At 71.9% G+C, this 115343-nt stretch carries 86 protein-coding genes and 1 riboswitch (2 of these 87 only partly in view); of the genes, 35 read left to right on the plus strand and 51 right to left on the minus strand.

Annotation, left to right across the window (positions count from 1 at the left end; genetic code table 11):
* Positions 1 to 455, plus strand: partial view of an ABC transporter ATP-binding protein gene (locus tag OG912_RS11500; protein WP_327709277.1) — the 3' portion only. 433 nt of this gene lie to the left of the window's left edge; only the last 455 of its 888 coding nucleotides appear in the window; its start codon lies off the left edge, out of view; its stop codon occupies positions 453 to 455.
* A gap of 8 nt (positions 456 to 463) precedes the next feature.
* Here OG912_RS11500 and OG912_RS11505 read toward each other — a convergent pair whose 3' ends face one another.
* From OG912_RS11505 to OG912_RS11550, 10 genes are all read right to left on the minus strand, one after another.
* Complete coding sequence (locus OG912_RS11505; protein WP_327709278.1) at positions 464 to 688, minus strand: acyl-CoA carboxylase epsilon subunit; 225 nt, start codon at positions 686 to 688, stop codon at positions 464 to 466.
* Complete coding sequence (locus OG912_RS11510) at positions 685 to 2274, minus strand: acyl-CoA carboxylase subunit beta (protein ID WP_327713394.1); 1590 nt, start codon at positions 2272 to 2274, stop codon at positions 685 to 687. Before OG912_RS11510 ends, OG912_RS11505 begins: the two co-directional genes overlap by 4 nt.
* A gap of 155 nt (positions 2275 to 2429) precedes the next feature.
* On the minus strand, positions 2430 to 4181 hold the full coding sequence (locus OG912_RS11515; RefSeq protein ID WP_327709279.1) for a fatty acyl-AMP ligase: 1752 nt from the start codon (positions 4179 to 4181) through the stop codon (positions 2430 to 2432).
* Positions 4178 to 4720, minus strand: coding sequence for a flavin reductase family protein (locus OG912_RS11520; protein WP_327709280.1), 543 nt, complete (start codon positions 4718 to 4720; stop codon positions 4178 to 4180). Before OG912_RS11520 ends, OG912_RS11515 begins: the two co-directional genes overlap by 4 nt.
* On the minus strand, positions 4710 to 6374 hold the full coding sequence (locus tag OG912_RS11525; RefSeq protein ID WP_327709281.1) for an NAD(P)/FAD-dependent oxidoreductase: 1665 nt from the start codon (positions 6372 to 6374) through the stop codon (positions 4710 to 4712). Before OG912_RS11525 ends, OG912_RS11520 begins: the two co-directional genes overlap by 11 nt.
* A 78-nt stretch (positions 6375 to 6452) precedes the next feature.
* A complete protein-coding gene (locus OG912_RS11530; protein ID WP_327709282.1) occupies positions 6453 to 8087 on the minus strand; it encodes an NAD(P)/FAD-dependent oxidoreductase in 1635 nt (544 codons plus the stop codon).
* A 107-nt stretch (positions 8088 to 8194) separates the two neighbouring features.
* Positions 8195 to 12895 (minus strand): type I polyketide synthase, encoded by a 4701-nt coding sequence (locus tag OG912_RS11535; RefSeq protein WP_327709283.1) that lies wholly within the window; start codon positions 12893 to 12895, stop codon positions 8195 to 8197.
* The gene (locus OG912_RS11540) at positions 12892 to 21519 is read right to left on the minus strand and encodes a type I polyketide synthase (RefSeq protein ID WP_327709284.1); all 8628 of its coding nucleotides are present in this window, start codon (positions 21517 to 21519) and stop codon (positions 12892 to 12894) included. The genes OG912_RS11535 and OG912_RS11540 overlap by 4 nt, the downstream gene beginning before the upstream one ends.
* A complete protein-coding gene (locus OG912_RS11545; protein WP_327709285.1) occupies positions 21516 to 22859 on the minus strand; it encodes an NAD(P)/FAD-dependent oxidoreductase in 1344 nt (447 codons plus the stop codon). Before OG912_RS11545 ends, OG912_RS11540 begins: the two co-directional genes overlap by 4 nt.
* Positions 22860 to 22890: 31 nt before the next feature.
* Positions 22891 to 23175 (minus strand): acyl carrier protein, encoded by a 285-nt coding sequence (locus tag OG912_RS11550; protein WP_326738238.1) that lies wholly within the window; start codon positions 23173 to 23175, stop codon positions 22891 to 22893.
* Between the two features lie 594 nt (positions 23176 to 23769).
* Between OG912_RS11550 and OG912_RS11555 the strand changes: the two genes are divergently transcribed.
* The 4 genes from OG912_RS11555 (at position 23770) to OG912_RS11570 (ending at position 28603) form a co-directional block, all read left to right on the plus strand.
* Positions 23770 to 24549, plus strand: a complete 780-nt coding sequence (locus OG912_RS11555; protein ID WP_327709286.1) for a thioesterase II family protein — start codon at positions 23770 to 23772, stop codon at positions 24547 to 24549.
* A complete protein-coding gene (locus OG912_RS11560) occupies positions 24534 to 25664 on the plus strand; it encodes an acyl-CoA dehydrogenase family protein (protein WP_327709287.1) in 1131 nt (376 codons plus the stop codon). The genes OG912_RS11555 and OG912_RS11560 overlap by 16 nt, the downstream gene beginning before the upstream one ends.
* Positions 25661 to 27145 (plus strand): AMP-binding protein, encoded by a 1485-nt coding sequence (locus tag OG912_RS11565; protein ID WP_327709288.1) that lies wholly within the window; start codon positions 25661 to 25663, stop codon positions 27143 to 27145. Before OG912_RS11560 ends, OG912_RS11565 begins: the two co-directional genes overlap by 4 nt.
* Positions 27146 to 27283: 138 nt before the next feature.
* The gene (locus OG912_RS11570; RefSeq protein WP_327709289.1) at positions 27284 to 28603 is read left to right on the plus strand and encodes a cation:proton antiporter domain-containing protein; all 1320 of its coding nucleotides are present in this window, start codon (positions 27284 to 27286) and stop codon (positions 28601 to 28603) included.
* Between the two features lie 746 nt (positions 28604 to 29349).
* On the opposite strand, the gene OG912_RS11575 is transcribed toward OG912_RS11570, so the two are convergent.
* The 7 genes from OG912_RS11575 to OG912_RS11605 all read right to left on the minus strand — a co-directional run bounded on the left by OG912_RS11575 (position 29350) and on the right by OG912_RS11605 (position 39449).
* Positions 29350 to 30105, minus strand: a complete 756-nt coding sequence (locus OG912_RS11575; RefSeq protein ID WP_327709290.1) for a hypothetical protein — start codon at positions 30103 to 30105, stop codon at positions 29350 to 29352.
* A 12-nt stretch (positions 30106 to 30117) separates the two neighbouring features.
* A complete protein-coding gene (locus tag OG912_RS11580) occupies positions 30118 to 34914 on the minus strand; it encodes a putative T7SS-secreted protein (protein WP_327709291.1) in 4797 nt (1598 codons plus the stop codon).
* Between the two features lie 2 nt (positions 34915 to 34916).
* On the minus strand, positions 34917 to 35573 hold the full coding sequence (locus OG912_RS11585; RefSeq protein WP_327709292.1) for a hypothetical protein: 657 nt from the start codon (positions 35571 to 35573) through the stop codon (positions 34917 to 34919).
* Positions 35570 to 35899: an SseB family protein gene (locus OG912_RS11590; RefSeq protein WP_443061085.1), complete on the minus strand. Its 330-nt coding sequence runs from the start codon at positions 35897 to 35899 to the stop codon at positions 35570 to 35572. The genes OG912_RS11585 and OG912_RS11590 overlap by 4 nt, the downstream gene beginning before the upstream one ends.
* 251 nt (positions 35900 to 36150) lie before the next feature.
* Positions 36151 to 36720, minus strand: coding sequence for a hypothetical protein (locus OG912_RS11595; RefSeq protein ID WP_327709294.1), 570 nt, complete (start codon positions 36718 to 36720; stop codon positions 36151 to 36153).
* Between the two features lie 174 nt (positions 36721 to 36894).
* Positions 36895 to 37626, minus strand: a complete 732-nt coding sequence (locus OG912_RS11600; protein ID WP_327709295.1) for a DUF4328 domain-containing protein — start codon at positions 37624 to 37626, stop codon at positions 36895 to 36897.
* Positions 37627 to 37847: 221 nt separating this feature from the next.
* Complete coding sequence (locus tag OG912_RS11605; protein ID WP_327709296.1) at positions 37848 to 39449, minus strand: beta-N-acetylhexosaminidase; 1602 nt, start codon at positions 39447 to 39449, stop codon at positions 37848 to 37850.
* 369 nt (positions 39450 to 39818) lie between these two features.
* Between OG912_RS11605 and OG912_RS11610 the strand changes: the two genes are divergently transcribed.
* The 6 genes from OG912_RS11610 (at position 39819) to OG912_RS11635 (ending at position 44736) form a co-directional block, all read left to right on the plus strand.
* On the plus strand, positions 39819 to 40304 hold the full coding sequence (locus tag OG912_RS11610; protein ID WP_327709297.1) for a 2-oxo-4-hydroxy-4-carboxy-5-ureidoimidazoline decarboxylase: 486 nt from the start codon (positions 39819 to 39821) through the stop codon (positions 40302 to 40304).
* 242 nt (positions 40305 to 40546) lie between these two features.
* The gene (sdhC, locus tag OG912_RS11615) at positions 40547 to 40927 is read left to right on the plus strand and encodes a succinate dehydrogenase, cytochrome b556 subunit (protein ID WP_026249405.1); all 381 of its coding nucleotides are present in this window, start codon (positions 40547 to 40549) and stop codon (positions 40925 to 40927) included.
* A gap of 5 nt (positions 40928 to 40932) precedes the next feature.
* Positions 40933 to 41406: a succinate dehydrogenase hydrophobic membrane anchor subunit gene (locus OG912_RS11620; protein WP_326658473.1), complete on the plus strand. Its 474-nt coding sequence runs from the start codon at positions 40933 to 40935 to the stop codon at positions 41404 to 41406.
* Positions 41407 to 41436: 30 nt separating this feature from the next.
* A complete protein-coding gene (gene sdhA, locus OG912_RS11625; RefSeq protein WP_326738225.1) occupies positions 41437 to 43191 on the plus strand; it encodes a succinate dehydrogenase flavoprotein subunit in 1755 nt (584 codons plus the stop codon).
* Positions 43191 to 43967 (plus strand): succinate dehydrogenase iron-sulfur subunit, encoded by a 777-nt coding sequence (locus OG912_RS11630; RefSeq protein ID WP_326738224.1) that lies wholly within the window; start codon positions 43191 to 43193, stop codon positions 43965 to 43967. Before sdhA ends, OG912_RS11630 begins: the two co-directional genes overlap by 1 nt.
* A 190-nt stretch (positions 43968 to 44157) precedes the next feature.
* Positions 44158 to 44736: a hypothetical protein gene (locus OG912_RS11635; RefSeq protein ID WP_327709298.1), complete on the plus strand. Its 579-nt coding sequence runs from the start codon at positions 44158 to 44160 to the stop codon at positions 44734 to 44736.
* 63 nt (positions 44737 to 44799) lie between these two features.
* On the opposite strand, the gene OG912_RS11640 is transcribed toward OG912_RS11635, so the two are convergent.
* Complete coding sequence (locus OG912_RS11640) at positions 44800 to 45309, minus strand: MarR family winged helix-turn-helix transcriptional regulator (RefSeq protein ID WP_327709299.1); 510 nt, start codon at positions 45307 to 45309, stop codon at positions 44800 to 44802.
* An 87-nt stretch (positions 45310 to 45396) separates the two neighbouring features.
* On the opposite strand from OG912_RS11640, the gene OG912_RS11645 reads away from it, so the two are divergent.
* The 4 genes from OG912_RS11645 to OG912_RS11660 all read left to right on the plus strand — a co-directional run bounded on the left by OG912_RS11645 (position 45397) and on the right by OG912_RS11660 (position 48339).
* Positions 45397 to 46635, plus strand: coding sequence for an MFS transporter (locus OG912_RS11645; protein WP_327709300.1), 1239 nt, complete (start codon positions 45397 to 45399; stop codon positions 46633 to 46635).
* 67 nt (positions 46636 to 46702) lie between these two features.
* Complete coding sequence (locus tag OG912_RS11650; RefSeq protein WP_326738220.1) at positions 46703 to 47140, plus strand: hypothetical protein; 438 nt, start codon at positions 46703 to 46705, stop codon at positions 47138 to 47140.
* 9 nt (positions 47141 to 47149) lie between these two features.
* On the plus strand, positions 47150 to 47599 hold the full coding sequence (locus OG912_RS11655; RefSeq protein ID WP_327709301.1) for a thiol-disulfide oxidoreductase DCC family protein: 450 nt from the start codon (positions 47150 to 47152) through the stop codon (positions 47597 to 47599).
* Between the two features lie 23 nt (positions 47600 to 47622).
* Positions 47623 to 48339, plus strand: a complete 717-nt coding sequence (locus tag OG912_RS11660; RefSeq protein WP_327709302.1) for a TetR/AcrR family transcriptional regulator — start codon at positions 47623 to 47625, stop codon at positions 48337 to 48339.
* Between the two features lie 105 nt (positions 48340 to 48444).
* Here the strand turns inward: OG912_RS11660 and OG912_RS11665 are convergent, their stop codons facing one another.
* The 3 genes from OG912_RS11665 to OG912_RS11675 form a co-directional block, all read right to left on the minus strand.
* A complete protein-coding gene (locus OG912_RS11665; protein WP_327713395.1) occupies positions 48445 to 49998 on the minus strand; it encodes an ABC transporter substrate-binding protein in 1554 nt (517 codons plus the stop codon).
* Positions 49999 to 50236: 238 nt separating this feature from the next.
* The gene (locus OG912_RS11670) at positions 50237 to 51520 is read right to left on the minus strand and encodes a metallophosphoesterase (RefSeq protein WP_327713396.1); all 1284 of its coding nucleotides are present in this window, start codon (positions 51518 to 51520) and stop codon (positions 50237 to 50239) included.
* A gap of 74 nt (positions 51521 to 51594) precedes the next feature.
* Positions 51595 to 51840, minus strand: a complete 246-nt coding sequence (locus OG912_RS11675; protein ID WP_326738216.1) for an SCO4848 family membrane protein — start codon at positions 51838 to 51840, stop codon at positions 51595 to 51597.
* A gap of 121 nt (positions 51841 to 51961) precedes the next feature.
* On the opposite strand from OG912_RS11675, the gene OG912_RS11680 reads away from it, so the two are divergent.
* A complete protein-coding gene (locus OG912_RS11680) occupies positions 51962 to 53242 on the plus strand; it encodes a D-alanyl-D-alanine carboxypeptidase family protein (protein WP_327709303.1) in 1281 nt (426 codons plus the stop codon).
* Here OG912_RS11680 and OG912_RS11685 read toward each other — a convergent pair.
* Positions 53190 to 54209 (minus strand): YihY/virulence factor BrkB family protein, encoded by a 1020-nt coding sequence (locus OG912_RS11685; protein ID WP_327709304.1) that lies wholly within the window; start codon positions 54207 to 54209, stop codon positions 53190 to 53192. The two genes, OG912_RS11680 and OG912_RS11685, sit on opposite strands and share 53 nt — an antisense overlap.
* Before the next feature lie 140 nt (positions 54210 to 54349).
* On the opposite strand from OG912_RS11685, the gene OG912_RS11690 reads away from it, so the two are divergent.
* Both OG912_RS11690 and OG912_RS11695 read left to right on the plus strand, forming a co-directional pair.
* The gene (locus tag OG912_RS11690) at positions 54350 to 55729 is read left to right on the plus strand and encodes an FAD-binding oxidoreductase (protein ID WP_327709305.1); all 1380 of its coding nucleotides are present in this window, start codon (positions 54350 to 54352) and stop codon (positions 55727 to 55729) included.
* A 95-nt stretch (positions 55730 to 55824) separates the two neighbouring features.
* Positions 55825 to 56625, plus strand: a complete 801-nt coding sequence (locus OG912_RS11695; protein ID WP_326738212.1) for a decaprenylphospho-beta-D-erythro-pentofuranosid-2-ulose 2-reductase — start codon at positions 55825 to 55827, stop codon at positions 56623 to 56625.
* A gap of 20 nt (positions 56626 to 56645) precedes the next feature.
* Here the strand turns inward: OG912_RS11695 and OG912_RS11700 are convergent, their stop codons facing one another.
* Both OG912_RS11700 and trpS read right to left on the minus strand, forming a co-directional pair.
* Positions 56646 to 57236: a 2'-5' RNA ligase family protein gene (locus OG912_RS11700; protein ID WP_327709306.1), complete on the minus strand. Its 591-nt coding sequence runs from the start codon at positions 57234 to 57236 to the stop codon at positions 56646 to 56648.
* Between the two features lie 105 nt (positions 57237 to 57341).
* Entirely contained in the window at positions 57342 to 58355 is a 1014-nt protein-coding gene (gene trpS / locus OG912_RS11705) for a tryptophan--tRNA ligase (RefSeq protein WP_327709307.1), read from the minus strand.
* A gap of 212 nt (positions 58356 to 58567) precedes the next feature.
* Between trpS and rocD the strand changes: the two genes are divergently transcribed.
* On the plus strand, positions 58568 to 59773 hold the full coding sequence (gene rocD, locus OG912_RS11710; RefSeq protein WP_327709308.1) for an ornithine--oxo-acid transaminase: 1206 nt from the start codon (positions 58568 to 58570) through the stop codon (positions 59771 to 59773).
* Between the two features lie 52 nt (positions 59774 to 59825).
* A complete protein-coding gene (locus tag OG912_RS11715; RefSeq protein ID WP_327713397.1) occupies positions 59826 to 60686 on the plus strand; it encodes a hypothetical protein in 861 nt (286 codons plus the stop codon).
* A gap of 6 nt (positions 60687 to 60692) precedes the next feature.
* Here the strand turns inward: OG912_RS11715 and pdxR are convergent, their stop codons facing one another.
* Entirely contained in the window at positions 60693 to 62096 is a 1404-nt protein-coding gene (gene pdxR, locus OG912_RS11720; protein ID WP_327709309.1) for a MocR-like pyridoxine biosynthesis transcription factor PdxR, read from the minus strand.
* Between the two features lie 47 nt (positions 62097 to 62143).
* Here pdxR and OG912_RS11725 point away from each other — a divergent pair, with 47 nt between their 5' ends.
* Positions 62144 to 62650, plus strand: coding sequence for a carboxymuconolactone decarboxylase family protein (locus tag OG912_RS11725; protein ID WP_148020315.1), 507 nt, complete (start codon positions 62144 to 62146; stop codon positions 62648 to 62650).
* Positions 62651 to 62696: 46 nt separating this feature from the next.
* Positions 62697 to 63425 carry an isocitrate lyase/PEP mutase family protein gene (locus OG912_RS11730; RefSeq protein ID WP_327709310.1) on the plus strand — a complete coding sequence of 243 codons (729 nt, stop codon included), beginning with the start codon at positions 62697 to 62699 and terminating at the stop codon, positions 63423 to 63425.
* Positions 63426 to 63512: 87 nt separating this feature from the next.
* On the opposite strand, the gene OG912_RS11735 is transcribed toward OG912_RS11730, so the two are convergent.
* The 4 genes from OG912_RS11735 to OG912_RS11750 all read right to left on the minus strand — a co-directional run bounded on the left by OG912_RS11735 (position 63513) and on the right by OG912_RS11750 (position 67817).
* A complete protein-coding gene (locus OG912_RS11735) occupies positions 63513 to 64502 on the minus strand; it encodes a malate dehydrogenase (protein WP_326738206.1) in 990 nt (329 codons plus the stop codon).
* A gap of 248 nt (positions 64503 to 64750) precedes the next feature.
* Positions 64751 to 65842: a helix-turn-helix domain-containing protein gene (locus OG912_RS11740; protein WP_327709311.1), complete on the minus strand. Its 1092-nt coding sequence runs from the start codon at positions 65840 to 65842 to the stop codon at positions 64751 to 64753.
* Between the two features lie 467 nt (positions 65843 to 66309).
* A complete protein-coding gene (locus tag OG912_RS11745) occupies positions 66310 to 66918 on the minus strand; it encodes a DUF3017 domain-containing protein (protein WP_327709312.1) in 609 nt (202 codons plus the stop codon).
* 29 nt (positions 66919 to 66947) lie between these two features.
* Positions 66948 to 67817, minus strand: coding sequence for a bifunctional methylenetetrahydrofolate dehydrogenase/methenyltetrahydrofolate cyclohydrolase (locus OG912_RS11750; RefSeq protein ID WP_327709313.1), 870 nt, complete (start codon positions 67815 to 67817; stop codon positions 66948 to 66950).
* Between the two features lie 235 nt (positions 67818 to 68052).
* Here OG912_RS11750 and OG912_RS11755 point away from each other — a divergent pair, with 235 nt between their 5' ends.
* Positions 68053 to 68655 (plus strand): hypothetical protein, encoded by a 603-nt coding sequence (locus OG912_RS11755; RefSeq protein WP_327709314.1) that lies wholly within the window; start codon positions 68053 to 68055, stop codon positions 68653 to 68655.
* A gap of 161 nt (positions 68656 to 68816) precedes the next feature.
* Here the strand turns inward: OG912_RS11755 and purH are convergent, their stop codons facing one another.
* Positions 68817 to 70370: a bifunctional phosphoribosylaminoimidazolecarboxamide formyltransferase/IMP cyclohydrolase gene (purH, locus tag OG912_RS11760; RefSeq protein WP_327709315.1), complete on the minus strand. Its 1554-nt coding sequence runs from the start codon at positions 70368 to 70370 to the stop codon at positions 68817 to 68819.
* Complete coding sequence (gene purN, locus OG912_RS11765) at positions 70357 to 71013, minus strand: phosphoribosylglycinamide formyltransferase (protein ID WP_326738200.1); 657 nt, start codon at positions 71011 to 71013, stop codon at positions 70357 to 70359. Before purN ends, purH begins: the two co-directional genes overlap by 14 nt.
* 366 nt (positions 71014 to 71379) lie before the next feature.
* Here purN and OG912_RS11770 point away from each other — a divergent pair, with 366 nt between their 5' ends.
* A complete protein-coding gene (locus tag OG912_RS11770; RefSeq protein ID WP_327709316.1) occupies positions 71380 to 72327 on the plus strand; it encodes a hypothetical protein in 948 nt (315 codons plus the stop codon).
* On the opposite strand, the gene OG912_RS11775 is transcribed toward OG912_RS11770, so the two are convergent.
* Entirely contained in the window at positions 72317 to 73990 is a 1674-nt protein-coding gene (locus OG912_RS11775; protein ID WP_327713398.1) for a cell division protein PerM, read from the minus strand. The genes OG912_RS11770 and OG912_RS11775 overlap by 11 nt on opposite strands.
* 125 nt (positions 73991 to 74115) lie before the next feature.
* Between OG912_RS11775 and OG912_RS11780 the strand changes: the two genes are divergently transcribed.
* Complete coding sequence (locus OG912_RS11780) at positions 74116 to 75453, plus strand: helix-turn-helix domain-containing protein (RefSeq protein ID WP_327709317.1); 1338 nt, start codon at positions 74116 to 74118, stop codon at positions 75451 to 75453.
* Positions 75454 to 75609: 156 nt separating this feature from the next.
* Here the strand turns inward: OG912_RS11780 and sucD are convergent, their stop codons facing one another.
* The 5 genes from sucD to OG912_RS11805 form a co-directional block, all read right to left on the minus strand.
* Positions 75610 to 76494: a succinate--CoA ligase subunit alpha gene (gene sucD / locus OG912_RS11785; protein ID WP_327709318.1), complete on the minus strand. Its 885-nt coding sequence runs from the start codon at positions 76492 to 76494 to the stop codon at positions 75610 to 75612.
* A 21-nt stretch (positions 76495 to 76515) separates the two neighbouring features.
* Entirely contained in the window at positions 76516 to 77697 is a 1182-nt protein-coding gene (gene sucC, locus OG912_RS11790) for an ADP-forming succinate--CoA ligase subunit beta (protein ID WP_326738196.1), read from the minus strand.
* 317 nt (positions 77698 to 78014) lie between these two features.
* Entirely contained in the window at positions 78015 to 79280 is a 1266-nt protein-coding gene (locus OG912_RS11795) for a vWA domain-containing protein (RefSeq protein ID WP_327709319.1), read from the minus strand.
* Positions 79277 to 81787 (minus strand): DUF5682 family protein, encoded by a 2511-nt coding sequence (locus OG912_RS11800; RefSeq protein ID WP_327709320.1) that lies wholly within the window; start codon positions 81785 to 81787, stop codon positions 79277 to 79279. The genes OG912_RS11795 and OG912_RS11800 overlap by 4 nt, the downstream gene beginning before the upstream one ends.
* Positions 81784 to 82923 carry an ATP-binding protein gene (locus OG912_RS11805; RefSeq protein WP_327709321.1) on the minus strand — a complete coding sequence of 380 codons (1140 nt, stop codon included), beginning with the start codon at positions 82921 to 82923 and terminating at the stop codon, positions 81784 to 81786. The genes OG912_RS11800 and OG912_RS11805 overlap by 4 nt, the downstream gene beginning before the upstream one ends.
* A 117-nt stretch (positions 82924 to 83040) precedes the next feature.
* Here OG912_RS11805 and OG912_RS11810 point away from each other — a divergent pair, with 117 nt between their 5' ends.
* Complete coding sequence (locus OG912_RS11810; RefSeq protein WP_327709322.1) at positions 83041 to 84450, plus strand: SWIM zinc finger family protein; 1410 nt, start codon at positions 83041 to 83043, stop codon at positions 84448 to 84450.
* A gap of 19 nt (positions 84451 to 84469) precedes the next feature.
* The gene (locus tag OG912_RS11815; protein ID WP_327709323.1) at positions 84470 to 86176 is read left to right on the plus strand and encodes a DUF5691 domain-containing protein; all 1707 of its coding nucleotides are present in this window, start codon (positions 84470 to 84472) and stop codon (positions 86174 to 86176) included.
* 173 nt (positions 86177 to 86349) lie between these two features.
* Here OG912_RS11815 and OG912_RS11820 read toward each other — a convergent pair whose 3' ends face one another.
* On the minus strand, positions 86350 to 86763 hold the full coding sequence (locus OG912_RS11820; protein ID WP_326738190.1) for a cobalamin B12-binding domain-containing protein: 414 nt from the start codon (positions 86761 to 86763) through the stop codon (positions 86350 to 86352).
* A gap of 407 nt (positions 86764 to 87170) precedes the next feature.
* Here OG912_RS11820 and OG912_RS11825 point away from each other — a divergent pair, with 407 nt between their 5' ends.
* Positions 87171 to 88142: an esterase/lipase family protein gene (locus OG912_RS11825; RefSeq protein ID WP_327709324.1), complete on the plus strand. Its 972-nt coding sequence runs from the start codon at positions 87171 to 87173 to the stop codon at positions 88140 to 88142.
* 282 nt (positions 88143 to 88424) lie between these two features.
* Complete coding sequence (locus OG912_RS11830; protein ID WP_327709325.1) at positions 88425 to 90044, plus strand: M23 family metallopeptidase; 1620 nt, start codon at positions 88425 to 88427, stop codon at positions 90042 to 90044.
* A 79-nt stretch (positions 90045 to 90123) separates the two neighbouring features.
* Here the strand turns inward: OG912_RS11830 and pcrA are convergent, their stop codons facing one another.
* Positions 90124 to 92562 (minus strand): DNA helicase PcrA, encoded by a 2439-nt coding sequence (pcrA, locus tag OG912_RS11835; RefSeq protein WP_327709326.1) that lies wholly within the window; start codon positions 92560 to 92562, stop codon positions 90124 to 90126.
* Between the two features lie 258 nt (positions 92563 to 92820).
* Positions 92821 to 92986: riboswitch (cyclic di-AMP (ydaO/yuaA leader) on the plus strand.
* Here pcrA and OG912_RS11840 point away from each other — a divergent pair.
* Positions 92985 to 94187, plus strand: a complete 1203-nt coding sequence (locus OG912_RS11840; protein WP_327709327.1) for a C40 family peptidase — start codon at positions 92985 to 92987, stop codon at positions 94185 to 94187. (Overlaps the previous riboswitch by 2 nt.)
* 74 nt (positions 94188 to 94261) lie before the next feature.
* Here OG912_RS11840 and OG912_RS11845 read toward each other — a convergent pair whose 3' ends face one another.
* Positions 94262 to 94615, minus strand: coding sequence for a hypothetical protein (locus OG912_RS11845; protein WP_326738185.1), 354 nt, complete (start codon positions 94613 to 94615; stop codon positions 94262 to 94264).
* A gap of 356 nt (positions 94616 to 94971) precedes the next feature.
* Between OG912_RS11845 and OG912_RS11850 the strand changes: the two genes are divergently transcribed.
* Together OG912_RS11850 and OG912_RS11855 are read left to right on the plus strand one after the other, a co-directional pair.
* Positions 94972 to 96018: a C40 family peptidase gene (locus tag OG912_RS11850; protein WP_327709328.1), complete on the plus strand. Its 1047-nt coding sequence runs from the start codon at positions 94972 to 94974 to the stop codon at positions 96016 to 96018.
* 43 nt (positions 96019 to 96061) lie between these two features.
* Positions 96062 to 96835, plus strand: coding sequence for a GNAT family N-acetyltransferase (locus OG912_RS11855; RefSeq protein WP_327709329.1), 774 nt, complete (start codon positions 96062 to 96064; stop codon positions 96833 to 96835).
* A gap of 1 nt (position 96836) precedes the next feature.
* Here the strand turns inward: OG912_RS11855 and OG912_RS11860 are convergent, their stop codons facing one another.
* Together OG912_RS11860 and OG912_RS11865 are read right to left on the minus strand one after the other, a co-directional pair.
* Positions 96837 to 97541: a LuxR C-terminal-related transcriptional regulator gene (locus tag OG912_RS11860; protein WP_136327611.1), complete on the minus strand. Its 705-nt coding sequence runs from the start codon at positions 97539 to 97541 to the stop codon at positions 96837 to 96839.
* Entirely contained in the window at positions 97525 to 98823 is a 1299-nt protein-coding gene (locus tag OG912_RS11865; protein WP_327709330.1) for a PspC domain-containing protein, read from the minus strand. Before OG912_RS11865 ends, OG912_RS11860 begins: the two co-directional genes overlap by 17 nt.
* Before the next feature lie 190 nt (positions 98824 to 99013).
* Between OG912_RS11865 and OG912_RS11870 the strand changes: the two genes are divergently transcribed.
* Together OG912_RS11870 and OG912_RS11875 are read left to right on the plus strand one after the other, a co-directional pair.
* On the plus strand, positions 99014 to 100330 hold the full coding sequence (locus OG912_RS11870; protein ID WP_327709331.1) for a PspC domain-containing protein: 1317 nt from the start codon (positions 99014 to 99016) through the stop codon (positions 100328 to 100330).
* Positions 100317 to 100580 carry a hypothetical protein gene (locus OG912_RS11875; protein WP_326738180.1) on the plus strand — a complete coding sequence of 88 codons (264 nt, stop codon included), beginning with the start codon at positions 100317 to 100319 and terminating at the stop codon, positions 100578 to 100580. The genes OG912_RS11870 and OG912_RS11875 overlap by 14 nt, the downstream gene beginning before the upstream one ends.
* Here the strand turns inward: OG912_RS11875 and OG912_RS11880 are convergent.
* The 4 genes from OG912_RS11880 to guaA form a co-directional block, all read right to left on the minus strand.
* The gene (locus OG912_RS11880; protein ID WP_326738179.1) at positions 100487 to 100996 is read right to left on the minus strand and encodes a DoxX family protein; all 510 of its coding nucleotides are present in this window, start codon (positions 100994 to 100996) and stop codon (positions 100487 to 100489) included. The genes OG912_RS11875 and OG912_RS11880 overlap by 94 nt on opposite strands.
* Positions 100997 to 101212: 216 nt before the next feature.
* The gene (locus OG912_RS11885; protein WP_327709332.1) at positions 101213 to 102478 is read right to left on the minus strand and encodes a hypothetical protein; all 1266 of its coding nucleotides are present in this window, start codon (positions 102476 to 102478) and stop codon (positions 101213 to 101215) included.
* A gap of 127 nt (positions 102479 to 102605) precedes the next feature.
* Positions 102606 to 103376, minus strand: a complete 771-nt coding sequence (locus tag OG912_RS11890; RefSeq protein WP_326738177.1) for a class II aldolase/adducin family protein — start codon at positions 103374 to 103376, stop codon at positions 102606 to 102608.
* 170 nt (positions 103377 to 103546) lie between these two features.
* Positions 103547 to 105133, minus strand: coding sequence for a glutamine-hydrolyzing GMP synthase (gene guaA, locus OG912_RS11895; RefSeq protein WP_327709333.1), 1587 nt, complete (start codon positions 105131 to 105133; stop codon positions 103547 to 103549).
* A 331-nt stretch (positions 105134 to 105464) separates the two neighbouring features.
* Between guaA and OG912_RS11900 the strand changes: the two genes are divergently transcribed.
* Complete coding sequence (locus OG912_RS11900; protein ID WP_327709334.1) at positions 105465 to 105770, plus strand: chorismate mutase; 306 nt, start codon at positions 105465 to 105467, stop codon at positions 105768 to 105770.
* A gap of 353 nt (positions 105771 to 106123) precedes the next feature.
* Here the strand turns inward: OG912_RS11900 and OG912_RS11905 are convergent, their stop codons facing one another.
* From OG912_RS11905 to OG912_RS11925, 5 genes are all read right to left on the minus strand, one after another.
* Complete coding sequence (locus OG912_RS11905; protein WP_327709335.1) at positions 106124 to 107869, minus strand: peptidase; 1746 nt, start codon at positions 107867 to 107869, stop codon at positions 106124 to 106126.
* A gap of 288 nt (positions 107870 to 108157) precedes the next feature.
* Positions 108158 to 109993, minus strand: coding sequence for a GMC family oxidoreductase (locus tag OG912_RS11910; protein WP_327709336.1), 1836 nt, complete (start codon positions 109991 to 109993; stop codon positions 108158 to 108160).
* A gap of 41 nt (positions 109994 to 110034) precedes the next feature.
* Positions 110035 to 111663 carry a succinic semialdehyde dehydrogenase gene (locus OG912_RS11915; protein WP_327709337.1) on the minus strand — a complete coding sequence of 543 codons (1629 nt, stop codon included), beginning with the start codon at positions 111661 to 111663 and terminating at the stop codon, positions 110035 to 110037.
* Between the two features lie 196 nt (positions 111664 to 111859).
* Complete coding sequence (locus OG912_RS11920; RefSeq protein WP_327709338.1) at positions 111860 to 113539, minus strand: serine/threonine-protein kinase; 1680 nt, start codon at positions 113537 to 113539, stop codon at positions 111860 to 111862.
* A 132-nt stretch (positions 113540 to 113671) separates the two neighbouring features.
* Positions 113672 to 115343 carry the 3' portion of a protein kinase gene (locus OG912_RS11925; RefSeq protein WP_327709339.1) on the minus strand. The gene runs 1043 nt beyond the window's last position, so only the last 1672 of its 2715 coding nucleotides appear in the window; its start codon lies beyond the right edge, outside the window — the gene reads right to left on this strand; its stop codon occupies positions 113672 to 113674.

The raw sequence follows: 115343 nt of genomic DNA on the forward strand, positions 1-115343 counted from the left end.
CGCACGAGCCCGAGCTACTGGTGCTGGACGAGCCGACCTCGGGTGTGGACCCGCTCTCGCGGGCCCGGCTGTGGGACGCCGTGCACGCCGAGGCCGACCGGGGCGCCGGTGTGCTGGTCACCACCCACTACATGCAGGAGGCCCAGCAGTGCGACCGGCTGGTGCTGATGTCGCACGGCAGGGCGGTGGCGGAGGGAACGGAGAGGGACATCATCGGCGCCACCACCGCCTGCGAGGTCGACACCGAGCAGTGGTCCACCGCCTTCGAGGCACTGGACCGGGCCTCGCTGCCGGTCACACTCGCCGGCCGGCGGGTCCGGCTGGCCGACACCTCGCCCGACACCGTCCGTGTCACGCTGAGCGCGGCGGGCGTGGCCGCCGACAGCCGCGAGGTCCCCGCCACGCTGGAGGAGACCATGACCGTCATCGACCGGGCCGCCGCCACCCGCGTCTGACATCGGATTCAGGACGGCCGGCCACTGCGTCGCCAAGCGCCCACGCCCGGGACGGGGACCTCGGTCATCGGGAAGGCCCGTGCGGGTGGGCGGGCACCCCCTGCCCGCCCGCTGCCCGCGGCCGCCGCCGCGTCTGCCCTCTCCTTGGTGAGCCGAGCCCAGAGCACCATCAGGGCAGCCAGTTCCTCGGGCGCCGGGGCGCCGCGCACCACCCGCACGTGCGAGCCGCTCACAGCGGGATGTTCCCGTGCTTGCGAGGGAGGTGGGAGACCCGCTTGTCGGCCAGGGCCCGCAGCGCCGACGCCACCTCGCGGCGGGTCTCCCGCGGCATGATCACCGCGTCCACATAGCCCCGTTCGGCGGCCCGGTAGGGGTTGCACAGGGCATCCTCGTACTCGGTGCGCAGCCGGTTCGCGGTTTCCACGGGGTCGTCGGCCAGCTCGACCTCCTTGCGGTGGAGCACGGTGACCGCGCTCTGGCCGCCCATGACGGCGATCTCGGCCGTGGGCCAGGCGAGGTTGACGTCGACGCCCAGGTGCTTGGAGCCCATCACCCCGTAACCACCGCCGTACGCCTTGCGGGTGACCACGGTGACAGTGGGGACGGTGGCCTCGGCGTAGGCGTAGATCAGTTTCGCGCCGCGGCGGATGATGCCGGCGCGCTCCTGGTCCAGGCCGGGCAGGAACCCCGGGACGTCCACGAAGGACAGGACCGGGACGTGGAAGGCGTCGCAGGTGCGGATGAAGCGGGCGGCCTTCTCGCTGGCGTCGATGTCGAGGGCGCCGGCCATCATCTGCGGCTGGTTGGCGACCACGCCGACGCTGCGGCCCTCGACCCGGCCGAAGCCGCAGATCATGTTGCGGGCGAACAGCGGCTGCACCTCCAGGAGTTCACCGTCGTCGAGGACGGTACTCAGCACCTGGTGCATGTCGTAGGGGCGGTTCTGCTCGTCGGGGACGAGGGTGTCCAGGGCGAGGTCGGCCGGGGAGAAGGTGTCGGGGTCCACCACCGGGGCGTACGCGTCGACCGGCGCCTCGGACATGTTGTTGCTCGGCAGGTACCCGAGCAACAACCGCACGTACTCGAAGGCGTCCTTCTCGTCACGGGCCAGGTAGTGGGCGTTGCCCGAGACGGTGCTGTGCAGGGCGGCACCTCCCAGTTCCTCGCGGTCGACGCGCTGGCCGGTGACGGCGTGCAGCACCTCCGGGCCGGTGACGAACATGTGCGAGATGCCGTCGACCATCACCACGAAATCAGTGATGGCCGGGGCGTAGACAGCGCCGCCCGCGCAGGGCCCGGTCATCAGGGAGATCTGCGGGATCACCCCGGAGCCCTGGACCTGGAGCCTCACCATCTCGGCGTAGTGGGCGAGGGCGACCACGCCCTCCTGGATGCGGGCGCCGCCGGAGTCGTTGATACCGATGACGGGGCAGCCGATGCGCAGGGCCAGCTCCATCACCTTGTTGATCTTCTCGCCGTACACCTCGCCGAGTGCGCCGCCGAAGACAGTGAAGTCCTGGGCGAACAGGCACACCCGGCGTCCGTCGACGGTGGCATGGCCGGTGACGACGCCGTCGCCGAGGGGGCGGTGGCGCTGCATGCCGAAGTCGTGGCTGCGGTGGCGGGCCAAAGCGTCCAGCTCGACGAAACTGCCGGGGTCGACCAGGGCCTCGATGCGCTCGCGGGCGGTCAGCTTGCCCTTCTCGTGCTGTCTGCGCACGCTGGGCGCCTCCTCGGCGGCCGCGCGCAGTTCCTCGCGGCGGGCCTCCAGTTCGGCAAGCCGGGCCGCGGTGCTGCGGCGAGTGCGCTGGGCCGGGATGCGGGGTGGGTCCGGGGTGGGCCCCTGAGGTGGTGCGGGTGTTTCCGACACGGGCTGGTACCTCCCTGGGTACGCGAACGACGGTGCGGGGGCGGGGCGATGCTGGAACGGTGGGACGGCGGAGCGGTGGGGGTCGTCGCGGGAGGAGGGTGCGGTCAGGAGGTGCCGAGGGAGGCTGCCGCGAGGGTGCCGTCCTCGTACAGGCCACGGGCGGCCCGGCGCTGGACCTTGCCGCTGGTGGTCTTGGGAAGGCTGCCGCGCCGTACCAGCAGGACGTCGTCGGCCCGCAGGCGGTGGTTGTCCCACACGGCTTCACGCACCAGGCCGAGCAGCCGGGCGGGGGTGGTGGCGCGGGCCGCGCGCCCGTCCACCTCGACGACCACGATCAGGCGTTCCGACGCGCCGTCCTCGACGCAGAAGGCGGCGGCGCAGTTGGGGTGCAGGCCCGGGGCGCACGTCTCGGCGGAGAGTTCGATGTCCTGGGGGTAGTAGTTGCGGCCGGTACGCACGATGACGTCCTTGAGGCGGCCGTTGACGAAGAGTTCGCCGTGGTGGAGGAAGCCGAGATCGCCCGTACGCAGGTAGCTGCGGCCGTCCTCGTGGCCCGGGGCGAGGCGGGCACGGAAGACCTGTTCGCTCAGGGCGGGCCGACCGTGGTAGCCGCCGGCGACGCAGGGGCCGTTCACCCAGATCTCACCGATCGTGTCCTCCCCGGCCGGTACGAGGGTGGCCGGGTCCACGATCAGTACGCGGGTCTCGCCCACCGCGCGGCCGCAGCCGACAAGGGGGCTGGTGCCTGGTGCGGCGGGGTCGGTCACGACACGGCCGTCGCGGCGGGCGTCGTCGCGGATCCAGAGGACAGTGGGAGGTTTGTCGCCCCGGTCGCCGGTGGCCTTCAGGGTGTTCTCGGCCAGGCCGAAGCCGGGGCACATGGCTCGGGCGTCGAAGCCGTGGGGGGCGAAGGCTGAGGTGAACGCCTCGATGGCCTGCCAGCGCACCGGTTCGGCGCCGTTGGCCGCCACCTGCCAGCAGGACAGATCCAGTCCGGGCGGCACCTCGCCGGCCGCGGCGGCCTTGGCGCACAGTTCGTAGGCGAAGCTGGGGGCCGCGGCGTGGGTGCCCCGGAAGCGGGAGACCGCCTCGAGCCATCGGGCAGGGCGGCGGATGAACGCCTCGGGTGCCATCAGGTGGGCGGGGGTCCCGGAGAGCAGGGGCAGGATCACTCCGAAGAGCATGCCCATGTCGTGGAAGAGGGGCAGCCAGGAGACGATGGAGCTGCTGGGGCCGCACGGCCAGGACTCAAGGGTCTCCGTCGCGTTGTGCAGGAAGTTGGCATGCGAGACGACGACGCCCTTGGGGTCGCCGGTGGACCCGGAGGTGTACTGCAGCAGGGCCGGGGCGTCCGGTCCGGGCGGGGGTGGGAGCGCGGCGGTGGGCTGGGCGGGGAGGGTGTCGGTGGCGATCAGGTCCAGGCCGTCGAGCTCGGGGCCGTCGCCGAACCGTTCCAGCAGATCGGCCCTGACGGCGGCGGTGGTGAGCACCGTACGGGTGCCGGCGTCGCGTGCCACGCGCCGTACCCGGGCCAGGGAGCGGGCCCGGGTGGGCACTTGCAGGGGTGCGGCCACCACGCCCGCCCGCATGCAGCCGAGCAGGGTGCGGATGAACTCCGGGCCCGTGGGATACAGGAGCAGCGCGGGGTGTCCGGCCATTCCCGAGGCGGTGAACGCCGTCGCGCGGGCGGTGGTGGCGTCGGCCAGGGCCCCGTAGGTCAGGGGCGGTTCGGGGTGTTCTCCGTCGCGCAGGAAGACGTAGGCGGTGTCGTGGGGCTGGGTGATGCCACGCAGGGCGAGGGCGCCGGTAAGGGTCCGGGTTCCGTCAGCCACGTGCTCGGTGAGCTCGGCGGTCATCGTTGGCACTCCTTGTCGAGCCGGGCGAGCCGCCCGCGGTAGAAGGTGAGGGGGTCGTCGTGGACGGCCCCGGTGCCGGAGCCGAGGAGGCCCAGGGCGGTCACGGCGCCGACGACGATCCGGTGGTCGCCGCCGGGGTGTTCGTCGGCGAGGGTGCATTCCAGATAGGCGACGCTGTCGCGCAGGACGGGGGCACCGGTGGTTCCGACCAGGCAGTCCAGGCCGTCGAAGGAGGGTTGTCCCCTGGCCGCGAAGCGCAGGGCCGTGGTGCTCTGAGCGGCGGCGAGGACATTGATCGCGAACCGGCCGCGCGCGCGGACCGTGTGCAGCAGACGGGAGTCGCGGCGCAGGCAGAACAGGACGAGGGGCGGTTCGAGGGAGACGGAGGTGAAGGAGTTCACCGTGGCTCCCGTCCAACCGTCGTCGGTGGCGGCGGTGACGACGGCGACACCGGTCGCGAAATGGCCGCACACCCGGCGTACGGCGTCCGGGTCCGGGGCGAGGCCGTCCGGGGCGAGGAGGTGCGGGTCAGTCGTCATCGCCGAGGCCCCTGCCTCTGCCGCGCAGCCCGTAGGAGCGGACCAGGCGCTGTACCGAGGGCTGCGTCTCGCCGCGTATCCAGCGCAGAGTGCGCAGCCTGCCGCGCAGGCTCAGTACGTACTCCAGGTCGTCCGGGTCGCCGAAGCCGTAGATGGGCGGGACGATCCGGTCGTGCCGCAGGCGTCGCATGATGCGGTCCGCGGCCTCACGGGGGGCGGTGTCGCCCGCGGCGACCTGCCCGCACAGGGCGAGCGTGGAGTCGAGCAGGTCGTCGTACTCGGGGACCGTGCGGTGACAGACGCCGCGGGACGGGTCGGCGCGCAGTCCGGCGAGGGCCGACTCCGAGGCGCCCCGGGCCAGTTCCTTGGAGCTGCGCTTGAGGGAGAGCGCGTCGAACATCGTGCCCAGCAGCCATACGCGGGCCAGCGCGCTCCAGAGTTCGAAGGAGCCGCCGGCCGCGAGAGCCGCGCCGACCAGGGCGTCGTGCCGGTCGGCCATGCTGTGCTGGAGACGTTCCAGGTAGCGGAAGCGGCCCGGGGAGAAGTCGTCGTCGCGGGCGGCGGCCAGGATGTCGCCGGCCGCGACCAGAACCAGCTGGGCGGAGGCGTAGAGGTCGCGGCCGAGCAGGGGGTCGCCGCCGAGGGCAGCCCGGTCGAGGAGGAGCATGCGGTCGCCGGCGGTGCGCGTGGCCCGCCAGTGCGGTGCCGGGTCGCTCCAGGAGGCCATCGGGCGGGCGCCGGCGAGCTGGGCGGCGAGGGACGGGTGGTGTTCGGCGTGCCGCAGGACCTCCTGCCAGAGGTCCTCGGTGCTGTGGCCCGGCGGTTCGGGATGGCGGCTCGCGTCGAGGGAGAGGGTGACGGCGGCGAGGGCGGTGGGCGGCGGAGTGCCGTCACCGTTGCGGAAGTGACCGATCTGGAGCCAGCCGCCGTCGAAGAGGTGGGTGAGGACGCCCTGGGACCAGGGGTGGGAGCCGGGGTGGGGCGGGGCGAGCTGTTCGTAGGGCCGTACGCCGACGGCGTGGAAGCCGTGGGTGCGGGTGGTGCGGAGGGTCGTGCGTTCGGCGCCGAGGGCGCGGGCGACGGCGGAGTCGGGGCCCTGGGTGTCGACGACCATGCGGGTGCGCAGTTCCCGGCCGGATTCGAGGGTGAGCCTGACGCCGTCGCTGTCGACGACGGCCTTGTCGACCCGGCTGCGCTGCTGGGTCCGCACGCCGCGCCGTGCGGCTCCGGCGAGGAGCCAGGCGTCCAGGTCGGGGCGGTGGAAGTGACTTTCGCCGTGTTCGGAGGGCACGTTGAACTGGAGGCTGTGGGCGGCCCGGTGCTCCCTGCCGGGCTCGTGATGGACGAAGCCCCAGGTGCGGTGGACGCCGGAGTGGTGGGAGACCTCGGCGCGAACCCGGCCGGCGTCGGCGAGGAGGGCGGCCTCGGGCAGCCGATAGCGGGTGGCGATCAGTTCGTAGAGGAACGACGTACACGGCAGGGTCGCCTCGCCGCCGGTGACGCGGGGCATCTGGTCCTCGCCCAGGAGCTCCACTGTCAGGCCGCCCCGCGCGAGTGCGAGGGCCAGCAGGGTGCCGGAGGTCGAGGTGCCGAGGATGGTCACATCCACGTCGTCGGCGGGGTGGGCGCCTGGGTTGTCTGGCTGGCTGGTCATGTTCCCCATCACCTGTTCGGATCGGGCGCGGTCGGATGCCTGTGGGCGCGGCCGGGAGGACGCGCGGGTGGCCGCGGGTCAGCGGCCGGGCACATGTTCGCGGGCGAAGGAGCTCATCGCGCCGGTGATCGTGCCGGCGATGTGCGCGGGTGCCTTGGTCCTGGCCCAGGCCGCGGTGCGGGCCATGCGCGGCGGTGTGGCATGGAAGAAGTGGTTGCCGGGTCGGTCCAGTTGCAGGGGCGGCGGCAGGAAGTCGGCCCGGCCCAGGAGATCGAAGATGCGGGTGGATGCCTCGCGGGGATCCAGGGTGCCGTTCTCGACCTGGTCGCTGATGGCGGTGGAGGCGCGCAGCAGTTCGTTGGTGGGCTCGTGGGTGGGGAAGGGCGAGCCGAGATACTTGGCGTTCTCCAGGTCGCGCAACGGCTGCAGGTCACCGAAGCGGCGCAGGCGGTCGTAGGCGGTCTGGAGGCCGAAGGTCCCGAGGACCGTGGAGATCGCCCAGACCCGGAAGACCGCGTTCCAGAGGTCGTAGTCACGGAAGGCGGTGAACGAGCTGTTCACCAGGTCGTCGTTGGAGTCCAGCAGGCGCTGTTCGAGCTGTTCGACCGGGGCGAAGCGCTCGCGGGAGAAGTCGTCGTCGCGGACGGCGTCGAGCAGGCGGTGGGCCAGGACGTTGACGACTTCCAGGGTGTTGGTCATGCCGCGTGAGTAGAGGGCGTCGATGAAGCCGGCGGCGTGTGCGGTGACGCAGTAGCGGTCGCCGACCGTGCCGCTCGCGGAGTACTGCAAGCGGCCGGTGGAGACCCACTCGCGCACGGGGCGGGCGTCGCGGAACTGGGGGGCGATGTCGGGGAAGCGGCGCAGGAAGTCGTCGAACTCCTGCTGGGGCGGGCAGTCGGGGCGGGGGTGACGCCGGGGGTCGAGGGTGAGGCCGACGCTGACGAGGGGGTTGGTGCCGTTCTTGGTGTTGTCGAAGGGGATGACCCACAGCCAGCCGCCGTCGAAGACGTGGTGGAGGGTGCCCTCGTGCCACGGGCTCGGGTTGCCGTAGGCCCCCGGGTTGCGCATCACCCGGTCGTAGGGGGTGACGTTCACCATGTGGGTGAACAGGGACCGGGAATGGTGGCGGAAGCGGGTGGGGGTCTCGCGCAGGCCGAAGCGTTCGGCGACCGGAGACCGGTGGCCGCTGGCATCCACGACGTAGCGGGCGAGGAACTTGGTGCCGCCGGCGGCGCTCAGGGTGACCCCGGAGCCGTCGATGTCGATCTCCTCGATACGGGTGTTCTGACGGACCTCCGCGCCGTAGCGGGCGGCGGTGTACGTCATGTAGGCGTCGATGTCCTGCCGGAAGAAGTGGTTCTCGGTGTGCAGCATCCGGGGGATGACGAACTGGTTGACCTCGTGGGGCTGCTGGGCCCGGCCCTCGCGCTGGTAGACGAAGCCGAAGTTGCGCTTGATGCCGCATGCGCCGGTGACGTTCTTGCGCACCGAGGCGAAGCTGGCCAGGTGGCCGATCTCGGGTACGCCGTAGCGGGCGGCCACTACTTTCAGCAGGACCGAGGTGTAGGGGATGGTCGACTCGCCGATGGCGAAGCGGGGGTGGCTGCCGGCGTCCAGCAACAGCACCTTGGCACCGTTGCGCGCGAGCACCGATGCCAGGATCGAGCCGGCGATGCCGGCTCCCAGGATGGCGACGTCATGGCGTTCCGTCATCTGATGCCTCTTCTCGTTCTGTGCTGCGCGGCCCGGTGGGCGGTCGGCCGGTGCGGCGTCGGTGGTGCCGCCGGAGCGGCCGGGGTGGGTCGGGGCGAGTCGTGGGGTCAGGGAGCCTGGGGCGCGGGGTGCTGGCGGGCGACTTCCCCGGCGAGCAGCCGTCCCCAGCCGACGGCCGGGATCTCGAAGAAGGGCCGCGGTTCCAGGCGCAGGGCCAGGTCCTTGCGGTAGCGGGTGATGAGCTGGGTGACGCCGAGGGAGTCCAGGCCCATGTCGAGCAGGTCGATGGCGTCGGTGATCTCGGTACGTGACACGCCGAGCTGGTCGGCGAGCGTGTCGCGGACGTAGCTGTCGAGGAGGTCCTCGTGCCGGTCCGCCGGGGCGGTGAGAACGCGGCTCAGCAGTGGGGAGGGCCCGGCGGCGGTCCCGCCGGGTTCGGCGGCCCGGATGCCGGCCAGCAGGGGCCGGGCGCGGCGGGACTCCAGGAGGGGTTTGAGGGTGTCCCAGTCGGCGCCGGAGACCACCGCGTGGGCGTGGCCGGAGCCCATCAGGCCGCCGAGCTGTTCCAGTCCGGTGGCGGCGTCCAGCGCACGCAGGCCGAGGGCTTCCAGGCGGGCCAGCAGATCGTCGCCGCCGAGGCCGCTGGCGATGTTCCACGGCCCCCAGCTGATGCTGAGTGCGGGGCGGCCGGTGGCACGGCGGTGGGCGGCCAGGCCGTCCAGGAAGCGGTTGGCGGCGGCGTAGGCGGCCAGGTGTGCCGATCCCCAGACGGAGGCGATGGAGGACATCAGGACGAAGAAGTCCGGTTCGCTCCCGGCCAGCAACCGGTGGAGGGTCCACGCGCCCTCGACCTTGGGCCGCAGAACGGCGTGCAGTTCGGCGGGGTCGGCCTCGTCGATGTTCTGTGCCCCGGCGAGGCCGGCGGCGTGCACGACGCCACGTACCGGGCGTCCCTCGGCGGCAGCGGCGGTGAGTATCTCGCGCATGGCGGCTTCGTCGGTGACGTCGGCGCGGGCGACGGTGACGCGGACACCGCGGTGTTCCAGGTCGCGTACGGCGCGGATGCGGCCGGCGACCGGGTCCTCGGGGCCGGGTGCGTCGGACGGCCCGGTGACGGTGAGCGCGTCCCACTGGTCGCGCGGTGGCAGTCCCGAGCGTCCGGTGAGAACGATGTGGCGGGCGCCGCGGTCGGCGAGCCACCCGGCGAGGGTCAGGCCGAGGCCGCCGAGGCCGCCGGTGATGAGATAGGAGGCGTCGGGGCGCAGGGGGGCCGGTCCGGTGTCCGGTGCCGTGCCCGTGGGCGGTTGGGGGACGAGCCGGGGCACGAGGCGTTCGCCGGCCCGCAGGGCGATCTCGTCCTCTTCGCCGGAGTGCACCAGTTCGTCGGCGAGGTCCGCGGTGCCGTCGCCGTCGGGGTCCAGGTCGATGCTGCCGCCCCAGAGGGCCGACTGTTCGAGGGCGGCCACCTTGCCCAGGCCGACGAGCATGCCGCCGGCGAGTCCGGTGGTGTCGTCCTTCTCGCGTGCGGCCTGGGCGCCGCGGGTGACGAGCCAGAGCCGCGGCGGGCCGTCGGGGCCCGTGGCCGCGCCGTCGGCGAGTGCCCGGAGCAGGTGGACGGCGGCCTCCGGGCCGGTGACACGGGCATGGGCGAGGTCGCCGGCGGTGACCGTGTCACCCGGGGGGACGTCGAGGGAGGCCAGGTGGACCACGCGGTCCAGCGGGGCGTGTTCGGCCAGCAGGGCGCGCAGCCGGGCGGGGTCGTCGGCGGGCACGGTCAGGGGGCCGTGCCCGGGATCGTCGGCGGTGGTGAGCCGGGCGGTGACGACCTCACCGCCGCGGGCGGTGAGGTGGGCGGCCAGGTCCTCGGCGACGCCGCCGGAGTCGGCCAGGAGCAGCGTGCGGCCGGCCGGTGTCCCGCCGGGGGCCGGGGCGGGGGCCTGCTGCCAGGTGACGGTGTACCGCAGGGTGTCACCGTGGAGGTCCGGGGTGAGGTCCGGGGTGTTCGGGGTGCTGCCCGGAGCGGCGACGGCGGTCTGCGGAGCGAGCGGGAAGGACAGGCGGCGGCGCTGGAAGGCGTAGGTGGGCAGGGGGACGTGGCGGGGGGTGTCGGGAGTGTGCAGGGCGGTGAGGTCGACCGGCGCGCCCCAGGTGAACAGGTGGCCGAGGCTGTCCAGGATCTGGGCGTTCTCCGGGGAGTTGCGGCGTAGCGAGGGGAGCCGGAGCACGGGGTCGGTGTCCTGGTCGGACAGGGTGCGGGCGGTGAGGCCGAGGAGGGTGCGTCCGGGGCCGGTCTCGATGAGCGCGCCCACGCCGGAGCCGACGAGCGCGAGCAGTCCCTCGTGGAAGCGGACCGGCAGGCGTGCGTGCCGGGCCCAGTAGGAGGGGTCGGCGAGGGTCGCGCGGTCCAGTGGCTGGCCGGTGAGGTTGGAGTGGACGGGGATGCGTGGCTCGCGGAACTCGACGGTGGCGGCGGCCTCCTGGATGGCGCCGAGCACGGGGTCGAGCAGAGGTGAGTGGAATGCGTGCGAGACGGCGAGGCGGCGGCCCGAGACTCCCTCGGCGGCGAGTTCGGCGGCTATCTCCTCGATGGCGTCGGCGGCGCCGGACAGCACGGTGTCGCGGGGGCCGTTGACGGCGGCGAGCGAGACGAGGCCGGTGCGCCCGCCGATGGCGCGCAGGGCGTCCTCCTCGCCGAGAGGCAGGGCGAGCATCGCGCCGGGGGTACGTACGCTCTCCATCAGCCGGCCGCGCAGGGCGATCAGGCGCAGGGCGTCCGGCAGGTCGACGGCGCCGGCGACGCACGCGGCGGCGTACTCCCCCACGCTGTGTCCGATGAGAGCGGACGGCCGCACGCCCCAGGACTGCCAGAGTTCGGCCAGGGCGTACTCGACAGCGAACAGGGCCGGCTGGGTCCAGGAAGTGCGGGCCAGGTCGTCACCGTCGGGTGCGAACACCACGTCCTTCAACGTGCGTTCACCATGGGTGGCGAGCAGGTCGGCGCATCGGTCGAACGCCCGGCGGAAGACGGGCTCGGTGTCGTGGAGCTGCCGGCCCATTCCGGCGTACTGGCTTCCCTGGCCGGGGAAGAGGAAGGCGACCTTGGCACGCTGCGGCCGGCGCGCGCGACGCGGTTCGGGGCCCTCGCCGTCGGCGAAGGCACGCAGGCGGGTGCTGAGGTCCGGCAGGGTGTCGGCGGTGAAGGCCGCGCGCATCCGCTGCGCCGCGCGTCCGGTGGCGGCGGTGCGGGCGACGGCGGGCAGGGGGGTGTCGGGGTGGGCGTCGAGGTGGCGGGCCCAGTGGCGGGCGAGTTCCCGCAGCGCGTCCTCGCCGCGGGCGGAGAGGACGACGAGTTCGGCCGGGCGCGCGGGGAGGGTGTCCCCCGGTTCTGCGGCGGTATCCGGGCGGGGGGTGGGGGGCGGTTCCTCGACCAGCAGGTGGACGTTGGTGCCGCTGGCTCCGAACGAGCTCACGCCGGCCACGCGGGGCTGCCCGTCCGAGGGCCAGGGGGTCGGCGCGGCGGCGACGGACACGTGCAGCCGGTCCCAGTCCACGTTGGGGTTGGGGGTGCGGAAGTGGAGACTGGCGGGGATCCGTCCGTACCGGACCGTGAGCACCGCCTTGATCAGTCCGGCGATTCCGGCGGCCGCCTCCAGGTGGCCGATGTTGGACTTCACCGAGCCGACGACCAAGGGGAACCCGTCCGGTCGCCGGCTGCCCAGGACCTGGTGCAGGCCGCGCAGTTCGATGGGGTCACCGAGGGGGGTTCCGGTGCCGTGGGCCTCGACGTATCCGACCTGCCCGGCGAGCAGGCCGGCATCCTCCAGCGCGGCGGTGACCACGTCCTGCTGCGCCTCGGCGCTGGGTACGGAGATGCCGCTGGCGTGTCCGTCGTGGTTGACGGCGCCGCCACGGATCACCGCCAGGACGCGGTCGCCGTCGGCGAGGGCGTCGGACAGGCGTTTGAGGACCACGACGCCGCAGCCCTCGCCGCGTCCGTAGCCGTCGGCGGCGGCGTCGAAGCTCTTGCAGCGTCCGTCGCGGGCGACTGCCCCGGCCTTGCTGACCAGGACGAAACCGTACGGCGAAAGGATGACGTTGACGCCGCCGGCGAGGGCGAGGTCGGTCTCACCGAGGCGCAGTGACTGGCAGGCCTGGCGGACCGCGAGCAGCGAGGAGGAGCAGGCGGTGTCGACGACCTGGGCGGGGCCGCGCAGTCCGAAGGTGTGGGCGATGCGGCCGGCGATGAAGCTGTTCTCGCCGAGGATCTGGTAGGCGTCGATCCCCTCGGGGGCGCCGAACTGCTGGCGCATACGGACGTAGTCGCTGGTGCTCGCCCCCATGAAGACACCGGTACGTGAGCCGTCGAGGCCGTCCGGGGGTATCGCGGCGTCCTCCAGGGCCTGCCAGGCCACTTCGAGGGCGATGCGCTGCTGCGGGTCCATGCCCGCGGCCTCGGCCGGCGCGATGCCGAACAGGGCGGAGTCGAAGGTGTCGACGCTGTTGAGGAATCCGCCGTCCAGAACGTAGGCGGTCGCGGGTGTCTCGGGGTCGGGGTCGTAGTAGGAGGCGGTCTCCCAACGGTCCCGGGGAAACGGGCCGATGGCGTCGGTTCCACGGTCGAGCATCCGCCACATGTCCTCGGGCGAGTTCGCACCGCCGGGGAAGCGGCAGCCGATGCCGACGACGGCGACCGGGGCACGCAGGGCGGTGCGCTGTTCGTCCACCTTGGCGCGCAGGGTGGAGATGGTGCGTGCGGCCTGGGCGAGCAGGGCCCGCACGTCGCCGGTGTCGGCGGTGGGTTGGTTCATCGCTCCTCCTGCTCGAACAGATCGGTGGCGGCCGCCAGTTCGGCTTCGAGCCGGGCGGCCAGGTCGGCCAGGTCATGGGTGCCAGGCCCCTCCGGGGCCGCCGCAGCCCGGGGCGGGTCGGCGGGGGGCTGTGGTGCAGTGGGAGGAGGGGAGTCCGTTCCCGTCACCTCGGCTGCCAGGAAGGTGGCGAGCGCCTGCCCGTTGGGGTGCTCGAACGCCAACGTCGCCGGCAGCGGGCAGCCGAACCTGCGCTCCAGCCTGACCTTCATCTCCAGGGCGGTGATGGAGTTCAGACCCAGCTCGAAGAAGCCCTGCCGCGGCTCCAGTTCGTCCTGCCCGTCCAGGCCGAGGACCACCGCGACCTCCTCCAGGACGCAGTCGAGCACCAGGTCGGCGCAGGCGTCGGCGGGCAGGGTTCGCAGCTTGTCCAGCAGCGCGTCGGCGTCTGCGGGGGCGGACTGCTCCCGCTCGGCCAGGACGTCGAACAGGGGAAACGGCAGCGCCTGGCGGTAGAGCGGCAGCAACAGTCCCCAGTCGACGTCGGCGACCTCGACCGCGGGGTCGCCGGACGCGGTGATCCGGTCGAGGATCTCCCGGGCGGTGGCGGTCGTGAACGGGGTCATGCCGCTGCGGGTCAACCGCTGGGCGCTTTCCCTGTCGAGGACGCCGGCGTCGTTCCAGGGTGCCCAGGCCACCGATGTGGCGGGCAGCCCCCGTGACCGGCGGTGGGCGACGAGCGAGGTCAGTACGGCGTCCACCGGGGCCTGGGCTCCGGCTCCGATGGCACCCCAGCTTCCGGCCACGGTGCTCCACACCTGGAACAGGCCGGGTTCGGTGCCGGTCCGCCGGCACGCCTGGTGCAGCAGCCACGCGCCGCTCGCGCGGGCGGTGAGCGCCTCCTCCAGGTCGCGGGCGTCGGGCGCTGCGCCGGACGGCAGGGTCCAGTCGGCCCCCAGCCATACGATGCCGTCGACCGGACTGCCCGCCGCCGCCTGATCCTCCAGGAGTTGTTCGGCGTGTGCGGCTCCCTTGATCCGGGGGACGCTCAGCACCTGCCCCGCACCGCGTTCGGTGAGCCATCCGGCCACCTGTTCGGCGAGCGGTCCGGCGGCGCCCGCCACGAGGTAGGTGCGGCCGGCGTCCAGCCTCACCGGTGCGGACGGCGCGGACGGGGTGGGGGCGGGCAGCACCCGTGCGGCCAGCCTCCGCCCACGGCGCAGCGCGAGCCGGTCCTCCGCAGGTCCGCCCGGGGCAGGGTGCCGGCCGAGCTCGGCGAGAACGGCGTCCGTGTCGGCGCGGGGGCCCGCGGAGAGCGGGTCCAGGTCGAGCACGGCGCCCCAGGCAGCGGGGTGCTCGACACCGGCGACCACCGCGGCATGGCGCAGCGCGGCCTGGGCGGGGGACGGTTCTTCCAGGTCGTCGACGGCCACGGCGCCTCGGGTCACCCACCACAGCCGGGCACCGGATCCGACCGCCGCCACGGCGGCGGTGGCATCCGCCACCGCCGCGCACTCCCCCGCGACGACGGCCGCTTCGGGCATTTCTCTCGGAGGCAGGTCGAGCCCGGACAGGTGCACCACGGCGGCGCAGCCGGTTCCGCCGGCCAGGTCCCTGAGCGCGGTGCCGAGCCGCTCGCGCAGCCCGTCGGCCGGTCCGGCGGGCAGCAGTCGCACCGGCGTACCGCGTTCCGCCAGCGCGGTGGCGAGCGCGTCGGCGACGCCGGTGGCGTCCGCGACGAGCAGGACCGTACCGGCGGTGGCCGGCTCCGGGGACCGGTCGCCGCCGGGCGGACCGGCCACGGGCTCGGCCCCGGGCATGGTTGCGGGCAGTTCCTGCCAGCCGGGGATGTGCACGTACGCGGCATGGCGGCGGTCGGTGTCCGGGTCCGGGCGGTGCGCGGCGGGGGCTGCCGGGCGGATGCCGGTCAGCTCGACCAGGGGCCGGCCGTCCGGGGCGGCGATCAGCACGTCTGCCGCCGGGCCGTGCTCGGCCCCGGAACGCTCTCCCGGGGCGACGGAAGCCACGGCGGGGACGATGTGGAGCACGACGTGCTCGCCGGGCGCTTCGTGCACGGTGACCGATTCCACCGAGCCGGCCGGGGCGGGCCCGGGTGCGGGGGCGCCGGAGGTGAGCAGGGCGGGGGTCCGCAGGGCGATCTCGACGAGGTCGGGGGCCAGCTGCCACCGCATGGCAGCCGGACTGCGGCGCAGCTCGCACCGGATCCGGTCACCGTCGGTGCGGATCGAGACGACTTCGGCCGTGGTCCCGGCGAGCGCGGCGACGCTTGCACGCAGCCCGGCGCCGGCCTCGGTCCCGGTGTCCGCGGGGGCGGGCCCGCGCGGACCGGCCGGGAAGGCGGTCCCGGCGGCCAGCAGGAGCGAGCGGGCGCCATCCGGGGCAGTGATCTCGAAACGGTGGGCCCCCGGGGCGTCCGGGGAGCGGGTCAGGGTCAGCGCGGCGGTGCGGGTGCCGTCGGCCGGCGCGGGCAGACTCGCGCCGAAGGCGACCTCGGAGAGGCGGACGGTGCGGTCGCCCCCGAGGGCCGTGCGAGTGGCGGCGACCGCCAGCTCCAGCCAGGCGGCGGCGGGTACCTGCGGCGTGTCGGCGGCGGAGCCACCGCCGAGTGCGGTGACCAGTTCCGCGTCCAGGTCGGCCTCGACCACGGTGGTCTCGCCGGTACGGACGGTGCGGGCGGTCAGCGGGTGACCGGTGCCGACCGCGGCCGGACCTCCCTCCACCCAGTAGCGACGGTGTTCCCAGGGGTATCCGGGAGTGGTGACGGGCACCCGGGGTCGAGGGTGGAGGCCGCGCCAGTCGACGGCGGCGCCGCCCGCGTGCAGGGCTCCGAAGGCGCTCAGCAGGGCGCTCTCGCCGTCCTCGCCGCGCACCAGCGAGGGGACGAGCAGTCCCTCCGTCCCGTCGGCCCGCAGTTCCTGCTCGATCGGTGTGAGCTGGACCGGGTGCGCGGACAGTTCCACGAAGGTGTCGTGGCCGTCGCGGGCAGCGGCGCGCACGGCGTCGGCGAACCGGACGGGCATGCGCAGGTTGTCGCCCCAGTAGTGGGCGTCCAGCGGGCGGCCGGTGAGGACGGCGCCGTCCACCGAGGAGTACAGGGGCACTCTCCCGGGCCGCGGGTCGAGCCGTCCGGTCAGCGCCTCGACGAGTTCGGCGCGCAGGGGGTCGACCCAGGGGCTGTGCGCGGGGCCCCCGGCATCCACCATGCGGCAGAAGACGTTGCGTTCCTTGAGTACGGCGACCAGTTCGGCGAGGGCGGCGCTCTCCCCCGAAACGACGGTCGAGGCGCGGCTGTTGATGATGGAGACGCACAGCCGTTCGCCGTAGGGGGCGATCTCCCGGGCGGTGGCGTCGGCGTCGAGACCGACGACGGCCATGCCGCCCAGGCCGACCAGGGACCGCAGCAGACGGGTGCGGCGGACCATCACCTCGGCGGCGCCGGGCAGGTCCAGGGAGCCCGCGCACAGTGCTGCGGAGACCTCGCCCATGCTGTGGCCGATGACGGCTGCCGGCTGCACACCGAGGTCGCGCCAGGCGGCGACGAGGGCGTGCTGGACGGCGAACAGCAGGATCTGGCGGTCGAGTTCACCGGCGGGTTCGGCGCCGGCGGCGATCATCTCGGCGGGTGACCAGTCGAGGAAGGCGGAAAGGGCTTGATCGGCCTCGTCGAGCGCGGCGCGGAAGGCCGGGTTGCGCAGGGCGAGCGGGCGTGCCATGCCGGGCCAGTACGAGCCGTGGCCGGAGAAGACGAAGACCGGTCCGCGGTCCCGCTCGGCAGCGCGGGCGAGGACGGTGCCGGGAGCGTCGCGGCCCTCGGCGAAGGCATCGAGCCGGTCGGCGAGTTCGGCGCGGTCGCGGCCGACGACGGCCAGGCGGTAGTCCAGGTGGGAGCGGCGCAGGGCGAGGGTGGCGGAGAGGTCCCCGGTGTCGGGCGCGTCCGGTGCGCGGAGCAGATCGCGGTGAGCGGCGGCGCGGCCGCGCAGGGCGCGGGCGGACGCGGCGGACAGGGTGAGGAGCTGGGGGGACGCGGTGCCGGACGCCTGCGGGCCCACCGTCCCGGATGCCGCGCCGGGGGCCCCGGCAGGTTCCGGGGCGGGCGGCTCGGCGGGGGCTTCGGCGAGGACGACGTGGGCGTTCGTGCCGCTGAACCCGAAGGCGCTGACACCCGCGACGCGGCGGCGGGCGCCACGCGGCCAGGGGCGGGTGGTGGTGGGCACCCGCAGGGGCAGTTCGTCCCAGGGAACGGCGGGGCTCGGCCGGTGGAAGTGCAGGTGGGCCGGGAGGGCCCCGTGGTGCAGCGCGAGGACCGTCTTGATGAGCCCGGCGATGCCGGAGGCGGCCTCCAGGTGGCCGATGTTCGTCTTCACCGAACCGACCAGGCACGGGCCGAGGGCGGGGGGCCGTCCGTCGAGGGCGGCACCGAGGGCGTTCAGCTCGATGGGGTCGCCGAGCGGGGTGCCGGTGCCGTGGGCCTCGACATAGTCCAGGTCGGTGGGTGCCACCCGGGCGTCGGCGAGCGCCGTGCGCAGCAACTCCTCCTGGGCCGGGCCGTTGGGGGCGGTGAAGCCGCTACTGGCACCGTCCTGGTTGACGGCCGAGCCGAGCACGAGTGCCAGGACCCGGTCGCCGTCGCGCCGGGCGGCGGACAGCCGTTTGAGGACGACGGCGCCGCAGCCCTCGCCGCGGGTGTAGCCGTCGGCCGCGGCGTCGAAGGTCTTGCAGCGGCCGTCGGCCGCCAGGGCCCCGGCCGCGCCGCTGGCGCGGTGGATGGTGGTGTCGAGAATGAGGTTGACGCCGGCGGCGACGGCCAGGTCGCTCTCTCCCGCACGCAGGCTGGCCGCGGCCAGGTGGATGGCGACGAGGGAGGAGGAGCAGGCGGTGTCGACAGCGAGGCTCGGACCGCGCAGACCGAGCAGGTAGGACAGTCGGCCCGGGGCGGCGCTGAAGGAGGTGCCGGTGCCGTAGAAGGCGTCGACGTCACGGGCAGCCACGCGCTGGGCGTAGTCGGTGGAGTTCATCCCGACGAACACACCGGTGCGGCTGCCGTCGAGGGAGGCGGGCGCGATGCCGGCGTGTTCCAGGGCCTCCCAGGCGACTTCCAGGAAGATCCGCTGCTGCGGGTCCATGACCCGGGCCTCCCGCGGAGGGATGCGGAAGAAGGGGGCGTCGAAGCCCGCGGGGTCGTCCAGGAATCCGCCCCACCACGTCCGGGCGTCGTCGAAGCGGCCCTCGGGTGCTTGCCGGACGGCGTCCACACCCTCGGTGAGCAGCCGCCAGTAGGCGTCGGGTCCGTCGGCGCCGCCGGGGAAGCGGCAGCCGACGCCGACCACGGCGATCGGCTCGGGCACCGGCGGCGCGGCGGCCGGCGCGGGGACCGCCGGGGAAGCGCCGGGGGCAGCCGGGGCGGGGGGTGCCTGGCGGTCGAGCAGGTCGGCGAGGTGGTCGGCCAGGCGCCGCACCGTGGGGTGGTCGAAGGCCGCGGTCTTCGCCATCCGCACGCCCAGTGAGGTTTCCAGGGACTTGCACAGTTCGACGGCGCCGAGGCTGTCCATGCCCAGGTCGGCGAAGCCGCGGGCGCGGCCGACCGCGGCCGGGGAGCGCAGGCCCAGGACCCGCGCGGCGCTCAAGGCGACGAGGTCGGCGAGGGCCACCCGGTCCGGGCGGGCGTGGGCCGGCTCCGGGACCGGGTGCGGGGCCGTCCCGTCCGCCCCGTTCCCGCCCGAGGCGCTCCCGGCCGCCGGCTGCCCGGCCGCTCCGTGTCCGGCCGCCGACCCGCTTCCGGTGGACAGGCGCAGGCTGTCGGTGCGGGCGACGAGTCGTCCCTCGGTGTCGAACAGGCTCAGTTCGCCCCGGAGTTCGGCGGGCAGGCCCGGGGGTGCGGAGTCGGTCCGCATCTCCTGCGGGGTGCCGCCGGGAACGTCGAACCACATGGGTTCGCCCTGCCAGGGGTAGCGGGGCAGATCGCGTACCGGGTCCGGGTCCGGTTCGACGTTCCGCCAGCAGATGTCGGCGCCCGCCGTGTACAGCTCGGCGAGCGCGGCCCGGGAGCTGTGCACGGCGTCGGTGTCGCGGCGCAGCGTCGCCACCACCCGGCCGTCGGTGCCCGCGGCGGCCAGGGTCCGCAGGAGGGGCTGGGTGAGCACCGGGTGCGGCCCGATCTCCAGGAAGACGCGGTGCCCGGCGGCCACGGCGCGGGCGGCGGCCTCGGCGAACCGAACCGGCTCGCGCACGTTACGGCCCCACCAGCCGGCGTCGAGGGCGGGTTCGGTTCCGTCGGGGGTGATGCCGCTGGTCCGCAGCAGGGGCACGGTGGGCTCGGTGGGGGTCAAGCCTGCGAGCAGCTCGGTCAGTTCGGCCCGGTGCGGGTCCATCTGGGGGCTGTGGAAGGCGTACGTGCCGGGCATGTCGCGGCAGGTGACGTCGCGGGCGGACAGCCGGCCGGTCAGCGCGGACACGGCGGCATCGGTGCCGGACACCACGCAGGAGGAGGGGCTGTTGACGGCAGCCAGGCAGAGGTCGTCGCCGAACGGCTCCAGCAGCGGCAGCAGTTCGTCCTCGGGCAGGGCGACGGCGGCCATCCGGCCCTGCCCCGCGGAGCGCTGCAGGAGCCGTCCCCGGTGGACGACGATGCGGACCGCGTCGGGCAGGCTGAGCGCACCGGCGACGTGTGCGGCGGTGATCTCGCCCATGCTGTGGCCGATGACGGCGGCGGGTTCGATGCCCCAGGAGCGCCACAGCGCGGTCGCGGCGACCTGCAGGGCGAGGACGACGGGTTGGGCGATCTCCGTTTCGGCAAGCCGGGAGCGGTCGGCGCCCGCACGCAGTTCCTCGACGGGTGACCATCCGGCGGCCCGCCGCACGAGGGCGTCGACCTCGTTCAGGGCGGCGGCGAACACGGGCTCGGTGTCGAGGAGTTCGCGGCCCATCCCGGCCCACTGCCCGCCCTGCCCGGAGAAGACGAAGCACACGGGGAGGCGTTCGGCGTCCTCGTCGGGCAGGGGTGTGCCGGTGTCGTCGTCGCAGGGGTCGGAGGCGTCGAGGAAGGTGCCGAGATCCGCGGCGAGCCCGGCGGCGGTGGTGCCGGTGACGGCGAGCCGGTGCTCGCCGTGATGGGTACGCAGCCGGGCGGCGCCCGCGGTCCAGGGGGCGAGGTCGGCGTCGGGGCGGGCGAGGAGGTGGTCGCGGTGGGCACCGGCCAGTTCACGCAGCGCCTCGCGGGAACGGGCGGACACGGCGAGCACCCGGGTCCCGGCGGCGCCGGGCGTGCCGGGGCCGGGCGCGCCGGGGCCGGCGGACGGCGTGCGGGGGGCGGGGGCCTCGACGATGACATGGGCGTTGGTGCCGCTGAGCCCGAAGGCGCTCACACCGGCGAGGCGGGGGGTGTCCTGCGGCCATCGGGTCGGCTCGACGGGCACGCTCACCGGCCAGCGGTCCCAGCGGATCGCCGGGTTCGGACGGTTCAGGTGGAGGTTCGGGGGGATCAGTCCATGGTGGACGGTGAGCGCGGCCTTCAGCAGGCCGGCAACGCCGGCGGCGCCGTCGGTGTGGCCGAAGTTGCTCTTGAGTGAACCGACCAGCAGCGGGGCGCGCGGGTCTCGTCCCTCGCCCAGAACCCCGGCCAGGGCGCTCATCTCCAGCGGATCACCGAGCGGGGTGCCGGTGCCGTGCGCCTCGACGAAGCCGATGTCGGCGCCGGCGGCGCCGGCGGCGGCCAGTGCGTCGCGCAGCAGGTTCTGCTGGGCGGCGGCGCTGGGCACCGTCAGGCCGGCACTGTGTCCGTCGTGGTTGACGGCGGAGCCGCGGATCACGGCGAGGACCCGGTCCCCGTCGGCGCGAGCGTCGCTCAGTCGTTTGAGCACAAGGACCGCGCATCCGTCGCCGCGGACGATGCCGTCGGCTGCGGCGTCGAAGACCTTGCACCGGCCGTCGCGGGCCATCGCACCGACCTTGGACATGAAGATGGTCAGCTCAGGAGCGAGGAGCACATTGACCCCGGCGACCAGCGCGGTGTCCGACTCGCCCATGAGCAGGCTCTGCCGGGCCAGGTGGGCGGCGACGAGGGAGGAGGAGCAGGCGGTACTGAGCGCGACGCTCGGCCCGTTGAGGCCCAGGAGGTAGGACAGCCGTCCGGGCCCGAAGCTCGCCTCCTTCCCCGACGCGTACCAGGGATCGATGCCCGTGCGGCCGGCCTCCTGCGCGTGGCGCAGGAAGTAGTCGGCGCCGAGCCCGCCGGACCACACCGAGGTGCGCGTCCCGGCCAGGGTGCCCGGCACGATGCCGGCGTTCTCGAGCGCCTCCCAGGCGACCTCGATCAGCAGCCTCTGCTGGGGGTCGATCTGCCGGGCCTCCCGCGGCGCGATGCCGAAGAAGCCCGCGTCGAAGCGGTTGGGGTCCGGCAGGAACCCGCCCCAGCGCGCGTAGGTACGGCCGGGCGCGTCCGGGTCGGGGTCGTAGATGCCGGCCAGGTCCCAGCGGGAGGAGGGGACCTCGGTGATGACGTCCGCCCCGTCCTTCAGCAGGGCCCAGAAGGTGTCCGGGCCCGTCACTCCGCCGGGGAAGCGGCAACCCGCCCCGACGATCGCCACCGCGTCAGCTGCTGTCGAGGTCATTTCAGCAGTGCCGCCCCGGAGGGGGTGGTCAGGCTGCCGAGGTGCTGGTGCCACAGGTGGTCGGGATCGTTCTCGACCGCGGCGACGATCTTGCGCATGGCTTCCAGCGCCCGCGGCTCGTCGTCGTCGTACACGTCGCCCTGCAGCATCTTCAGGACGTCGAGCCGGTACCTCGGGTCCTGCACGAAGGCCGTGAACAGGATGTTGAGGCGGTAGTAGATGCTGATGAACTCGTACCAGTTGCCGACACCGCGGCGCAGGGTGCGCTCGTACTCGGCGAACCGGGGCTTGCTGAAGTCGCCGGCCTCGGCGGCGGCGATGATGTCCTTGGTGGCGATGCGGGCGCTGTTGAGCGCGACGCTCACACCGCTGGAGAAGATCGGGTCGACGAAGCGGGCGGCGTCTCCGATGAGCACCCAGTTGTCGCCGGTGATCTCCTTCATGCCGTAGCTGTAGTCGCCCTCGGCCTTGAAGGGGCGGACCCGCTCGGAGTCCTTCAGCGCACTGCGCAGCTCCGGTCGGCTGCCGACGCAGTCCCAGAAGAAGCCCTCCAGGTCGTCCTTGGAGGCGGTGAAGTACTTCTTCTGTGTGACGACCCCGATGCTGGTGATGGTGTCGGTGATCGGGATCTGCCACACCCAGGTGTCGGTGATCGGCAGGAAGTGGATGAATATGTAGTCGGCCTTCTTCTTGTCGTGCGACAGCGCACCGCGGTCCAAGCCCTCGAACCAGGTGTGCACCGCGTACTGGTTGAAGACCGGGTCGGGCACCTTCAGCTTCATCTGGCGGCCCAGCATGGTGCCGCGTCCGCTGGCGTCGACCACCATGCGCACCGTGTGGCTGGAGTCGCCTCGCACGGTGCGCAGCACCGGGTGGTCGCCGGAGAAGTCGACGCTGCCGATGCGGGTGTTCTCCATGACCTCGGCGCCGCAGGTGGCGGAGTGCTGGAGGAGAAGCTGGTCGAACTTGCCGCGGTCCACATGGTAGGTGTGGGCCTGTTCGACGCCGGGCTGGTCGCGTTCGTCGAACTCGATCTCGGCGGCGCCCAGTCCGTGGGAGAGGCCGGAGAATCCGAGGGTGGGGATGCTTTCGGGGGCGGCGGAGGTCCAGGCGGCCCCGAACTTGCGGGGGAAACCGGCCTGTTCCACGAGGTCCAGTGCGCCGATGTCGCGCAGCACGGGTGTGGTGGCGGGCACCAGGGACTCTCCGACGTGCGGCCGGGGGAAGGTCTCACCTTCGAAAACCGCCACGGACAGGCCGGCTCGGGCCAGGTAGCTGGCTGCCGTGGAGCCCGCGGGGCCCCCGCCGATGATGCCGATGTCGTAATCAACTGCGGACAAGACTGCTCCTCTGCGATCGGTGTGGTGTGGGTCAGGCCATCGCGGCGGGGTCGCCCTGAAGCCCGAAGACCAGGGCGCTGATGTTCTCCAGCGTCCTGAAGTTGCGGCCGACGATGTGCTCGGGCGGGATGTACAGCCGGTAACGCGCCTGTACGTGGGCGATCAGCTCGGTGGTGTTCAGCGACGTGAGGATGCCGAGTTGGAGCAGCGGTGCGTCGGCTTCCAGGCCCGCTGTCCCCTCGGGCAGGAAACGCTCCTCGATGAACGCCTTCAGTTCGGCGAGGATCTGGTCCTGGGCAATGGTCTCTTCGGGCATGCCTGCTGCCTCCGGCGTCGGGGCGGGAATACGGCGTGGTGGCTCGGATCGTGCGCCGAACCAGCCCTCTCTCGGGCCGGCCACTGAGGGCGCGAAGACTTTCGGGCCCCGTCGGCTCCGAGTGCCGACGGCTTCCTACGGGCCGCCGCGGGACGGGCCGGCCCGCAGATTCCCTCCGGTCGGCCGAGGTCCGGGTGCGGTCGGCTGGGGCCAACCGTACGCAGCAGCCAAGGGCCTGGGCTTCACTCAACGTGATGAATTGCCGGTGGTCCGCAGGGCCCGGACCCCTACCAAAGGACGAGATCCGGGCGGAGTGGACGACGGAACGGGGGCCGAAGGGATGAGTACCCGCGGCCGTCGCCGTGGAGCGCCTGGAACGGTCAGGATCGGCGCAGGCTTCTGCCTGCCCGCAGACACCATTCGGGCTCGCGGCCCCGCCCCTGCCGGTGTTGCGGGGACAGAAGACGGCCGGCCGGAGAAGGAGCGGGCCGCCGCAGGACGGCGCCGGACCCGGTGCCCCGTGTCCACCCCCGCCCCGGTATCCCCGCGATGCCCCGGCGGTTCAGTTGCGGTGATCCCTGGAGGTCCAGAACAGTGCTGCGCACCCCGCCCCTTCCCCAGCTGCTGTGCCTGCCGCACGCCGGCGGCAGCGCGGTGATGTTCCATCCGTGGCGTGCCCGGTTCGCCGCCGCCGCCCGAGTGATCCCGGTGGAACTCCCCGGGCACGGGCAGCGGCGTGCCGAACCCACCGTCCGGGATTTCGACACCCTGGTGGAGTTGCTGGCCGGCGAGCTGGCCACCGCGGTCGACGGCCCGTACGTGTTGTTCGGACACAGCTTCGGCAGCCTGGTCGCCGCCGCGTTGGCCCGCAGGCTGCCCGAGCGATCGGGCCACGCTCCGCTGGCGCTGGCGGTCTCCGGCCGCAACGGCCCGTCGGTCCCGCACGCCCGGGCGCCCCTGCACAACGCCCCCACCGAGGAGTTGCTGCGCGGTCTCCGGGCCCTCCAGGGCACCCTGCCCGCCGTGGAACAGAGCCCGGAACTGCTGGAGGTCTTCCTGCCGCCCCTGCGCGCCGACCTGGAAATGACCGAGACCTACCGGTGGCCCGGTCCGGCACCGCTGCCGTGTCCGGTGCAGGTGGTGGCCGGCGACCTGGACCCGCTCGTGGACGAGCCGGGACTGGCCGCCTGGCAACGGGAGACGACCGGACCGTGCCGGGTGGCGCGGGTCCGCGGCGGCCACATGGCCCTCGACTCCCCCGAACTGCACCGCTGTCTGGACGGCCTGCTGGCCCGTGCCGCGCCGGTCGGCCGGCGCGGCACTCCTCCCCCGTCATCCCCGAACCCCCTGGAGACATCGTGGACTTCCAACTGAGCGAGGAGCAGTCCGCACGCCGCGATCGCATCCTGCGGCAGGTCGCCGAAGCGTTTCCCCCCGGGCACTCGCCGGGCTCCACCCGCGAGGACTGGCGCACGATGGGCGGGCTGGGCCTGCTCGGCACCTGCCTGCCCGCCGAGTACGGCGGCGGCGGGCTGGGTGCGCTGGACACAGCTCTGGTGATCGAGGCGTTCGGGCGGGCGTGCACCGACACCGGCCTGGTCTTCGCCGCGAGCGCGCACCAGTTCGCCTGCTGCGTGCCCGTCGCCGCTCACGGCTCGGACGTGGTCCGCAAGAGCCGACTGCCGGAGCTGGCCTCGGGGGCGGCCGTCGCGGGCAACGCCATGACCGAGCCGGAGTCCGGATCCGACGTCTCACGCCTGCGGGTGACGGCACGCCAGGTACCCGGCGGGTGGGTCCTGAACGGCACCAAGAGCTTCGTCAGCAACGGTCCCGTCTGCGATCTCCTGGTCACCTACGCCACCAGCGACCCGGACCTGGGCCATCTGGGGCAGACCGCCTTCCTGGTCGACGCGACCGCGCCCGGCGTCCGCCGCGGCGAGCCCCTCGACAAGATGGGCCTCTGGTCCTGCCGGGCCGGCTCGGTCGCCTTCGAGGACTGCTTCGTGCCCGACGAGCAGGTACTGGGAGAGCCGGGAACAGGCGCGGCCGTCTTCCAGGCGTCGATGGGATGGGAGCGGGCCTGCCTGTTCGCCGGGTACATCGGCCTGCTGGACCGGCTGGTCGAACGATGTACCCGCTTCGCCCGCGAGCGCCGCCAGTCCGGCCGCGCGATCGGCTCGTTCCAGGCGGTCTCGCACCGCATCGTGGACATGAAACTGCGGCTGGAGAGCGCCCGGCTGCTGCTCTACCGGGCCTGTGCGGAGATGGACCTGGGGGGACGCGCGGTGCTGCCCGTGGCACTGGCCAAACTCGCCGTCTCCGAGGCCGCGGTGACCAGCGCGCTGGACGCGGTCCGGGTCTTCGGCGGGCGCGGATACCTCGCCGACGACGGTATCGAGGCCATGCTGCGCGACTCGGTGCCGACCGTGCTGTTCTCCGGCACCTCGGACATGCAGAAGGAGATCGCGGCCAGGGAGTTGGGACTGTGAGGCTCCATGAACCGGTCGCCGACGCGGCCCGCACGACACCGCACGCCCTGGCCGTGGACGCGCCCGACGGACGGCTGGACTACGCCGCCCTGGACCAGCTGGCCGACCGCTACGCCGCCGCGCTCACCGCTCGCGGAGTACGTCCCGGTGACCGCGTCGTGCTGTGGGCGGCCAAGAGCCTGCACGGGGTGGCGCTGATGCAGGGCTGCCTGCGGGCGGGCGTGCTGTACGTGCCGGTGTCCTCGGCCAACCCGCCCCCACGCACGGCACGGATCGCCGCAGCCTGCACAGCGGTGTTGGTGGTCACCGACGAGGACGGTGCCGAGACCGCCGCCGACGCGGGGAACCAGGCCCCGGCGTGCGTCACCTTCCGCGAACTGCTCGCCGCCGCCGAGGGCGTTCCGGTGCCCGAACCGGTGGCCGGGTCACCGGACGACGCGGCGTACATCCTGTTCACATCCGGCTCCACCGGGGATCCGAAAGGGGTGTGCCTGAGCCACCGCAACGCGCTGTCGTTCGTGCGGTGGGCCGTCAAGGAGCTGGACATCGGACCGCACGACCGGCTCTCCAACCATGCGCCGTTCAACTTCGACCTGTCCGTGTTCGACCTGTACGCGGCGTTCCTGGCCGGGGCGAGCGTCCACCTGGTCCCGGAACATCTGGCCTACGCCCCGGCGCAGTTGATGCAGTTCGTCACCGACCACGAGCTGACCGTCTGGTACTCGGTGCCGTCCGCGCTGACCCTGCTGATGACGCGAGGCGGGCTGCTGGATCGGCCGGCGCCCCCGTCCCTGCGGGTGTGCGTCTTCGCCGGTGAGCCGTTCCCGCCGGTGCCGCTGCGCCAACTGCGGGGCGCCTGGCCGCACGTGCGGCTGTTCAACTGGTACGGGCCCACCGAGACCAATGTGTGCACCTCCCACGAGGTGCGTGACGCGGACCTGACGACCGGGCGGGCGCTGCCCATCGGCACCGCCTGTTCCGGCGACACCCTGCACCTGGGCGATCCGGAGCCGGGACAGCGCGGGCGTGAGCTGCTGGTCGCCGGACCGACCGTCATGCGGGGCTACTGGGGCGGCCCGCCGCAGCAAGGCCCGTACGCCACCGGTGACCTGGTCGAGGCGGATGGCGAGGGGCTGTTGGAGTACCTGGGCCGGCGCGACCAGATGGTGAAGATCCGCGGAAACCGGGTGGAACTCGGCGAGATCGAGACCGCTCTGGGGCTCCATCCGCTGGTACGCGAGGTCGCGATGCTGGTCGTCGGCGAGGGCATGGAGGCGCGACTGCACGCCGTGGTCGTCGGCCCGGAGCCGGACGCCGGACCGGACCTCCTGGAGCTGAAGCGGTGGAGCGCGCAGCGGCTCCCCACCTACATGATGCTGGACTCCCTGAGCCTGGTGGACGAACTGCCGCGCACCGACAACGGCAAGACGGACCGGCGCCTGCTCAGGAAGGCGCTGCTGCCCCGGCATTCACCGAGCTGACCGGACGGCGCCACCGCCCCGGACGGCGGCGCGCCCACATCCGCATCCCCGCTGCTGTCACCAGCAGGCACCCGGACGAACAGCCCCCTCTCCCTCCCTCCCTCCCTCTCCCCCTCCTCCCGCGAGTCAGGAGTCCCGATGTCCATGTGGTTCCGAGACCTACCCTCCGACTGCGTGGTGCTGGCCGACGTGGCGATCGCCGTCCTCGCGGGCGCGGCCCTCATCCGGGCCACCCGCCGGCTGCGCCAGCCCGCCGTGGTCTGGGAGATCGCCGTCGGCATCATGCTGGGCCCCAGCCTGCTGGGGCTTCTCCCCGGCGATCTGGACACCCTCCTCTTCCCGATGGCCCAGCGCCCCACGCTCACCGCGATGTCCGAACTGGGTCTGCTCTTCTTCATGTTCCTGGCCGGCTGGGAGATGAACCCCCGAATGCTGCGCAGCGGCCGGTCGGCGGTGGTGACCACTGCGCTGTCGGCGATGGCCGTGCCGTTCGTGATGGGCGCCGGCCTGGCCTTCGTCCTCGCCAGTGACCACCGGGGGCAGACCTCGGCCTCCGCCTTCGCCCTCTACTTCGGCACCACCATGGCGATCACCGCCTTCCCCGTACTGGCCCGCATCCTGCACGACACCGGCCTGGACCGCACCCAAGCCGGTGTCCTGTCCCTGACCTGCGCGGCGATCGGTGACGGCATCGCCTGGTGCCTGCTGATCGTGGTCGTCGCCGTGGCCTCGGCGGACGGGACGGGCCAGGTGTGGCAGACGCTGCTGATGGCCGCGGTCCTGGGCATGGTGCTCTTCGGCCTGGTGCGTCCGCTCCTGGCGCGCTGGGCAGCCCGGACCGAGCGGGACGAGGCAGCCGGGCAGGACGGCACGGACGGCAACCGCGCGTTCCTGCTCGCCGGTTCCTTCGCCGTGCTGTGCGGCTGCGCCACCGCGTGGATCGGCATCCATCCGATCCTGGGCGCGTTCGCGGCCGGCCTGGTGATGCCGCGTACGATCGGCCCGCGCACACGCCGAGCCGTAGAGGTGCCGCTCGCCCGGGTCAGCGCCCTGCTCCTGCCGGTCTACTTCGTCGTCACGGGCCTGTCGGTCGACATCAAGGCGATCGGCTGGGCGGGAGCCGGGGAACTGTGCCTGATCATGTTGGTAGCGGTGGCCGGCAAGTTCCTCGGCTCGGTGATCCCCGCCCGGTTCTTCGGTGTCTCCTGGCGGGAGGCGGGCGCGCTGGGCATCCTGATGAACACCCGGGGCCTGACGGAACTCGTGGTTCTGGGCATCGGTCACGACCTCGGGGTCATCGACGACCAGCTCTTCTCGGTCATGGTGATCATGGCGCTGCTCACCACGGCGATGGCGGGCCCGCTGCTCCGCCTGATCGGCGTCACGGCACCCACCGCCCCCACTTCCCCGGCCGACTCCGACGACGCCCCGGCTCTCTCCGGCTCGGCCCGGAACTGATGAGATCGAAACCGTTCAGGACGTCTTCACCGACGGGTTCCTCTTCAGGGGGCCTTCTATGGGGCAGTCCAACCAGGGGTGTGGGCCGCGGTCGTCCTCCACTTCCTCGGCTCCGGCCATGTCCCGCCCGGGGTGCGGGGCCTCCGCATGCCCCACGGGCCGGCGGACAGACCCGCCACAGGCGAGGCCTGCGCACCCTCCGCGTCCGTCGTGAACGACATCACCGCCCCCAAGCGCGAACCGAGCCCCTCCGGAGAACGCCCGGAGCCGTCATGGCGCATCATCCGCGACAGAGAGGAGAATTACCCCTCTCCTCAAAGAGTTCGCCCCATTCCCGGACAAGCGAACCAGGGCACTGTAGGGAGGATCGAGGAAGTCCACAGCTTGTTGATAGCAATTGATCCAGTCGAGGTTCAGAAGTACTGAATCTCCTGCCCCGTCGGCAGTCGGGCGAGTCCTGAACTGCTGACCGGTGCGCACCACGCCGCCCACGCAGCGGACAATGCACGTAGCGGCCGCAGCATCCCCATCCTCTACTGAGTAGATCTGGAGCTCCCCAGCAGTATCGCCATCCACGCCTGCAAGCCCCCGCTGCGAGTTGCTTTATGGGCTCGGGTGAAATATCTGCTCGATGCCCAATATGAAGAATGCGCCCTATCCGATGGGTGATGGGCGCCGTCGGGACTGTCTCCATACGTCTGTTTATTCAGTCGATCCCGTCCATGTGCTGCGCCGATCCATGACCGTCAGCGGTTCCCGTAGTCCTCGACCAGTTCAGCGACGAGCGCGCGCAGGGCATCGGCCCGGTGACGGTCCTCGCGCTGGACACGCAGGGCGCCATCGAGCGCCCGGAGTTTACTCAGGGCGGCCGGGTTGCGGTCCCTCAGCTCATCGAATGATGCGGTGACCAGGTCCAGGCATTGGGTGAACAAGGACCGGGTGGCCAGGGCGGGAGGAGACGGGTCCGGGGCAGCGAACCCGCTGGTCAGATAGCACACGGGATCCGTGAGGCTCCAGCCTACGACTGTGCCGTGCTGGACGAGAAGCGCCACGTCGGGGGCGATGCCGACGCGGGCCTCCAGCGGCTCGTCGAGGACGTCGAGGTCGCGCAGGCAGGTCAGCACGGTATCCCCGGGAGCACGGCACAGCTCCGTGGTCGTCTCCATGCGGAAGTCCCGGGCCTCGTCCGCCCGGAGGCCGCCCGGCCGGACTGCGGGTGTGATGGGCACCCGAACACCGTCCTCGTCGTCCGCGGCGTCACCGGGGACGTGGAACTCCGCGCCGACCAGTTCCCGGCTCACCGGATCGAAGCGGAGCTCGTCGGGCGCGTCCCACAACCATTCCGTGCTGCCGAAAGTGTCGAGCTGGAACTGCGAGCGCTCCTCCACGTCCGCGTACGTTCCGATGTACACACGAAAGTCCCGGAAGCTGAAGCGCGGCGCGATGGCCAGGGGCTCGCCCACCACGGTCGCGGTCCAGTCGCCGTCGATGGTGATCTTCACTGCGGTTGCTCCTCATCGGATCTGCACGCCGGGCGCCATGTTGCCTTGTTTGCCGGGAATCCTTCCCTCTACTACATCGCCGTGGGTAATCGGCGATCCAATATCGGTGGGCAGGCCGCCCGTCGCCCTCGCCCCGGAATCGCCCAGAACGCCCGACGGACCGTACGCCGTGATCGCGTTGCCCGCCCCAGGACCACCACCGGTCGTCACCACGATGTCCTCTCCCTGCCTGAAGATCAGATTGCCGCTGTTCGCCGTCGAGTGGTACACCGCGTCCGGGCTTTTGAGGATCTCCAGAACCCGTTCCTCGCTGAAGCCATGCCCGGTGTCTGCGTGGTAGTTGCCGGCTCTCTTGAACTTCCCTTCCTGCGCTCGGGCAACGACATCCTCCGCGGTCTTGTGGGCGTCTTCCCTGGCCTTGGCGGCCTTTGCCGCGGCCCGTTCAGCCTTCTCCTCTTCCGTGTACTTGGGCATGAGGCCCAGCGGGTCGCACCCGCCATGCGGGTTGTCCACGTACGCGACCGGATTGGGCGCCGGAGCCAGCCCCAGCGGGTCCGGCGAGGCGTAGCGGCCGGTTTCCGGGTCGTAGTGGCGGAAGACGTTGTAGTGGAGGCCGGTTTCGGGGTCGTAGTACTGGCCGGGGAAGCGCAGCGGGGTGTACGTGCCGCTGTTCCGGGACCAGGCCGTGGTGCCCCAGAGCGTGGAGCGGGAGCGCCACGCGATGTCGCCGGACTCGTCGATCAGCTCGGCGGGGGTGCCGATGAGGTCCGTGGCGATGGCGAAGAAGCGGCGGTCGATCTCCTCCTGGCCGTCGTCGGCCGTGAGGATGCGCTCCGTCTGGGCCAGGGGTGCGTGGCCGCGGTGGTCCCAGGTGAGGGTGACCGTGTTCGGGGTGTCCGGGTGGTGGGTGGTCTGTTCACACAGGGTCAGGCCGTCCCAGGTGAACCGGACCTCCTCGGCCACGCTTCCGTCGGTGGCGAGAAGGCGCTGTTTCGCGGTGCGGCGGCCGAGCGCGTCGTAGCGGTAGCGCCACCGTGTGCCGTCGGGGGTGATGACGGAGGTGAGGCGGTTCTCCGCGTCCCACGTGTAGCGCCAGGTGTCGGGCTTGCGGGAGAGGCGCGTCTTCTGTCGCAGGGTGATCCGGCCGAGGGCGTCGTGCTCGAAGCGGATGTTGCCGGCGCGGGTGATGGTGGTGCCGGTATAGGCGCGCGGTCCGGTGGCTTCGCTGCCGGGGTGGCCGGACGGCCAGGATGCCGAGGTCTGGTTGCCGGCGTCGTCGTAGGTGTAGCGCTCCGTCCAGTCCTTGGCATGGACGGCGGTGACGCGGCCCGCCGGGTCGAGGTCGAAGGTGCGGGTGCCCGAGAGCCGGTCGGCGACGGATGTCAGGTGCCCGTCGGCGCGGTAGGAGTAGGCGCGGCTGTTGACCGGGCGCGCTCCGGCGGTGATGTGCTGCGCGGAGAGCTGTCCGGCCTCGTCCCAGGCCGATGTCATGGTGAGCGCGTCATCGAAGGCGCGGGTGAGTTCCCGGCCGACGGCGTCGTGCGTGAAGTCGATGCGGTGGCCCCCGGTGGTGAGGCGGTGGGCCTGCCCGTCGGCGCCGTAGGCGTAGGAGGTGACGTGACCGGTGGGTGTGGTGCGCCGGGTGCGGCGGCCCAGGGCGTCGTAGGAGTAGGAGACGGGACGGCCGTCGACCAGCTCGGTCTTGACCTTTCCCCGACGGTCGTACTGGTAACGGAGTTCGCTGTCCGGCCCGGCCGCCTCCTGCAGGCGTCCCGCTCTGTCGTAGAGGTACGTCGTCACACGGCCGTCGACGTCCTTGCTGATCACCTGGCCGAGTTGGTCGCGCTCGAACGAGATGGTCCCGCCGAGCGCGTCGGCACGGGAGGCGAGCCGGCCCGCGGCGTCCACCCGGTAGGTGAGGGTGCGGCCGTCGAAGTCGGTCTCGGAGACGATGTTGCCGGCCGCGTCGTAGGCGTAACTCCAGCCCAGTCCCTGGGGGTTGGTGACGCGGGTGAGGCGCAGTTCGTTGTCGTGCTCGAACTCGTGGCGGACGCCGTCGGGTCCGGTGCGGGCGAGGGGCAGGTCGAAGTGGGTGTACTCGGAGCGGGTGACGCCACCGGACGCGTCGGTGTGGGTCAGGCGGTTGCCCTCGCCGTCGAACGTCCACGACTCCGTGGTGCCGTCCGGTCCGGTGCGGCGGGCGAGTTGGCCGTCGGCGTGCCACTCCAGGCGGGTGACGCCGCCCACGGGATCGGTGACGCGGACCGGTCTGCCGAGGGCGTCCCGCTCCGTGCGGGTGACGGCGCCGGTCGGGCCGGTCACCTCCACGGGCAGGCCCGCCGCGTCGCACACCACGTGTGTCGTGGCGCCGAGGGCGTCGGTGACCGAGGTGAGCCGGCCGGCCCGGTCGCAGGTGTAGCGGGTGGTGAAGCCGGCCTGGTCCGTGACCGCCGTGCGGTTGCCGCGTTCGTCGAACTCGGCCAGCACCCGGTTTCCGTCCGGTCCGACGACCTCCACCGGCAGACCGAACGGGCCCCGTACGGTGCGCAGTTCGCCTCCGTCGGGAGCGGTGGTGGAGACGAGGCGGCCGTCCTCGTCGTAGGCGAAGGCGGTGCGCCCACCCAGCGCGTCGGTGCGGGCCAGGAGGTTGCCGCGCGGGTCGTAGGTGAACCGGGTGGTGTGGCCGAGCGGGTCGGTGACGGCCAGCCGACGGCAGCCGGGGCCGAACAGATGGCGTGTGGTGTGGCCTTCGGCGGTGGTGAGTGTGGTGGTGCGGTGGCCCGTCACGGGGTCGGGTTCGGTGTAGGTCAGGGTGATCTGGACGTGGCCGGCCTGGCCGCCTTCGGCTATGACGCGGTCGTGGTCGTCGTAGGCGTAGTCGTAGCGGCTGTCGTTCGAGTCGATCCAGGCGGTGACGCGGCGGCGGTCGTCGTAGACGAACGTGGTCGTGGCGCCCGACGGCTTGCTGACGGTGGTGAGGTCGCCGTCGTCGTACCCGTAGCTCATCAGGGGCAGGTCCGTGCCGTCCTCGCCCGCACCGGCCAGGGACAGAGCGGTGATCCGGCCGTCCTCGGTGGCCAGATTCACGCGGTGGCCCGCCGAGTGGACCAGGGCCAGCGGCAGACCGCCCTCGTCGCGGTCGACGCCGATCCTGTGGCCGTTGCGGTCGGTCACCTCCGACAGCCAGGCGGTTCCGTCACCCCCCGGTTCGCTGCCCGGCGGGGCGTCGAAGTCGAGGACCAGGCCGCTGTCGGGGTCGGTGACCGTGTAGTCGCCGTTCGCGTCGCGGGCCAGCGTGGTGCGGGACCTGCCCGTCTCCGGCGTGGTGGGCGTGCCCGGGGCCGGGTGCGGGTAGCGGATCAGGAGGCCGTCGGCGGTGATGTGGATGACGCCGACGGCGTCGATCTGCAGGCGCTCGTCGACGGTGGATGTCCAGGAGGGCCCCAGGAAGCGGCCGGCCGTGCAACCGGACTCGGTGCGGCGAGTGAAGAGCAGCGGCAGGATGCCGGGAACCGTGACGTCGGTCTGCGGGAGGTACATCCGGCCGGTGGCGAGGTCCACCGGGTCGGTGTCTTCGGATATTCGCTCGACGTCCGGAGTGTTGTTGGTGCCTTCCGGGGCGTCGTCGACCAGGCGGCGCAGCCGTGCGGCCTCGGCGGCCTCGTCGGCGACGCGTACGCCCTTCACCGCGGCACCGCCGCCGCCGGTGGCGATGGTCAGCGCGATGTCGGGGATCAGCCGGCCGAATCCCTCGGCCGGGTCCTTCATGAAGTCCTTGACCATCGTGGCGCCGGTGCCGACCGGGTCGTTGGCGGCGACCACCAGACCGGCGGCCAGACTGTTGAGGGACGTGACGTACTCGGCCGGATGCGTCAGGTTGTACGGGTCCATGGGGTTGACGCTGCGGACGAAGTTGAGCATGCCCGCCGTGGCCTTGATGATGCCGCCGTCCAGATGCATGCTCATGACCTGGAACTCCTCGGCCCCGTCGCGCAACTGCTCGGCGTACGAGGGCTTCTGCGGAGCCATGTCGCGGGCGGCACACACCGCCGTGCGCGCGGTCTGCGCCGCCGAGTTCCGCTGTTCGCGGGCCGCGGCGAGGAGGTCCTGCGCATCCTGCATCAGCTTCTTGCCGGGGTCGACGAACGTCGAGGAGGGCCGGGGAGGCAGAGAGGACGGGTCGCGCTTGTCGGAGGGCTGGGCGTTGTAGCGTTCGACCGCGCTGTTGAAGTCGTTGACCTTCTTGCGGTGGGCATCCGCGGCGTCCTCGGAGGCCTTGATGCCCTCCTTCCACTTGTCGATCGCCGTCTGCGCCTGCCCCTGCGCCCAGGTGACGGTGTCCGCGAACGCGTCGAGGGCCCCGATCGCCTTCGCACTCGCATCGGCGGCGGCGTACCACTTGGGCGGCTGCGTGCCCACCGCGGTGCGCAGCGCATCGGCCGTCTCGCCCTTGAGCTGCCCGGAGTCCAGGCCCTTGAGACCGTCGCCGGTGCCGTCGAAGGCCGACTGGAAGGCGCGGAGCCTGGTGACGGTGGCGTTGAGCTTGCTGGGGCTGCCGTAGATCAGCTTGGTCTTGTCCTCGGTCTGCCCGAGGTCCATCTCGTCGACCTCCGCGCCCATCCGGTTGGCGACCGAACGGGACTGCTCGCGCACCCAGTCCGCACCGGAATCCCAGCCGACGTCATCCAGCCGGTCGGCGGTCCAGTTCCCGGCGTCCTCGACCCGGTCACCGGCCCACTCGACACCGTCCTCGATCACGTCCTCGACCGAGTCGGGCGTGATGTCGCTCAGGAAGTCTCCTATACCCACAGTCAGTTGTCCCCCGACTCGCCCTGCTGCTGCGCCTGCTCGGCGCGTTCTTCCGGTGACGGGCCGAACGGCTCGTCCAGCGCCTGGTCGAACTGGTCGTCGGAGATGCCGAGCGCGCTGTTGAACAAGTCGGACTGCCTGCCGCCATAGCCCTCGGTGAGGACGGTGCGACCCGTGTCCTTCCAGGTCTGCCCCATGTCCTGGCCGGCCTTCTCGAACGATTCGGGGCTGTAGTCCGGGTTCAGATAGTCCGGCGTGAAGATGTCGCCCCAGTTCTGCTTGGCGACCTCCTCCTCACTGGCGTGGGGGTTCCCGCCGAACAGGGAGTTGGCACCCACCTTGAGCGTGCCCGCAAGGTACTGGTCGTTCTCCCACTGGGTTCCCGCCGCCAGGCCCAGCCGGTTCGCAAGCCCACTGGCGTCCCTCACCAGGGCGCGCACGCCCCACTCCCAGCGTTCGCAGAAGTCCTCGAAGTCGGCCGCGAGACCGTGGTGCCCGGCCTCCATCCCGGTCATCGCCATCTCCGAGAAACCCTTGCCCATCACCGAACCCGTGGCACCACCGAGATCGCCGAGCTGGTCGATCGTCGCACCCACACCCTTGGTGAACTTGGTGACCGACTCCTTGTCGAGATGCAGGTCCGCCCCGTCACCGCTCATGACCGCTCCTCCCCCGCCCCGCCCGCGTCGACTGCGACCGCCTCCGGAACGATGCCGACGACCGGCGGGAAGAACATCGACCCGTCCTCGGTGGCGACATCGACCGCGAGACCGCCGGGCTCCCCCAGAGACGGCACGATCTCGTCGACGATGCGCGCACCCAGGAGCGCCGCATAGTCCATGGCCTGATCACCCGGTGCGCGAAGCAGAGCAAACCGGGCCAGAGCTGTCCCGTCGGTGAACGCGTAGATCCACCGCACCCCGCCCAACCGCGCCGACCAGAGCCGTTCGCCCACGGTCGGCACCAGAAGAACCGAACGCCGCATCTCGCCCAGCAGCGCCCGCGGATCACCAACTCCGCGTCTCCGGTCGGCAATTCGCTCGGCAAGCACAGTTCCGGACTGATCCAAGGCCCCTCCCCCACGCTCGCCTCAGGGGGCACACTGCAGGACAAGCCATTTGTGTGAGCAAAGCAGTTCGAGGTCGCCGCTCCGACGTGGGCCACGGGCCTGTTGCCCCTCGAAGCCCTGGACCGCCAACGGCGCGGCAAACGCCCGCGCCCACCCGGCCCGGCGGGTCAGCCGCGCACCCGGGCCCGTCGCGAGACCGCGGCGCGCAGGACGCGCTGGCCCTCCGTCGAGGCATCCCTCACCTGGCGCAGGCCCGCTCCCGTGGGGGCGGCGTCCCCGATCTCCGCCAGCATCTCCAGGATCCGGACCTGCCGGGCGGCTTCGCCGGACAGCAGCGGCCCCGCCCCTTCCGAATCGCCGGACCGGCAGCGACCCACCAGCTCCGTGGCGTCGGTGCGCGCGGCGTCGTGCTCGCGGTGGATGTCGAGGGCCAGCACCGAGCAGGCGTCCGCCCAGGCGCGCAGCTCCTCGCCCGACCGGTCCGCCGGCGCCTCACCGAGCAAGGTCCGGATGCGCAGGGCGCTCTCCGTCGGATCGGGCAGGGCGTCCAGCGCCGCCCGCGCCTCGGCCAGCCGCTCCGGCCAGTCGCGCGGATCGGCGCAGCCGGCCCAGAGCGGGCGCAACGGATCGGGTTCGGCTCCCTCGGCAGGCTGCGGCAGGCACCGGTCGAGGCAGGCGGCCCCGCTCGCGGCGAGCCCCCGAGGGTCAGCGGCGGCGATCAGTTCGAGCAGGCTCATCGGCGTCTCCCGTCGGCCTCCCCGTACGCGGACGTACGGGGACGCAGCGCGTCGTCTTATCGCCTTCAGCGCCGAATGGCTGAAAATCGTCACTCGTGGAGTCTTATAACCGCCGCTTGGTCCTGTCGGCGTCCTGCTGGCGTCCGGCCGTCGTCCGGCTCTCGCGCCAGGTCGTCAGTGCGCCCGGCCCCAGCCGGCCCGCTCCGCCGGGATCGGCGGGGCGACAGGAGCGGGCCCCTGCGCCGCCCGCTCGCCCTGCATCGCGGTCAGCCGGCGCACGAAAAGGATCGCGAGCACGGCGGCGGCGATGTCGAGCGCGTCGGAGGCCATGACCTGGTCGAAGGCGTTCAGGATCTCGTCCGGCTCCTCGGCGTCCGAGTAGACCTGCCCGGCGTACCGGGAGAAGACCTCCGAGCAGAGCAACGCCGCCCACCAGGCGTGCAGCAGTCCGCGCGGGGCCGGGGGCCGGTTGCTGCCGCCCGGGGAGCTCGCGGTCCAGGTGCCGCTCGCGACGCGGTGGGGCAGCCAGAGAACACCGATGGGGATGAACCAGCCGCCGATCGCCCAGCCGGGCCGCAGCGAGTGGGCGTACGCGTCGAACACCTCCGCGTTGAGCCGCACCCGGCGGAACCAGATGAGGAAGACGACGACGGTGGCAAGGAAGGTCAGCAGCTGCAACGATCCGGCGGCCTGGTACAGCATGTCGGCGCGGTCCCCGGCCGCTTCGTCGTACGTCAGGAAGTCGTCGGCCATCCCCTCGCTGAGCACCTGGCGCGAGTTGAGGCCGGCGCCGAGCGCCAGCAGGTCCGCCACGGCCACCGAGCCGAGCAGCACACACACCGCCGTGCCGAGCCCGACCGGTGACCGCAGCGAACTCGTGGTCTGCGGTCCCGTCGGCGTCGGCATCAGCCCGCCCGCCCGCGAATGGCGGAAGGCGGCGCACACCGTGCACCGCCCGTCGGCGGTGGCGGCAGGTCTCGTACCGCAGAGTGAACAGAGCATGAAAGCGGAACCCCCCAGGATTCGGACATCAACGCATGGAGCGCGCGTCCCTCCCCGGACCGCGCGGCTAGCGGAAGGTAGCCTCCGCGCGCCGCGCTGTCCACGGGGTTCGGGTGTCCGGAGGCTCAGCCCTGGTCGATCTCCTTCGCCAGCGCGCTGAAGGCGTCCCAGCCGAGCTTCGGTTTGCCCGGATCCCACAGCTTCTGGGACGTGGCCCGCAGCGGCATCCGGATGCCCTCGGCCACCTGTGCCGCAGTCTGGGCGTTCGGGAAATCGCCCCAGACCGCGAACCGGCCGCCGAGGATCTGGTCCGAGTACTTCGCCGGGACGGGGCTCGTGCCGCGCAGGACGAGAGGGGTCCACTGCTCGTAGATGCGCTTGCCGGTGGGGTAGACGAAGTTGTTCGGCTGACCGAGCACGTAGTAGAGGAACTCGTCGTTGAGGTTCAGCATCTTGAACCCCTCGCTCAGGTACTGCTCCGGCGGGCGTGCCCCGTACTCCTTACCCGTCCAGTACTCGATCTCGATGTCCTTGTCGGCCCGGACGGTGCTGTCGCGGAAGAGTCCGTCGTTCCACGCCTTGGGCTGCATGCCGTGCGGCCGGACCACCGCCGCACGGTCGTTGAGCCACCCGGTGGCGAGGTCCTCGATGCCGGCCTGCGCCCCGTACTTCTTCACGGCCGCGCGTTGCAGCTGCGGGTACGAGGCGGCGGGATTGCTCACCGTGAGTGCCTGGTACTCGTCGGCGCCCAGATGCCAGTAGGCGCCGCCGAACAGTTCGGTGTACTCGTCCAGGAGCTCGTCGACGAGCTTTGCCGCGCCGGGCTTGGAGATGTCGAGCGATCCCTTCGAGGGCACGCCCGAGACGTTGTACAGCTGGAGGTCGGGGTGGGCGGCCAGCACCGCCCCGAGGTGGCCCGGGGAGTCGATCTCCGGGACGACCTCGATGTGCAGCCGGCCGGCCAGGGCGACGATGCGCCGGACCTCGGCCTTGGTCAGGTGCTCGGGCGACACCACCTCGGGGTGGGTGTCGGACTCGATGCGGAAGGCCTGGTCGTCGGAGAAGTGCAGACCGAGCTGGTTGAGCTTGATGTCGGCCATGTCGCGCAGCCGGTCCTCGATCCAGCCGGCGCTGTAGTGCTTGCGCGCGATGTCGAGGTTGAGCCCGCGCTGCGGGCGGTCGGGGCGGTCGCGCACCTCTCCCTCGGGCATGGTGCCGTCGGCGCGCACGGACTGCTTGAGGGTGCGGGTCCCGTAGAAGACCCCCGCCTCGCCGGGTCCGCTGATCGTGACGCGTCCGTCGTGGGTCCTCAGGGTGTACGCCTCCGGCCCGCCCCCGGCCTTCGGGTTCAGGGCCAGTTCCACGTCGCCCGCACGGGCGGGGACCTCGCCCCGGTAGCTGATTTTCAGCTCACCGGCGAGCAGCTGCCCCTCGTCGGCGAGCCCCTTGTCGCCCTTGCCGATCACCACGCCGCTGCTCTTCCCGGGGCGCCAGCCCGGGCCGTGGGCGGGGGTGTGCTCCCGTACGGCGGGGATGGTGCGGGGTGTCTTCGAGAGCGGGTAGCTCCGGGTCGGGGACGGTTTGGGGGACGCGGACGGTGACGACGCCGAGCGGGACGTCTCGGAGCCGTTCCGGTGTTCGGTGCCGGAGCTGTCGCAGCCGGCGACGGTGACGGTCGCCGCGGCCACCGCCGTAACGGCCATGAGGGCGCCGCGAGAGGGTGCCATCAGTCAGAAACCTCCGGTTTCATGGAGAAAAAGAGCAGAAGGGAGAGAAAGAGATCTGATGCAGGGAGATAGCCGGGCATTCTCCTCGCCCATTCGTCCCTCACGCATCGTGAAACTCTCCCGTCCGGGTGAAATTCGCGCATCCGTCGGACGGCCGTTGCCCGGCGTCGCTAGCTTTGAGGCACATTCGTCTCTCCCTTCACCCTGCATCCACCTGGTCTCTCCGGTCCCTCCCCACTCCAGGTTCACAGATGCCGTTGATTCGAGGAGCCCACGCTGTCCAGGTCCAGCGAGTCCCACGCCGGCCTCCCCGAGCAGCCGCCCCCGTCCGCCCCGCGCAACGCCGTACCCGTGCAGAGCTGCGGACCCGTGCCCGACCGCACCCCTTCCGGCCCAGGCGGCCTGCGGCGTCTCAACACCGCCCCCGCCGCCGATGCCGAGGCCGCCCTGCTGGAGTGCTACGGCAGCCACCGCTGGGCCGAGCGGCTGGCCGGCCACCGCCCGTACCCGGATCTGGGCGCGCTCCTCGCCGCCGCCGACGAGGCGGGCTACGACCTCTCCCCCACCGAGCGCGCCGAGGCGCTCGCCGTCGAGGCCGCCCCGGGGCTGCACCCGGACGCGCCGCACTCCGCCCATCTCGCGCTGGCCGCCGCGCACGCCGCGTACGAATGCAAATTCGGTCATGTCTTCGTGATCTGCCTGGACGGCTTCCGGCCCGCCGAACACCCCGACCAGGTGCTGGCCGGCATCCGCGCCCGGCTGGGGCACGAACCCGAACAGGAGCGGGTGGTGACGGCCGACGAGATGCGGCGACTCGCCCGAGGTCGCATCATCGAGCTGGTATCGAGTCAGTAACGGGTTGGCAGACGGCCCTGACGTGCGGATCCCCGGCCACAGGCCGGTCGAGAGGCCCGTCGGAGCACCGCTATAGCCCGTACGTGCCTGTTTGATTGCCACTTTGATCACACCAGAGGCCCCGGCGCGAACGAACCGACAAACCGTCGCTACGATGGCCGGGGCCGGTGGACCGTACCCGGCCGGGTCAGACCGACAGTCAAGCCGGCCGACCCCAATCCCCGCTCCCGGAGGGTTCTTCCGTGCCGGCTGGAACGCTGTACCGCGGCCGGGAAGGCATGTGGTCCTGGGTGGCTCATCGAGTCACCGGTGTCCTCATTTTCTTCTTCCTGTTCGTACATGTCCTGGACACCGCACTCGTCCGCGTCTCCCCCGAGGCATACGACGACGTCGTGTCCACGTACAAGACGCCGATCGTCGCGCTCCTCGAATACGGCCTGGTGGCCGCGATTCTCTTCCACGCGCTGAACGGTCTGCGCATCGTCGCCGTGGACTTCTGGGCCAAGGGCCCGCGCGTTCAGAAGCAGATGCTCTGGGCCGTGCTGGGTATCTGGATCGTGCTGATGGTCGGGGCCCTGTACCCCGTCCTCGGCCACGCCGTACGCGAAGTATTCGGGAGCTGAGGCCAATGTCCACCGAGACTTCCGCGATCGGCGACGTCGAAGGCTCCGCCCTCTACGACGTCGACAACCCCGCGCCCGTGATCGAGCCGCCGCGCAAGCGGACCGGCAAGACCCCCAAGGGCTCGCGCACCAACTTCGAGATGTACGCCTGGCTCTTCATGCGCCTGTCGGGCATCGTGCTGGTCGTCCTGGTCCTGGGCCACCTGCTGATCCAGCTGGTGCTGGACGGCGGCGTCTCCAAGATCGGCTTCGCCTTCGTGGCGGGCCGCTGGGCCTCGCCGTTCTGGCAGGTCTGGGACCTGGCGATGCTGTGGCTCGCCATGCTGCACGGCGCCAACGGTCTCCGTACGGTCATCAACGACTACGCCGAGCGGGACAACACCCGCTTCTGGCTGAAGATGCTGCTGTACACCGCCACGGTGTTCACCGTCCTGCTGGGCACGCTGGTGATCTTCACCTTCGACCCGAACATCCGCTAGGCGCCGGGCCCGAAGGACCAGAGGTAAACCATGCAGATTCACACGTACGACACCGTCATCGTCGGCGCCGGCGGCGCCGGCATGCGCGCGGCCATCGAGTCGACCAAGCGCAGCCGCACCGCCGTGCTGACCAAGCTCTATCCCACCCGCTCCCACACGGGCGCGGCGCAGGGCGGCATGGCCGCCGCGCTCGCCAACGTGGAGGAGGACAACTGGGAGTGGCACACCTTCGACACGATCAAGGGCGGCGACTACCTGGTCGACCAGGACGCCGCCGAGATCCTGGCGAAGGAGGCCATCGACGCCGTTCTCGACCTGGAGAAGATGGGCCTGCCGTTCGGCCGTACGCCGGAGGGCAAGATCGACCAGCGCCGCTTCGGCGGTCACTCCCGCAACCACGGTGAGGCCCCCGTCCGTCGCGCCTGCTACTCGGGCGACCGCACCGGCCACATGATCCTCCAGACGCTGTACCAGAACTGCGTCAAGGAGGGCGTGGAGTTCTTCAACGAGTTCTACGTCCTGGACCAGCTGGTCGTCGAGGAGGACGGCGTCAAGAAGTCCGCCGGCGTCGTCGCCTACGAGCTGGCAACCGGCGAGATCCACGTCTTCCGGGCGAAGTCGGTCATCTACGCCTCGGGCGGCACCGGCAAGTTCTTCAAGGTGACGTCGAACGCGCACACCCTGACCGGTGACGGCCAGGCCGCCTGCTACCGCCGGGGTCTGCCGCTGGAGGACATGGAGTTCTTCCAGTTCCACCCGACCGGCATCTGGCGCATGGGCATCCTGCTGACGGAGGGCGCCCGCGGTGAGGGCGGCATCCTCCGCAACAAGGACGGCGAGCGCTTCATGGAGAAGTACGCGCCCGTCATGAAGGACCTCGCGTCCCGTGACGTCGTGTCCCGCTCCATCTACACCGAGATCCGTGAGGGCCGCGGCTGCGGTCCCGAGGGCGACCACGTCTACCTGGACCTGACGCACCTGCCGCCGGAGCAGCTGGACGCCAAGCTCCCGGACATCACGGAGTTCGCGCGTACGTACCTCGGCATCGAGCCCTACACGGACCCGATCCCGATCCAGCCGACCGCGCACTACGCCATGGGCGGCATCCCGACCAACGTCGAGGGCGAGGTCCTGGCCGACAACACCACCGTCGTCCCGGGCCTGTACGCCGCCGGCGAGGTCGCCTGTGTGTCGGTGCACGGCGCCAACCGCCTCGGCACCAACTCGCTGCTCGACATCAACGTCTTCGGACGCCGGTCGGGCATCGCCGCCGCCGAGTACGCCGCGAAGAACGATCTCATCGAGCTTCCCGAGAACCCGGCGCAGCAGGTCGTCGACCAGGTCGAGCGGCTGCGCGACTCCACGGGCACCGAGCGCGTCTCGGCGATCCGGCTGGAGCTGCAGGAGTGCATGGACGCCAACGTGATGGTGTTCCGCACCGAGCAGACGATCAAGACCGCGGTCGACAAGATCGCGGAGCTGCGCGAGCGCTACCTCGACGTGTCCATCCAGGACAAGGGCAAGCGGTTCAACACGGACCTGCTGGAGGCCATCGAGCTGGGCAACCTGCTCGACCTGGCCGAGGTCATGGCGACGTCGGCGCTGGCCCGCAAGGAGTCGCGCGGCGGTCACTACCGCGAGGACTACCCGAACCGCGACGACGTCAACTTCATGCGCCACACCATGGCGTACCGCGAGGTCGCCGACGACGGCACCGAGTCGATCCGGCTGGACTACAAGCCGGTCGTCCAGACCCGCTACCAGCCGATGGAGCGTAAGTACTGATGGCTACCCCCACCCTGGAAAAGGCCGACAAGGCTCCCGAGCCCGAGGCCGGTTTCGCCGACTCGCCGTACATCACGGCGACCTTCCGGATCCGGCGGTTCAACCCGGAGGTCTCCGACGAGGCCCAGTGGCAGGACTTCCAGATCGAGATCGACCCGAAGGAGCGTGTGCTCGACGCCCTTCACAAGATCAAGTGGGAGACCGACGGCACGCTGACGTTCCGCCGCTCCTGCGCGCACGGCATCTGCGGTTCGGACGCCATGCGGATCAACGGCAAGAACAGGCTCGCCTGCAAGACGCTGATCAAGGACCTGAGCCCGGAGAAGCCGATCACGATCGAGGCCATCAAGGGCCTCACGGTCCTCAAGGACCTCGTGGTCGACATGGACCCGTTCTTCCAGGCCTACCGCGACGTCATGCCCTTCCTCATCACCAAGGGGAACGAGCCGACCCGCGAGCGTCTGCAGTCCCCCGAGGAGCGCGAGCGCTTCGACGACACCACCAAGTGCATCCTGTGTGCCGCGTGCACGTCCTCGTGCCCGGTGTTCTGGAACGACGGCCAGTACTTCGGCCCGGCGGCGATCGTCAACGCGCACCGCTTCATCTTCGACTCGCGTGACGAGGGCGGCGAGCAGCGCCTGGAGATCCTCAACGACCGTGACGGGGTGTGGCGTTGCCGCACCACCTTCAACTGCACGGACGCCTGCCCGCGTGGCATCGAGGTCACGAAGGCGATCCAGGAGGTCAAGCGCGCGCTGATCACGCGTCGCTTCTGACCCGTCTGTCGCTCCCGTAGCAACCAAGGGGCCCCGTCCTCCGCACTGTTCGTGCGGAAGGCGGGGCCCCTCGGCTGTGCCGTCCGGCCGGGTGGCGGTACCGTCGTGCGGAACCGGACGTCGGTTCGCCGCCCACGGTGCAGTGAGGCCGCAGGCACGGGGTGCACAGTTTGATCGAGAGCGGGGAACGTTGAGCGATCCGAATCCGTACGCGGATGACTCATACAAGTGGGGACCTCCCCAGCAGCCGGGCGGTCCGCCCACCGTCCCGGATGCCCAGGGCTACGGCTACCCGGCGGCCGGGAACCCGGGCTACGGCTACCCGCAGCCCGAGTCCGCACCCGGCTACGGCTATCCGGCAGGTCCTCCGACGACGCCGGGCTACGGGTATCCGGGGCAGCAGGGCATGGTTCCGGCGGGCGGCGGGGCACCGATGCTGTCGCTCGGCGACATCACGGTCATGAACGACTCCATCGTGACGCCGTCCGGGACGATGCCCCTCAAGGGTGCGGTGTGGACGGCCACGGACATGTCGCGCACCGAGGAGAAGATCCCCACGGTGGGGATCGTGCTGGCCATCGTCTTCGCCCTGCTGTGCCTGATCGGTCTGCTCTTCCTTCTGATGAAGGAGAAGAAGACGACCGGATTCATCCAGGTCACGGTGACCAGCGGCGGCCGCCACCACTCGACGATGATCCCGGCCATGGGCCCGGAAACCTTCCAGATGGTGATGGCCCAGGTCAACACGGCCCGCTCGATGAGCGTCTGACGGTCACTCCCGGGGCCGGCCGCGGTGTTCCCGCGCGCCGGCTCCCGCGTCACCCGGGGCGGCTCAGTCCCATTCCGCGCCGCCCTTGTGCTCCGCGACGACCATGATGCGTCGCAGCATGTCGTTGAGCAGCCTGCGTTCGTCCTTGGGAAGGACGCCCAACAGGCGCTCCTCCTCGTGCCCGAGGAACTTCATCGCACCGATCCAGGTCGCACGGCCCTCGTCGGTCAGCTCCACGTCGACGCGGCGCCGGTCGGTGGTGGAGGGCGTCCGGCGGACGAATCCGCGGCGCTCCAGGGCGTCCAGCCGGCCGGTGACGGAGGCGGGCGCGAGGTCGAGGTCGGCGGCGAGCTCCGAGGGGGCGGCCTTGCCGCCGCGGCCGGCGAGCTTGTGCAGGGTGTCGAACTCCTGGCGGTCCAGGTCGAAGTCGACCAGGGACTGCTCGCGGACCCGGCGCAGATGGACGGAGAGCTTCTTCATCCGGGTCACCGCGCCCTCGACATCGGGGTCGAGTTCGGGAAGTACCGGCTTCCACCGCTCCACGTGGCCGTCGGTCCAGTCGCGTTGCTGCATGGGCCACAGCCTACGCCGCACCCCTACACACTTCGGAAGTTTATATTTCGTTGACGAATAGTTCGGTAACGAAATATATTCCCGCCCATGTCGCACCCCTTACGCACCCGTTCCTTCCGCCTCCTCTTCATCGGGCGCAGCCTCTCCCTCCTCGGCGACGCCGCGATTCCGGCCGCGCTCAGCATCGCCGTCTACCTGGCCACCGGCTCGACCGGCGACCTCGCCCTGGTACTCGCCTGCGCGATGGTGCCCAAGTTGCTCCTGCTGCCGCTCGGCGGGGTGGCCGGAGACCGCTTCAACGCCCGCACGGTCGCGCTGACCACCGATCTCGTACGGTGCGCCACCCAGCTCTTCGTCGGTGCCGAGCTGCTCTCCGGAACGCCCGCGCTGTGGCAGATCGCCGTGGCCGAGGCGATCGGCGGCGCCGCCGGAGCCTTCTCGATGCCGACCACCTCGCCACTGATCCGCGGCACCGTGGACGAGGCCGGGCTGCTGCGCGCCAACACCCTGATGGCCGTGGTCAGCAGCACGGCCCGGATCGGCGGCCCCGCCGTCGCCGGGGCCCTGGTGTTCACCGCGGGGCCGGGCTGGGCCTTCGTCCTGGACGGCGCCAGCTTCGCGGTGAGCGCCGCGCTGCTGGCCGCGATCGATGTCCGGCACGTCCCCATCCCTCGGCGCTCGGTGATCGCCGACCTCAAGGAGGGCTGGGGCGAGGTCCGGAGCCGTGACTGGTACTGGACGAGCCTGATCGCGCACGCCGTCTGGAACGGCGCGGCCGCCGTCCTGATGACGCTGGGCCCGGCGCTGTTCCTGCGCGATATGGGCGGCAAGGGCGCCTGGGTCGCCTTCCTCCAGACCGGAGCCGTCGGCCTGCTGCTCGGCTCACTGGTGGCCGGCCGGGCCCGGCCGCGCCGCCCGGTCCTGATCGCCAACCTGGGCCTCGCCCTCTACGCGCTCCCGCTCTGCCTGCTGGCCGCGCACACCCCCGTCCCCGTGGCCGTCATCGCGTACGGGATCGCGCTGGCCGGACTCGGCTTCCTCAACCCGGTCTGGGAGACGGCCGTCCAGTCCGCCGTCCCCGCACACGCGCTGGCCCGGGTGACCTCGTACGACTGGCTGCTCTCGCTCGGCGCGATGCCGCTGGGCTACGCCCTGGCCCCGCTCGCCGACTCCGCATGGGGCCCCGAAGTCCCGCTGGCCGTGGCCGGGTTGATGGTCGGCGCGGCCTGCCTGGCCACTGCGGCCGTGCCGGGCGTACGGAACTTCGGAGCTTCCTCCGCCGCACCCGCGAAGAACGTGACGGCCACCACCGAAGCCTCGGCTTGAACATGTTCAAAGACGGGTCTACAGTCCAGGACAACAGCATTTGAACGCGTTCAAGGGAGGGTGGGGCATGGACCTCACTGTTGTCGCGTACGTCATCTATCTGCTCATCAGCGTGGCGCTCACCATCTGGGTCGCCCGCACGCTCAGCCGCAACGGCAAGGTGTTCCTCGCCGATGTGCTGCACGGGAACGAGAAGCTCGCCGACGCGGTCAACCACCTGCTGGTGGTGGGCTTCTACCTGGTCAACCTGGGGTTCGTGACGCTCTACCTGAAGAACTCCGACGGCGTCACCGACGCCCGTCAGCTCTTCGAGGCGCTGTCGGTCAAGGTCGGTGTCGTCCTGCTCGTCCTCGGGGTCATGCACCTGGGCAACGTCTACGTACTCAACAAGATCCGTCGCCGGGGCATGATGGAGCGCGAGCAGACCCCGCCCGTCGCACCGCAGGGCTGGGTGGGTCAGGGCCCGGGACAGGGACCGTGGGCCGCGCCCGCCCCCAGGGCGTGAGGGCCGGTCATGACGACCCGCACCGCTGGGCGGCGGCTGTCCGTCGAACGGCTCACCGTGCTCTACGACGCACAGTGCTCGCTCTGCGTCCATCTGCGCCAGTGGCTGATGAGCCGGCGTCAGCTGGTGCCGCTCGATCTCGTACCGGCCGACTCCGCCGAGGCGCACCGCCGCTTTCCCGGCCTGGACCACTCCGGGACGCTGGAGGAGATCACGGTGATCGGTGACCGGGGGCAGATCTACCGCGGGACCTCCGCCTGGGTCGTCTGCCTCTGGGCGCTGGACGGGTACCGGCCGACGGCCCACTGGCTGACCACCCCGGCCGGCCGGCCGTTCGCCCGCGCGACCGTCCTCGCCGCCGCCAGGTACCGCTCCCTGACGGCCGAGCCGTGCCGGGCGGACGGCGGTGGCGGGGCGGGCGGCGAGTGCCGGGTGCTGGGCCCCGGCCCGGGAACGTAGCCGGTCCGGATACCCTCGGAACCGTGGTGAAGGAAGAGAAGGACGTGAAGGAAGTCAAGGCTCCCAAGAGCGAGCAGACCCGCACGCTCATCCTCGAAACCGCGCTCCGGCTCTTCGCCGAACGCGGCTACGACAAGACGACGATGCGGGCCATCGCCCAGGAGGCCGGCGTCTCCGTAGGGAACGCGTACTACTACTTCTCGTCCAAGGAACATCTCGTCCAGGGTTTCTACGACCGGATCGCCGCCGAGCACGAAGTGGCGGTCCAGTCGGTCCTGAACGGCGACAAGGACCTCGCGGCACGCATCCGCGGGGTCCTGCTCTGCTGGCTGGACGTGGCGGAGCCGTACCACCGCTTCGCCGCCCAGTTCTTCAAGAACGCCGCCGACCCCGAAAGCCCGCTCAGCCCCTTCTCGCAGGACTCGGTCTCCGCGCGCGAGGCGGCGATCTCCATCCACGAGCGCTGCCTGGCGGGCTCCGGGACCAAGGTCGACCCCGAACTGGCCGATCTGCTGCCCCAGCTGATGTGGCTGAACCAGATGGGCCTGGTGCTGTACTGGGTCTACGACCGGACGGACGACGCCGAACGCAGCCGCCGCCTCGTCGAGCGCACCGCCCCGATCGTCGCGCGGGCCATCGCCCTGTCCCGGTTCCGGGTGCTGCGGCCGCTCGTGCGCCAGGTCCACGAGGTGCTGGAGGAGTTCCTGCCCGGAGTCGCTGGCCGGGCGGCGGCCAAGTAGCAGCGGCGACGCGAACGGCCGCACAGCGACGGAAACGGCCGAGCGGCCGTCCCGGGACCGGATCCCGGGACGGCCGCTCGGCCGCTGTCGTGCAGTGCTGCCGGATCAGATCCAGCCCAGTTCCCACAGCCGCCAGATGCCGGTGCCGTCGGAGAGGTACTGCGATCCGGCGACGTCGGGCTTGGCGACGACGTAGTCCTTCTTCTGCCACAGCGGCACGAGCGGCACGTCCTCGCCGACCAGCTTCTGGAGCTTCTTGAAGTCGGCCGAGGTGCGGCTGCGGTCGCTGAACTGCAGCGTGTCGCTGATCAGCTGGTCCATCTTCTTGCTGGTGTAGCCGTTGTGAAGGCTGCTGTCGCGGCCGACGAGCGGCTGGCTGAAGGTGTCGGGGTCCGGGTAGTCCGGGAGCCAGCCGACGGTGTACATGTCGTACTTGCCGGCTGCGTAACCCTTCTGGAAGGCCGTCCACTCCACGGGCTTCACGGTGACCTTGAACAGCCCGTCCGCCTCCAGCTGGCGGCGGATCTCCGCCGTCTCCTTCGTGTACGCGTCGTCGTCGCGGTAGGCGAAGGTCACGTGCAGCGGGAGCTGCACACCGGCCTCCTGCATCAGCTGCCGGGCGCGCTTCGAGTCCGGCGCCGGGTACTGGTCGAAGAACGGGGTGCTGTGCCCGATGTAGCCCTGCGGGATCAGCGAGTAGAGCGGTTCGACGGTGCTCTTGTAGACGTCGCTCACCAACGGCGCGCGGTCGATGATCGCGGCGATGGCCTGGCGGACCTTCTTGTCGGCGAGCGGGGCGCCCGCGCGGACGTTGAAGACCAGGTTGCGGATCTCGGCGCTGTCGGCTTCCGTCACGCGCTGGTTGACGTCGGCGGTGTCCAGCTCGGCCAGCGTGGACGGCGGGAGCTGACGGTGCGTGACATCGACCTGACCGGACTTCCAGGCCGCCAGGAGATCGTCCGACTGCTTGTAGTAGCGCACGGTGACCGGACCGCCGGTGCTCTTCAGTGCGCCCTTGTACTTCGAGTTCGGTACGAGTTCCGCGGAGACGCCCGGCTCGTACGACTTCAGTACGTACGGCCCGGAGCCGGTGACCTTGTTGTCGGTCTGCAGCTTGTGCTCCGAGTAGGAGTCCTTCTCGACGATCGAACCCGCACCGGTGGCGAGCTTCTGCGGGAAGGTCGCGTCACGCGCCGAGAGATTGAAGGTGATGGTCCGGCCCTCGGCCACCACGTTCTTCAGACTGGGGAAGAGAACCGAGGGACCGACGTCCGTCTTGATCTCCATCATCCGGTCGAAGGAGTACTTGACGTCCTCGGCGGTGATCTCCTTGCCGTCGGAGAAGGTCAGGTCGTCCCGGAGCTTGCACTGGTACGTCTGCAGCTTCCCGCCGATGAAACCGCAGCTCTCGGCGGCGTCCGGCTCGGGGACGATCGCCCCGGACTTGAACGTCATGAGCGACTGGTAGACGTTGCTGTACATCGCCCACGAACCCGCGTCGTACGCGCCCGCCGGGTCCAGCGAGGTCACCTCGTCGGTTGTGCCGACCGTGACCGGATCACTCTTCCCCTCATCCGAGGGAAGCAACTGCCAGGCGACGACGCCTGCGATGACCAATACCGCGAGAATCGCGAGAATCCGTAGCCGGATCGACCGCATTGCCGTGCTCTCCCTTAACAGCCCCACCTCGGTGTCGCGCTCAGATACGCAGATCACCGCACGTTCGCGCTCAGCCAAGCACACGATTTTCACATCTGGAAGAGGAAATCAGAGGCTCATAGGCTTTTGTTCGTTAGTTGAAACCTTGGGCCGATAGGCCGAATACAGAGGGTTCATCACCGGTCACCCGAACGAGCCTTTCGGAGGTGTTCGACGGGGATTGTGACGGGCGAGGTGATTACGCCCGGCGGGACGCGAGCTCGACGACGGTGATGTCGGAGGGCGCACCGACGCGCACGGGCGGGCCCCAGGCGCCGGCGCCGCGTGTGACGTACAGCTGGGTGTCGCCGTAGCGTTCGAGCCCGGCGACCGTGGGATTGGACAGTTCCGCGATGTAGTTGCCCGGCCAGAGCTGGCCGCCGTGGGTGTGCCCGGAGAGCTGGAGGTCCACGCCGTGCTCGACGGCCTCGTCGATGACGACGGGCTGGTGGGCCATGAGGACGGCGGCGCGGTGACGGTCCCGGTCGCCGAGGGCCCGGCCGAAATCGGGGCCCTGCCCTTCACTCTCGCCCGCGATGTCGTTGACCCCGGCAAGATCGAATCCGTCGATCTCGACGCGGGCGTTCTCCAGCGGGTGCAGGCCCAATTCCCGTACGTGATCGACCCATTCGGCGGCCCCCGAGTAGTACTCGTGATTGCCGGTGACGAAGAACGCGCCGTGCCGGGAGCGGAGCCGGGCGAGCGGTTCGGCGGCCCGGCCGAGATCGGCTACCGATCCGTCGACCAGGTCCCCGACGACCGCGATCAGGTCGGGCTGGGTCCGGTTGACCGTGTCGACGATCCGCTGGGTGTGGGCGCGGCCCAGGACCGGGCCCAGGTGGATGTCGCTGACGACGGCGATCCGGAAGCCGTGGGCGGACCGCGGCAGCCTGGCCAGCGGGACGGTGACGCGCTTGACGCGGGGGCCGCGCAGCACTCCGTAGGCGCCGTAGCCGGTCGTGCCGAGCCCGGCGACGGCGGCGGCGCCCCCGACGGCCCGCGCGACGAAGAGACGGCGCGAGGGGGCGGCGGGGTCGGCGGGGATGGCCGCGAGGGCTGCGGGGGTCGGCGGGGCTGCGGTCGTGAGGGCGGACGCGTGTGCGGCGGGGGCCGGTTCGGCGGGCACGGCCTCCGGCTCCCGGGCCACCCCCTCCGGGGATGCGGCGGCCCGACGGGCGAGCAGCCGTCGCAGCAGCGGCCTTGCCGGCTCCCCGGCCAGCAGGGCGAGCGTCAGATAGAGCAGGGCCGCCAGCCAGAGATAGCCGGGCCAGGCCAGCACCTGCTGAAGCCGGAAGGGTGCCCCCGTACGCCCCGAGACCAGGGCGCCGACGCTCAGCAACGGCAGGACGTACGCCGCCACCGTGCCGGCCCGGCGCAGGGGGCTGCCGGCTTTCGTCGTGTCACCGACGAAGCGGCGCCACACATAGCGGTGCACGGCGGCCAGCAGCGCGAGCACCGCGACCGCCACCAGAGCGAACCCCATGACCGCCACGCACACTCCCCCGACTCGTTCGTCCGCAATTGCCCCGCTTCCGGCCGCGGCCGGAAGTGGACGTGCTACGCGCCTTGCCTGCGCAGGGCCCTGACGCCGCGGAACCCGATCACTCCCACTGCCGTCCCCAGGAGAAAGGACGTGATGGCGAGCAGCAGATGCACCCAGAAGTAGGCAGTCGGGTCACCCGCGTCGTCGAAGGCGAGACCACTGCCGTCTTTCCATAGGTTTTTTACGAAAGTGACCCAAATGAACCAACTCCACACCCCGAAAGCGAGCAGGAACCAGGAGACGGGGCGGCTGAGCTTCATGGAATCAGTATCTCCGCCCCCCTCCGGCCGCTCCGCCCGGGGTGGGCTGTCCCGGCGGTACGCACGGCGGGTCATACCTCCGGTATCCATATTCAGATCAACTGCATGTACGTTTTCGACCGTGCCAGCTCTCAAGAAGGCCGCGCTGTCGGTCACCTCTGCCGCTTTGCTGTCCGTTTTCCTCGTGAGTCCCGCGTCGGCGACCAGTCAGGACACCGCGGACGACGAGCCGAAGCCGCCCACCGGCATGTCGCAGGTCGGTGGCGCGCAGCTCGGCCGGAGCGGGACCCAGGTCAATCTCGGCGCCGGTGCTCCGGTCCTGCCGAAGGATCTGACCGGCAGGTCCTGGATGGTCTCGGACGCGGAGACCGGCGACATCCTCGCCTCCCACAATCCGCACTGGCGGCTGCCTCCGGCCTCCACGCTGAAGATGCTCTTCGCCGACACGGTGATGCAGGCGCCGACGCTCCAGCCGAAGACCCGTGAGTACACGGTGAAGGACGAGGACCTCGCCGGTATGGGTGAGGGCAGCAGCCTGGTCGGGGTGAAGGAGGACCTCAGCTACACGGTGCACGACCTGTGGCTCGGGGTCTTCCTGCGTTCGGGCAACGACGCGGTGCATGTGCTGGCCTCGATGTACGGGGGCGTCCCCAAGACCGTCACCGACATGCAGACGCACGCGGTGGAGCTCCAGGCCCTGGACACCACGGTGGTGTCGCCCGACGGGTACGACGCGCCCAAACAGGTCTCCAGCGCGTACGACCTCACGCTGTTCGCCCGCAGCGGGCTCCAGAAGGCGGACTTCCGCGAGTACTGCGCGACCGCCACGGCGCAGTTCCCCGGTGAGCAGAAGAAGGGCAAGAAGCGCGAGAGCTTCGGCATCCAGAACACCAACCGGCTGCTCACGGGGGCCGACGGCGTCACCGCGTACAAGGGCATCGCGGGTGTCAAGAACGGCTACACGACGCACGCCGGGAACACCTTCACCGGCGTCGCCGAGCGCAACGGCAAGGTGCTGCTCGTCACCGTCATGCACCCGTCGTCCAGTGAGACGCACGCCGTCTACAAGGAAGCGGCGAGCCTGCTCGACTGGGGCTTCGCCGCCAGTGGCAAGGTCACCCCGGTCGGCGAACTCGTTCCGCCGAAGTCCGCCGAGACCGGGACGGATACGGGGACGGGTACCGGCACGGGCAAGGGCGCCCAGGCCGACAAGCCGGCCGCGAACAAGGGCGGGAACGGCCCCCAGACGACGAAGGCCGCCGCGGCCACCGACCGCACGAGCGGGGTCGGGATCGCCCTGGGCATCGTCGGCGGTGTCCTGGTGCTGGTGGCCGGGGCGGCGTTCCTGGTCAACCGGCGCTGGCCGCTGCCGGACCTGGTGCGCCGCCGTCCCCGCCGCTGAGGGTGCTGCCACCGGCCTTTCCGCCGCTGAGGGTGCTGCCACCGGCCTTTGCGTCGGCTTTCCCGTCCGCGTCGGACACGGAGTCCGCCTCCGCGTCCGACGCCGGTCCGGCCTCGCCCTTGCTCGGTGTCGCCGTCCAGGCGGCGCAGAACAGCAGCAGTTTCGCGGTGAAGTTGATCCACAGCAGGAGTGCGATCGGTACGCCGAAGGCGCCGTACATGCTCTTGGAGGCGACGCCCTGCATATAGCTGCCGAGCAGCAGCTTGAGCAGTTCGAAGCCGACCGCGCCGATCAGTCCGGCGACCAGAAGCCGGCGCCGCGGCGGTTCGACACCGGGCAGCAGGGTCAGCAGATAGAGCAGCAGCAGGAAGTCGGCGATCACCGCCACCGCCAGGGCCGCGATCCGCAGCAGCACGCCGCCCGCGCCGTCCTGCGGGATGTTGATCAGATCGGCGACCCGCCCGACGGCCACGGAACCCACCGAGGAGATCGCCAGGGTCGCCAGGGCCGCCCCGCCGAGCCCGAACAGCACCCCGGCGTCCTTGAGTTTGCGGATGACCGGGTTGCCCTGGTCCAGGTCGTCCCTCTCCCAGACGGCACGCAGACAGTCCCGCATCGAGCCGATCCAGCCGATGCCGGTGAAGAGCAGCAGCGCACCGGCCACCAGCCCGACCGTCCCCGCGTGGGCGACCAGATTGTCGATGCCGAGCTGATCGGAGATGCCGGGCACCTGCTCGGCGACCTTGTCCTCGATCTTGTCCAGCTGCTGGTCCGAGAGCAGCGCCGCACCGATCGCCGCGGCGACCGCGATCAGCGGGAAGAGCGCCAGGAAGCTGATGAACGTGATCGCCGCGGCGAGCCTGGCCCAGTGGACCCGCTCCAGCGTTTCGTAACTGCGCCAGAGATGCGTCTCCATCAGCCAGGAGACGAGCGGCCCGATGACGGGGAGTTTTTTCAGCCAGTCCATGTCGTACGCCTACCCTCCCGGACGCCGAAATCAGGCCTCCCGTCCGCAGCGTAGAAGATGACACCTCTCCAATCACCCATTTCGGTGAGTGTTGTAACAAATCCCTCAAAGGTGTTTTCTCGGGCGATACGGTCACCCTCATGTCTGTCGACACCGTGTCCCTGACCGGCTGGGGCCGTACCGCCCCGACGACCGCGCTGCGCTTCCACCCCCGTAGTTACGAGGAGGCCGTCGCCGCGGTGCGCGGCTGCGGGCCGCGCGGCTCGATCGCCCGCGGCCTGGGCCGGGCGCACGGCGACGCGGCGCAGAACGCCGGGGGTTCCGTCCTCGACATGACGGGTCTCGACCGGATCCGCACCATCGACGCCGGGGCCGGCCTCGTGGTGTGCGACGCGGGGGTGAGCCTGCACCGGCTGCTGGAGGTGCTGCTGCCGCTCGGCTGGTTCCTGCCGGTGACGCCCGGCAGCCGGTACATCACGGTGGGCGGGGCGATCGGCTCCGACGTCCACGGTCACAACCACCGCACCGCCGGCTCCTTCTCCCGCCACGTCACGGAGTTCGAGCTCCTCACCGCGGACGGCGGGATCCGTACGGTCCGCCCCGGCACCCCGCTCTTCGACGCGACCGCGGGCGGCCTGGGCCTGACCGGAGTGGTCCTCTCGGCCACGCTGCGGTTCCATCCCGTCGCGACGTCCCTGATGTCGGTGGACACCGAACGGGCCCTCGATCTCGACGACCTGATGACGAGACTGGCCGCCGGCAGCCGCCGCCACCGCTACGCGTCGGCCTGGGTCGACCTGACCGCACGCGGCCGGTCGACGGGACGCGGCGTCCTGACCCGGGGAGAGCACGCGCCCCCGCACATGCTCCCGGCGCACGCCCAGCGCACGCCGTTGGCCTTCCGCCCCACCGCGCCGCCCCTCGCACACTCCCTCGTACCGGACCTGGCACCGGGGCCCGGCATCGGTCCCGCCGGGCTGTTCGGCCGCATGTCCGCCGCCGCGTTCAACGAGCTCCGCTACCGTCGCGCGCCCCGGTCCCGCACCGGTGAACTCCAGCGGATCTCCACGTTCTTCCACCCCCTGGACGCCGCGCCGCACGCGCCCCGGATCCACGGCCGGGGCGGCTTCGTGCACTACGAGTTCGCCGTCGGGGACAGGCGGGCGGAAACACTGCGCCGGATCGTCGGGCAGGTCTCGCAGCGGCGCTGCCCGTCGTACCTGGCCGTGCTCAAACGGTTCGGCCCCGGCGATCCCGGCTGGCTGTCCTTCCCGGAAGCCGGCTGGAGCCTCGCCCTCGACCTGCCCGCGGCCCTGCCGGGACTGGCCCGCTTCCTCGACCGCATGGACGAGGAGGTGGCGGCGGCGGGCGGCCGGGTCTGCCTGACGGCCGACTCCCGGCTGCGGCCCGACGCGCTGGCCGCGATGTACCCGCGGCTGGGTGAATTCCGGCAGCTGCGGGCCGAGTTGGACCCGAACGGGGCGTTCCGCTCGGACCTTTCGCGCCGGCTCTCCCTCTGACCTCACTCCGCTGTCCCGCTGGTCTCCCGCTGCCGGCGCGACGACCGCCGCCCCGCCACGCGCCCCCAATTCCGCCTTCAGTAAGGAGCGTTCTCGTGAAGGATGCCTTCGGTGCCCCGCAGTCCCTGCTCATCCTCGGCGGCACATCGGAGATCGGGCTCGCCACCGCACGCCGCCTGATCGCCCGCCGCACCCGCACGGTCTGGCTGGCCGGACGCCCCTCCCCCGCCCTGGAGTCGGCCGCGGCCGAACTGCGCGGCCGGGGCGCCTATGTCCGTACCGTCGACTTCGACGCCCTGGACACCGAGTCCCACGAGACCGGCCTCGGCAAGATCTTCACCGAGGGCGACATCGACATGGTCCTCCTCGCCTTCGGCATCCCCGGCGACCAGGAGCGCGACGAGGAGGAGCCGCTCGCCGCGGTCCGGGTCGCCCAGACGAACTACACGGGGGCCGTCTCCGCCGGGCTGGTGTGCGCCGGCGCACTCCAGGCGCAGGGGCACGGGTCGCTGGTGGTGCTCTCCTCGGTGGCGGGGGAGCGCGCCCGGCGCGCGGACTTCATCTACGGGTCGAGCAAGGCGGGTCTGGACGCGTTCGCGCAGGGGCTCGGGGACGCCCTGCACGGGACGGGCGTGCATGTGATGGTCGTACGCCCCGGTCTCGTCCGGCCGTCGACCGCACCGGCCGGGTCCGGCGCGGCGGCGGCCCAGGCGCCGCTCGCGATGATCCCGTTCACCCGGACCCCGCTCGTGACCACGCCCGACGCGGTCGCGGAAGCGATCGTGACGGGGCTGCGGAGGCGTTCGGAGACGGTGTGGGTGCCGGGGGCGCTGCGGGCCGTGATGTCGGCACTGCGGCACGTGCCGCGGCCGCTGTTCCGGCGTCTGCCGGTCTGAGCGGACGGCCCGGACTTCCCTCAGGTGTGGAGCGAGGGCTCGTCCACGGAGCTGCCGTTCTGCGCGGGCACGGCGGGGCCGGCGCCGCCCGCTCCGAACGGGAACTCGTTGATCTTGCGCCAGACGCTGTCCACGCCCTGCTCGTACAGGGCGAAGGAACCGCAGGTCCAGGACGCCTCGTAGTCGCTGAGCTCCGCGTAGGCCCGGTCCATCGCCGCTTCGGAGATGCCGTGCGCCACGGTCACATGCGGGTGGTACGGGAACTGGAGCTCGCGCACCAGCGGCCCGGAGGCGTCCCGGACCCGCTTCTGGAGCCAGGAGCACGCCGAGGCACCCTCGACGACCTGGACGAAGACGACCGGCGAGAGCGGGCGGAAGGTGCCCGTGCCGGACAGCCGCATCGGGAAGGGACGGCCGCCGGTCGCGATCGCGGCCAGATGCGCCTCGACCGCGGCCAGGTCGGCCGCCTCCGCCTCGGTCGGCGGCAGAAGGGTGACGTGGGTGGGAATGCCGTGTGCGGCAGGGTCCCCGAAGCTCGCGCGCCGCTCCTGGAGCAGGCTGCCGTAGGGCTCCGGGACCGCGATCGAAACGCCGAGCGTTACGGTCCCCACGTCGTTCTCCTCAATCCTCGATGGTCTGTTTTCAGCCACTGACAGCCAATGCTCTACGCCGCCAGTGTGCCGCCTGTGGAGGTCCTGACGCCAGGGTCCTTGGACTCAGTGCTTGGCGGACAGAAGGCCCATCCGCTCGTAGGTCACCGCCAGGGTCTCGGCGGCGACGGCCCGTGCCTTCTCCGCTCCCTTGGCCAGGATGGAGTCCAGCGTCTCGGTGTCGTCGAGATATTCCTGGGTGCGGTCGCGGAACGGTGTGACGAAGTCGACCATGACCTCGGCGAGGTCGGTCTTCAGCGCACCGTAGCCCTTGCCCTCGTACTTCTGCTCCAGGTCGGCGACGGACGTGTCGGTGAGGGTCGAGTAGATGGACAGCAGATTGCTGACCCCCGGCTTCTCGGCCGGATCGAAGCGGATCACGGTGTCGGTGTCCGTGACGGCGCTCTTCACCTTCTTGGCGGTCGTCTTCGGCTCGTCGAGGAGGTTGATCAGACCCTTGGGGTTCGCCGTCGACTTGCTCATCTTCGCGGACGGGTCCTGCAGGTCGTAGATCTTCCCGGTCTCCTTGAGGATGTACGGGTCCGGCACGGTGAAGGTGTCCCCGTAGGTGCCGTTGAACCGCTCGGCGAGATTGCGGGTCAGCTCCAGGTGCTGGCGCTGGTCCTCGCCCACCGGGACCTGGTCGGCCTGGTAGAGCAGGATGTCGGCGACCATCAGCAGCGGATAGGTGAAGAGCCCCACCGTGGTGCGGTCACTGCCCTGCTTGGCCGACTTGTCCTTGAACTGCGTCATCCGGGACGCCTCGCCGAATCCGGCCAGGCAGTTCATGACCCATCCGAGCTGGGCGTGCTCGGGCACATGGCTCTGGACGAAGAGCGTGCAGCGCTCCGGGTCCACCCCGGCGGCGAGCAGCTGGGCGACGGCGAGCCGGGTGTTGGCACGCAGCTGTGCGGGGTCCTGCGGGACGGTGATCGCGTGCAGGTCGACCACCATGTAGAAGGCGTCGTGGGAATCCTGCAGGGCCACCCACTGGCGGACCGCGCCGAGGTAGTTGCCGAGGTGGAACGAGCCTGCGGTGGGCTGGATTCCGGAGAGCACACGGGGACGTTCAGAGGCCATGAAGTCATTGTCTCAGGTGCGGAACCGATCTCGGGCAGCCGGTGTAAGAAAGGTGTGAGGACGCAGGAGGGCCCCTGCGGACGGGCCGGAAGCCCTCACGGCAGCGGACGACGCGGGCGCGCCGTGAAGTGAAGGTTTCCTCGTGGGAGATCCGACCGACGATACAAAGTGGGCACCATCCCAGCCCGGGCCGCACGACGAACGGAGATCCCGTGTCGACCACGGAAACCGCCATCGCCTCCGCCGAGGCGCACAGTGCGCACAACTACCACCCGCTGCCCGTCGTCGTCGCGACGGCGGACGGCGCCTGGATGACCGATGTCGAGGGCCGGCGCTACCTCGACATGCTCGCCGGTTACTCGGCGCTCAATTTCGGCCACGGCAACCGCCGACTCATCGACGCGGCCAAGGCACAGCTGGAGCGGGTGACCCTCACCTCACGGGCCTTCCACCACGACCGCTTCGCCAACTTCTGTACGCAGCTCGCCGAGCTGTGCGGCATGGAGATGGTCCTGCCGATGAACACCGGGGCGGAGGCCGTGGAGACCGCGGTGAAGACCGCCCGCAAGTGGGGCTACCGGGTCAAGGGCGTCCCGGACGGGATGGCGAAGATCATCGTCGCCGCCGACAACTTCCACGGCCGGACGACGACGATCGTCAGCTTCTCCACGGACCACGAGGCGCGCGCGGACTTCGGTCCGTACACACCGGGGTTCGAGATCGTGCCGTACGGGGACCTGACCGCGCTGCGCGAGGCCATGACCGAGAACACCGTGGCGGTGCTGCTGGAGCCGATCCAGGGCGAGGCCGGGGTGCTGGTCCCGCCGCCCGGCTATCTCCCCGGGGTCCGGGAGCTGACCCGCGAGCGGAACGTGCTGTTCATCGCGGACGAGATCCAGTCGGGCCTCGGCCGGACCGGGAAGACCTTCGCCTGTGAGCACGAGGGTGTCGTGCCCGACATGTACGTGCTCGGCAAGGCGCTGGGCGGAGGCGTGGTGCCGGTGTCGGCGGTGGTGTCGTCGGCGGCGGTGCTGGGGATCTACCGGCCCGGGGAGCACGGCTCGACGTTCGGCGGCAATCCGCTGGCGTGCGCGGTCGCGCTGGAGGTCATCGCGATGCTGCGCACCGGTGAGTACCAGCAGCGGGCGGCGGAGCTGGGCGAGCACCTTCATCAGGAGCTGGGCCTGCTGGTGGGCGGCGGCGCGGTCGAGGCGGTGCGGGGCCGTGGGCTGTGGGCGGGCGTCGACATCGATCCGGGCCGCGGCACGGGACGGCAGATCTCCGAGAAGCTGATGGACCGGCGGGTGCTGGTGAAGGACACCCACGGTTCGACGATCCGCATCGCCCCACCGCTGGTGATCAGCAAGGAGGACCTGGACTGGGGGCTGGAGCAACTGCGCGAGGTGTTGCGGGGCTGATCCCTGAGGGATCGCGCGCCCCCGCCAGTAGAGTCCCCGTGTGCTCCTGGGGATGATCTGCGCGCTCGCTTCCGCGGTCTGCTTCGGCACGGCCTCCGTACTTCAGGCCGTCGCCGCGCGGGCCGCCAGCGAGCCCGGGGCCGGTGCGGGGGTGGATCCGGCGCTGTTGCTGCGGGCCCTTCGCCAGTGGCGGTACGTGGCCGGGCTCGCCCTCGACGGCCTCGGTTTCGTCTTCCAGATCATCGCCCTGCGTTCCCTGCCCATCTATGCGGTGGGCGCCGCCCTGGCCGCGAGTCTCGCCGTGACCGCGGTCGTCGCCGCCCGGCTGCTCGCGGTGCGGCTGAGCACCACCGAGTGGACGGCCGTCGCCGTGGTCTGCGCGGGCCTCGGCCTGCTGGGGCTCTCCTCCGGCGAGGAGGGGCAGGCGGCCGGATCGGACGCGCTGCGCTGGTCGATGCTCGGCATCGCCGTCGCCGTCCTGCTGACCGGCGCCGCGGCCGGCCGGCTGCCCGAGCGGGCGCGCGCCCTCGTCCTGGGACTCGGTGCGGGCTGCGGTTTCGGGGTGGTGGAGGTCGCCGTCCGGCTGATCGACGACGTGTCACCGTCCGCGCTCGTGACCAATCCCGCCGTCTACGCGCTGCTGGTGGGCGGCGGTTCCGCGTTTCTGCTGCTCACCTCGGCGCTGCAGCGCGGTTCGGTGACGACGGCCACGGCCGGGATGGTGCTGGGCGAGACGATCGGGCCCGCGCTGGTGGGGGTCATCTGGCTCGGGGACCGTACGCGCGACGGACTCGGCTGGCTCGCGGTCACCGGCTTCGCGGTGGCCGTGGCGGGAGCGCTGGCCCTGGCCCGGTTCGGCGAGGCCCCGGCGGACACTCCGAAGCCCGCGCTTCCGGGCGGCGTACATCCGTAGGACCCGTCACGGCAGGATCCGGCAGAGGGCGTCCAGTGCGCCCGCCCAGGCGCTGTCGGTCGGCGTTCCGTAACCGATGACCAGCGCCTCGCGCCGCACCTCGGCGTCCGGGTGCCGGAAGAAGGACAGCCCCTGCACGGCGAGCCCCTGCCAGGCCGCTGCCCGAACCACCTCGGCCTCGCTGCCCTCGGGAAGTTCGAGCACGGCGTGCAGCCCGGCGGCGATCCCGCTGACCCGGATGGCGGGGGCCCGCTCCGCCAGGGCCGCGACCAACTGGTCGCGGCGGTTGCGGTAGCGCAGCCGCATGGAGCGCACATGCCGGTCGTACGCGCCGGAGGCGATGAACTCCGCCAGGGTCAGCTGGTCCAGCGCGCTCGACGCCCAGTCGCTCCAGCCCTTGGCCTCGGTCACCTCGCCCACCAGCGACTGCGGCACCACCATCCACCCCAGCCGCAGCCCCGGCGCCAGTGACTTGCTGGCCGTCCCCAGGTACACGACGCGTTCGGGGTCCAGTCCCTGGAGTGCGCCGACCGGCTGGCGGTCGTAGCGGAACTCCCCGTCGTAGTCGTCCTCCAGGACCAGCCCGCCGGTGCTACGCGCCCAGTCGACCGCCGCGGCCCGCCGGTCGGGGTGGAGCGGCACCCCGGTCGGGAACTGGTGAGCGGGTGTCAGGAGCACCGCGCCCGCGCCCCGCATCCCGTTCAGTTCACCGGTCCGGGAGCCGAGTCCGTCGAGCGGCAGGCAGGGGGTGCGCAGCCCGGCACCGGTGAGCAGGCCCGTGTGCGGGTCCAGTCCGTACGACTCGACGGCGACCTCGCGCACCCGGCGCTCCCGCAGCACCGCGCCCATCATCCTCAGCCCGTGGACGAAGCCGGCGCAGACCATGATGCGTTCGGGTTCCGCGTACACCCCGCGGGCCCGTGCCAGATAGTCGGCGAGCACGGTGCGCAGCTCGATGCGGCCGCGCGGGTCGCCGTATCCGAAGGCGTCGTTGGGCGCGCGGGTGACGGCGCGGCGGGCCGCCTTCAGCCATTCGGCGCGCGGGAACGTGGCCAGGTCGGGCGAGCCGGGCATCAGGCTGTACGCGGGACTGCTGCGGGGCGGCCGGGTACGCGGCGTCCTGGTGGCGGACGGGCGCGGCTCGGACCGCTGCGCCACCCGGGTGCCCGAGCCCTGCCGGGCGGTGAGCCAGCCCTCGGCGACCAGTTCCGCGTAGGCGTCGGCGACGGTGTTGCGGGCGATGCCCAGGTCGGCGGCGAGGGTCCTGGACGAGGGCAACCGGGTCCCGGGCGCCAGCCGGCCGGTCCTGGCCGCCTCCCGCAGGGCGTCCATGAGACCGGTCCGCAGCCCGCTCGATCCGGTCAGGTCGAGGTGCAGGTCGGCACCGAAAGTGGCCCAGGGATCCGTCATGGAAATGGACCATACAGGTGCGCCACTGACCGCGTAGCGTCATATCCATGACGACGAACGAGAACAGCCCCACGACCTCCGAGTACACCGCCGAGCACACCCCGCGCATGCAGTGGACCCAGCACGCCCCCGACGTCTACAAGGCGATGGCCCGCATGGACGGCGCCGCCGCCAAGGGGCTCGATCCGGTCGTGGCCGAGCTCGTGAAGATCCGGTCCTCGCAGCTCAACCACTGCGCGTTCTGCCTCGACATGCACACCAAGGACGCACTCGCCGCGGGTGAGTCCGTGCAGCGGATCGTGCAGCTCAGCGCCTGGGAGGAGTCGCAGCACTTCTACACGCCGAAGGAGATCGCGGCGATCGAGCTGACCGAGGCGGTCACCGTCCTGACCGACGGCTTCGTGCCCGACGAGGTGTACGCGAAGGCGGCCAAGCACTTCGACGAGACCGAGCTCGCCCACCTCATCGCCGCGATCATCGCGATCAACGCCTGGAACCGGTTCGCCGTGACCACCCGCATGGTCCCGGGCCACTACACGCCCGGCGACCACTGATCCAGGCACCGCCACCCCGCACCACCCACCTCAGGAGCCTTCCGCGATGACCGCGTCCGACCTCCGCGCGCTGCACCTCAGCCGCACTCCCGGCGATCCGCTGGTCCTCCCCGGCCCGTGGGACGCCGCGAGCGCCCGCGTCCTGGCGGACGCGGGGTTCCCCGCCCTGGCCACCCCGAGCGCGGGGATCGCGGCCTCGCTCGGATACGAGGACGGGGCCACGCCCGCTGCCGAGATGTTCGCGGCGGTGGGGCGGATCGCCCGCGCCGTCTCCGTACCCGTGTCGGCCGATATCGAGGCGGGGTACGGGCTGGCGCCCCGGGAGCTGGTGGAGCGGCTGCTCGGCGCCGGGGCCGTCGGCTGCAATCTGGAGGACACGGTGGACGGGGTCCTGGTGGACGCCCGATGGCAGGCGGACCGGCTGGCCGAGGTGCGGGCGGCCGCCGGGGACAAGCTGTTCGTCAACGCCCGGGTGGACACGTACGTCACCGGGGTGCCGGAAGGCACGGACCAGGAGGCCGAGACCGTGCGCCGCGCGCTGCTGTACGTGGCGGCGGGCGCCGACGGCGTCTACCCGATCATGGCGCCGCCCGAGGCACTCCCCCGCCTGGCCGCCGCCGTACCGGTGCCGCTCAACGCCCTTGCCCGGCCGGACGGTCCGGGTCCGCGGCGCCTCGGCGAACTGGGCGCCGCCCGGGTCACGTTCGGTCCCGGCCTCCAGCGCCGCGCCATGGCGGCCCTGGGCGAGTTCGCCACCGGGCTCCGCACGGCCTGAGGACCCCCGAACCGGAAACGCCACCGCCCCCGGCAGCGACTGCTGCCGGGGGCGGTGGCGTCCGTGTGTCCCTGGGGGACGGACGGATCAGATCAGGCCGAGCTCGCGAACCGCGTCGCGCTCCTCGGTGAGCTCCTTCACCGACGCGTCGATGCGCGCACGGGAGAACTCGTTGATGTCCAGGCCCTGGACGATCTTGTACGTGCCGTTCTCCGTGGTGACGGGGAACGAGGAGATGATGCCCTCGGGGACGCCGTAGGAGCCGTCCGACGGGATACCCATCGAGGTCCAGTCGCCCGCGGCGGTGCCGTTGACCCAGGTGTGCACGTGGTCGATGGCGGCGTTCGCGGCCGAGGCGGCCGAGGACGCGCCACGGGCCTCGATGATCGCGGCGCCGCGCTTGGCGACGGTCGGGATGAAGGTGTCGGCCAGCCAGGCCTCGTCGTTGACGAGCTCGGCGGCGTTCTTCCCGGCGACCTCCGCGTGGAAGATGTCCGGGTACTGGGTGGCCGAGTGGTTGCCCCAGATCGTCAGCTTCTTGATGTCGGAGACGGCGGCACCGGTCTTGGCGGCCAGCTGCGAGATCGCGCGGTTGTGGTCCAGACGGGTCATCGCGGTGAAGCGGTCCGCCGGTACGTCCGGGGCGGCGGCCTGCGCGATGAGCGCGTTGGTGTTGGCCGGGTTGCCGACGACGAGGACCTTGATGTCGTCCGCGGCGTTGTCGTTGATCGCCTTGCCCTGCGGCTTGAAGATGCCGCCGTTGGCGGAGAGCAGGTCGCCGCGCTCCATGCCCTTGGTGCGCGGGCGGGCGCCGACGAGCAGGGCGACGTTCGCACCGGCGAAGCCGACGTTGGCGTCATCGGTGATCTCGATGTTGCGCAGCAGCGGGAAGGCGCAGTCGTCGAGCTCCATCGCGGTGCCCTCGGCGGCCTTCAGCCCCTGCGGGATCTCCAGGAGACGCAGGTTGACCGGCACGTCCGGGCCGAGCAGGTGGCCGGAGGCGATGCGGAAGAGCAGCGCGTAGCCGATCTGGCCGGCTGCGCCGGTCACGGTGACATTCACGGGAGTGCGGGTCATGGCGATCTCCGTTAGACAGCTGGCGGTGGGGGCTCCTGGCCCCGGGTGCTGGACATCCCTGAATCTTGATGTGAAGAGATATCCAGCGATCAGGCTATCCGACCCGGAACCCCTCGGCCGCCCACCCCCCTGTGGCACCGCACACAACCGGTCACTCCCCGCTCACCCGGCTCCGCGACCCCGGCGGGCGTGCGGGCGTGAGCGGGCGTGCGGGCGTGAGCAGGCGTCCGGGCGTGACGCCCTTCCCCTTACCCGGCCGCTTCGACCGTGCACCCCTTCGTGCCGGAGGCGAGCGTGGCGCACGCCTCGACGTCGGCGATCCGCTTCACGGCGACCATCGGGGTGTACGCGGCCGTGGTCGCGTCCGCCGTTCCGTTCTGCCCCGCGTCGCCCGCGGTGATCTCCACGACGTCGCCGGGGGCCGCCTTGGTGATCCGGGCCCACGCCGCCGCGCAGGTCTCGCTGTACCGGACCTCTATGACGCTCGTACCGACGGTGGCGCTGGAGAGCGTACGGACGTGCTCGCCGCCGCAGCCCATGTCCTCGGGGTCCTGGCCCGCACACGTGGAACCGCTGCACTCGACCCCGGCGGGCAGCGGCGGAGCGCTGGTCCTCGGCGTCGGGGAAGGCGTGGTCACGGCCCCGGCGCCCTTGGAACCGCCGCCCAAGCCGATCAGCAGCACCACCCCGGTGACCACGAGCAGAACGCCCACGACGACCGCCACGATCACGGCCGTCCTGCGGCCGCCCCCGGCCGTGCCCCGTCCGCCGTCACGGCGCGCGGGCGGCTGCGGTCCGCCGATGCCGGCGACGAAGGCCACGGCGGGCGGCAGGCCGTGCCCCGGGGCGGAGTCCGGCCCGGCCTGCGGCTGCTGCGGCACCCGCGGAAGGGAACCGCGCTGGGCCGGCACGGACGGTGAGCGGCCCTGGCCGGGCCGTGCGCCCCCCGCCGTACCGACGGCGCCGGAGGGGCGGCTCCTGCCGTGTCCGCGCGGACCCCCGGCCTCGTCGAGCGCGGCCCGCGCCTGGGTGATCCGGATGGCCTCCATCGTCATGTCGTGGCGCATCTCGGCGCGGCTCCAGGCCCGCTCCGCCAGCTCCCACATGGTGTTCAGATGGGCCTGGTCGGTACCGGTCGCCTCGGCGAGCGCGGCAATCGCACCACGGGGAGCGAGCAGCCGGCCGTTCAGATACCGCTCCCACGACGTCTTGCTGTAGCCCGTGCGGTCGGCCAGCGCGGCGATGCTCAGGCCGCTGCGGTCGACGAGTCTGCGCAGCTGGCCGGTGAACTCCCGGATCTGTGGGTCGAGCTCCTCCGGCAGTGCCTTCCAACGAGGCATCAATTCCCCCTACTTACCGCTACCGCTACCGCTGACGACTCGCTGCTTGTGCGTCCCGTTCGGTCCGCCCGGATTCCGCTGCGCCGCGCACGGTCTGCCCCGCTGTCCGAACCGGTGGTCTTCCGTTCCGGACTACCCAGGTAGATGCGCGAACGCAGACTGCCAGTTCCTGGGGAGGGAGCGCACGGTGGCACTCGGGCGTCCGGGCGCCCGCTCGCACGCCCCGCCCATGGCGGCCGGGTCAGTCTGCCACCGTTGCCCAGCGATCACACCGTGGCGGAATGGTCACTTCCGTGCCACAGGCCACAGTCATCCCTTGAACCCTCGATCCCCGTCAACAAGGCTGGAGTCAGGACGGGGCAAGGCCGCTCAAGTCGCCGCTTTCCGGAGCTTTTCGCTCCGGTGCGCCCCGCCCCGGTGTCCGTCCCTTCTCGGGGGAGGGGACGGACACCGCTCGGCGGACCGTGTCAGCGGATCGTGAAGTGGACCGCGTCCTCCAGGAGCGGGATGTCCAGCCACGGCTTGGGCTGCGCCATGAGCGACAGCATCACGATGAGGACGCCCAGCAGTCCGTACGTCACCAGGTCGGTGAAGCGGGAACGCACCGCGAGCATGCCCACCGACGGGACCACGAGCCGCAGGACCGCGCCCCCGATGAGCGCCACGCCGATCAGGATCGTGCCGATCCGGAAAGCCTCGGCGAAGGGGTCGGCGGCCACGATCAGCAGACCGGCCCCGGCCGTGCAGAGCACGGCGAGCAGCGGCCACTGACGGGCGGGCGCGGGGGCGTCCCCGCCCGCCGCCCGGCCGCCGCCCTCGGGGCGCGCGGTGTCCCGGGTGAACGACGGGAAACGCCGCGACCGGCGCGCCGCAGGAGACGCGGAAGCCCCTTCGGGACCGGGTTCCGGGTGGCTGCCGGTGCGGCCGTCCGGACCGTCGGCAGGCCCCTCGGCCGCATCTGCGGCCGGGGCGTCGGTCACGCCCGCGGCCGCGGCGTCAGCCGTGCCTTCTGCCTGCTCGTCGGCCGGGCCGGTCGCCGAGGCGGCCCGGTCGGCCGGACTCGTACCAGCACCCATGGGGTTCCTTCCGGATCGGATGAGCCGGCTCAGACGGCGTCGGCGGCGTCGGCGTCGCGCTCGGCGGCCTCGACGACATTGACGAGCAGCTGGGCGCGGGTCATCGGACCGACACCGCCCGGGTTCGGCGAGATCCAGGCGGCGACCTCGGCCACGCCCGGGTGGACGTCGCCGACGATCTTGCCGTTCTCGTCCCGGCTGACGCCGACGTCGAGCACGGCCGCGCCCGGCTTCACGTCCTCGGGCTTGATGATGTGCGGCACGCCGGCGGCGGCGACGATGATGTCCGCCTGGCGGAGGTGGGAGGAGAGGTCACGGGTACCGGTGTGGCACTGGGTCACCGTGGCGTTCTCGGACTTACGGGTCAGCAGCAGCGGGATCGACCGGCCGATGGTGACGCCGCGTCCGACGACGACCACGTGCGCGCCGTTGATCTCGACACCGTGGTGACGCAGCAGCTGCACGACGCCCTGCGGGGTGCAGGGCAGCGGGCCCTGCTCGTTGAGCACGAGCCGGCCCAGGCTCATCGGGTGCAGGCCGTCGGCGTCCTTGGCCGGATCCATGAGTTCCAGGACGCGGTTGGTGTCGATGCCCTTGGGCAGGGGCAGCTGCACGATGTAACCGGTGCACGCGGGGTCGGCGTTGAGTTCGCGGACGACGTCCTCGATCTCCTCCTGCGTGGCGGTGTCGGGGAGTTCGCGCTGGATCGAGCCGATGCCGACCTGGGCGCAGTCCTTGTGCTTGCCGTTCACGTACCACCTGCTGCCCGGGTCGTCCCCGACCAGCAGGGTTCCCAGGCCGGGGGTGATACCCCGGGCCCTGAGGGCCGCCACGCGGACGGTGAGATCGGACTTGATCGCGGCTGCGGTGGCCTTGCCATCGAGAATCTGGGCAGTCATGGGGACATTCTCGCGGATGCCCCGCCCACGGACCAATTCCGGGTACGGGGCGTGGACAGCTGATTGCACTTGCACAACACATAGAGCGACCGACTGGACAAAAAGATGATGTCAAGACCACGATTAGCCGCGCAGTACGCGGACAGTGTCGGGGGGACAGACCGTTTCAATTGCGCAGCATTCCTCCGCGCGGACCGCTTCGTCCCCGCATATTTCACAACGGAGGAATCTCGCCATGAGCAACGGCGACCCGAACAACCCCTACGGCCAGCCGCAGCAAGGCGGGCAGCCCGGCTACGGCTATCCCCAGCAGGCCCCGCAGGGCGTGCCTCAGCAGGGCTACGGCTACCCCTCCGCACCGCCGGTCAATCCCCAGTTCGGCGCCGGCTTCGGCGGCGTTCAGGAGATGCCGGGCGGTGTGAAGGCAGCGCGCGTCATGCTCTACGTGATCGCGGGCTTCCAGCTGATCGGCATGATCCTCATCATCCTCAGCGCCGTGGCCGTGAACGCTGCGAAGAACGACGAAACCCTGAAGGACGACGTCCAGTTCCAGCAGCTGGCCGACTACTCCTCCAGCGCGCTGTGGGCCATCGCGGCGCTCGTCCTGGTGTGGGGCGCCCTCGCCGTGTTCCTCGCCGTGAAGTTCGGCAGTGGCGGCAACGGAATCCGCATCTTCGCCATCGTCTTCGCATCGATCACCGCGCTGCTGGGGCTGTACCCCTTCATCGTCGTCGGCCTGGTCCACACGGTTCTCTCCGTGCTGATCATCGTCTTCGTGGCGAAGTCGGACGGCGGCTCCTGGTTCAACCGCGGGCAGCAGCAGCAACACCAGTACTGATCCGGCCGTCGCGGGAACCCCAGCGTCACCCGCGACCGCGATCCGCTCCGGAACAGGAACAGGCCGAAGGCCGTGAACCCCGCTCGGGTTCACGGCCTTCGGCCTTCTGCTTGCCGACTCGGCACCGGACGGCCGCCGGGCGAACCCGGCGGCCTTCCCGCTCAGTGGAAGAAGTGCCGGGTCCCCGTGAAGTACATCGTCACGCCCGCTTTCTTCGCCGCCTCGACCACCAGCTCGTCGCGGACCGAACCGCCCGGCTGTGCCACGGCCTTGATGCCGGCCGCGGTCAGGATCTCCAGCCCGTCGGGGAAGGGGAAGAAGGCGTCGGAGGCCGCGTACGCGCCCCGGGCCCGCTCCTCGCCCGCGCGCTCGACGGCGAGCTTCGCGGAGTCGACGCGGTTGACCTGGCCCATGCCGACGCCGACCGAGGCCCCGTCCTTGGCGAGCAGGATCGCGTTGGACTTGACCGCGCGGCACGCCTTCCACGCGAAGGCGAGCTCACGGAGCTCGTCGGCGGAGAGCGCCTCACCCGTGGCGAGCGTCCAGTTGGCCGGGTCGTCGCCGTCGGCCTGGAGGCGGTCGGTCACCTGGAGCAGCGCGCCGCCGTCGATCGGCTTGACCTCGACCTCGGAGGACGGGGCGTCGGGGCAGCGCAGCACGCGGATGTTCTTCTTGCGGGCGAGCACCTCGACGGCGCCGTCCTCGTACGCCGGGGCGACGATGACCTCGGTGAAGATCTCCGCGACCTGCTCGGCCATGGCGACCGTCACCGGACGGTTGACGGCGATGACGCCGCCGAACGCCGACAGCGGGTCACAGGCGTGGGCGTTGCGGTGCGCCTCGGCGACGTCGTCGGCGATCGCGATGCCGCACGGGTTGGCGTGCTTGATGATCGCGACGCACGGCTCGGCGTGGTCGTACGCGGCCCGGCGCGCGGCGTCGGTGTCCGTGTAGTTGTTGTACGACATCTCCTTGCCGTGCAGCTGCTCCGCCTCGGCGAGGCCGCCTTCGCCGGAGGTGTAGAGCGCGGCGGGCTGGTGCGGGTTCTCGCCATAGCGCAGGACGTTCTTGCGCTCGTACGTCGCACCGGTGAAGTCGGGGAAGCCCGAGTCGTCGGCTGCGGCGTAGTCGGCGGCGAACCAGGAGGCGACGGCCACGTCGTACGCGGCGGTGTGCTGGAAGGCCTCGGCGGCGAGCCGCTTGCGGGCGGTCAGGTCGAAGCCGCCCGCCTTGACGGCGGCGAGGACGTCGGCGTAGCGCTCGGGGCTGGTGACGACGGCGACCGACGGGTGGTTCTTGGCGGCGGCGCGGACCATCGACGGGCCGCCGATGTCGATCTGCTCCACGCACTCGTCGTCGGAGGCGCCGGAGGCGACGGTCGCCTTGAACGGGTAGAGGTTGACGACCACCAGGTCGAACGGCTCCACGCCGAGCTCGGCGAGCTGCTCGCGGTGGGCGTCCAGGCGCAGGTCGGCCAGGATGCCGGCGTGGACGCGCGGGTGCAGCGTCTTGACGCGGCCGTCGAGGCACTCGGGGAAGCCGGTGAGCTCCTCGACCTTGGTAACGGGCACTCCGGCGGCTGCGATCTTCCCGGCGGTGGAGCCGGTGGAGACCAGCTCGACACCCGCCTCGTGCAGACCGCGCGCGAGGTCTTCGAGCCCCGTCTTGTCGTAGACGCTGACCAGGGCGCGGCGGATGGGCTTATTCACCGACATGACCGAGATGAACCTTTCGTCCCTCAATGCGATAGCCGTCACGGGCGAGCCGCCCCACGGCCTCGACGAGCAGCTTGCGCTCGACTTCCTTGATGCGTTCGTGGAGGGCTGCTTCGCCCTCCGGGGTGTCCTCTTCGGTCACCTCGACCACGCCCTGCGCGATGATCGGACCGGTGTCGACGCCGTCGTCGACGAAGTGGACGGTGCACCCGGTGACCTTCACGCCGTACGCGAGCGCGTCGCGCACACCGTGGGCTCCGGGAAAGCTGGGGAGCAGGGCGGGGTGGGTGTTGATGAACCGGCCGCCGAACCCGGCGAGGAACTCCTTGCCCACGATCTTCATGAAGCCCGCGGACACGACGAGGTCGGGGCGGTGCTCGGCGGTGGCCGCGGCGAGTGCCGCGTCCCACTCCCCGCGCGTCGCGTGGTCCTTGACCCTGCACACGAAGGTGGGAATCCCGGCCCGCTCGGCCCGCTCCAGACCTGCGATGGAGTCGCGGTCCGCACCGACCGCGACGATCCGGGCGCCGTACCCCTCGGGGTCGTCGCCGATCGTGTCGAGCAGGGCTTGGAGGTTCGTACCGGAACCGGAGACCAGGACGACCAGACGGGCCGGTCCGGCGGAGGAGAGCGGGGAGGCCACGGCTGGGCCCTTTCTCGCGTGTGGAGCAGTTCGAAGCGGCCGCACCACCCGCCACATTGCGGGACCGGCGGCACGGCGGCCATGCTGTTTGTACGGTCGTACGAAAGAATCGCGCCCCTCGATACGGGGAACTCTACGAACGAGCCGACCGTCAGCAACGATACCGGCACCTCGGAAGGCCCTCGTCTGACGGGGGTGAGGGTCCGGTGACCGCCGGCCCGGCAGGGGCGGGGCGGTCCGGGTGGCAGCTGTCGGCCACCACGCCTGTACGCCCAGCTTCCGGCCCCTCCGCGCCGGAGGGTAGCGTCAGGGGACAGCGAACCGTCCGCCGGGCGGAAATGACGAGATGGGGAAGACGTTCACCATATGCCGGACCGACGCCGCCGCACCGCCTTTCGCCACCCGCTGCCCGAGCGGTCCTCACTGCTGATGCGGGAGCGCCAGTCCCCCACGCCGGGCCCTTCTTCCTCTTCCTCCTCCTCTTCCACTCCGCCCTCCTCCTCGCCGGACGGTTCCTCCGGATCGTCCGGTCCCGGCGACGACAACCCGTTCGCCCCGCCACCCGAGGACCGCCCCGATCAGCCGTGGCAGCCGCGCCACCCGGTCAACGGCGGCAAGAACGGTGAGGGCGACGGCGCCTCCGGGGACGCACCCGAGGGCGGCTCCTCCGACAATCGGCCCGTCTGGGGCAGCCAGTGGAGCAGCCACCAGCCGGGGCGCCAGAACGGCACCTTCGGCGGACAGCCCACCGGACCCGGCGGACCGAACGGCCAGGGCGGCGGACGGGGCGGCCCGGAGGGCTCCCGCGGCGGCCTGCGCTGGGACCCGACCGACCCGGTCCAGCGCCGGGCCCGCTACTCACTGCTCTCGGGCATGTGGGCCTTCTTCTTCGCGCTCTTCGACCTCCCGGAGATCGCGCTGCTGCTCGGCGCACTCGCCACCTACTGGTCGATCAGCGCGCTCCGGGCCAAGCCGAAGGAGCCGTCGGCTCCGGGAGCGGCCACCGGTCCGGCCGGGGCTCCCGGCGCGGGCGCCTCACCGGCACCGGCACCGATCACCGGATCCACTGCCGCGGCGGGCCCGCAGGGAACCAACTACCTCCAGCGCGGCAGCCGGCAGCAGACGACGGCCGCGGTCAGCGGCCTGGTGACGGCGCTGATCGCCCTGTCCATCGTCGCGACGACGTTCACCGTGCAGCTGGTCTACCGGGACTACTACACCTGTGTGAACGACTCCCTCACCAAGGCGGGGCAGCTGTCCTGCAACGACCTGCTCCCGAAGCCGCTGGAACCCTTCTTCGGCGTCAAGGAGTAGCGTCCTCGGGACCGGCCGGGCCGAGGGGCGCGGCCGGTCCGGACGCTGTGGAGTCCGTCGCCGGAGCGGTTTCTCCGGCTGCCGAGGGTGCTGCGGTTGCCGCTGGTGCCGCTGACCGGGCCGGCCGCGCGTCGGACGTCTTCGCGTGCCAGGGGTCGGTCGGCAGGAAGTCGTACGCCTCGAACGCGTCGTCCTCCTCGGCCTGACGGGGGCCGGCCGGGCGGGGCACTGACACGGGGGCCTCGGCCGTCCCGGGTTCCGCCGGCCGGGGGCCGCGCCTCGGCCACCACCTGCGCCAGGCCTTCCCGGCCTCCTCCTCCGCCTCGTCCCCGGGCTTCCGGGCCTCGTCCGTACCGTCCGGAACGACTCCCTCCGCCTCGGCCTCCTGCTGTTCGGCCGGTGTACGCCCACGGAGCCGCCAGGCCCGCAGCAGCAGCGCCACCGGTACGGCGAGCGCCGCCGTCCACACCAGGGCCGCCGCTCCCGTGAGCCACCAGACGGGTCCGAACCGTGCCAGCGCGTGCGTCCCGAGCGGCCCTCCGGCCGCGGCCGCCAGCAGGGCCGCGCCCATACCGCAGCCGACCGCCGCCAGCGCGGCGGTGAGCGCCGTCTCCCGCAGGCTCCACGCCTCCTCGCGCTCGCCGTGGGCGGGCGCCGCCCTTCGTACGGTGAACCAGGCGACCGTCAACGCGGCCGCGACCGGCACCGCGGCGGCCGCCCAGTTCAGGGGCGTCCCGGGCCCCTGGGCCGGCAGCGCGCCCAGCAGCGGGAAGTCCGGCAGCGACGGGCGCCCCTCGAAGGCGATCGGGGTGGCCGTGGACGCCGTACCGAGCGCGAATCCGGGGCCGAGCCCGTACGCGGCACCCCACACCGCGGCGTTCGGCACCAGCGCCAGCGCCAGCAGGAGCACCGCGAACCGCCCGGCCCAGTCGCCGGAGAGCCGCAGGAACGACTCCTGGACCGGTTCCGCGTGCCACACCAGCGCCGCCGCGGCCACCAGAGCTCCCCCGCCCAGCAGAACCGCCACCCCGGCCGCCGCGGACCGGCCCACCGCCTCCGCGCGCCGCGCGAACCGGGAGCGCGCCATCGCCTCGTGCAGCCGCACCGGCGCCCAGGAGGGGGGCGGCCCGAGCGGGCGCCCCGAGGCCGTCCACACCCCGGCGGCCGCCGCGCCCGCCACCACGAGGACCGACGGGAACAGCAGGGACAGCGGCCGCGCGGCAAGCGACGAGTCCCGGGCGTAAAGCGCGACCGCCGCCCCGACCAGCAGATATCCCCCCGTCACCAGGGCGAACGCGCCACCGGCCGAGGGAGCACCGCGCCCCTCCTCCGGCTCCAGCACATCCCTGGCGGCGCGGTGCACCAGCCAGACCGGCAGGACGGTGAGGAGCAGCGGAACGACGCCGACGGGAGCCGGGGCCCCGGTCAGCGTGTCGGTCCTGATGAGTTCGGCGCCGTGCGCGAGCAGCCAGAGACCCGCCGCCGCGTGGACGGCCTCGCCCGGGCCGCTGTCGGGTGCCGGGGAACTGATCCAGAGCACCACGACGAGCACGGCGACGGAGCCCAGCCCCAGCCCCGCCGCGACGGCGCCGCGCAGCAGCGCCCGCGCCTGCACGGCGGACCGCCCATGCTCTGGCGACAACGACGGGCCGCGTTCGGTCATTTGGGTCACGCCGCCATGCTCCCAACGACACGCGCTTATTCCGTGTAACGGGCGAACGGCCGTTGTGTCGCTCAATATACGTTTATGTACTTTTTCACCCAGTGCAGGCCGGGCGGGGAGCCCTCATGACGCAGAGCACGACCGGCACGGCGGCTGCCCATCCGCTCCCCTCGCCCAAGGAGCGGCGCAGGCTGCGGGAGGCGAAGTCACTGAGTGAGGAGCAGGTCGCGGCTGCCGTGGGCGTCACCCGGGCCACGGTCCGGGCCTGGGAGACGGGCCGCACCAGCCCGCGCGGACGCAAGCGCGAGGCGTACGCGCGACTGATCGGAACCGGTGTCACGCGGTCAACCTCACGCCCCTCCACCGTCAAGCCGGCCACTCCGAACAACCGGTCGAGGGCCGCCGCCGCACGGCGGGCCCGGTCGGCCGAGGCCGCGAAGGCGGCCGGGAACGGGGCGTCGACGAGTACGGGGTCTTCGGCTCCGAAATCCGCCGGGCCGGCCGCGACGCCGCCCCCGAAGACCCGTCAGCCGACCCCCGTCGAAGCCACCGGGAGCGACGCCATGGATCCGACCGAGCCCGGCACCACCGCACCCGCGGCGACTGCCTCAGTCACAGAAGCCGACGGGGCCGACGGGGCCGGGCCCTCGCCCGCCGAGGCGTTCGACGCGCTGTACCGGCACACCGCCGCCGCGCTCTACCGCCAGACCTATCTGCTGACCGGCCGCCGCGCCCTCTCCCGGGAGGCTGTCGGCAAGGCCTTCGAGCAGGCCTGGCAGCGCTGGCCGGAGGTCGCCGTGGACCGCGACCCGGTGGGCTGGGTGCGGGCGGCCGCCTACGAGTACGCGATGTCGCCGTGGCACCGGCTGCGCCGCGAGCACCGCCGCCCCGACCCGCCGCCCGAGGCGCCCGGCCCGCGCGCCCTGCTCGAAGCGCTGCTGGCCCTGCCCCCCTCGTACCGCCGCACCCTACTGCTGCACGACGGGGTCGGCCTGGGGCTGCCGGAGACCGCGGCGGAGACCGAGGCGAGCACTCCGGCGGCGGCCGGGCGACTGGTGAACGCCCGGGCCGCAGTCGCCGAGCAGCTGCCCGAGCTCGCCGATCCCCCGGCACCGGACGGGCGGTCCGCGCTGCTGCGCGAACACCTCGGCGCACTCGCCCTCGCCCAGCCCACGTCCTCGCTCCCCGTTCCGGATCTGATCCGTACGGGCAGCGAGCGCAAGGCGCAGCTGTGGACCCGGGCGGCCATCGCGTTCACTGTGCTGCTGATCGGGCTGACGCTGATCACCCTGGCGACGGCTCCGACCCGGTACGAGACGCCCCGGTCGCCCGCACAGAGGGTCGAGGGGGTACCTCCGCTCGGCGGTCCGCAGAAGCTGACACCGCAGGACAAGAAGCTTCAGAAGAAGCTCGGCAGCGAACTGGGGCGCGGTCCGGGCCGGCTGGTCCCCCGGGCCGGCTGATCCCCGGGCCGACTGATCCCCGGGCCGGCTGATCCGGCGCACCCCTGCGGCGGACCCGGCACACAAAGACGCGGGCCCGTACCCCCGATCGGGGTACGGGCCCGCGTCTTCGTGCGGTGACGCGTTCCTGCGGTGGTGCTCCGACGCGGTGAGGCGTCAGGCGCCGAGGATCTCGCGAGCCAGCTTGGCGGTCTCGGTCGGCGTCTTGCCGACCTTGACGCCGGCGGCCTCAAGGGCCTCCTTCTTCGCCTGCGCGGTGCCGGAGGAGCCGGAGACGATGGCGCCGGCGTGGCCCATGGTCTTGCCCTCGGGGGCGGTGAAGCCCGCGACGTAACCGACGACCGGCTTGGTGACGTTCTTCGCGATGAAGTCCGCCGCACGCTCCTCGGCGTCGCCGCCGATCTCGCCGATCATGACGATCAGGTCGGTCTCGGGGTCGGCCTCGAACGCCGCGAGGGCGTCGATGTGCGTCGTACCGATGACCGGGTCGCCACCGATGCCGACGGCGGACGAGAAGCCGATGTCACGGAGCTCGTACATCATCTGGTAAGTCAGCGTGCCGGACTTCGACACGAGACCGATGCGGCCGGGCTTGGTGATGTCGCCCGGGATGATGCCGGCGTTGGACTGGCCGGGGGTGATGAGACCCGGGCAGTTCGGGCCGATGATCCGGGTCTTGTTGCCCTTCGCGCCGGCGTACGCCCAGAAGGCGGCCGAGTCGTGAACGGCGATGCCCTCGGTGATCACGACGGCGAGCGGGATCTCGGCGTCGATCGCCTCGATGACGGCGGCCTTCGAGAAGGCCGGCGGCACGAAGAGGACGGACACGTTCGCGCCGGTCTTCTCCATCGCCTCGGCGACGGAGCCGAAGACCGGTACCTCGGTGCCGTCGAAGTCGACGGTCGTGCCGGCCTTGCGCGGGTTCACGCCGCCGACGATGTTGGTGCCGTCGGCGAGCATGAGCTTGGTGTGCTTCATGCCCGTCGAGCCGGTCATCCCCTGGACGATGACCTTGCTGTCCTTGGTGAGGAAGATAGCCATGGTGGTCTGAGTCCCTCTTCCTTACTTCGCAGCCGCGGCGAGCTCGGCGGCCTTGTCGGCCGCGCCGTCCATGGTGTCCACGCGCTGAACGAGCGGGTGGTTGGCGTCGGAAAGGATCTTGCGACCCAGCTCCGCGTTGTTGCCGTCAAGGCGCACGACGAGCGGCTTGGTGACCGCTTCGCCCTTGGTCTTGAGCAGCTCCAGCGCCTGGACGATGCCGTTGGCGACCTCGTCACAGGCGGTGATGCCACCGAAGACGTTGACGAACACGGACTTGACGTCCGGGTCGCCGAGGATGATCTCCAGGCCGTTCGCCATGACCTCTGCGGAGGCGCCGCCACCGATGTCGAGGAAGTTGGCGGGCTTCACGTTGCCGTGGTTCTCACCGGCGTACGCGACGACGTCCAGGGTCGACATGACCAGACCGGCACCGTTACCGATGATGCCGACCTCGCCGTCGAGCTTGACGTAGTTGAGGTTCTTGGCCTTGGCGGCAGCCTCGAGCGGGTTGGCTGCGGCCTTGTCCTCGAGCGCCTCGTGACCCGGCTGACGGAAGTCGGCGTTCTCGTCGAGAGACACCTTTCCGTCCAGCGCCAGGATGCGGCCGTCCTTGGTCTTCACCAGCGGGTTGACCTCGACGAGGAGGGCGTCCTCGGCGACGAAGGTGTCCCACAGGGTCACCATGGCCTCGGCGACACCCTCGGCCACGTCGGCCGGGAACTTCGCCTGGGCCACGATCTCGCGGGCCTTGACGATGTCGACGCCGTCGACGGCGTTGACCGGGACCTTCGCGAGGGCCTCGGGGGTCTTCTCCGCGACCTCCTCGATGTCCATGCCACCCTGCACCGAGGCCATGGCCAGGAAGGTGCGGTTGGTGCGGTCGAGGAGGTACGAGACGTAGTACTCCGCCTCGATCTCCGGGGACAGCTCGGCGATCATCACCTTGTGGACCGTGTGGCCCTTGATGTCCATGCCGAGGATGTCGGTCGCCCGGGCGACCGCCTCGTCGGGGTTGGCGGCCAGCTTCACGCCACCGGCCTTGCCGCGGCCACCGACCTTCACCTGTGCCTTGACGACAGACTTGCCGCCCAGCCGCTCGGTCGCCTCGCGGGCTGCCTCAGGCGTCTCGATCACTTCACCGGCCAGCACCGGTACACCGTGCTTGGCGAAGAGGTCCCTCGCCTGGTACTCGAACAGGTCCACGCGCGTCCGTCCCTTATCAAATGGTCTCGCGGTTGGTTTTCTGCGTGGGCGTGCCGCGAGGGGCAACGTGACTGCTCTGTCACAAGGAAGGCGCACACGGTGACCGAATACGCGGCATGTCCGTCTCGCAGGTTATCCCCGAGCCCCGCAGGACCCTAAATCGCAGATCACACCTGGGCGGTGATTACGGTCACAGATCACGCTGGTGGCCGGGTCGCAGTGGACAAAACGGCACGGGCGCGAGGGCAGGACGGCACGGGAGCGAGGGCAGAACGGCCGAACCCGGACGGTCGGCCGAACGCGGACCGGCGGTCCTCTCAGATCCCGTGGGGCTCCTTGTCCGGTATGGGCAGGGGCCGCTTCTCGATGGCGGCCGCCATCACGTCCGGGAAGAGGTCCGGCGTACAGGCGAAGGCGGGAGCACCCAGCGCGGAGAGCGCCGCCGCGTGGTCACGGTCGTAGGCGGGCGCGCCCTCGTCGGAAAGGGCGAGCAGGGTCACGAACTGGACTCCGGACGCCTTCATCGCGGCGACCCGCTTCAGCATCTCGTTGCGGATACCGCCCTCGTAGAGGTCGCTGATGAGCACGACGACCGTGTCCGCGGGGCGGGTGATCCTGGACTGGCAGTAGGCCAGCGCCCGGTTGATGTCGGTGCCGCCGCCGAGCTGGGTGCCGAAGAGCACGTCGACGGGGTCGTCGAGCTGGTCGGTGAGGTCGACGACCGCCGTGTCGAAGACGACGAGTCTGGTCTGCAGCGAGCGCATCGAGGCAAGGACGGCGCCGAAGACCGAGGCGTACACGACGGAGGCCGCCATCGAGCCCGACTGGTCGATGCAGAGAATGACGTCCTTCTTCACGGACTGCGCGGCCCGCCCGTAGCCGATGAGCCGCTCGGGGACAATCGTGCCTGCCCCGGCCTCGCCGGGGAGGGTCAGGTAGTTCTTGAGGTTGGCCCGGATGGTGCGGTCCCAGTCGATGTCGTGGTGCCGGGGTCGCGTGACCTTCGCCGACCGGTCCAGGGCGCCCGTGAGCGTGGCCCGGGTCCGCGTGGAGAGCTGCTTCTCCAGTTTCTCGACGACCTTGCGCACGACGGCTCTTGCCGTCTCCTTCGTCGTCTCGGGCATGGCCTTGTTGAGCGAGAGCAGGGTGCCGACAAGATGGACGTCCGCCTCGACGGCCTCCAGCATCTCCGGTTCCAGCAGGAGCGCGGACAGGCCGAGCCGCTCGATGGCGTCACGCTGCATGACCTGGACGACGGACGTGGGGAAGTACGTACGGATGTCGCCGAGCCAGCGGGCCACGGACGGGGCGGAGGCCCCGAGCCCGGCCGATCGCCCGCTGCCGCCCCTGCCTCCGGGCCGGCCACCGCTCTCGTACAGCGCGGTCAGCGCGCCGTCCATCGCGGCATCGCGGCCGGTGAGGGTGCATCCGGTGCTCTCCGCACTGTCCGCACCCAGCACCAGGCGCCACCGCCGCAGCCGTTCCCCGTCGTTCGGGGGGACCTGTGGCGTTGCCGTTGTTGTCGCTGCCGCGTCTGCTGTCGCTGCCACGTCCACCGCGTCCGTGCCGATTCCTGTCGTCATCCCGTTGCCCCCAGCCGTTCCTCGTGGTTGTCGGGTGTCTCGGCCGTCGGCTCGATCGCCCTCTCCGCCGTCCTCTCCGCCGTCGGCCCGGTCGTCGGCTCGGTCGTCGGCCCGGTCGTCGGCTCGGTCGTCGGCTCGGTCGTCCTCTCCGCCGTCGGCTCGATGTCCAGGCCCAGCAGCAGGCGCAGCACCGGCACCACCGCGTCCGCGCGCGACCCGTCGAGGACGGGTCCGAATCCGGGTGCCGTGGACTCGCGGCCCGGAACCGCTCCGGTTGCCTGGGCCGCGCCGACGGACGGGCCTCGCCGGACGAGTTCGCCCAGCGTGCGCCGCACGCCCGACTCGTACGCCGAGAAGGTGCGGCGCAGCAGGGGCAGCACATCGGTGAAGGTGTCCGCGGGGACGCCGGTGAGCCAGGAGTCGACCAGAGCGAGCAGCCGCTCGTCGTGGACCAGGAGCATGCCGCCGCCTGCCGCGCCGCCGACGAAGCCCTCGATCCATGCGGCGGCGTCGGCCGGGGGTGTGCCGGGTGACAGGGCGAGGCCCATCAGCCGGGCGGCTTCGTCCTGTGCGAGGTGTCCGTCGTCGAGCAGCAGCCGGGCGGCCCGGCCCCGGATCACGCCGGCGACCGCGTCACGAACGGCCAGTCGGCGCAGCACGGTTCTCCAGCGCTCGCGCAGCCCGTCCGCGTTCGCCGGCACGGCCCCGGCGAGCAGTCCGATCGCCGTGTGGACGCCGTCCACCTGACGGCGCAGTGCGGCGGCCCCGTCCGCGTCGAGTCCGGTGCAGGCGGGCGGCAGTCCGATGCAGATCCGCTCCGCGAGCCCGGCCGCCACCTCCCCGAGCGCGGCGGTGTCCGTGGCGCGGACGTCCCCGTAGCGCAGGGTGCGGGCCAGGGCCGGCAGGGCGTCGGCGAGGTGGCCGACGTCGGTGTCGAGCGCTGCGCGGTCGGCGAGGACCCGCATCACGACGGGGAGCGCCTCGGGCAGTCCGGCGAGCAGGCACCGCTCGGCGAGGCCGGTCACCTCGGAGAGCGCGGTGGCCCCGAGGGCGTCCGCCTCGGCCCGTGAGGTGGCGGCGGAGAGCACGGTGGTGCCCCAGACGCCCGCCTCCGCGACCCGTACGTACAGCTCGGGCTCCCAGTGCAGCCGCCAGCTCTCCCGGAAGGTGCCGGTGCTCCCCCGGCCGGTGGCGGGTTCGCCCCAGCCGATGCCGAGGAGGCGCAGCCGGTGCAGGAGCCGGCTGCGTGCCGCGTCGGTGTCCTTGCGGAGGTCGAGCTCCAACTCCCTTTCGGCGGCTTCCGGTTTGAGGCGGAGGGTGCGCTGCTGCCGGTTCAGGTCGCGCTGCAGCGGAACGGCGGGGGCGGTGTCCGGCACTTCTCCGAGTGTCACGCCGACGATCAGCCGGTCCCGGACGAGGGCGAGCGGTACGTCCGAGCCCTCGCACATCACGGCGCGGACGGCGTCCGTGGTCTCGCTCAGTCCGGCGAGCGGCCGGCCCCGCATGGCGGCGAGGGTGTCGGCGAGCCGGACCGCCTCGATGACATGGGCGGAGGACACGAACCGGTCCTCGTCGCGCAGCAGTCCGGCGACCTTGGTCATCCAGCGTGCGACGGGGCGGTCCGGGGCGGTGAAGAGGTGCTCGTACCAGCCGGGCGAGTCGATCCCGGCCCCGTATCCGCTGTGCCGGGCGAGCCGCTGATGGGTCCAGGGCACCCAGGTCAGCTCGGCCTTGACCTTGGGGAGGCCCTTGAGGAGGGCCCGGTCGGCGGTCTGTGTCGTCCTCGCTTCGAGCGCGGGAACATGCCAGGCACCGCAGACCACGGCGAAGGCCCCGCCGAACTCCTTGCGGGCGGCGCGGAGCTGGATGCGCATGTACGCCTCCCGGACCGCGTCCCTCGGGTGTCCGCCGTCCCCGTACACCTCGCGCAGGGCGGTCATCGCCTCGCCGAGCGCGGCGAAGGCCGCCGTCGGGTCGTCGGCGGCTGCGGCACCGGGCACGCCGGAGCCGCCGGGGACGCGGTGTTCGACGACGTCCTCCCACCAGCGCTCGGGGTCGTCGTAGCCCGCCGTCTCGGCCAGCACCCGGATCGGGTCGACGGGAGCGGGCCGGGGCTCGTCGTCCCGCTCTGCGCCTTCGGCCTGCCGGCTATCCCGCTCCCCCTCCTCCGCCATGGCCAGCGAGTGCGCCGCGGGCAGGTCGATGAAGCGGACCGGGACGCCGTGTGCCAGGGCCCAGCGGATCGCGACCCATTCGGGCGAGAACGCGGCGAGCGGCCAGAACGCGGCCCGTCCCGGGTCGTCCACCGCGTGGGCGAGCAGCGCGACGGGCGGCCGCATCTGCTCGTCGGCGGCGAGCGGCAGCAGCGCGTCACCCTCGGGCGGCCCCTCGATGAGCACCGCCTGCGGACGCGCCGCGTCGAGAGCGGCACGGACGGCGCGGGCGGAACCCGGGCCGTGGTGCCGCACCCCGAGCAGCAGCGGCCCCGACGGGCGCGCGCCCGTCATGCCGAGACCTCACGGCAGGCGCGGTAGAAGTCCTTCCAGCCGTCCCGCTCGCGCACCACGGTCTCCAGATACTCCTGCCAGACCACGCGGTCGGCAGCCGGATCGCGGACGACCGCGCCGAGGATACCTGCGGCCACGTCCCCGGGACGGAGTACGCCGTCGCCGAAGTGGGCGGCGAGCGCGAGGCCGTTGGTGACGACGGAGATGGCCTCGGCGGTGGACAGCGTCCCCGAGGGGGACTTGAGCTTGGTCCGGCCGTCGGTGGTGACCCCGTCGCGCAGTTCGCGGAAGACCGTGACCACCCGCCGGATCTCCGCGAGGCCGTCGGGCGCGGGCGGCAGGTCGAGCGAGCGCCCGACCTGGTCGACGCGGCGCGAGACGATGTCGACCTCCGCCTCGGGGGTGGCGGGCAGCGGCAGCACCACGGTGTTGAAGCGGCGGCGCAGCGCGCTGGACAGTTCGTTGACCCCGCGGTCGCGGTCGTTGGCCGTGGCGATGACGTTGAAGCCGCGGACGGCCTGGACCTCCTGGCCCAGTTCGGGCAGCGGCAGGGTCTTCTCCGACAGGATCGTGATCAGCGAGTCCTGCACATCGGCGGGGATGCGGGTGAGCTCCTCGATCCTGGCGGTCATGCCCTCGGACATGGCGCGCATCAGAGGGCTGGGCACCAGGGCGTCACGGCTGGGGCCGTGTGCGAGCAGCTGGGCGTAGTTCCATCCGTAGCGGACGGCCTCCTCCGGTGTGCCCGCCGTGCCCTGGACGAGGAGCGTCGAGTCGCCGCTGACGGCGGCCGCGAGGTGCTCGGACACCCAGGTCTTGGCGGTGCCGGGGACACCGAGGAGCAGCAGCGCCCGGTCGGTGGCGAGCGTGGTGACGGCGACCTCCACGAGGCGGCGCGGGCCCACGTACTTGGGTGTGATCACCGTGCCGTCGGGCAGGGCACCGCCGAGCAGATATGTGGCGACGGCCCACGGCGACAGCCGCCAACGCTCGGGCCGCGGACGGTCGTCGGCGGCGGCAAGTGCCTTCAGCTCGTCGGCGAAGGCGTCCTCGGCATGCGGGCGCAGGACTTCGGCGTTGACGGCTGCGGTGGTCGCGATGGCTGCGGTGGTTGCGGTGGTTGCGGACACGGTCATGGATCCCCCTCCAGATCGGTCGACCTGATGTGGTTCCCACGGTGCACCATGGCACTGACAATCGACCTTCCCGCAGGTCAGGGCCAGTTGTCAGTGGCGCGGCCTACCGTCGTTCCCATGCTGCTGACTGACGGGGGAGAACCCTTGGGCGCCGCTGCTCCGGCGGCGCGCCGAACGGTGGAGCAGGTCCTGGCCCTGGCTCCTGACGACGCTTCACGCAAGGCGGGGAACAAGCTGGCTTCGGCCGGTTGGTGGTCGGACACCGGAGAGGACGCCTCGGGTGCGGTCTGGGGGCTGTGCCGGGGCAGCGGGAGCAAGCCGTACCGGACAGTGATAGACGCCGCCGGGCCCGCGTACAAGTGCAGTTGCCCCAGCCGCAAGTTCCCGTGCAAGCACGCGCTGGGCCTGCTGCTGCTCCTCGCGTCCGACGGATCGGCGCCGCCCGCCGGCGATCCGCCCGACTGGGCAGACGAATGGCTGGCGGGCCGTCGCGCCCGCGCCGAGGTCAAGGAGAAGGCGGCGGGCAGCGGTCCGGCGGATCCCGAGGCCGCCCGGCGCCGTGCCGAGCGCCGGGCCGAGCGGATCGACGGCGGCGCGCAGGAGCTGGAGCAGCGCCTGACCGACCTGCTGCGCGGCGGGCTGGCCGCAGCCGAACAGTCGGGATACGGGCTGTGGGAGGAGACGGCCGCCCGCATGGTCGACGCACAGGCGCCCGGTCTGGCGGGCCGGGTGCGGGAGTTGGGGGCGATCGCGGCCTCCGGTCCCGGCTGGCCGGTGCGGCTGCTGGAGGAGTGCGCGCTGCTGCATCTGCTGGACACGGCGTGGCTGGGTATCGACCGGCTCCCGCGGCCGCTCGCGGCAACGGTCCGCACCCGGGTGGGCCTGGCGGCCACCGCGGAGGGGCCGCCGGTCCGCGACCACTGGCTGGTCCTCGCGCAGTACGACACACCCGAGGGAAAGATCGTCACGCGCCGCATCTGGCTGTACGGCAGAGATTCGGGCCGCACCGCGCTGCTGCTGTCCTTCGGCGCCGCCGGGCGCTCCCCCGGACAGGCACTCCCGGTGGGCGTGACCCTCGAAGCCGAGGTCACACCCTATGGGGGAGCCGGGCAGCTACGGGCGGAGCTGGGCCCGCAGTTCGGCCTGCCCGTGCCGACCGGATCACCGCCTCCGGGTGTTCCGGTCACCGGGGCGATCGCCGCGTACGGCAAGGCGCTGAGCGACGACCCGTGGCTGGACTCCTGGCCGGTGACGCTGCGCCATGTCATACCCGTGCCGTCCGCGGACGGCTGGCAACTGGCGGACGCGGAGGGCGATGCGGCCCTGCCCGTCGCCGCCGCCGCGCTGTCCCGGCCCGCGCTGTGGAAGCTCGTCGCGCTCTCCGGCGGGCGCCCGCTCACCGTCTTCGGGGAGTGCGGTCACCGCGGCTTCGACCCGCTCGCCGCCTGGCCGGCCGGAGGCGAGGGCGGCGACGCCGCGACGCCGGATCCGTCGTCGCGCGCCGCCACGACCGTGCCGCTCATCTGACCCGAGGAGGAGGAGCGCGATGACCCGCACCACCACGACCACGACCATCCCTACGCCCACACCCACAAGCGCGACCGCGCCCAGGTCCGGTGCTTCACCCACCGCACCCGCCGGAGGGCCCGTGCCCCCACCGTGGGAGGAACTCGTCACCTCGGCGCTGCTCGGCACGGACCGCCGCCCGCCCGGGACGCCGTCCGGCACCGGGCCGGACGGCGCGGCGGCCGCACTGCTGGACGCCGCCGCGCTGCACACCGTGCGGCGCCGTGCGGGCCTGCTGCCCGCCCCCGCCGCGCCCCGGCCCGATCCCGCGCCCGCCGACCCGCGCCCGGCGTTGCCGGAGGCCGCCCGGAGCCGGCTGACGCAGCTGCTCGCGGACCGGGCGGCGCCGAACGGTTCGGGCGGCAGGCGCGGCACGGCCCCCGACCTCATGGAGTTGCTCCCGCAGTGGCTCGCCACCGCCAATCTGCACGGGTACCGGGCGCCGGACGCCGCGTTGCCGCCTCTGCTGGACGCGGCCAGGGCACGAACCGATCTGCGGCCCCAGGCCCTGGCGTTCGCCGGACTGCGCGGCCTGTGGCTTGCCGGGCTGAACCCCGAGTGGAAGTTCGCGCTGCGCGGCGCGTCCGGCAGTGCGCTGCTGCCCGAGGTGACGGACCGGCAGGCGGTGGACCGGCTCTGGGAGGAGGGCCTGTTCGCCGAACGCGTCGCTCTGCTGTCCGCCGTACGGGCGCACGACGCGGACGCCGCGCTCGCCCTGCTCGCCACCACCTGGTCCACGGAGCGGGCCGAGGACCGGCTGATGTTCATCGACTCGCTGCGCACCGGTCTGTCCGGAACGGATGAGGAGTTCCTGGAGCAGGCCCTCGCCGACCGCAGCCGCAATGTGCGCGCCACGGCCGCCGAGCTGCTGTCCGCGCTCCCCGAATCGGCGCTGGCCCACCGGATGGCGGCCCGCGCCCTGTCCTGCGTGAGCCCCGGCCTCACCGGCACAGGACCGTCCGTGGCCGTGGAGGCCCCGCACGAATGCGATGCGGCGATGCAACGGGACGGGGTGGTGGCGCTCCCGCCGTCCGGGCGGGGCGAACGGTCGTGGTGGCTGGGCCAGCTGGTGGAGTCGTCCCCGCTGTCGGTGTGGCCGACACGGTTCGGCGGCCGCGGCGCCCGGGAGATCGTCGCGCTGCCCGTGGCCGACGGCTGGAGCGAGGAACTGCACGCCGCCTGGTGCCGGGCGGCGGTGCGCCAGCGCGATCCCGAATGGGCGCGGGCACTGCTCGGCGCCCCCTCCGTACCTCCGTCGAACGGCCCCGGTACGGCGTCGCTCGCCGAGCGGTCGAAGCTCCTGGCTGTTCTGCCCGCCGCCGAACGGGCCGACTGGGTGGCCGGGTTCATCGCGGCCCACGGCCTGTCGGAGGCGTTCCAGCTGCTGGGGGTCTGCCCGACACCGTGGGCGGAGCCGCTCGGGCGGTCCGTCGTGGACGCCCTCGACATCGCCCGGGACGCGGGCAGCTACCCCTGGAGCTTCAGCGGGGTGATGGGCCTCGCCGAGCGCTGCCTGAACCCTGCCGAGGCGGACCGGCTGGAGGTCCTCACCACGACACCCGACGAGCCGGCTGACGCCTCACCGGGTGCGAACGGCTACTGGTCCGAGGCGTTCCAGCGCCTGGTCTCCACCTTGCGGCTGCGCGCGGCGATGGACCTGGAGCTCAGACCGGGCCACCGCCTCTGAGGGGCCGCCGCCTCCGACCGGGCCACACCTCCGTCCGGCCGCTGCCTCCGTCCCGGCCGCAGCCTCTGAAACAGCGGGCGGTGTGCGGTGCGGTGCCCGGCCCGGGGGGGGCGAGCACCACACCGCACACCGCCGCAGCCCTTGGACCGCAGCCGTCGGTCTCGGACTCGGGCTCAGGCCTCCGCCGGCTGGCGGACGTTCGCGTTGACCCAGTCGACGATCGCGACCGTCGTCGCGCCCGGCGTGAAGATCTCCGCGACGCCCTGCTCCTTCAGCGGTGCGATGTCCGCCTCCGGGATGATGCCGCCGCCGAAGACCTTGATGTCCGCCGCGTCGCGCTCCTTCAGCAGCTCGATCACCTTCGCGAAGAGCGTGTTGTGCGCGCCGGAGAGGATCGAGAGACCGATCGCGTCGGCATCCTCCTGGATCGCGGTGTCCACGATCTGCTCAGGCGTCTGGTGGAGCCCCGTGTAGATGACCTCCATACCCGCGTCACGCAGCGCCCGCGCGATCACCTTGGCCCCGCGGTCATGGCCGTCGAGGCCCGGCTTGGCCACCACCACACGGATTGGACCGGACACACCCATCACTGCCTCCACATGCGTCTCCCGTGCCCGAAGACCGGGGAATGTGAACGAACGTTATCGCCAGCATCCCGCAAGCCGCCGTTTCGCGGTGGACGGGGAGGGGGAAATCACACGTGGGACATGTTCACCGGGCACCGTTCCCGCAGCACGCGGCAGTCCTGCCGTGCGGGACCGGCCGCCAGGGGAGCCGCAACGAGGTCGCCGTACCACCGCGCCGTCAGCCGCACGGCACGGTGGTACGGCTCATCACCTGCCCGCCCTCCGGTCACCGAAGGTGATCCGAAGGGCACGGCGGGCGGCGAGTCCCGGACGGCGATCGGCCGGCCCGGGCCTCCGGCGCGGCGCCCCACGAGGGCATACGGGGCAGCGAGCCGCTCCTCCCCGGGTGCCGGAGCAGGAGGTCGACCATGAAGACCCTGCCTTTCCTTCCCCTTCTTCCCCTACTGCTGCGCCGGCTGTGCACGGGCACCACCTGGCTGCCGTCCACCCCGGTCCCGCCCACCCGGCTGTCCGCCGCCCTGCTGAAGGCCACCGCCCTTGAACTGGTGGTACTCGCGGGGCACGCGCTCCTGTATCCCACCGGCATCACCGGCGAGCGGCACCCCGAGGCCGGAACGGCGACAGGAACGACGGCCGACACGCCAGAACGAACCGGCCCGACGCCCGCACCCACGACCGGCCCGACGCCCGCGACCGCCCCCGCAGGGACCTCCGTCCTGCCCACCGCGCACCCCGACCGGCCGCCCGTCGTACTGCTGCACGGCTTCATCGACAACCGCTCCGTCTTCGTGCTGCTGCGCCGCTCACTGGCCCGGCACGGCTGGCACCATCTGGAGTCGCTCAACTACTCCCCGCTGACCTGTGACATCCGCACGGCTGCCGAGCTGCTCGGCCGGCACATCGAGGAGATCTGCAACCGCACCGGCCATCGCGAGGTCGACATCGTCGGGCACAGCCTCGGCGGCCTGATAGCGCGCTATTACGTCCAGCGGCTGGGCGGTGACCGACGGGTCCGCACCCTCGTCACCCTCGGTACGCCGCACGGCGGCACCTCCGCCGCCCCGCTGGCCGGCGCCCACCCCATCGTGCGCCAGATGCGCAGCGGTTCGGCGCCGATCGAGGAGCTGCGGCTGCCCGCACCCGGCTGCCGCACCCGGTTCGTCAGCTTCTGGAGCGAACTGGACCAGGTGATCACCCCCGTCGAGGCGGCCTGCATCGACCACCCGGACCTCGACGCGGTGAACGTACGGGTCAGCGGCGTCGGCCATCTCGCCCTGCCCGTGCACCCGGCCGTGGCCGCCGGCATCCGCGAGGCGCTCGATGCCCCCGCGCCGGCTCACGGGCCCCACGGGTCGGCCGACGCCACCTCCGTAGCCTGAATCCGGCATATTCCGGACGCGCCACCCCGCCCGGTCGACACTCCACGCAGCCCGGTCGACACTCCACCACGCCCACAAATAGAACGAGTTTCGAACATAGAGCCAAGGCTGTGTGAGCAGCCCGCCGAAAGGCGGCCGATTGCCCGTTTCCTGAGCGCCCGGAGGCCGTCGAAGATTGTCCGCGTCGCATACCGCCGGGTACAGTCGCGGCCACTGCTTCCCCCGGAGTCCCCACCGGACCCCGGACATACTGGTCCTGCTGCCGAGGCGAGAGAGAAGTTGGTGAACGACCAGCACCCCTACGCCGGGTACGCCGGATACGACGGCCACTCCACGGGCGGCTTCGACAGCGACCCGCTCTTCGGCTCCCTCCCCGGCGACTACGACGGCTCGTACGACACCACGACGGCCTACGCCGCCCCGTACGGCAGCGGCCAGGCCGACTACAGCGGGACGTACGACGCCTCCCAGTGGGACACGGGCGCACACCGCACGGCCGAGTACGGCCAATCCGCCGACTACACGGCCCACACCGCGCAGCCCCAGCAGCAGCACCCGTACGACGCCGCCCCGCAGTACGACACCGGCGCGACCTGGATCCCGGCAGACGTCGGCTACGGCCACACGATCCCGGCCCAGCACGGCGCCCCGGACTCCTCCGGCCAGTGGGACACCACCGCCTGGCACCGGAACGGCCAGTGGGCCGACACCGGAACAGCGGGATACGACACCGGTACGTACGACACCGGCGCATACGACGCCACCGCCTGGAACACCGGCGCCACGCCCGAGCACGAACATCAATCCGTGCACACCGCGACGGCACCGCACGCATCCGAACAGACGGCGCAGCATCCGTACGCGGCCAACGAGCCGTACCAGGCATACGAGCAGCAGCCCGCCCCCGAAACGACGTACGAGCACGAGACCACGTACGAGCAGCAGTCGGCCTCCCACGATCCGTACGAGCCCTACCGGACCGCCGAGTTCAGCCTCCCGAAGACGGGGACGGGGACGGGGACGGGGACGGATCCCGACGCAGAGGCCGGCGACAGCACCCACGCCGAGGCCGAAGATCACACCGGCGGCCACGAGTCCGCACCGGACGCCGTCCACCGCCCCGCAGGCCGCCCCGTCACCCGCGGCACCGGCGGCAACCGCAGCCGCAGGCGCTCCCCCGCGAAGCGTTCCGCACTCCTCACCGTCGCCGTTCCGTCCGCCTGCGTGATGAGCGTGGCGGGCATCGCCGCAGCCTCCGTGGGCGGAATGGGCGGCGGCGAGGAGAAGAAGGACGAGACCACGACGATGGCGGCCGCCGACCCCGGCACGGTCAAGCCCGTCGCGGCCAACAACGCGCTGGACACCCAGCTGGCCAACCTCAGCGCCGATGCGGAGAACTTCGCCGACCGCGCCAGCCGCACCCAGGAGCGCATCGACCTGAAGGAGCGGCAGGCCGCCGAGAAGAAGAAGCGCGCGGAGGAAGCCGCCCGCAAGGAGGCCCTGCGCCCCAAGTTCGTCATGCCGGTTAAGGATCACCGGCTCAGCGCGTACTTCGGCCAGGCGGGCGTCAACTGGATGTCCGTGCACACGGGCATCGACTTCCCCGTCGACTACGGCACGCCGGTGATGTCGGCGACCGACGGCACCGTTCGTACGCAGTTCAACACCGCCTACGGGAACATGGCCATCGTCACCGCGGCCGACGGCACCGAGACCTGGTACTGCCACCTCAGCAGCACCCGGATCCGCTCGGGCTCGGTCAAGGCCGGTGATGTCATCGCGTACTCCGGCGACTCCGGCAATTCGACCGGCCCGCACATGCACTTCGAGGTGCGGCCCGGCGGCGGCGCGGCCATCGACCCGCTGCCCTGGCTCCGCAGCCACAACGTCAACCCGAACTGACCGGCGGGCGGCCGCGGCCGCCCGCCGAAGTGGCCGGACAGCCCCAGAGGCTGTCCGGCGGATCAGGGCCCGACAGCCCCTAGAGCTTCTCGACCGGGGCGTACCGCAGCAGCAGCTTCTTCGGCCGTTCGTCCCCGAAGTCGACCGTGGCCTTGGCCTGGTCCCCGATGCCCTCGACCGCAGTCACCGTTCCCAGACCGAACTGGTCGTGGGTGACCCGGTCACCGGCCACCAGCGTGATCGTCGGCTTGTCCGAGGTCCGCCGGGTCGCGAAGCCCGAGGGGCCGGAGCGCGCGCGGGACGCGGAGAGCGACGAGGTGATCCCCGACGTCGGTCCGGCCGGCGCCGCCATCGGGCCCTTGCGCTTCCACTCCAGGTGCTGGTCCGGGATCTCCTCCAGGAACCGCGACGGCGGGTTGTACGAGGGCTGGCCCCAGGCGCTGCGCATCGCCGCCCGGGTGAGATAGAGCCGCTCACGGGCGCGGGTGATGCCGACGTAGGCCAGCCGGCGCTCCTCCTCCAGCTCCTTGACCTGGCCCAGCGCCCGCATGTGCGGGAAGACGCCGTCCTCCATGCCGGTCAGGAAGACCACGGGGAATTCGAGGCCCTTGGCGGTGTGCAGCGTCATCAGCGTGACGACACCGGAGCCGTCCTCGTCCTCGTCGGGGATCTGGTCGGCGTCGGCGACGAGCGCGACCTTCTCCAGGAACTCGGCGAGTGTGCCCGCGCCCTCCTCCTCCGCCCGCTCCTGCTCGAATTCGAGGGCGACGGAGGCAAGCTCCTGGAGGTTCTCGATGCGGGTCTCGTCCTGCGGATCGGTGGACGCCTGGAGCTCGGCGAGATAGCCGGTCCGCTCCATGACGGCCTCCACCACGACCGCCGGTCCGGCGCCGGACTCCACGACCGTGCGGAGCTCCTCCATCAGCGTGTTGAACCGCTTCACGGCGTTCGACGAGCGGGCCGCCATGCCGTACGCCTCGTCGACGCGGCGCAGCGCCTGCGGGAAGGAGATCTTCTCGCGCATCGACAGGGCGTCGATCATCGCCTCGGCCCGGTCGCCGATGCCCCGCTTGGGCACGTTGAGGATGCGGCGCAGCGGGACGGTGTCCTCGGGGTTGGAGAGGACCCGGAGGTAGGCCAGGACGTCCCTGACCTCCTTGCGCTCGTAGAAGCGCACCCCGCCGACGACCTTGTACGGCAGGCCGACGCGGATGAAGATCTCCTCGAAGACACGGGACTGCGCGTTCGTCCGGTAGAAGATCGCCACGTCGCCGGCCTTGGCGTCGCCCGCGTCGGTCAGCCGGTCGATCTCGTCGGCGACGAACTGCGCCTCGTCGTGCTCGGTGTCCGCGACGTATCCGGTGATCCGGGCGCCGGAGCCGGCGTTCGTCCAGAGGTTCTTCGGGCGGCGGCTCTCGTTGCGCTCGATGACCGCGTTGGCCGCGGACAGGATCGTCTGCGTGGAGCGGTAGTTCTGCTCCAGCATGATCGTGGTCGCGTTCGGATAGTCCTCCTCGAACTGGAGGATGTTGCGGATGGTCGCGCCGCGGAAGGCGTAGATCGACTGGTCCGCGTCACCCACGACGCACAGCTCGGCGGGGGCGTCCTCCGGACCGGCCGGGCCGACCAGCTCCCGTACGAGCGTGTACTGGGCGTGGTTGGTGTCCTGGTACTCGTCGACGAGGACGTGGCGGAAGCGGCGGCGGTAGTGCTCGGCGACATCGGGGAACGCCTGGAGCAGGTGCACCGTCGTCATGATGATGTCGTCGAAGTCCAGGGCGTTGGCCTCGCGCAGCCGGGACTGGTAGAGCGCGTAGGCCTGGGCGAGGGTCTTCTCGAAGCCGTCGGCGGCCTGTCCGGCGAAGGTCTCCTCGTCGATCAGCTCGTTCTTCAGGTTCGAGACCTTCGCCGTGAACGACTTCGGCGGGAAGCGCTTCGGGTCGAGGTCGAGATCGCGGCAGACCAGGGCCATGAGGCGCTTGGAGTCGGCGGCGTCGTAGATCGAGAACGAGGAGGTGAAGCTGAGCCGCTTCGACTCGCGGCGCAGGATCCGTACGCACGCGCTGTGGAAGGTCATGACCCACATGGCGTTGGCCCGCGGTCCGACGAGCTGCTCGACGCGCTCCTTCATCTCGCCGGCGGCCTTGTTGGTGAAGGTGATCGCCAGGATCTGGCCCGGGTGCACCCCGCGCTCGGCCAGCAGATGGGCGATGCGGTGGGTCAGCACGCGGGTCTTGCCCGAACCGGCACCGGCGACGATGAGCAGCGGGGACCCGGCGTGCACGACGGCTGCGCGCTGCTCGGTGTTCAGCCCGTCGAGCAGCGCGGCGGCGTCGATGACCGGGCGGTGGGCCCCGTCGCGGTAGTACGCGTCGCGGGGCGGCGGGGGCCCGTCGAACACGCCCGCGAAGAGGTCCTCCGGCACCGCTTCGGGTGCGGAGTCCTCGGGGGGCGGCGGGGGCCCTTCCTCCGTGTGCTGGAGGCCGGCCAGGAAACTGTCGTCAAAGAGGCTGCTCATCGCTGTCCGAGTCTAGGGCGCCGCACTGACACTCCGGGCCCGAGTGATGAAGCACGCACCGGCAGGCGGGCACACAGAGCGAGCAGGGGAACGCGCGGCGTGGGGGAAGCCCGGGTCCACCTGCCCCGCAGCACCCCAATTCGCCGAGGTCACGAAAATGTATCGGGCATATCGAACATCAACCTTCACAGCGGCACCATGAGTTGGCTAGCGTGCTCGTTCGGGCGGCCCGTACCCCCAGAGGCGATCCACGCCGAGCGGGCGTCCACGCCGAATCCGGGCTGCCCGTACGGGAGTCCGGAACCGGGGACCCACACGCAGCACCGGGGTGAATCGGTCCGAATCCCCCACCAGGACCGTAGGGCAGCCTTCCGTTCCGCCCGAACCCGACAGCTAACCCGGTAGGCGGTCCACGGAAGGAGATGCCGGCCTTGGCGTCGCATCGCAAACCGCGCACCCGGGTGCGCACTACCGGCCCGGCCGTCGGGATCACGACGGCCGCACTGGCGTCGGTGACCCTGCTGTCCACGCAGAGCGCACTCGCCGCCCCCGCACCCAAGCCGAGCATCGAGGACGTACAGAAGAAGGTCGACGACCTCTACCGGCAGGCCGGCACCGCGACCCAGCAGTACAACCAGGCGAAGGAGGCGACGACCAAGCAGCGCTCCAAGGTGGACACGCTGCTGGACGACGTCGCCCGGCGCACCGAGAAGCTGAACGAGGCCCGCAGGACGCTCGGCACCTACGCCGCCGACCAGTACCGCGGTGGCGCCCTCGCCCCGACCGCCACCTTCTTCCTGGCCGACGACCCGCAGTCGTTCTTCGACCAGACCCATCTCATGGACCGGATGACCTCGCGCCAGACGCAGGCGGTGTCGGACTTCCGTACGCAGCAGGTGAAGGCGTCCAAGCAGCGGGCCGAGGCCGTGGCGGGCCTGGAGACGCTCACCGAGTCGCAGGCGACGCTGCGCACCAGCAAGCAGAACGTCCAGACGAAGCTGTCCGAGGCCCGCAGCCTGCTGTCGAAGCTGACCGCCGAGGAGAAGGCGCGCCTGGCGGAGCTGGAGCGCAAGAAGGAGGCCGAGGCCAAGCGCAAGGCCGCGGAGCTGGCGAAGAAGCAGGCCGCCGCGAAGGCCGAGGCCGACCGCAAGGCCGACGAGGCCGCGGAGGCCGCCAAGGAGGCCGGCACCGGAAGCGGTACGGACACCGGAAGCGGGACCGGTACGGGCACCGGCACCGGCACCGGCACAGGTTCGGGTTCGGACACCGACGCCTCGACCAAGGCCGAGAAGGTCATGGCGTTCGCCAGGGCGCAGCTCGGCAAGCCCTACGTCTGGGGGGCGACCGGCCCGGCCTCGTACGACTGCTCGGGGCTCACCCAGGCGGCCTGGAAGGCGGCCGGCGTCGACATTCCGCGGACCACCTGGGACCAGGTGAACGTCGGCACCCGGGTCGCCACGGCTGATCTGCAGCCCGGGGACCTGGTCTTCTTCTACGACGACATCAGCCACGTCGGCATCTACAAGGGCGACGGCATGATGATCCACGCGCCGAAGCCGGGGGCGAACGTGCGCGAGGAGTCGATCTTCTACATGCCGATCTACGGGAGCGTGCGGCCGGGCTGACCTCTGCTCGCCCCCGTCGCGAAAACGCCGCTGCCCGGACCCCATGGGGTCCGGGCAGCGGCGTGAGCGAGGGCTCAGGTCCAGAGCGTGGCGATGAAGATGTTGACGATCGTCAGTCCGCCGACCGCGGCGAAGAGGCCCTTGTCGACCTTCTCCTCGTCGCGCTTGACGTAGACGAGCCCGAGGATCACGACCAGGATCAGCAGCTTGATGCCGATCTTGACGTTGTTCACGGGGTGGTCGTCGGCCTGGTCGAGCCCGACCAGCGCGATTCCGGTGACCAGCATGGTCAGAGCGCCGTGCAGCATGGCCGGGACGAACCGTGCCGTGCCCGCACTCATCGCCTTCATCTGGGTCAGGAAACCGCCCAGCAGGGAGGCGATGCCGATGATGTGCAGGGCGACGAAGACATCGATGAGTACACGCATGGCTCCGCAGCCTAGCCCCGGCCATATCAGCACTCCACGGCCGGGTGAGGCTTAGTGGCCACTTGACCGCATGATGCACCAATTGCCTGACTCTGGTGCAATTTTTCCGATCGTACGATGGCAACGCAACGCCAAATTAAGACAATAAGCGTCATTACAACCCTTTCCCGTGTCCCGGGTTTAGCGTCCCTGTCCAGGTGACCGGCACACCGCCGACCCGCACCCGGACGACGGTCCCGGTCACCCCGCCGAGGTTCCGGCGGCGGACCGCTCCCCCTGTTGGCGGCCCGTCGCCGGGCCGGGCGGGCCCGTCGGTAGACCCCGGCGGGCCGTCGAAAGGAAGGACGCCCGCCCTCGTGGCAGCGCACCAGAAACCCAAGCAGCGCCCGTACACCGGCTCTGCTGCCCGCACCGCAGCGACGCTCGCCTTCGCCGGGGCCGCGACCGCTGCCGCGTTGCCGGGATCCGCGCACGCCGAACCGGCGCCGACCCCCGCCCAGGTGAGGGCCGAGGTGGACCGGCTGTACCGGGAGGCGGAGGTCGCCACCGAGCAGTACAACGGCGCCAAGGAGAAGGCGACCGCCACCGCCAAGTCGGTGGACGCCCTGCGCGACGAGGCGGCGCGCAGGACCGAGCGGCTCAACACCGCACGCGACGCCCTGGGTTCGTACGCCGCCGCGCAGTACCGTTCCGGCGGCATCGACCCCGCCGTGCAGCTGGCGCTCTCGTCGGACCCCGACCAGTACCTCCGGCGCGCCTCGTACGTGGACCGGGCCGGCGAGCGGCGTGCCACCGAGGTCCGCGCCGTGCAGCGCCAGGTCGCGGACGTGGCCCAGGTACGTGCCGAGGCCGCAGGTCAGCTGGCCGACCTCGCCGCCCGGCAGGCCGCCCTGAAGGAGCACAAGGCGACGGTCCGCACCAAACTCGCCGAGGCTCGGCAGCTGCTGGCCCGCCTCTCCCCCGCCGAGCGCGCCTCCTACGACGCCTCCGAGGGCGGCCGCGGCAGCTCCCACGCCGACCGCAGCGCCCCGCGCGGTACCGCCCAGGCGCCCAACGCCCGCGCCGCCGAGGCGGTCGCCTTCGCGTACACCGCCCTGGGCAAGCCCTACGTCTGGGGCGCCACCGGCCCCTCCTCGTTCGACTGCTCCGGCCTCACCCAGGCCGCCTACCGCTCCGCGGGTGTCTCGCTCCCCCGGACCACGTACACCCAGATCGACGCCGGCCGACGCGTATCGCGCTCCGAACTCGCACCCGGAGACCTGGTGTTCTTCTACTCGGGCATCAGCCATGTCGGCCTCTACATCGGCAACGGCCAGATGATCCACGCCCCGCGCCCCGGGGCCCCGGTCCGCATCGCGCCGATCGACCAGATGCCCTTCGCGGGAGCGACCCGAGTGGCGTAGGCTCCCGCCCTCCGCACCGGAACGGCCCGAAGGACACCCGCACATGCCCATGGACGTCGACGTCCAGCACCATGCCCGTACGCTCACGCTCCGCTCCCCGGACCACGTCCGGGTCGGCCCGTTCGCGATCCGCTACAACCCGAACTGGTCCCTGAAGTACGCCAATTACGCCATCCCGGACCCGGACGCGGAGCCGACGCCCGCCGAACTCGACGCCCTGATCGCGGCCTTCGGGGAGCTGGACCGGATGCCGCGCCTGGAGTTCCTGCCCACCTGGGCGCCGGCGGTCGAACCCGCGCTGCTGGCCGCCGGGTTCACGGTGGAGAACCGCGCCCCGCTGCTGGCCTGCGCCCCGGGCGGTCTGCTGCCGCCGAAGCCGGTCGACGGCCTGGTGATGGCCGAGCCCGCCACGGATGCGGAGTTCGACGCCGCTGCCCTCGTCCAGCACCTGGGCTACGGCGGGACGGGCGAGCCCGAGGCCGGTACGGCCCAGTGGCTGCGCACCGCCGCATCGGACGGCGGGGTCGCCGCCCTCGCCACGGTCGACGGCACCCCGGCGGGCGCGGGCGGCTGCTCGGTGCCGGTCGACGGCCTCAGCGAGCTGGCCGGGCTCGCGGTCTCGGCGGACTTCCGCCGCCGCGGCATCGGGGCCGCCCTCTCCGTCCACCTGACGGAGACCGCGTTCGCGCGGGGCTGCCGGGTGGTCTGGCTGGAGCCGGGCGACGCCGACGTGGAGCGGATCTACGCGTCCATCGGCTACCGCCGGGTCGGCGAGAAGCTGAACATCTCGCTCGACCCCGAACGCGAAGGCGCCTGACTCAGACCAGCCGTCGCGCCGTCGCCCACCGGGTCAGCTCGTGCCGGTTGGAGAGCTGGAGCTTGCGCAGCACGGCGGAGACGTGCGACTCGACCGTCTTCACCGAGATGAACAGCTGCTTGGCGATCTCCTTGTACGCGTATCCGCGGGCGATCAGCCGCAGCACCTCGCGCTCGCGCTGGGTCAGCCGGTCGAGGTCCTCGTCGACCGGGGGCGCGTCCGTGGAGGCGAAGGCGTCCAGGACGAAGCCGGCCAGCCGGGGCGAGAACACCGCGTCGCCGTCCTGGACCCGGAAGACCGAGTCGACCAGGTCGGCGCCGGTGATGGTCTTGGTGACATAGCCGCGGGCGCCGCCGCGGATCACGCCGATGACGTCCTCGGCGGCGTCCGAGACGGACAGCGCGAGGAAGCGCACCGGGTTCTCCACCGCGCCCATGAACGGGGCGCAGCGGCGCAGCACCTCGACGCCGCCGCCGCCCGGGAGGTGGACGTCGAGGAGGACGACCTCGGGGCGGGTCGCCGTGATGACGGTGACCGCCTGGTCGACGTCGGCGGCCTCGCCGACGACCTCGACGCCCGTCTCCTCGGTGCGGCCGATCTCGGCCTGTACTCCGGTGCGGAACATCCGGTGGTCGTCGACGAGCACGACTCGTACCCGGCGCTCCGGGCCCTCGTGGCCCCCGGTCGCCTCAGTGGTCCCGTTCATCGCTCGTCCTCTCCATCTCCAGCTCGACTTCCGTGCCCCCGCCGGGCACCGAACGCAGCCGGGCGGTACCGCCGTTGCGCTGCATCCGGCCGATGATTGATTCTCGTACGCCCATTCTGTCCCCCGGTACGGAATCCAGGTCGAAACCCGGACCCCGGTCGCGGACCGAGACGAAGACCGTGCGGCCCTCGACCTCCGCGAAGACCTGGACGGCGCCGCCCTCGCCACCGTACTTGGCGGCGTTGACCATCGCCTCGCGTGCGGCCTGCATCTGTGCGGTCAGCTTCTCGTCGAGCGGGCAGTCGCCCACGACGACGACCTCCAGCGGCACGCCGTGCTTGTCCTCGACCTCGGCGGCGGCGCGTTTGACGGCCTCGGCGAGGGTCACGGGCTCGTCGTCCTCGTCCTTGCCGGTGCCCTCGGGGTTGTAGAGCCAGTTGCGGAGCTCGCGTTCCTGGGCGCGGGCCAGTCTGCGGACCTCGCCCGCGTCCTCGGCGTTGCGCTGGATCAGGGTGAGGGTGTGCAGCACCGAGTCGTGGACGTGGGCGGCGACCTCGGCGCGCTCCTGGGCCCTGATGCGCATCAGGCGTTCCTCGGAGAGGTCCTGGGTCATGCGGACGAGATAGGGGCCGGCCAGCAGGGCGATGCCGGTGAGCACGGCGATGGCCGCGGTGAGGACGTTGCCGAGCTGGGCCGCGGAGCCGCGGACGACCATGAAGCCGGCGAGGCCGAGGCCGACCAGGGCGACTCCGGCGAGGCCCCGGGCCAGATGCAGGACCCGACGGCGGCTGCCGACCTCCATCCAGCGGGCGCGGCGGGCGTTGTCGGCCTGGCGCCACACCAGGACCGAACCGGCGCCGATCAGCAGGGTGGGCCAGATGTAGCGGTCGGCCTTGCTGCCCATGTCGACGTTGCCGACGAAGATCAGGGCGCCGATGAGCAGCGCGATGAGGGCGAAGACCTGGCCCTTGTCCGGCTTGCGGAGTCTGCGGGTGCCGTCGGGGGCGGTCGCGAAGACGGAACGCGGGCCGTCCACGCCGCCGACGCCGAGCGGGACCACGATCCAGAACACGGCGTACAGGAGCGCGCCGAGGCCGTCCGCGAAGAACAGCCCGAGGAAGACGAACCGCACCCAGGCGACCGGCAGCCCGAGGTGCCCGGCGAGACCGCGTGCGACGCCGCCGAGCAGCCGCCCGTCGGCGCTGCGGTACAGCTTGCGCTGGGGCGGCTCCTCCGGGTCGGGGGCGAGGGAGCTTGCGGCTCGGGGCGAGGCGGCTGGCATGACCCGATCGTCACACGTCCGTGCGGGCGATGGCATCAGGGTCGGCCCCCACTTCGACCCTGAGACCGCGGAGACCGTGCGGCGGGGCAGCGGGGCCGTGTGGCCCCTCAGGGTCGGCCGGTCCAATATCAGGGACCGGCCAGGGTCGGGGCGGGTGCCGGAAGGGGCCGGCGCCCGTCACCATGGAGCCATGACCGTTCCCCAGGATGCGCCGCCCGGCGTCGTACCGCCCCCCGGGCCCGTACCGCAGCTGCACCGCAGTTCGCGGCAGAAGGTGGTGGCCGGGGTGTGCGGGGGGCTCGGCCGGTACTGCAACGTCGATCCGGTGATCTTCCGGATCGTGCTCGGAGTGCTCTCCGTGACCGGCGGCCTCGGGCTGATCTTCTACGGCTTCGCATGGCTGCTGATCCCTCTGGAGGGCGAGGAGGAGAACGAGGCGCGCCGGCTGCTGTCGGGCCGGGTCGAGGGGTCGTCGCTGATCGCGGTGCTGTGCGCGCTGATCGGCTGCGGTCTGTTCCTGTCCATGCTCGGCAACAGCGGCACGCTGGCGTTCTCCGCGATGCTCGCGATCGCGGTCATCGGCTTCACCGTCTGGACGCAGCACCGCAGGACGGCCGATCCGCAGGAGCGGACGCATCCGGCGGCCGAACGCGCGGTGTCGGACGCGCCGCCCGAGGTGAAGGCGCCGCCGACACCGTCCGCCCCGTCCTGGTGGCGCGACCCCGTCGTCAAGGACAGGGCGACCGAGACATCCGGAACCGGCTATCTGTGGGGGCCGCCGGACGCCGTGCCGGCCGGCCGGGCGGAGGGGGCGCGCCGGGCGACGGCCGACGCCCCGTTGCGCTTGCCGCAGCGGTCGCGGGAGGTCCGGGGGCGACGGTCGATCGGCGGTGCCGTCTTCGTCAACGCGCTGGTCGCGGGCGGTCTGGGCACGGGCCTGAGCTGGGACTCCCAGCCGCTCGGTACGAGTCTGCAGATCGGGCTGGCCGCCGCGCTCGCGGTCTTCGGGCTGGGGATGCTGGTCAGCGCCTTCGTCGGCCGGACCGGTTTCGGCACGCTTCTGCTGGCGATGATCACGGCCGGCCTGCTCGCGGGCGCGTCCGCGCTGCCGAAGGACATCACCACCGACTGGGCGCGCAAGGACTGGCGGCCCGCGTCGGCCGCCGCGTTGCAGCCGCGGTACGAGCTGGGCTCCGGTGAGGCGAAGCTGGACCTCACCCGGCTCGCCGTGCCCGCGGGTGACACGGTCAGGACCGAGGTGGGGCTCGGTGCGGGCCGCATCGTCGTACGCGTACCGAAGGCGGTCACCGTGAAGGTGCACGCGCGGGCCGGCCTCGGCGACATCACGCTGCCGGCCGACCGGCGCCAGGGCGATGTGGACATCCGTCCCTCGCAGAACGAGCACCGCACGCTGCCGCCGGCCGCGGGCAGCAAGCCGGCCGGCACGGTCGAGCTCGATCTGGAAGTCGGCATCGGACAGGTGGAGGTCACCCGTGCCACGTCATGAGTTCCGGCCCGGACGGGCCGTCGCGGGCCTGGTGATGCTGGCACTGGCGGGCGGCTACGCGGCCGACGCGGCGGGCCTGTGGAACGCCCCGTGGGTCTTCTTCGTCCCGGTCTTCGTGGGCGGCCTGTGGCTGGCCGCCACGGTGACCTGGATCGCCTACCGGATCCGTCGCCGCCGTGTCATGCGGAAGGCGTCCACGGAGAACGACGCGGCCCCGCCGAGCAGCAGCGGCAGCCAGGCCATGAGGTAGATCAGGTCGTTGCCGAGGTAGTACGGCGAGACCTGCCAGCTGACGGTGAGCCACAGGCTGAGCGAGATCAGCGCCCCGCCGAGTGCCGCGATCCGGGTCCACAGCCCCAGCAGCGTGCCGATGCCGACGGCGAGTTCGCCGAAGGCGATGGCGTACCCGAATCCGGACGGGCTCTTCAACGCGAGGTCGACGAGGGCCGGGATCGCGGAGGAGTCGCGGACGGCGGTCATCTGCTCGCCGATCGATCCCGGTCCGGTGGCGTGGAAGAAGGCGCTGTCGGTCAGTTTGTCGAGCGCGGCGTAGATGAAGGTGACGCCGAGGAAGATCCGCAGGGGCAGCAGGGCATGCTCCCGCGCCAGCTCCCCCAGGCTCCTGGCCTCACCCAGACCGCGCCCGTTCGTGCCGTACCCGTGCATGCTTCTCCCGCCTTCCGCAGCCCCGCCGCCGGACCGGGGTCCGTCGACAGAACCGTTCGACCCTCGCCGGACCGTTCGATCCTTCACCAGACCATACGTACGCTCCGGACGCACGGCTCACCAGGTGTGCGGTCGGGTTCATTACGCGGTGGTGCTACAGCGGTGCGGCCGGCGCCGCCCGGGTCACGTCGATCGCCACCCGGGCGGCGGCCGGCGTCAGTCGGTGACGTCGATCGCGACCCGGTTCGACTCCGCCCCGGACGCGGTGACCACCTGCACCTCGACCACCCCCGGCTCCACCTCCACCGGCACCGGCACGGTCAGCACGGTGTCCGTCGGATTGGCGAAGCCCCCGGTGACCGGGACCATCGGGACGTGTACGTGGACGGGGCCGATCCGCACCACCATGCGGGCCAGCCGGTCCGGGGACCCGGCACCCGGCGGCACGAACCCCGCGCCGCGGATCTCGATGTCGTCGCCGGTCCGGATCGGCGCGTCCAGATCGCCCGCCTCACGGGCCCGGACCACCGACAGCACCACGGGCCGGCCGCCCTCGGTGTACTTCCCGGCGAAGTAGGCCGCCGCCGAGACGGCCACCAGCAGGGCGAGCCCCCACGGCAGATCGGGCAGCTGCTCGGGCCGGCGGGCGAGCCGGACCGCGGCGAAGACCACGGCGACGGTGGACACCAGCACGTAACTCACATCGGTGAACCCGCCGCGCCCCGAGTCGTCGGTGAGCAGATCCGCCGCGCGCGGCCGGTCGGCCCGCAGCTTCTGCAGCCGCCCGGACAGCACCCGTACGCTCACCACCCGCCGGACGACCACCGCGATGGCGCACACCAGCGCCAGCACGGTCACCACACCGGCGCCGCGCGCCAGGTCCAGGCCCTCGATCAGGGCGTCGCGCTGTGCGTGGCCGGAGGCGCCCGCCAGCTGGAGGGCGAGGACCAGGACGGAGAAGACGGCGAGCAGCACCCAGGACGCGGCGACCGCGCGGGAGGTGGAGAGCCGGTTGTCCTCGCCGATCAGCGGCGCGAGAAGGCCGCCGCGCGCCCGGTGGATGTGCGCGGCCGCGGTGAGCAGTCCCGCGGTGACGAGTCCGGCGACCAGGCCCGCGGTCCGGGCGTGGGTCCAGCCGGCCCCGATGGCGGTGGCGGCCTCGGCGACGGCCAGTACGGCGACGGCGCCCCAGACGATGACCAGGGTGCGCTGCCACACCCGGTACAGCCAGGCGTCACCGGCCTCCCGGCCCCGGTCGGCGACGGCGCGCGCGGACTGGGTCAGCTCGTCCGAGACCCACTGCCGGGTCGCGGAGGCGGACTGGGCGACGCCGGCGGGAAGCCCCTGGCCCGCTGCGAGTTCGTCCCGCTTGGCCAGGAAGGCGGCCACCGCCCGCCGGTGCCCCTGGCGCGCTCCGTGCGGGCAGTCGCCACACGTACAGCCGCCGCCGTGCGTGCCTTGTCTCGCCTCGTCCAACGCCACGGAGAATTCCGCCCTTTCCCGCCCCGGTACAGCCGATGGTCAAACCCAACTCGGCTGTGATTGCTGCGAATTGTGCCGTACGGGGCGGGAGGTTCCCGCATCGGGGCACACCGGACGGGCGGGATCGTCAGAACGTTCGAGAGATCCGGCTCCACAGCGGCTGGTAGTTGATCCAGGCGACCAGGTCGCTGCCGAGCTGTTCGCGCGTGGTGACCGCGTCCCGGTGCTCGATCAGCACCGGCTTCCCGGCGGCCCGCGCGGCCAGCTGGACCTGGCAGGACCGCTCCAGGGCGAGGAACCACCAGGCCGCCGCGTCCACCGAGTCGCCCACGGTCAGCAGCCCGTGGTTGCGCAGCACGATGGCCTTGCGCGCCCCGAGCGCGGCCGCGATCCGGCGCCCCTCGTCCTCGTCCACGACGACCCCGGTGTACGCGTCGTAGAGCGCGTGGTCCTCGTAGAAGGCGCAGGACTCCTGGGTGATCGGCTCGACGAGCTCCCCCAGCGCGGCCAGCGCCCTGCCGTGCACGGAGTGGGTGTGGGCGACGGCGACGACGTCCGGGCGGGCCCGGTGCACCTGCGCGTGGACGGCGAACGCGGCCTGGTTGACGTGCCGGCTCCCCTCGACGACCTGGCCCTCACCGTTGACGAGGATCAGCTCGTCGGGCCGCAGCCCGTCGAAGGGGGCGCCGAAGGGGTTGACCCAGTAGCAGTCGCTGAACTCCGGGTCCCTTGCCGTGATGTGCCCGGAGACGCCGTCCTCGTACCCGTACTCACCGAACAGGCGCAGCGCCCCGGCCAGGCGTTCCTTGCGGTGAGCGCGCTCCTCCTCCACGGAGGTGTGGACGGGCGGCATGGCGAAGTGGAGCTGGTCCACGGGTACGGGTGTGGGCTCGGGCATGGCGACTCCTCGGTGCTCCCGGGCGTACGGGATCAGGCGTACGGGATCGGAAGTTACCGCCGGTCGCCCCAGGTGGCCAGAGGTATCGGCCATCGATTCGGGCCGGGAACGCGGCGATGCCGCCGCCCGTGGGAACGGACGGCGGCATCGGCGTGAGTACAGGGGAGTGATTACTCCCACTCGATGGTGCCCGGGGGCTTGCTCGTGACGTCGAGCACGACGCGGTTGACGTCGGCGACCTCGTTGGTGATGCGGGTGGAGATCTTGGCGAGGGTCTCGTACGGCAGTCGCGACCAGTCCGCCGTCATGGCGTCCTCGGAGGAGACCGGGCGCAGCACGATCGGGTGACCGTAGGTGCGGCCGTCGCCCTGGACGCCGACGCTGCGGACGTCCGCGAGCAGGACCACCGGGCACTGCCAGATGTCCCGGTCGAGGCCGGCCGCGGTCAGCTCCTCGCGGGCGATGGCGTCGGCCTCGCGGAGCAGGTCGAGCCGCTCCTTGGTGACCTCGCCGACGATCCGGATACCGAGGCCGGGGCCGGGGAAGGGCTGGCGCTGGACGATCTCCTCCGGCAGGCCGAGCTCCTGGCCGACCATCCGGACCTCGTCCTTGAACAGCTGGCGCAGCGGTTCGACGAGCTCGAACTCGATGTCGTCGGGGAGGCCGCCCACGTTGTGGTGCGACTTGATGTTGGCGGTGCCGGTGCCGCCGCCGGACTCGACGACGTCCGGGTAGAGCGTGCCCTGGACGAGGAAGGCGACCTCGGGGCCGTCCTCCTGGAGGATCTCCAGCTGGGCCTGCTCGAAGACGCGGATGAACTCGCGGCCGATGATCTTCCGCTTCTGCTCCGGGTCGGACACGCCGGCCAGGGCGTCGAGGAAGCGCTTCTCCGCGTCGACGACCTTCAGCTTCGCCCCGGTCGCGGCGACAAAGTCCTTCTCGACCTGCGCGGTCTCGCCCTTGCGCATCAGACCGTGGTCGACGTACACACAGGTCAGCTGGGAGCCGATGGCCTTCTGCACGAGGGCCGCGGCGACCGCGGAGTCCACGCCGCCGGACAGGCCGCAGATGGCGCGCTTGGTGCCGACCTGCTCGCGGATGAGGGCGATCTGCTCCTCGACGACGTTGGTGGTCGTCCAGTTCGGCTCGATGCCCGCGCCGCGGTAGAGGAAGTGCTCCAGGACCTGCTGCCCGTGCGTGGAGTGCAGGACCTCCGGGTGGTACTGGACGCCGTAGAGCTTCTTCTCGTCGTTCTCGAAGGCGGCGACCGGGACGACGTCCGTGGACGCGGTGACGGTGAAGCCCTCGGGGGCGGCGGAGCAGGCGTCGCCGTGCGACATCCACACCGACTGCTCGGTCGGCGTGCCCTCGAAGAGGGTCGAGCCGGCCTTGGAGACGGCGAGCGCGGTACGGCCGTACTCGCGGGCACCGTTGTCGTCGACGGTGCCGCCGAGCGTGGTGGCCATCAGCTGGAAGCCGTAGCACATGCCGAAGACGGGGACCCCGGCCTCGAACAGCGCGCGGTCGAGCGAGGGCGCACCCTCGGCGTACACGGAGGAGGGCCCGCCGGACAGGATGATCGCCCGGGGGTTCTTGGCCAGCATCTCGGCCACCGGCATCGTGGACGGCACGATCTCGCTGTAGACCCGGGCCTCACGGACGCGTCGGGCGATGAGCTGGGCGTACTGCGCGCCGAAGTCGACAACGAGGACCACGTCGGTGGTGGTGTCGGGGGCGGCGGGGGGTGCTGCTGGCACGGGGCGGCCTTCCGGCGGTGGAGAGGGGGTCGGTTCTTCCGATTCTACCGGCGGCCGGGGGCGTACCTCGTCGCACCGGGAGGGGCCCGGCCGTCTCACCATCCGGGCCGGGCTTTGGCCCGGGCCCGCCACCGGGTCCATACTGTCCGCATGCGTCAGCACACGATCTTCGTCTTTACCTATGGCACCCGGCCCGCCGGCTGCCATGGTCGTGCTGCTTGAGCAACTGACAAGCAACGTTCCAGGCGCCCCGGGCCGACAGGCCCGGGGCGTTCTGGCGTTCCGGGCCCGGTCGGGCCCCGGGGAGTCCCCATCCACCGGGAGATCCCTCATGAGCACCACCACCACCACCGCCAGGACCGCCGCCGACGTGACCGGGGCGCACACCGACGAGGCCGCGTCCCTGATCGCGGACGCCCGGACGCGCATCGACGCCCTCGACGACCGGATCATCGGCCTCGTCCAGGAGCGGATGGCCGTCTCCACGGTCATCCAGGAGGCCCGGATGACCTCCGGCGGCCGCCGGGTGAACCTCTCCCGCGAGATGGAGATCCTGGGCCAGTACCGGGACGCGCTGGGCAGGCCCGGCACCTCCCTCGCGATGACCCTGCTGGAGCTGTGCCGCGGCCGCGTGTGACGCACCGCAGGTCAGACGCCCCACGTGCGGACGGGGCTGTACGGGCGTATCCCAGTTCGGGCCGACTCTCACCCGTACGGCGCGTGACCGGTCCCCGCGCGGCTTCGTTGGTCCCGGTGTCCGTGCCAGCCAGGGGCGGCTTTGGAGGAAAACCACGCGTGGCTCCGCCGGGGTGTGTGGCGTACTGCAGGTACGCCGTGGGACCGCGCACCGGCGTGCGTGACCGGTCGGCAGGGGACAGCAGCCCGGTCACTCGGAGGAACCGCTCGCCGGTCTCTCCACGAACGGCCGACTCCGGGGACGCCCGGAGCCGGCCGTTCTTCTTTCCAGCCGCTCTGTCTACGTGGCCGGGGTCATCGGGTCGCGCGGCGGCGGCGGGACACCGTGTACAGGACGCCGCCCGCGGCCAGGGCGACGAGAGCCGCGCCGCCGGTCATCAGCGCGGTGGAACCGGTGGAGGCGAGATCGCCCCCGGTGTCACCGCCGCCGGTGGTGCCGTTGCCGCCGGTGGTGCCGGCCGAGGACGAGCCGGCCGAACCGCCGGAGTCGCCGGACGCGCTGCCGCTGTCCGAGGAACCGCCGGTGGAGCCGCCCGTGGCGGCCGCTCCGCCCGAGCCCGAGGTGGTTCCACCGGTGGTGGAGCCGCCCGAGCCCGAGTCCTTGGCGTTCAGCACCAGGGACGCGGTGTTGTTGGCGGTCTTGGTGTCGAAGCGCAGGCCGGGGTCGCCGAGGTGGATGTTGCGGACCCAGACCTTGCCGGACGCCCCCGCGACCACCTTGTCGATCTTCAGCTTGAAGGGGAAGGCGAAGTCGGCGTCCTCACTCACGGACATCGGCGTGGAGCAGAAGTAGCGCGGGGCGCCCTTCTGGTTCTCGCGGTAGTCGCCGTCGGCGGTCACACCGCGGCAGGACTCGGGCCTGTCGACGACCGTGGCGCCCTCGGGCACGGTGATGTCCACCGTGGCGACGTCCTCGCCGGAGCGGAGATTCCCGACCCAGGCCGGTCCCCGGTTACGGAATCCGACCGTCGCCTCGACCGTGGCGCCCGCAGCGCCCTTGACCCGCGCCCCGTACGCCGCGAAGTCGGCGCTGTTGGCGGTCTGGAAGTCGACTTCCTGCTGGTTGTCGCCCGGCTCCAGGTCGGCCGAGCGCGCCGACGGGGCCTTGCGCAGGGTCAGCGTGGCGCCCTCGCCGGAGCTGTACCGCGCACCGGCCCGCTGCGCGGCGCGGGCGGCGGAGCCGTCCTCCGTGACGCTGTAGAGGAAGGTGTCGTAGAACGCGCGTGGAGTGGCCTTGATGCTGGGCGGCTCTGCCAGCGTGTACGTGACGCCCGGCTCGTAGCTCCCGTCGAAGGAGCACAGCGCGGTGGTCCAGCTGTCGGCGGAACCCAGGCCCAGCCCCTCCTCGCTGTACTCGCAGTTCCGGTACCGCTCGGTGAACGCCATGCCGCGGGTGTGGCGCAGGGTGAGCAGGACCCCGTCGGCCGCGCGCGTGCCGTTGTTGGTGAAGGTGAGGGGCGCCGGCTGGCTGTCGCCGGGCTTGAGGTTCGTCCTGAACGGAATCCGCTTCATCGACAGGTCGGGTCCGCCGATGCCGACGTGGGCGGAGAAGGACCGGAAGGTGGCGCCTTCCGCCTCGGCGGTGACCTCGATGGTCCCCGCGTCGCCGTCCTTGCTGCCCTTCGCCGCGGTGAGTTCGAGGTCGGCGACGGTGCTCAGGCCGGGGAAGATGCCCCAGTCGTGGCAGACGGCGGTCGTCCCGGTGGTCTCGCAGTCCGCGCTGCCTTCCTCGCTGAACGACACATCCGCGACCCCGGCGATCCCGCTGAGGTCGAAGCGGACGGTGTACTCCTCGCCGAAGGTCCCGTTCTCCTCGTCCTCGGACGGGTTGTTGACCGTGAATCCGAGGGTCGCCTTCTGCGGGGTGCCCGTGGCCGGGTACGGGTGCAGGGCGGTGTCGGCGGGGCCTCCGAGGGTGAACTCGGGGGCCGCGGCCCGGGCCGGGGTGTTCAGGGCGAGAGCACCGGCGGCCAGAAGGCCGGCTGCGGCGAAACCTCCGGTGACGCGACGGAGAGCTGCTCTCGGGGGCGTGCTTCTCATCTCGGGCCCTTGTGGTCGTCGGGAGCTGTGTGACCGCTGTGACAGCGGCATGCATACGACCACGGGCGAGCCGGGATGGTTGCGCGCGTTCAGATCACGAATCGGGTACGCCGTCGGGCGTGACCGACCTCACATCGGAATGTCATCGGCCGGGGACAACTATCCGGACTCCTCGCAGGTCATCCATGCGGAACACCGGTCACACCGCTGCGCGGTCGCACCGGCTACAGCGTGAGGGGCTGCACTCGGAGGGGGGTGCAGCCCCTTCTGCTGTCCGGTCCCGGCCACCTACTCCGTCTCCGTGGCCTTCTTCGGCGGCACCGTGGGCATTCCCAGGAACGGCAGCCTCAGCGCGCCGAACGCCTCCTTCGGGACGGCCGGCGCCTGCGGCTCGACCGCCGCCAGCCGCTCGTACGCCTCACCAGGGGCCGGGCGCAGGTCCTGCTCGCCCTTGTTGGGCCAGAAGGACATGGCCCGCTCCGCCTGCGCGGTGATCGTCAGCGACGGGTTGACGCCGAGGTTGGCGGAGACCGCGGAACCGTCGACGACCGAGATGCCCGGGTGGCCGAACAGCCGGTGGTACGGGTCGATGACCCCCTCGTCGGCAGTCGCGCCGATCGGGCAGCCGCCGAGGAAGTGCGCGGTGAGCGGGGTGCCCATCAGCTCACCGATGTTGGAGCCGGCGAAGCCGTTGATCTCCTCGGCGAGCAGTGTCGCGCTCTGCGTCGCCTCGGCGATCTGCGTCGGGTTGGGCGCGCCGTGCCCCTGGCGGGCGGTGAGCAGTCCCTTCCCGATGCCGCGGGGCTTGCGGTACGCGGTCAGGGAGTTGTCCAGCGACTGCATGACGAGCCCGATGATGGTCCGCTCCGACCAGCGCCGGTTGGAGAGCGAACGCACGGCGAGCGTCGGGTGCTTGGCCATGCTGCCGATCCAGCTCAGCACCCGGTGGGTGCCGTACGGGACCTGGAGGATGGTCATGCCGCCCATGGCGTTGGATCCCTTGCCGTAGCGGACCGGTTCGATGTGGGTGTTCTCGTCGGGGTGGATCGACGAGGTGATGGCGACGCCCTTGGTGAAGTCGGCCTTGGTGCCGTGCTTCCTGCGGTAGCGGCGGTCCGAGGTCTGCGCGCCGACGAGGCCTTCGGAGTTGGTCCGGGTCAGCTCGCCGAGCCGGGCCGAGAGCCGGGGCAGCAGTCCCCGGTCCTTCATGGTGTGCAGCAGGGTCTGGGTGCCGTACGTGCCCGCCGCCACGACCACCTTGCGTGCGCGCAGCAGGGTGGGCTTCGCCCTCTTCCGGCGGTCGGTCGGCACGGTGGCGACGTGGTAGCCGCCCTCCGGGTCCTCCGTGACCGCGACGACGGACGTCATCGGGTGGATGACCGCTCCGGCCTTCTCGGCGAGGTGGAGGTAGTTCTCGTTGAGGGTGTTCTTCGCACCGTGCCGGCAGCCGGTCATGCACTCGCCGCACTCGGTGCAGGCCTTGCGGGCCGGACCGGCGCCGCCGAAGTACGGGTCGGCGACGGTGCCGCCGGGCTTCGCCCTCGCCGTGCCGTCGGCGTCCTTGCCGTCACCGAAGAAGACACCGACCGGGGCGAGATGGAAGGTGTCGCCGACGCCCATGACCTCGGCGGTCGCCTTCAGATGGACGTCGGAGGGGGTCATCGTCGGGTTGAGCCGGACCCCGAGCATCCGCGTGGCCTGGTCGTAGTACGGCTTCAGCTCGTCCTGCCAGTCGGTGATGTGCGCCCACTGCCGGTCCTGGAAGAACGGCGCCGGGGGCACGTACAGCGTGTTGGCGTAGTTGAGCGAGCCGCCGCCGACGCCCGCACCGGCCAGCACCATCACCTTGCCGAGCAGATGCACGCGCTGGATGCCGAAGAGGCCGAGGGCGGGGGCCCAGAGGTAGTTCTTCAGGTCCCACGAGTTCTTGGGCAGGGTGCCGGGCGTGAAGCGGCGGCCCGCCTCCAGGACGCCGACCCGGTATCCCTTCTCGGACAGCCGAAGCGCCGAGACCGCGCCGCCGAAGCCCGAACCGACGATCAGGACGTCGTAGTCGTACGCGGCGTCGTCATCGGCTCCTTCCGGGTCCACGGGCTGTTTCCGGGCAGGGCTGACCTGGGACATGGCTCTCCTCGGTACGAAAAGGACAGAAGTGGCGCGGGCGATCAGCGCAGGCGGAACGCCTTCATCGCCTTCAGGCTGCGGCTCATGAACGCCGCGTACTTCTCGTCGTCCATCCCGAAGGACGGGGCGAGCGGGATCAGCCGCTGCTGGGCGACGGTCTGGGCCTCGGTGTACTTGAGGATGCCCTCGGAGCCGTGCCGGCGGCCGAGGCCGGATTCCTTCATTCCGCCCATCGGGGACTGCACGCTGCCGTACGCGGGGGCGTAGCCCTCGTTGATGTTGACCGTGCCGGTGCGCAGCCGGGCGGCGACCTGGTGGCCGCGCCGGCCGTCCTTGGTCCAGACGCTCGAGTTGAGTCCGTACGGGGTGCCGTTGGCCAGGGCGACGACCTCGTCCTCGTCGCTGAAGCGGTAGATCGAGACGACCGGCCCGAAGGTCTCCTCGTTGCAGACGGCCATCGGGGCCTCGACGCCGTCGAGAATGGTCGGCTCGTAGAACAGCGGGCCGATGTCGGGGCGGGCGACGCCGCCGGCGACGAGCTTGGCGCCCTTCTCGACGGCCTCCGCGACGTGCCGGCTGACGGTCTCCAGCTGGCGCTCGCCGACGAGCGAGCCCATGTCGGCGCCGTACGCGAGGGAGTTGCCGAGCCGCATCGCCTTCGTACGGGCGGCGAACCGGGCCACGAAGTCGTCGGCGATCGACTCGTGGACGTACAGCCGCTCGATGGAGATGCAGAGCTGGCCGGCGGAGGAGAAGCAGGCGCGGACGGCGCCGGCGGCGGCCTTCTCCACGTCGGCGTCCTTCAGGACCAGCATGGCGTTCTTGCCGCCGAGCTCCAGCGAGACGCCGACGAGCCGGGCCGCGGCACCCTGGGCGACCTCGCGGCCGGTGCGGGTGGAACCGGTGAACGAGACGTAGTCGGCGTGCTTGACGACCTCGGGGCCGACGACGGGGCCGTCCCCGAGCACGACCTGGAAGACCTCGGCCGGGAGTCCGGCCTCGATGAGCAGGTCACGGGCCCACAGCGCGGTCAGCGCGGTCTCCGTGTCCGGCTTCATCACCACGGCGTTGCCGGAGACGAACGCGGGCAGCGCGTCACCGACGGACAACTCGAACGGGTAGTTCCACGGCGCGATCTGGCCGATGACCCCGCGGGGCTGGCGCAGCTCGGTGACCTTGGTGAGGGTCGGTACGACACCGGTGTGCCGCTTCGGCTTCAGATACGCGCCGGCCTTGCGGCCGTAGTGCCGGGCGGCGACGGCGACCGCCTGCACCTCCTCGTGGGCGTGCAGCCGGGCCTTGCCGGTCTCCAGCTGAATGAGGTCGAGGACCTCCGACTGACGGTCCAGGACGAGGTCGTGGAAGCGCAGCAGCACGGCGGCCCTGGCCCGGACGGACGTCGCGGCCCAGGCGGGCTGCGCGGCGCGGGCGCGCTCGTAGGCGGTGGCCACGTCCTCGGGGGTGGACTCGGGCAGGTCGGCCAGCTTCTCGCCGGTGAAGGGGGTGTGGTTGGCCGTACGGCCGGAGCCGACGACGCCACGGGTCAGCTGGGCGATCACCTCGGGCGTCACGACATCGGCGGCCGTGCGCACGCCCGCGGGCGCGGCGGCCACCGGGTTGGTGCCGACAACCGCGGCGGTGGTGGGCGTGGAGGCCTGCGAGTCCGTCATGAGGGCGAGAGTACGTCGAGCCGAAGCCTTTGGGTACCCGTGGGTAACAGCTTTTCACACTCCCCACAACAGCCCTGTGCGGCCCCCCACCAACCGAGCCAGTGATCACTGGCTGAATAACCGCTGATCAGGGGGTATCTCCGTCCGCATCACCGACCGGGAAGCCCCCGCCGGAGCCGGTCGGAGCCGTGCGGGGTCAGTTGGAGTCGGCCGGCGCGCGCCAGCTGCGCAGCATCGTGTTGAACCGGTCCCGGGTGATGTCCCAGTCCTCCTCCGGCCCCGTCATGTACAGCGCGTACTCCGGGCCGCCCTCCTTCGCGTAGTACATCTGGTCGATGGCATGGCGCGGCTCGCCGGGCTTCTCGGTCCAGGTGAACTCCCAGATGGCTCCGGGGCAGTCGCGGTAGACGTTGCTGTTCATCTCCAGGTTCCGGTAGTCCGGCAGCCGCTCGCGCAGGTTCGTCTCCATGTCCTGCATGTGCGTGTACGAGTCCTCGAAGTCGGGCGCCGGGTCGACGCTGACGCGGAGGTAGTGCACACCGTCGTCCGGGGTGTAGTCGATGTTGGTGCCGTTCACCTGCCGCTCCCAGCCGATCGGCATGAGGATGCTGAACCCGGAGGGGTCCTCCACCCGCCGCCAGCCGTCCGGCACGCCCGCCTTCGCCGGGTCCGGCGAGGGTGTCGGGGTGGGCGTGGGGGTGGGTGTGGCCTTGCCCGGCCCCGGCGACCGGGTGCCGTGCGACGCCGTGCCACCGGTGCCGGATTCCGCGTCCGTGCGGTTCGCGTACAGCATCGCGGCGATACCCGCGCCGCCGCCCACCAGGGCCGCCAGCGCGATGACCACGACCGTCGTACGCCACCGGCCTCGGCTGCGCCGGATGGCCGGTGCGGAGGCCGGGGCCGGAAGGGGACCGGGGTAGGGAAGCTGGGCCGTGCCGCCGTTCACCGCCCCGCCGCCGGAGGTGCCGTCGGCGCCCATGGAACGCAGCACCTCCTCGGGGACCCGCTGCGTGGGGACGTACGCCTGGGCCGACCGGGGCTCGCGCCCCTCCATGGCCTCCAGCAGCATCCGTTCGGCCTCCGCGGCCGAGGGCCGGTCCTCGGGTTCCTTGCGGAGCAGCGCCGTGATGACGGGGGCGAGCGCCCCGGCCCGTGCGGGCGTCGGCGGGTCCTCGGTGACGACGGCCTGCATCGTGGATATCGGGGAGGTGCGGCGGAACGGCGAGCGCCCCTCGACCGCGGTGTACAGCGTGGCGCCCAGCGACCACAGGTCGGAGGCGGGGCCCGGGTCGCCGCCGCGGACCCGCTCGGGTGCCAGATAGTCGATGGAGCCGACCAGTTCACCGGTCCTGGTGATGGTCGAGTCGCCCTCTATCGCCGCGATCCCGAAGTCGGTCAGCAGCACCCGGCCGTCCCGCGCGAGCAGGACGTTGCCCGGCTTCACATCGCGGTGCAGCACCCCGGCACTGTGTGCGGCGCGCAGGGCGCCCAGCACGTGGAGCCCGATCCGGGCGGCCTCGCGCGGCTCGATCTCGCCGGACTCCTTGGTCTGGTCGGCGAGTGACGGACCGTCGACGTACTGCATGACGATCCACGGCCGGTTGTCGTACTCGATCACGTCATGGACGGTGACCACACCGGGATGCGTGATGCGGGCGGCGGCGCGGGCCTCCTTCTGGGTGCGCGCGTGCAGCACGACCCGGTCCGCCTCCGCGACGTACAGCCCGGCGGTCAGCTCCTTGACGGCGACGGTGCGGTGCAGCACCTCGTCATGAGCGCGCCAGACCTTGCCCATGCCGCCGCGTCCCAGGACTTCGCCGAGCCGGTACCTCCCGGCCAGCACCAGTCCCGCTTCCGTGCCCTGTGATCGATCCACGTGTCCCCGCCCCGTTCCTTCGGATGACAGGTTACGGAGGGGAGGTACGACCACGGAACCTCGCACCGCTCACGAGATCTCACTGTGATGCTTGTCGCTCTGCCGGACCGCCCGCCGCCGGACCGTTTCACTTCACTGCGTCACGCGGTAGGAGAGGCTGGCCTGTTGGTAGATCTCGGTCACCTTGTCGCGCTGATCCTCCGGGCCGATGACCTGGAGAACGTGGTAGCGGCCCTCGACGACCATCACCAGATTGCGGACGTAGACCTCACGCCCACCGGCGTCCCGCCAGGTGAACTGGCCCTCCGCCATGGCCTGCCGGCCGACGTCGATCCGGCGGAGCCCGCTCGCCGACGCCCAGCTGGATTCGCGGAACGGCATCAACTCCGGCTCCTTGTCCCGCTGGTAGTCGAGCGGGTCGGCGCCGTTGGCCTTCACGGTGTCGCGGCCGGGGACGACGAGGAGGCTGAAGCCGTCGCTTCCGTACCGGATCTGACGGTCCGTGTTGGCGGGGCTGCGCTGCCAGCCCTTGGGCGTCCCGACCTCGAAGCCCTCGGCGTCCTTGCGCAGGGTGTAGCCGGGTGCGAGTGCGACGGCGGAGCGGCTGGTCTGCGGCTGCTGTGCGCCGGAGGAGCCCGGAGGTGACGGCTCCCCGGAGTCCTGGGAGCCGCCCTGGGGCGCTCCGGACTCGGTACGGGAGGGGGCGGGGCCGGCCCCGGACTCCGTACCGGACTTGGGCATGAACATCACGGCGTACGCGACCGCCGCGGCCAGGACCAGCAGGATCAGGACGAGCAGCAGCCGGCCGAGCCGGCGCGGTGCGTGCCCCTCCTGCTGCGGGCGCGGCGGGGTGCGCAGCGCCTTCGGCCCCTTGGGCTCGCGCGGCGGCCTGGGGTTCCTGGGCTCGCGCGGCTGAAGCGTGGCCCGCTCCGCGGGTTCCAGCCGTTCCTTGGTCTGGCGGTGCCGGCCGTGCGCCGCCCCGCCCCGGCGGCCGCGGCGCTTGCGTACGAGCTCTCCGCGGCGGCGTACGACGGGCAGCCGGGTGGCGTCGGCGGAGGGCAGCGTCACGACGTCGAGACCGGCCTCCGGCTCGGGCGCCGACCGCACGAGGGAGCGCAGCCAGCCGCGCAGTTCCTCGAAGTCCGGGCGCTCGGTGGGGTCCTGCCGCAGCAGTGACTCGACGACGGGCCGCAGCGGCCCGCACTCCTCGGCGAAGGCGGGCGGTTCGCCGCAGACCATCTGGACGAGCTCGGCGGCGTTCTCCTCCGGATACGGGGCGTGGCCCTGTACGGCGCGGTAGAGCAGGGCGCCCAGCGCCCAGAGGTCGGTGGAGGGGCCGATGGGCGGTGCCAGCTGCCAGTTCTCGTGGACCGGACCGGCCTGCTCGGGCGCCCAGCGCTCGGTGACCGCGCCGACGACGGCGATCCGGGCCTGCCGGGCGCGCTCGGCGGCGAGGGTGGTGGCGGGGCCGCGGTAGGCGGACGAGTCACGGCCTCCGGCGACGATCTCGTCCCAGCGGCCCGGGGCGGTCTCGCGGGCAGCCTCGCCGGTGGGGGCCGGCAGTTGCGGGCGTACGGCCGGGGTGGCGCCCAGACGCCGGGAGTCGGCGCGCAGGGCGTCCTCGTTGGAGCCGCCGGCGGGCACCGGGCGACCGCGGCCGGGGCCGTCGTCCCAGGAACCGGTGAGATGGAGCCGCCGGGGCGGCGCCTGGCCGTCGTCGCCGCCGAGGTCACCGCGGCCGAAGCCGTCGCCCTCGTCGTCGCCCTCGTCGTCGTACGGGTCCTCGTCGTCGTACAGGTCATGG

The sequence above is a fragment of the Streptomyces sp. NBC_00464 genome, from assembly GCF_036013915.1.
Taxonomy (GTDB): domain Bacteria; phylum Actinomycetota; class Actinomycetes; order Streptomycetales; family Streptomycetaceae; genus Streptomyces.

What these genes read in the sequence shown, in the direction of transcription:
- OG912_RS11750 (WP_327709313.1), bottom strand. Translation starts at nt 67,817, where the DNA reads ATGACTGCCCAGATTCTCGATGGCAAGGCCACCGCAGCCGCGATCAAG.
- OG912_RS11725 (WP_148020315.1), top strand. Translation starts at nt 62,144, where the DNA reads ATGACGACGAACGAGAACAGCCCCACGACCTCCGAGTACACCGCCGAG.
- OG912_RS11800 (WP_327709320.1), bottom strand. Translation starts at nt 81,787, where the DNA reads ATGACGGGCGCGCGCCCGTCGGGGCCGCTGCTGCTCGGGGTGCGGCAC.
- OG912_RS11585 (WP_327709292.1), bottom strand. Translation starts at nt 35,573, where the DNA reads ATGAGCGGTGACGGGGCGGACCTGCATCTCGACAAGGAGTCGGTCACC.
- OG912_RS11915 (WP_327709337.1), bottom strand. Translation starts at nt 111,663, where the DNA reads ATGACGGACTCGCAGGCCTCCACGCCCACCACCGCCGCGGTTGTCGGC.
- OG912_RS11735 (WP_326738206.1), bottom strand. Translation starts at nt 64,502, where the DNA reads ATGACCCGCACTCCCGTGAATGTCACCGTGACCGGCGCAGCCGGCCAG.
- OG912_RS11535 (WP_327709283.1), bottom strand. Translation starts at nt 12,895, where the DNA reads ATGAACCAACCCACCGCCGACACCGGCGACGTGCGGGCCCTGCTCGCC.
- OG912_RS11845 (WP_326738185.1), bottom strand. Translation starts at nt 94,615, where the DNA reads ATGCGTGTACTCATCGATGTCTTCGTCGCCCTGCACATCATCGGCATC.
- sucD (WP_327709318.1), bottom strand. Translation starts at nt 76,494, where the DNA reads ATGGCTATCTTCCTCACCAAGGACAGCAAGGTCATCGTCCAGGGGATG.
- OG912_RS11905 (WP_327709335.1), bottom strand. Translation starts at nt 107,869, where the DNA reads ATGAGAAGCACGCCCCCGAGAGCAGCTCTCCGTCGCGTCACCGGAGGT.
- OG912_RS11740 (WP_327709311.1), bottom strand. Translation starts at nt 65,842, where the DNA reads ATGCCTCGTTGGAAGGCACTGCCGGAGGAGCTCGACCCACAGATCCGG.
- OG912_RS11600 (WP_327709295.1), bottom strand. Translation starts at nt 37,626, where the DNA reads ATGCCGACGCCGACGGGACCGCAGACCACGAGTTCGCTGCGGTCACCG.
- OG912_RS11840 (WP_327709327.1), top strand. Translation starts at nt 92,985, where the DNA reads ATGCCGGCCTTGGCGTCGCATCGCAAACCGCGCACCCGGGTGCGCACT.
- trpS (WP_327709307.1), bottom strand. Translation starts at nt 58,355, where the DNA reads ATGGCCTCTGAACGTCCCCGTGTGCTCTCCGGAATCCAGCCCACCGCA.
- OG912_RS11655 (WP_327709301.1), top strand. Translation starts at nt 47,150, where the DNA reads ATGACGACCCGCACCGCTGGGCGGCGGCTGTCCGTCGAACGGCTCACC.
- OG912_RS11715 (WP_327713397.1), top strand. Translation starts at nt 59,826, where the DNA reads ATGATCTGCGCGCTCGCTTCCGCGGTCTGCTTCGGCACGGCCTCCGTA.
- OG912_RS11670 (WP_327713396.1), bottom strand. Translation starts at nt 51,520, where the DNA reads ATGGGGTTCGCTCTGGTGGCGGTCGCGGTGCTCGCGCTGCTGGCCGCC.
- sdhA (WP_326738225.1), top strand. Translation starts at nt 41,437, where the DNA reads ATGCAGATTCACACGTACGACACCGTCATCGTCGGCGCCGGCGGCGCC.
- OG912_RS11815 (WP_327709323.1), top strand. Translation starts at nt 84,470, where the DNA reads ATGACCCGCACCACCACGACCACGACCATCCCTACGCCCACACCCACA.
- OG912_RS11595 (WP_327709294.1), bottom strand. Translation starts at nt 36,720, where the DNA reads ATGAGCCTGCTCGAACTGATCGCCGCCGCTGACCCTCGGGGGCTCGCC.
- OG912_RS11530 (WP_327709282.1), bottom strand. Translation starts at nt 8,087, where the DNA reads ATGACGGAACGCCATGACGTCGCCATCCTGGGAGCCGGCATCGCCGGC.
- OG912_RS11805 (WP_327709321.1), bottom strand. Translation starts at nt 82,923, where the DNA reads ATGACCGTGTCCGCAACCACCGCAACCACCGCAGCCATCGCGACCACC.
- OG912_RS11690 (WP_327709305.1), top strand. Translation starts at nt 54,350, where the DNA reads ATGTCTGTCGACACCGTGTCCCTGACCGGCTGGGGCCGTACCGCCCCG.
- OG912_RS11730 (WP_327709310.1), top strand. Translation starts at nt 62,697, where the DNA reads ATGACCGCGTCCGACCTCCGCGCGCTGCACCTCAGCCGCACTCCCGGC.
- OG912_RS11515 (WP_327709279.1), bottom strand. Translation starts at nt 4,181, where the DNA reads ATGACCGCCGAGCTCACCGAGCACGTGGCTGACGGAACCCGGACCCTT.
- OG912_RS11910 (WP_327709336.1), bottom strand. Translation starts at nt 109,993, where the DNA reads ATGTCCCAGGTCAGCCCTGCCCGGAAACAGCCCGTGGACCCGGAAGGA.
- OG912_RS11745 (WP_327709312.1), bottom strand. Translation starts at nt 66,918, where the DNA reads ATGGGTGCTGGTACGAGTCCGGCCGACCGGGCCGCCTCGGCGACCGGC.
- OG912_RS11640 (WP_327709299.1), bottom strand. Translation starts at nt 45,309, where the DNA reads ATGCAGCAACGCGACTGGACCGACGGCCACGTGGAGCGGTGGAAGCCG.
- OG912_RS11860 (WP_136327611.1), bottom strand. Translation starts at nt 97,541, where the DNA reads ATGAACGGGACCACTGAGGCGACCGGGGGCCACGAGGGCCCGGAGCGC.
- OG912_RS11570 (WP_327709289.1), top strand. Translation starts at nt 27,284, where the DNA reads ATGTCCATGTGGTTCCGAGACCTACCCTCCGACTGCGTGGTGCTGGCC.
- OG912_RS11770 (WP_327709316.1), top strand. Translation starts at nt 71,380, where the DNA reads ATGCCGGACCGACGCCGCCGCACCGCCTTTCGCCACCCGCTGCCCGAG.
- OG912_RS11665 (WP_327713395.1), bottom strand. Translation starts at nt 49,998, where the DNA reads ATGCGGTCGATCCGGCTACGGATTCTCGCGATTCTCGCGGTATTGGTC.
- OG912_RS11630 (WP_326738224.1), top strand. Translation starts at nt 43,191, where the DNA reads ATGGCTACCCCCACCCTGGAAAAGGCCGACAAGGCTCCCGAGCCCGAG.
- OG912_RS11590 (WP_443061085.1), bottom strand. Translation starts at nt 35,899, where the DNA reads ATGCGGCGTTCGGTTCTTCTGGTGCCGACCGTGGGCGAACGGCTCTGG.
- OG912_RS11820 (WP_326738190.1), bottom strand. Translation starts at nt 86,763, where the DNA reads ATGGGTGTGTCCGGTCCAATCCGTGTGGTGGTGGCCAAGCCGGGCCTC.
- OG912_RS11900 (WP_327709334.1), top strand. Translation starts at nt 105,465, where the DNA reads ATGAGCACCACCACCACCACCGCCAGGACCGCCGCCGACGTGACCGGG.
- OG912_RS11645 (WP_327709300.1), top strand. Translation starts at nt 45,397, where the DNA reads ATGTCGCACCCCTTACGCACCCGTTCCTTCCGCCTCCTCTTCATCGGG.
- OG912_RS11865 (WP_327709330.1), bottom strand. Translation starts at nt 98,823, where the DNA reads ATGCCAGCCGCCTCGCCCCGAGCCGCAAGCTCCCTCGCCCCCGACCCG.
- OG912_RS11855 (WP_327709329.1), top strand. Translation starts at nt 96,062, where the DNA reads ATGCCCATGGACGTCGACGTCCAGCACCATGCCCGTACGCTCACGCTC.
- OG912_RS11550 (WP_326738238.1), bottom strand. Translation starts at nt 23,175, where the DNA reads ATGCCCGAAGAGACCATTGCCCAGGACCAGATCCTCGCCGAACTGAAG.
- OG912_RS11605 (WP_327709296.1), bottom strand. Translation starts at nt 39,449, where the DNA reads ATGGCACCCTCTCGCGGCGCCCTCATGGCCGTTACGGCGGTGGCCGCG.
- OG912_RS11755 (WP_327709314.1), top strand. Translation starts at nt 68,053, where the DNA reads ATGAGCAACGGCGACCCGAACAACCCCTACGGCCAGCCGCAGCAAGGC.
- pcrA (WP_327709326.1), bottom strand. Translation starts at nt 92,562, where the DNA reads ATGAGCAGCCTCTTTGACGACAGTTTCCTGGCCGGCCTCCAGCACACG.
- OG912_RS11685 (WP_327709304.1), bottom strand. Translation starts at nt 54,209, where the DNA reads ATGGACTGGCTGAAAAAACTCCCCGTCATCGGGCCGCTCGTCTCCTGG.
- OG912_RS11675 (WP_326738216.1), bottom strand. Translation starts at nt 51,840, where the DNA reads ATGAAGCTCAGCCGCCCCGTCTCCTGGTTCCTGCTCGCTTTCGGGGTG.
- OG912_RS11520 (WP_327709280.1), bottom strand. Translation starts at nt 4,720, where the DNA reads ATGACGACTGACCCGCACCTCCTCGCCCCGGACGGCCTCGCCCCGGAC.
- OG912_RS11780 (WP_327709317.1), top strand. Translation starts at nt 74,116, where the DNA reads ATGACGCAGAGCACGACCGGCACGGCGGCTGCCCATCCGCTCCCCTCG.
- OG912_RS11775 (WP_327713398.1), bottom strand. Translation starts at nt 73,990, where the DNA reads ATGACCGAACGCGGCCCGTCGTTGTCGCCAGAGCATGGGCGGTCCGCC.
- OG912_RS11880 (WP_326738179.1), bottom strand. Translation starts at nt 100,996, where the DNA reads ATGCACGGGTACGGCACGAACGGGCGCGGTCTGGGTGAGGCCAGGAGC.
- OG912_RS11540 (WP_327709284.1), bottom strand. Translation starts at nt 21,519, where the DNA reads ATGACCTCGACAGCAGCTGACGCGGTGGCGATCGTCGGGGCGGGTTGC.
- OG912_RS11810 (WP_327709322.1), top strand. Translation starts at nt 83,041, where the DNA reads ATGCTGCTGACTGACGGGGGAGAACCCTTGGGCGCCGCTGCTCCGGCG.
- OG912_RS11795 (WP_327709319.1), bottom strand. Translation starts at nt 79,280, where the DNA reads ATGACGACAGGAATCGGCACGGACGCGGTGGACGTGGCAGCGACAGCA.
- OG912_RS11825 (WP_327709324.1), top strand. Translation starts at nt 87,171, where the DNA reads ATGAAGACCCTGCCTTTCCTTCCCCTTCTTCCCCTACTGCTGCGCCGG.
- purH (WP_327709315.1), bottom strand. Translation starts at nt 70,370, where the DNA reads ATGTCGGTGAATAAGCCCATCCGCCGCGCCCTGGTCAGCGTCTACGAC.
- pdxR (WP_327709309.1), bottom strand. Translation starts at nt 62,096, where the DNA reads ATGACGGATCCCTGGGCCACTTTCGGTGCCGACCTGCACCTCGACCTG.
- OG912_RS11870 (WP_327709331.1), top strand. Translation starts at nt 99,014, where the DNA reads ATGACCGTTCCCCAGGATGCGCCGCCCGGCGTCGTACCGCCCCCCGGG.
- OG912_RS11650 (WP_326738220.1), top strand. Translation starts at nt 46,703, where the DNA reads ATGGACCTCACTGTTGTCGCGTACGTCATCTATCTGCTCATCAGCGTG.
- OG912_RS11525 (WP_327709281.1), bottom strand. Translation starts at nt 6,374, where the DNA reads ATGACCAGCCAGCCAGACAACCCAGGCGCCCACCCCGCCGACGACGTG.
- OG912_RS11890 (WP_326738177.1), bottom strand. Translation starts at nt 103,376, where the DNA reads ATGCCCGAGCCCACACCCGTACCCGTGGACCAGCTCCACTTCGCCATG.
- OG912_RS11620 (WP_326658473.1), top strand. Translation starts at nt 40,933, where the DNA reads ATGTCCACCGAGACTTCCGCGATCGGCGACGTCGAAGGCTCCGCCCTC.